The following is an 86,490-nucleotide window of genomic DNA, read 5'->3' as shown; positions in this document are numbered from 1 at the left end:
CCACGATCCGGGACCGGAACCGGCCGAGGTCGTCGCCGAAGTAGTGCGCGGCGCCGGCCTGCAGCCGGGACAGCCCGTGCCCGGGGTCGTCGGCGGGCGACGGCGGTCCGTTCTGGTGCGCGGGCGTGCCGACCCTGCAACTGCCCCGGGTGGACACCCTGGGCCGGGCGGTGCGGGAGCTGAGCGCGACACCCCGCGAAGAAGTCTCGCGCCGAGTGGTTCTTGAAACGCCCCTCCATCGGTAACATCGTCACAAAACCATCCGGTGGGTACTGGGGAACGGGGTTGCCTGGTGGGATCCTCCGACCGCACGGTCGTCATCGTCGGAGCGGGGCTGGGCGGGACCGCCACCGCCCTGCGCCTGCTCCAGTTCGCCCGCGAGCCGCTGCGGGTGGTGCTCGTCGAACGCCGCCCGGAGTACCGCAACGGCGGTGTCGCCTACCACCGGGCGGGCAACCACTGGCACCACGTGTTCAACATCCAGGCCGGTCGCATGGCCGTGTTCCGCGAGGACGTGGACGACTTCGTCGCCTGGGCCAACCACGAGGCCGACCGCGCCGACTGGCCGGACCCGTGGCGCGAGCACGTGTTCACCGAGTCCGGGCCCGCGCCGCGCCGGATCTACCCGGACTACCTGGCCGACCGCCTCGCCGCCGCGGTCCGCGAGGCGCCGCCCGGCGCGTCCCTGGTCCAGGCCGACGGCGAGGTGGTCGACGTCGAGCCCGAGGGCGCGCGATTAGCGGTGACGATCGAGGGCTTCTCCTTGCACCCCAACGAGAAGCGCACCGTCCTGGCCGCCGACCACGTCGTGGTCGCCACGGGTCTGGAGAAGCGGCGCCCGGTGTTCGCCGACGCTGTCCTGGACCACCCCGCGTTCGTGCGGGACCCCTACTCGCACCACGGGATCGAGCAGCTCCTGGCGTTGCCGCCGGACGCCGAGGTCGCCGTGGTGGGCACGTTGCTCAGCGCGTACGACTCCGCCGCGCTGCTGCTGCGCCGAGGCCACACCGGACGCATCCACATGATCTCCCGGTCCGGCCTCACCCTGCGCACCTACCCGACCGACCACCGCCACCGCGTCCTCACCCTGCCGCCGCCCGAGCTGCGCGCCGACCGGTACGAGGGGCGCGAGGCGCTCGTGCGGCGGTTCCGGGCCGAGTGGGCGCGGGCGTGCGCGGCGGTGGCGCGCGACCACCCGGACGTCTCGCCGGTCGTGGTCACCGAGCGGGTGTCCAAGTCGTGGGAGCCGTACCTGCCGGAGATCCTGCGCCGCGTCCCGTCGGCGGACCTGCGGGCGCTGCTGGACAGCTACGGCAGCCTGCTGGCCACCCTGCGGGTCAGCGCCGTCGCCTACACCACCGAGATCGTGGACGAGGCGATGCGCGCCGGCCGGATCGCGGTGACCACCGGCAAGGTCGAGCGCATCGAGGACGCCGGCGGCCGGCTCGCGGTGTCGGTGTCCGGCGCGACGCCGAAGACCATCGAGGCGGACCTGGTGATCTCCAACTTCGGCCGCGAGTCGGACTACGCGCGGGTGGACTCGGCGTTGTGGTCCACGTTGCTGCGCAAGGGCTTCGCCGTGCCGCACGCCCGGACCGGGCGCGGGGTCGAGGTGGACGCGGACGGCACCCTGCTCGGCGCGGACGGCCGCCCCGCCGGTCCCCTGTCGGTCATCGGCAGCCCGCGCGAGGGCGACGAGATCGTGCGCAACGGCCGCACCGGCGCGTTCACCTTCAACCTGGCGGCGATCAAGAACCACTCGGTCGGCGTCGCGGCGGCGGTGCTGCGCCGGTTGGAGTCGTGCTACGACCAGGCCGAGGTGGAGGTCCCCGACCCGGCGGCGTTCCAACGGTCGGTGATGCTGGAGGTCCGCCGCATGGCCGCCCGCACCCGCCACGAGCGCGAGGCGTTCGCCGCGCAGGTGGAGACGTGCATGGGGGCGTTGCGGCGCGCGGGAGTGCCGGAGCGGGCGCTGCGCCGCGCGGTGAACGCCGCCGCCACCGAGAAGCTCAACGACCTGTCCGTGACGCCGCGTGAGCTGCGCGCGCTGCTGGGGTTGGGGGGTGACCCATCGGGCAGCCGTGAAGATGCGGCCTCCGCCGACCGGCTGCCAGCCTGATCTTGGGCAGGCGCCGATCGGATGGGGGACGACAGGTGGGTCCACGCGAGGTTCCCGGGGTGTTGCTGGTCGGCACGCCCGCCACGAGCGTGCGCGGCACGTGCAACCGCTCCGGCCGCCGCGGTGACGGGTCGGTGCTGGTGGTCGAGACGCTCGGCCCGGACCTGTACGACACGATCGTCACCTCGGCCGCGGTGATCTGCGCCCGCGGCGGGCGCACCGGTCACATGCAGTCGCTGTGCCGGTCGCGGGGCATCCCCGTGCTGCGCGTGCCGCCGGAGGAGCTGGCCGGGATCGACGGCGAGGTCACCCTGCGCATCGACCGGCAGTCGGTGGTGCTCGGCGACGCGGAGGGCCTGGCGGCGCTGCCCGAACCGCCCGCCGTGGCCGTCGAGGACCTGGAGTCGGTGTGCGTGGTCGTCGCGGACGCCACCGACATCCAGTCCACCAACGCCGTCGCCCCGCGCGTCGAGCAGGTGGACTCGTACTTCATCCGCGAGGAGTTCGTGTGCCTGTCGGCGGGGTTGAGCCCGCTGGACGCGCTGCGCGGCGGCGTCGAGGAGGCCGAGCGCTACGGGGCGGCCATCGCCGCGGAGCTGTGCTCGATGGTCAAGGAGCTGCTGCCCGGCCAGCGCGTGATCATGCGGCTGCTCGACCTGCGCTCCGACGACGCCGCCCGGATCACCACCGGCGTGGCCGTGGACGACGAGCCCAACCCCGAGATGGGCAACCACGGCGCGCGCTGGCTGGTCGAGGAGCCGCTGTACCCGCACGCGTTCCGCGCGCTGCGCGCCCATGTGGCCGAACGCCTGGGCCAGGACGCGGACCGGTTGAGCTTCGCGGTGCCGTTCATCAACGACCCGGACGAGTTCCTGCGCCTGCGCCGCCACCTCGACCTGGGCGGGGGCACCCCGCTGTCGGTGTTCGTGGAGACGCCCGCCGCCGTGCACCACACGGGCGAGTTCTGCGCGGCCGGGGCGAGCGAGATCTTCGTGGGCACCAAGGACCTCATCCAGTTCTACCTGGCCGCCGACCGGGGCAACCACCTGGTCGCGTCGGTCTACCAGACCCGGCACCCGGCGGTGCTGGCCGGCCTGCGGCACGCCGTCGAGTCCGGCCTGGAGACCGGCACCCCGGTGCACGTGTTCGCCCTCGGCGCGGACCTGGCCCACTACATGCGGCACCTGCCGACCGGCCGGTTCATGATGTGCACCGCCGAACTCCAGGACCTCGCGCGCGCCGGGCGGCGCTGACCGGCACGGTCACCCCAGCAGGCGGGCGCGGAGTTGGCGGGCCTGTTTGGGCATGTTCCAGCCCAGCACGCCCACGGGCACGCCGTCGCGGTGGTGCACGGTGACGAACCGGCGCGCCCCCACGTCGCCGTCCACCACCTCGGCCTCGCCGGTCGGCACGCCGTGCAGGTGGATCCGCGCGTCGAACTGGTCGGTCCAGAAGAACGGCACCGGCGCGTAGACGCGGTCCGCGCCCAGGATGTTGTCGGCCACGGCGGCGGCCTGCTCGGTGGCGTTGGTGCGGTTCTCCAGGCGGATCGGGCCCAGCCGGTCGTGGTGCCAGCGAGCCACGTCGCCGACCGCGTAGACGCCCTCGGCGGCCCGGCAGCGCGCGTCGCACACGACCCCGTTGTCCAGCGCCAAGCCGCTGTCGGCGAGCCACTCGGTGTTGGGCAGCGCGCCCAGCGCGACCACGACCACGTCGGCGGGCAGCTCCTCGCCGGTCGCGAGCAGCACGCCGCGCACCCGGTCGTCACCGGTCAGGCCGCTGACGGCGGCGCGGACCAGCCGCACGCCGTGCGCGGTGTGCAGGCCGGCGAGGACCTCCGCCGCGTGCGGCCCGAGTTGCAGTTCCAGCGGTGCCCGCAGCGGGCCGACCAACGTGACGTCCAGGCCCAGGCCCCGTGCGGTGGCGGCGGTCTCCGCGCCCAGGACGCCGTCGCCCACCACGACCAGCCGCGACGCGCCCAGCAGGTCCGCGCGCAGGGCCAGCGAGTCGTCCAGGGTGCGCAGCACGTGCACGCCGGCCAGCCGGTCCTGGTCGGGCAGCCGCCGGGGCCGCACACCGGTGGCCAGCACGACGGCGTCGCCGGCCAGGCCGAGGCCGCTCGCGGTGCGCACGGCGCGGCCGGGCACGTCCAGCGCCACCGCGGGGTCGCCCAGCACCAGCCGGGCGTCCACGGCACGCAGCCGCGTCCGGTCCGGCTCCCACGTGCCCGCGAGGACCTGCTTGGACAGCGGCGGCCGGTCGTAGGGCGGGTGCGGCTCGGCCCCGAGCAGGGTCAGCTCGCCGGTGAACCCCCTGCGCCGCAACGCTTCGGCGGTGCACAGACCGGCGGCCGACGCGCCCACCACGACAACCGAACCGACAGCGCCCGAAACCACCGCGCCCGAAACCACCGCGCCCGAACCCACAGCGCCCGAATCCGCCGGGTCCTGGGTCACCGCAGGCCGATCGCGCCCGCCGGGCACACCGACACCGCCTCGCGGACCGCCGCGTGCAGGTGCTCGGCCGGCTCGGCGTCCAGCAGCACCACCACGCCGTCCTCGTCGCGCTGGTCGAACACCTCCGGCGCGGCCATGACGCACGCGCCCGCGCCGCAGCACTTGCCCTCGTCCACGAAGATCTCCACCCTGACTCCTCTCCTCACGCGCCGGCCGTGCTGACCGGCGCGAGCCACAGGCCGACGATCGCCGAGATCAACCCGGCGGCCGTGTCGTCCCACGACGCCCGCGCGGTCGGCGCCCGAACGGCCAGCGCGCGTTCGCGTTCCGCGCACATGTGCAGCACGAGGTGGCGGGTCATCGCGCCGCGTTCCAGGTAGACCGGCACCGGCAGCGCGGGCAGGCACCGGTTGAGCCCCTCGACCACGCGCCGCACGGGCTCGGCGTCCAGCGCTTCGTCCAACAACACCTGGCGCAGCGCCGGGTCCGCCACCACCCGCGCGCCGAACCGGGCGATCCAGGTGGGGCTGCCCAGCGCGGCCAGGTGGTCGGTCCACGGCCGCACCAGGCACGCCACCCAGTCCCACACATCGTCGCTGGCGCCGACCTCGGCGAGCATCCGCGCCCGTGCTCGCTCCATCGGCCCGGTGTGCCGCCGCACGACCGCGCGCACCAATTCCGCGCTGGGCCGCACCGCGTCCACCCCGCGCTCGGCCACCAGGCGTTCCGCCTCCGCCAGCTCCCGCGTCCCGGGTGAGCCCACCGCCCTGCCGCTCATCGCTCCCCAGCCCCAAGCGCACACCGGTCAATCAACTGACTTAACACTACACGTGATCGGGGCGTGACAGTCCGTTCAAATGGGGGTCAGCGACGGGACACCGGGGCCAACCACAGCCCGGTGATCGCGTCGACCAGGCCGGTCGCGGTCTCGTCCCAGCCCGCGCCCGGGATGGCGGTCCCGTCGGCCACCGCCCGCTCCCGCTCCGCGCACACGTGGACCATCAGGGTGCGCACCATGTCCGCCCGCTCGGTGCGGACGTCCGCGGGCAGGTCGGGCAGGCACCGCGCCAGGCCCGCGACGACCTCCCGCAGCGACGGCGTGGCCAGCGCCTCCTCGACGATGATCGCCCGCGACGCCGGGTCGGTCGTGACCTGCGCGGCGAAGCGGGCGAACCAGGTGCGCTCGCCCAGCCCCGCCAGGTGCGCGGTGACCGGCCGGACCAGGCACGAGATCCACTCGCGCACGTCGTCCGCGCCCTCGGCGGCGGCGACCATCTCCAGCCGCAGCGCCTCCATCGGCTCGACGTGCCGGCGCACGATCGCGCGCACCAGGTCCGCTTTCGTGCCGAAGTGGTAACCGACGGCGGTGTTGTTCCCCTGCCCCGCGGCGGCGCTGATCTGCCGGTTGGACACCGCGTGGAGCCCGTGCTCGGCGAACAGCCGCTCCGCGGTGTCCAGGATCTGCCGCCGGGTGGCGCCGACCTGCTCCGCCCTGGGGGTCCTGCCGACGTCGGTCACCACGGTCACCACCGTACCGGCACTTCGCGCAGCCCTCCGACCACCAGCCCCTCGACCCGGTTAAGCTCCGCCGGCTCCACCGCGAGCCGCAGGTCCGGCAGCCGGCGCAGCAGGACTTCCAGCGTCACCTGGAGTTCCGTGCGGGCCAACGCCTGCCCGAGGCACGAGTGCGCGCCCGAGCCGAACGCCAGGTGCGGGTTGGGGCTGCGGGTCAGGTCCATCTCCGCCGCCCGGTCGAACGCCGACTCGTCCCGGTTGGCCGCGCCCATGCTGCACATCACCGTCGTGCCGCGCGGCACGACCTCGCCGCCGATCTCGGTGTCCTCGGTGATGTAGCGGGGCAGGCCGACACCGGGGTTGGCGTCGAACCGCAGCGACTCCTCCACCGCCGAGCGCACCAGCGACGGGTCGGCGAGCAGCCGCTCCCACCGGGACCGGTCCGACAGCAGCATGCCGACCATCTTGCCGATCATGTTCGCCGTGGTCTCGTGCCCCGCGACCAGCAGGCCCAGGCCGGTGGCCAGCAGGGCTTGCGGCGACAACGTGCCGTCGGTGATCAGGGCGCTGAGCAGGTCGTCGCGCGGCTCGGCGCGCTTGGCCTCGACGTGGGCGACCATGTAGCCGATGAACTCGGCCTGCGCGGTGCGGATCTCGTCGTCGGTGTAGCGGGTGAGGTTGAGCATCGCGTCCGACCAGTGGGAGAACCGGTCGCGGTCGGAGTCCGGCACGCCGAGCAGCTCGCAGATCACCCACACCGGCAACGGGAACCCGACCGAGGCCTTGAGGTCGGCGGGCGCGCCTTCGGCGACCATGGCGTCCACGAGCTGGTTCGCCATCGCCTCGATCGCGGGCCGCAGCGAGTTCAACCGCTTGACCGTGAACCACTTGCCCACCAGCTGCCGCCACCGCTGGTGCTCCGGCCCGCCGTCGGGGATCGCGGCGGCGAGGTCGTTGTTGAACACGCCGCCGGACTCGCTGTCGGCGACGCGGGCGGCGTCGGGCGCGTTGAGCCGGCGGGTGAAGCGCGGGTCGGCGAGCACCTGCTTGACGTCGGCGTACCGGGTCAGCACCACGGCCCGGTCGCCGCTGGGCAGCCGGATCGGGGCCACCGGACACCCCTGCCGCAGCCGCTCCCACTCGACCGGCGGCTCCAGCGCCGTCGGGTTGGGCAGGGGGTAGTCGAGCACCTCGTCGTGTCCCACGGGACAGCCCTCCTCCGGGTCGGTGTGCTGCTCCCCGTAGTCAGCCACCTCCACAGAGTTAAGTCAAGCGACTGATTTAAACGCGCTGCGGCTCGCAGACGACCCACGACAAGCGACGTGCTCGGCGAACTGCGCGGCGAGCCGGTCGGCGTCCACTTCGGTGATCACGCGACTCAACTGTAATCGGCGGAGTACCACCGTTCGGGCCGCATCCGCAGGGTCGCGATCCGCTGCCCCTCCAGGGTCTTGAGGTACTCGTCGGCGCCGTCCCCGAAGTACCGGCGGGCCAACGCGTCCACCTCGGCCCACGGCGTGTCCTCCACGACCCCGGTCAACGGCCCGGACACGCTGACGTACCGGTAGGGCGGGGTGTCGATCTGGGCGGCGAGGCTGAACCCGCCGGCGGCGGTGGCGAGCCGGTACTTCACGGCGTCCGGGTGGGTCTGCACGAGCACCTCCCCACCGGGCTCGTAGTGGTACCAGACGGGCACGGCCAGCGGCGGCCCTTCGGTCCGGGCGATGGCCATGACCCCGACGTGCACCCCGGCCAGGAACTCCTCGCGCTGGGCTGCGTCCATCACCGACATCTGCGGTCCTCCCCTGTGGTTGGTCTCGCCGTCCAGCCAACCGGTTCGGGCCCCGGTGATCCATGCGCAACCGTCGCCGCTGCATGCGTCTGCGTCTACGCGTACCGCCCGGACAGGAGCGTGCCCGCGCCCGGCGCCACCGCCCGCAGGCCGAGCGCCCGCATCATCTGGTGGGCCGTCGCGACGGCGGCGGACAGCACCGGCTTGCCCAACTCCCGCTCCACCACCTCGATCGCCGCCAGCGACGGCATCTGCACGCACGCCGACAACACGATCGCGTCCGCCGACGCGTGGTCCAACGACCGCGCGATGGCCACCAGGGCCGCCGGGTCGTGGGCCGCCACCGCCAGGTTGTCCGGGATCTCCAACGCCCGGTAGTCCACGACCTCCACCCCCTCCGACCGCAGGTACGCCACCACCGTCTCGGTCAACGGCCGCAGGTAGGGCGCGATCAACGCCACCCGCCGCGCCCCCATCACGCCCAGCCCCGCCACCAGCGCCCCGGCACTGGTCACCACCGGAGCAGGCGCGGTCAACGCCGACAAAGCCGCCTCGGACTCGCGGTGGTAGCCCGGCCCCATGCACATGATCGCCACCAGGCACGCGTACCCGAGCACGTCCACCCGCGCGTCGGAAAGCTCGATCGCGCAACGAGAGGAGTCCGCGTCCATCGCCGCCAACTCCGACTCGACCACCCGGGTCATGCGCATCCGGCTCGAATGGAACGTGAAGCGCTCCGGCTCCACCGCCTCCCGCGCCCGGAACAGCGCCGGGACCTCCACCTCCATCGTCACGTTCGAGCTCGGCACGATCTGCCCCACCCGGAACGTCCTCATCGCGCGTCCACCACCGGGTTGCGCAGCGTCCCGATCCCCGCCACCGACGCCTCCACGACGTCCCCCGGCCACAGGAACCGCTGCGGCGTGAAGCTCGCGCCCACCCCCGCGGGCGACCCGGTCGCGATCACGTCACCCGGTTCCAACGTCATGCCCGCCGTGATGTCGGCGATCAGCTCCGGGATCGTGAACAGCATGTACCGCGTGTTCGACTTCTGCTTGACCTCGCCGTTGACCCGCAACGACAGGTCCAGGTCGTGCGGGTCGGGCACCGCGTCGGCGGTCAGCACGGCCGGGCCGAAGGGCGCGTAGGAGTCCTGCCCCTTGGAGTAGAACCACTGCCCGGACCGGCGCTGGTCACGGGCGCTGATGTCGTTGACGATGCTGTACCCGAACACGTGGTCCAGCGCGTCCTCCACCGACACCCGGCGCGCGACGCGCCCGATCACCACCGCCAGCTCGCACTCCCAGTCCAACTGCGACGTCAGCGACGCGTTGTGCAGGATCGGTTCCCCGGGACCGATGACCGCCGTGGCGGGCTTGCTGAACAGCACCGGCCGCTGCGGCAGCTCGCGGTCGGTGTCCAGGGCGCGGGCGGACTCGGCCACGTGCTCGGTGTAGTTCAGGCCGACGCCGATGATCTTGCCCGGTCGGAACGGGGCGTGCAGCGTCACCGCGCTCAACGGCAGCGCCGGGCCGTCCACCGGGGCCGTGACGTCGAGCGGGGACGAGAACCCCGTGCCGACCACGGTGTCACCGCGCAGCTCCCCGACCCGGCGCGGCCCGCCGGCGGTCGAGTACGTGACCAGGAGCATGGCTCTCCTCTAGACCGGCTGGTGGCCGTCGTTGTCCGGGTAGGCCTCCTCGCGCCAGAACGCGAGCGCCCGCATCACCGGGAAGTCGTTGAACGAGAACAGGCACGCGTCGTCGGAGTCGCTGCCGTTGGCGTGCTCGTGCCAGGCCCACGACGGCACGCAGAAGATGTCACCCTGCGTCCAGTCGAACCGTCGCCCGGCGATGACCGAGTACCCGCTGCCCTTGGCGACGTTGTAGACGACGGACCCGGTGTGCCGGTGCGCCAGCGTCGCCTCGCCGGGGCGCAGCAACTGCATGTGGGCGCTCATCGTCGGCATGACCGACCCGCCGGTCAACGGGTTGCTGTACTCCATGATCACGCCGTCGTAGGGCGACCCGTCGATCGCCTTCGCCGCGTTGCGCAGCGCCTCGTAGGTCGGCTCCCACGGGTAGGCCAGCAGTGGCGAGTACGGCTTGGTCCACGTGTCGCCGAACCCGTAGGGCCGCAACTGGCCCGCGCCGTAGGTCAGCAGCGACCAGTTCTCCACCTTGCCCGGCTCCTGGTACACGTTCGGGTGGACTTCGTAGAAGTTCGCGTCGAACGCGTTGACCAGCGGGATGTCCAGCCCGTCCTGCCAGATGCACGGGCCCTCGGCGGACTCGTTGCCGTGCTCGTGCCACGTCCAGTTGGGCGTGATGGCGAAGTCACCCGGGCCGACCTTGAGCTTCTGGCCGTCCACGATCGTCCACGCGCCCTGCCCCTCGACCACGAACCGCAGCGCGGAGGCCTGGTGGCGGTGCGCGGTCATGGACTCCCCCGGTCCCATGACCTGCAGGCCGGTGTAGAGCAGGCCGACGGCGGCGGCGACGTCCTTGCGCTCGGGGTTGGTCAGCATCACCACGCGGCGGCCGGCGTCGTCGCCGGTGACCAGGTCGAGGGAGCGCAGCACCAGCGGGCGCAGGTCGGCGTAGCGCCACAGGGTCGGCACGGACTTCGGCTGCGGGTACCAGGGCTCGATGTCGTTGGCCACGGTCCACAGCGCGCCGGCCTCGTGGGTGGCCAGCTCGCGGTAGAAGGCCTTCAGTTCCTCGTTGTCGGTGACCCGCGCCCGCCCGAGGACGTCGTCGCTGAGCGTCATGGCAGCTCCTGTGTTCGATTGCGCCGCCTTCGGCGTCGCGGGCGAGGCCGCCCCGATGTCGGCTTGTCGCGCCGTCTTTCCCGCCGATCGAAAAGCGTGATCGTCGGGAAAGGCGACCCGACAAGCCGACGCGGCCTCGCCACCGTAGTGCTGTTTCTTGACGGTCGTCATCGAACCGCTATAGCGTCGGAGCTGTCAAGGGAGGGGTCTATGGCCGACGCGCCCGAGGTCACGATCGAGCGGGTGGTCGAGTGGCATGACACCGACGCCGCCGGCCACCAGCACCACTCGGCGATCCTGAGATGGGTAGAGGCCGCCGAAGCCGAACTCCTGCGCGCGCACGGCCTGGACTGGTTGTTCGGCCGCACCCCCCGAGTCCGTCACGAAGTCGACTACCGCGCCCGACTGCGGTTCGGCGAGACCATCCGCACCCGGCTGTGGGTCGCCTCGATCGGCCGGACCTCCCTGCGCTACGCCTTCGAGGTCCACGGTCCGCAAGGCCTGGCGGCACAAGGCCACGTGGTCATCGCCCACGCCGAACCCGAGGACGACAAAGCCAGCCCGTGGCCGCCGCACGTGCGCGCCGCCCTGGGGCCGTCATGAAGGTCGCGGTGATCGGCGGCGGGCCCGGTGGCCTGTACTTCGCCGCCCTGGCCAAGGAACGCGACCCCGCCCGCCGCATCACGGTCTGGGAGCGCAACGCCGCCGACGACACGTTCGGCTTCGGCGTGGTCTTCTCCGACGACACCCTCGACGGCATCGCCCGCGCCGACCCGGCCGTGTTCGCCGCCATGGAAGCCGAGTTCGTCCGGTGGAGCGACATCGACATCCACTACCGGGGCACCGTCCAGACCTCCGGCGGCCACGGCTTCGCGGCCATCTCCCGGAAACGCCTGCTGGAGATCCTCCAGAAACGCTGCGCCGACCTCGGCGTGGAGGTCCGCCACAGCACCACCGCGCCCCCGGCCGCCGAACTCGCCACCCACCACGACCTGGTCGTGGCCGCCGACGGCGTCAACTCCGCCACCCGCGCCGCGCACGCCGACGTCTTCCGCCCCACCCTGGACGTCCGCCGCTGCCGCTACATGTGGCTGGCCACCGACCACGTCTTCGACGCCTTCACCTTCCTCATCGCCGAAACCGACGTCGGCCCGGTGCAGGTCCACGCCTACCCCTACAGCGCCGACCGCAGCACCTTCATCGTGGAAGTCCCCGAGGACACCTGGCGCCGCGCCGGGTTCACCGACCCCGACCTCCCGCCCGGCGCGAGCGACGAGGACAGCGTGGCCCGCTGCGCCGACCTGCTGGGCTACCGGCTGCTCACCAACAACTCCCGCTGGCTGCGGTTCACCACCGTGCGCAACCGGACCTGGCGGCACGGCAACGTCGTCCTGCTCGGCGACGCCGCCCACACCGCCCACTTCTCCATCGGCTCGGGCACCAAGCTCGCCATGGAGGACGCGGTCGCGCTCGCCGACGCCCTGCCCGACCTCGACCGCTACGAACGCGAGCGCCGCCCGGTCGTGGAGTCCACCCAGCGCGCCGCGCAGGCCAGCCTGGAGTGGTTCGAACGCATCGGCCAGTCGGTCGGCCAGGACCCCGAGCAGTTCGCGTTCAACCTGCTCACCCGCAGCCGCCGGGTCACCTACGACAACCTGCGCCGCCGCGACCCGGCCTACACCGCCGCCGCCGACGCCTGGTTCGCCCGGCACTGCGGCGGCCCGGACACCCGCCCGCCGCTGTTCCAGCCCTTCCGGCTGCGCGGCGTCGAGCTGGTGAACCGGGTCGTGGCCGCGCCCATCGCCACCGACAGCGCGACCGACGGCGTCCCCGGCGACGCGGAACTGCTGCACCTGACCGGCAAAGCGCTCGGCGGGGCGGGACTGGTGCTGACCGGCATGACCGCGGTCGGCCCGCACGGCCGTGCGACACCGTCCTGCCCCGGCCTCTACACCGACGCGCAGGTCCAGGCGTGGCGGCGCGTCACCGACGCCGTCCACACCCACACCGACGCGCGGATCGGCGTGCAGCTCAACCACTCCGGCCGCCGAGGCTCGGCCCCGGTCGGCCCCTCCCTCGTCCCCTACGGCTCGCTGCCCCTCCCCCGCGCGCTGACACCGGACGACCTCGACGTGATCGCCGACCAGTTCGCCGAAGCCGCCCGCCGAGCCGCCGAAGCCGGGTTCGACGTGCTGGAAGTCCAAGCCGGGCACGGGTTCCTGCTCTCCACGTTCCTGTCGCCGCTCACCAACCACCGCGCCGACGCGTTCGGCGGGCCGCTGACCCACCGCCTCCGCTTCCCGCTGGCCGTGCTGGACGCCGTGCGGGCGCGGTGGCGAGGACCGTTGCTGGCCCGGATCTCCGCGGTCGACTGGGCACCCGGCGGGACCACGCTGGAGGACGCGGTCGAGATCGCCCGCGCGTTCGCCGAGCACGGGGTGGACGTGGTGGACGTGTCCAGCGGCGAGGTCGTGCCCGAGCAGCAACCCGCGTACGGGCGCAGCTTCCAGACGCCGTTCGCCGAACGCATCCGCGCCGAGGCCGGTGTCCCGACCCTGGCCGTGGGGGCGATCTCGACGTGGGACGACGCGGCCTCGATCATCCTGGCCGGGCGGGCGGACCTGGTCGGCGTCGGCCGCGCGCACGTGCACGACCCGGCCTGGACGCTGCACGCCGCCGCCGCGCTCGGCTACACCGGACCCGGCGCGCGGTGGCCCCGCGTCTACGCCGCCGGCGAGGCCGCTCCCCGGCCCGAACCCGAACGGCCCGCCAGGAGGGCGTGATGGACGAGTTCCCGAGGTTCACCGCGGCGGCCGTGCAGACCGCGCCGGAGTACCTGGACGCGGCGAAGACCGTGCAGAAGGCGGTGTCGCTGATCCGGGAGGCCGCCGCCAACGGGGCGTCGCTGGTCGCGTTCCCCGAGGTGTTCGTGCCCGGCTACCCGTACTGGAACTGGACGATGAACCCGGTGGCCGGGTCGCCCTGGTACGAGCGGCTCTACCGGGCGGCGATCGACGTGCCGGGCCCGCACGTGGACACCCTGCGCGCCGCCGCCGCGGCCACCGGCACGACCGTCGTCATCGGGGTGAACGAGCGCGGCAAGCACAGCCTGGGCGTCCTCTACAACACGGCGCTGGTCATCGGCCCGGACGGCACGGTGCTGGGCGCGCACCGCAAGCTCGTGCCGACCTGGGCGGAGAAGCTGACCTGGACCGGGGGTGACGGCAGCTCGTTGCGCGTCCACCGGACGCCCGTGGGTCCGCTGGGCGTGCTGGCGTGCGGCGAGAACACCAACACGCTCGCCCGGTTCGCGCTGCTGGCGCAGGGCGAGCTGGTGCACGTGGCGAACTACATCGCCCTGCCGGTCGCGCCGGCCGACTACGACATGGCGGAGGCCATCGCGATCCGCACCGCAGCGCACGCGTTCGAGGGCAAGCTGTTCTCGGTCGTGTCGTGCTCGACCATCTCCCCGGCGATCGTGGACGCCGTCGCCGGTGACGATCCCGTGGCGCGGGAGTTGCTGGCCCGGCCGCGCAGCGCGTTGTCGGGGATCTTCGGGCCCGACGGGCGGCCGGTGGTGCAGCCGCTGATCGACGACGAAGGGGTGGTGTACGGGGAGATCGACCTGGCCCGGTGCATCCAGCCCAAGCAGATGCACGACATCATCGGCCACTACAACCGGTTTGACGTGTTCTCGTTGCACCTCAACGGTCAGCCGTTGCGGGACTGAGCACGTCCGACGGGGTCCCGGCCGCCGCCCACTCGCGCAGCCGGAACCGTTGCAGCTTCCCGGTGTCGGTGCGCGGCAGCTCGGTGACGAACTCGACCGCGCGCGGGTACTTGTACGGGGCGATGGTGGCCTTGACGAAGTCCTGGAGGTCGGCGGCGGTCACGCCCTCGGCGATCACGTAGGCCTTCACGATCCAGCCCCGCTCGTCGTCCGGGGCCGCGACCACACCGCAGTCCTCGACGTTCGGGTGCCGGTTGAGCGCGGCCTCGACCTCGGGGCCGGCGATATTGTAGCCCGCGGAGATGATCATGTCGTCGTTGCGGGCCTGGTACCAGAAGTAGCCGTCGGCGTCGCGGACGTAGGTGTCGCCGGTGATGTTCCAGCCGTTGTGGACGTAGGCGGCCTGGCGTTCGTCGGCCAGGTAGCGGCAGCCCGTGGGGCCGCGCACGGCCAGGCGGCCGGCGACGCCGTCGGGCACCGGGTGGCCGTCTGCGTCCAGCACGGCGGCTTCGTAGCCGGGCACGACCTTGCCGGTCGCGCCGGGCCGGACCTCGTCGTCGGCGGCGGAGATGAACACGTGCAGCATCTCGGTCGCGCCGATGCCGTCGATGACGCGGGTGCCGGTGGCGGCGTGGAAGTCCTCGGAGACCTGGGCGGGCAGCGCCTCCCCGGCCGAGACGCACCGGCGGACGCCGCGCAGCAGGTCGGCCTTGCCGGCGGCGAGGATCGCGCGGTAGACGGTCGGCGCGGTGAACAGGACCGTGACGCCGTTGGCGTGGGCGGTCTCGGCGAGTTCGACCGGGGTCTGGCGTTCCAGCAGGAGGGTGGCCGCGCCGGCGCGCAGCGGGAACACCAGCAGGCCACCGAGCCCGAAGGTGAACGCCAGCGGCGGGGTGCCGGTGAACAGGTCGTCCGGGCGGGGTCGGACGGTGTGGGCGGAGAAGGTGTCGGCGATGGCCAGGACGTCGCGGTGGAAGTGCATGGTGGCCTTGGGGCGGCCGGTGGTGCCGGAGGTGAAGCCGAGCAGGACCACGTCGTCGGCGGCGGTGTCCACGGCGGTGTAATCGGCCGGGGCTGCGGCGCTGAGCTTGTCCAGTTCTTCCTGGCCAACGACGGTCATGTTGTCGCGCAACGGTTCCAGGGCGTCGGTGAACCGGTCGTCGCACAACGCCAGGAACGGTTTCGCGGTGTCGCAGACGGTTCGCAGTTCGCCCGTGCGTAACAGGGGCATGGTGGCCACGACGACGCCGCCCGCTTTGACGACGGCGAGCCAGCAGACCGCGAGCCACGGCGTGTTGGGGCCGCGCAGCAGGACCCGGTTGCCCGGCACCAGGCCGAAGTGGTCGGTGAGGACGTGGGCGAGCCGGTTGACGCTGTCCCGCACGTCGCCGTAGGTCCAGCGGTGGCCGCCGCCGAGCAGGCACGGCCGGTCGGGGCCGAGGCGTTGCGCGGTCCGGTCGAGCAGGACCTCGGCGCAGTTGAGGCGTTCCGGGTGGTCCAGCGGGCGCAGGTCGGGCCAGAGGTGCGCGGGCGGGAGGTTGTCCCGGCAGAAGGTGTCCCGGTGGGCGGAGGGTGAGAGCTGCATCGCGCTGCACCTCGCTTGGCCGCGTGGCGGAAGGTCGGAACATCGTATTGCGGGCTTGTGACGGCAGTCAATGACACGACATGCCACGCGAGCGGGTTAAGGTGTGCGCGTGACGATGCTCGACCTGGACGAACCGGCCCTCGACGCGGCCCCGGGCCGGGGCACGCAGCCGCGGCAGCTGATCGTGACGCTGTACGGTCTCTACGCGCGGCCCAGCGGCGGGTGGCTCGCGGTGGGGTCGCTGGTGCGGTTGCTGGCCGAGCTGGGCGTGGACGAGCCCGCGGTCCGGTCGTCGGTGTCGCGGCTCAAGCGGCGCGGCATCCTGGACCCGCGGGCGGTGGACGGCATCGCCGGGTACGCGCTGACCGCGCAGGCGCAGGAGATCCTGCGCGAGGGCGACTACCGGATCTTCGAGCGGGTGCGGGCGTCGATGGCCGACGGGTGGCTGCTCGCGGTGTTCTCCATCCCGGAGTCCGAGCGGCAGAAGCGGCACGTCCTGCGCACCCAGTTGACCAAGCTGGGCTTCGGCACGGCCGCGCCGGGCGTGTGGATCGCGCCCGCGCACGTGTACGAGGAGGTCGCCGAGCGGCTGACCCGGCTGGGGCTGCGCGACTACGTGAACCTGTTCCGGGCCGACTACCTCTCGGCGATGCCGGACCTGGCGGACAAGGTGCGCCAGTGGTGGGACCTGGACGCGCTGGACCGCCTCTACGCCGACTTCTGCGCCGCGTACTCGTCGGACTCCGGCGGCGAGGTGTCGGAGCGGGAGGCGTTCGTGGCCTACGTCCGCGTCCTGACCGACTGGCGACGCCTGCCCTACCTCGACCCGGGCCTGCCGCCGGAGGTGCTGCCGCGCAAGTGGAGCGGCACGCGGGCGGTGGAACTGTTCGAGTCCGCCCGAGCGCGCCTGGAAGGCCCGGCGCGCCGCCACGCGATGCGCGTCATCTCCCACCGCTGAGGGCGTGGCGGCCGACGCGCATGGCACCTCGGCTTGCCATACGCGCACCAAGCAGTGATGAAGGGAGCTACCGCCTCAGTTGGCCGACATCATGGTCGCGAGAAGTCCCGGCCCCCGGGGGGTCGGAGTCACCATCGGTGATAGCCCTTTCAATAGCCTGCAAGAAGGCACTCACACCACGTCCGATCGGGAAGACCTGTGCGTCTCGATTTCGCACAGCATCGATCGCATCCGTCGCCGCGTGCGCGGCATGCCACGTGTCGACGACAAGGACGTCGGCTCGCGTGGCCAAGGAGCGCAGGGCCGCCGTTCCCACGGTGTCGGAGTTCGACTCGAACGAACCGGGTGAGCACAACAACGCCAACCGCCGAGCCAGTGATGCCGCCGCTGCGGGCAAGAGTGTGTACAACCCCACAACCTTGCCATCCAGCTTCGTCCACGGGTTTCCGGTCTCCGTGAACTGCTGCTCCGGCAGCACCACAGGAACGCCGCTTTCCTCGCCCAGGGCAACGAGCTCGGACCGCTGACGCGCACTCAACCGGTGATGGTAGCTCTGAGCCTTGCTCAGAATTTCCGCGATGACCGAGAGTCGGAGACCGGGATCGAAGGAAGGCGCTACGAGCAGTGCGTCAACCAGACCGATCCCCCAGTCCACGGAAGACGCCGCAGCCGCACGGCTCCAGAGCCTTGCAGTCAACTCCACCGCGTCTCGGTACCTCGACCCGCTAGGGCCTCCGTCGAGGATGCGTTCGAGGAGGAGCAAGTAAGCTTCGCGAACCGGTGCACTGAGATTCTCCTGTTCGGCCAACAACACCAGCACGGTGTCGCAGAATTCTCCTGCAACACCGGTGCCGGCCGCCGCGGCCGCCGCACGGCACAACACATCGAGGCTGGCTGCCACCTGTGCGCCGTTGATCCCACCCCATGCGCTTGACAAGGCATCAGCCACCACTCTGACATCGTCTGCTGCCAGTTGCGACAATCCTTCCCAGCTGTCGCACTGATTACGGGCGACATTCGCCGCGTCGGGCCACGCCACGTCGCGAGCCAGCCGCTCACACCATTCCCGCCAACCCGAGCACGAACCTCCGACGAGTCGGGTCAGGTCCTCGATGTCACGCAGCAATCGACGATCGGGGCGCAAACCGGCAGTCGCCTCGAGACCGTTGACCGCGGTCAGCACGTCGAAAGCGTGCTCGACGTCTTCACTGTCCAGCGTCGCTTGAACCGCCAAGTCGGCCAAATCTGCATCCGGAGCCTCCAGGAAAGCCCGGATGAAGGCACCGTACTGCCCTTCCTCGAACAGATCACGCAAGGTTGCCGACGCGGCAGGGACTTCGAGTTCCCCTTCCGCCAAAGACGTGAGCCGACGCCGTTCGACGTCGTCCTCCGCCGCAAGGAGCAGACGCTTCACCCGCTCCGGGTCGCCGAGCGCCACGGCGGTGACGACTCCCACCGCTCGACCCCCGGCCGAGGCCGGGACATCAACCGCGCTGATCAGCGAGCCGTAGCGAGCACCGAGGTCTGCTTCGTAAAACATCTCACGAGTCGACCGCCCTGTGTTGACCAAGCCGGCGACTTCCGTGTGCCAGACCATTTCGAGCAGGATCTCGTTCACCACGCGCGGTCGTCGAACCCTGAGCAATTGGGTGAGGTTGCGCTGGTCACGTAGTTCACGCCACCGCTCCAGGCGGCCGAGCACCTCGACTCTGAGGAAGCGGATGTTTTCGGCGCTCAACCGACCGGTGAGCTTGATGTCCTCGAAGATCCGTTCGGCCAGACGTCCATCGCGGTGCAACAGCGCAAGCCTGAGATCACGCAGCAAATCCACGTACGACGGGCTGATCAGCCTGAGCCGTGCGTCTTTGCCCTTCACCGTCGCAACGGCATCCTCGATCCGAGTCAAGAGGTCGCCGGGTTGTCCGTTTTCCCTGCGGATGTGCGAGATGTGCCGCAACGCGGCTTCCTCCAGCAAGCGGTCCACTTGGTGCGCGGCTGGGTCCGGCGACACCGAGGTGATCGAGGCGACCGGTCCGAGGAACGCCTGCAACACCTCCCTGCCACGACGCTGTCCCTCGCGGTCCTCCGACAACAGGTAGAAAGCCTGAGGGTCGCGGTCCAGAGGCAGAACCAGCCAGCCTCCGGCTCCCCTTGCCCACGACCCGACTTGTTCCTCGAACAGGATATCGACCCGGTCACGAAGGTCTCTGAAACGCGCAGGGTCGCCCAGGCATAGACGCAAGACGTCCGCCGCCGTCACAACACACCGCCGAAACGTTCGAAGGCATCCATCCGGGCCTGCTCAACGTATGCCTCGTCGGTGCGCAGCTCGACATGCTCCTCCCGCAAGTTGATCCCCGTGTAAGTGATGTTCATGCTTCCAACAACCGCGTAATCGTCGCCTGTCAACGCCTTGGTGTGCAGCTTGCCCGTGGTGTCGACCACCACCTCGATGCCTCGCTCCAATCGCAGGTCCTGTTCCAGCGTTTGCAACCTGCGCAGGAACATGTCGTTGAGCTTGTCCGGAGTGGTCCCCACCACGACGGCCGTCCCCTGCTCAGCCAGCGTCACCAGGATTTCAACCAGCCGCACCGGCCGCCTACCGAAACGAGCGAGGCTTGAGTATGTGTTCGCGCTGTTGTCGACCACCTCGACGTCCGAGATCCACGGTGAAACCAGCCAAATGCTCTTGCTCGGCGCGACGAGCTCGGCAGAGAACAGGGCGCCCAGCATGTCCAGGACCTCGCTGGAACTCTGCGCGCGCGACTTGCGGATCACGCGATTCACAGCGCCTCCCGCAAAAGGAGGCGACACTCGGTGGACCGAGCCGAACTGCGCTGACCGACTACGACCGGATGGCACAGGAGCGGCCCGACCTCCACGGGACGGGACTGCAGGTCCACCAACGCGGCTCTCAACAACCGCCGATCCGAATGACCGGCACGAAGCACGACCTCGCGATGCTCACGCAACGCATCGTGAACCGCCAGTCGCTGATCGTCATCCCACTTGTCCAGGTTGAAACTCGGGGGTCCCAGGCGCACATGAGCGCGAACGGTATTGCTCGAGGGCTCCAGGAAGGGCCCGTAGAGGTTCGTGGACGCCGTCTGCTCACCCCAGGGCCACAGCACGTTCGCCACAGACCTGGCGCGCCGCGGTGCGGATGTCCCCTCGTCGAGGTGCAGCACCTCGTCAAGATGCTCTTCATGAGCCACAAGGGCACCGAGCGTGCGTCCATCGATCTCGAATCCGGAAGCTTCTGCCGCCTCGTCGCGAAGATCGAGCCAAGCAGCGACCTCGGCCAGGAGGTCCGGGTGCGCGCCCGGGCCTGCCAACCTCGTGCTCAACGCCGACCGGGCGGGCCCGCCCAGCGTCAGATCGTCGGCGCGGGCCGCCTCGTCGACCGCGTGAACGGCTTCACCGACAGCCGCGTGGCCTGCTTCCCATGCTTCGCGCAGTCGCCGTAGAGCGGACTTGACGCCCGTCGAATCACTGCGCAGAAGCGACGCCAACTCTTCGTCCATGCTGTCGGCTGACGTCGGTGCCAGTGCGTCCTCCAAAGCGCGCGAGAATGCTTCGGGTTCCTTGGTCAAAACTCTGAGGAACGCCTCGATCTGCCCCGTACCACCTGGTGATGGCTCCGACACCAAGAACCGGCTGTCGTCCTCGGGGGCCAAGTCGATCGCCAACTCCTCGCCATCCACTCCGCGGCAAAGCGCCGACAAGGCGCTGACGACCAGTCGCGCGACTGAGAGTGTGTAGCGGCGCCTCCACCAGGCTTCCCATGCAGCTGATCGCTCCTCGGCCGTGACCTCGCGGACGGCAGCGACGACTGCCGAGATCACGTTGGAGTCCTGGCACCACCCGATCCAGTGCAGACCGTGTGACGACGGTCGGTGGTCATCGGCGCTCGGCGTCAGTCCTAGAACCCCGGCTGCCGCCGTCAGCGCCGCACCCCAACTGTCGTGCCCTGCCAACTCGTCGCCGTCACGCTTCGCGGCTACGACGGCCAGCAACACGACCTCGGCGAGCGACTGCCGGTCGAACCAGGAGAGGTCGGCAGGCAAGTCGGCTTCCACGAGGATGTGATGGCGGAGCCTGCTGGAGCGTTCAGCAGCACTCGGCCGCATCACCTCACCGGGCAAACGGACGACAGCCTCCAAAGCATCACAGTGAACATCCACTCCAACCGCAGCCGGCGACCAACTGTCTCCCTCACCTACCCCGTAGTGCAGACGCACTGTGCGCGCATCAGGCGCCCAAACGGTCCCGGAGGCGGTGGTCGCATACCGGATGGTCCGGACCCCGCCACCTTGGGCATGAACGTGTGCGGACAGCGATCGCAGTACCGTGCCGGCACCCCGATCAAGTGACACTCCGGTACCGCTGCCCAGCGCGGAGACATGGAACTTCCAATCAGGCGCAACCGCTGAGAAGTCACGCACGGCATCTTCCACTGGTCGCAATTCGGCCGAGACGGGCGAATAGACGTCGACGTGGCCGTTCGGCAGGAGAAGTGTGTCGACGGGCGCGGTCACCCGGTACGTTCCTCGAAGGTCGACCCGCAGGGCGGAGTCGTCGGCCCCGCCGGGCAGCGGAATCCAATGCCGCTTGTGTTTCGCCCATATGCCGAAGTGGCGTGTCACGTTGCCCGGGGTGAACTCACGCAACGCGCGCAGAGCCGGCATGTGCTCGACAGTGGTCTCACCGCCTTTGCCGGGAACGGCCAACTCGACATCGGGGACCAGGAGGTCATCGAAGAGGTTGCCCGGCACGAACGGTCGCAGCGGAGTGCGGGTGCGCAGCCCGGCATCGTCCGGCAACGGTTCCTCACCACTCCACTGGTCCTGCAACAAACGCCGCATCGTGGGTACGACCGCCAACAAGAGTGGGCGAGGCGCGTCCCACAGGACGCTGTCCACCACTGACTGCGACACTTCGCCCTCACCCAAACCCAACGCGCGGAGAAGGTGTCGACGTAGCCGTTGACGCTCAGGCCCGGAGCGGAGCAGTCGATCTAGCAGGCCCGCGAGCGCGCGTTGCCTGCGCTCGGCACGCTCACGCTGTTTCGGGTTCTTGGGGTACAAAGCCGCGGCGGGACCTGATAGATCCACCCATGTCGAGTCACGGTCGTTGTAGTGCAGTTCAACGGCAAGCCAGTCCAGGAGTGCGTAGACGGCCTGGATCCTCAGCACGTAGAGGTTCTCGACCGGCAGGTTCCGCGGTGGCAGATCGGGGTCGAACAGGGCGTCATAGCCATCCCACGCTTCGCGGTCGCGCCCCCAATCGCTGAGTACGACGACCGTCCAAGGCCTGGTCCTCTGGCTGCGACCAGCCCGTCCTTTCCGCTGAAGGAACTGAGCCGCGTCGTGTGGGGCCTTGTGTTGGACGACCGCGCCCACCCGCTCGTCGTCGAAACCGACCTCCAGGGTCGCGGTCGCAACCACGACCTGCGCTTCGCCGGCCACTCCCCGGTCCTGCGAGCTGGTACGACCGATTCGGAGGGGGCGGTCTGCCTCGACACCGTGGCCAAGCAGTTCAGGCAACCACCACCACTGCCCGTCGCGATCTCGAACCTCGGCGGCCTCCTTGCGGTCCGGGTCTACTCGTTCCTGGTTGGTCGACCTCAGATGCGCCAGTGTCAACGGGCGCTTGCCCACAGCAGGCCTGCCGGGCCACCGCCAACCTTCGGCGTCCAAGAGGTTCCAGTAGAGGCGGTTCGTGCTGTCGAGCTTGTCGGTGAAGACGAAGGTGCGACTCCCGAATACTCCACCCGATGTCGGTGAGCGTTCGGTGAAATCACCTACCGTCGTGTCCAAGCTACGGGCCAACGCCATGGTCGTCTGGATGCTCGTCGAGAGCGTTCCTGCTTTGGAATGGGGATCACTTCGGATTGCGAGCAGGTACTCCGCTCCCGCCTCTTCGAGTTCATCGGCGTGCGGGTGCACGACGGTGATCGAGGTGGGTGGCAAGTCCACCAGTCGCGCGAAGAACTCACCGGCATTGGTCAACGTGGCAGAGAGGCCCACCCAGGTCGGTACACGCCCGAGCGCGTGCTTCAGGCGGCGAAGCAGGATCGCGTTCTGGGCGCCCGTCGTCCCCTCGTAGGTGTGCACCTCGTCCAACAGCACAGCCGAGAGACTGGCGGGGCGAAGCCCGAACGCCCGGAGGCTGCCGGGGGCGGACAGTTGCCTGTTCAGCGACTCGGTGGTGCTCAACATCAGATCGGCCGGGCGGTCTCGAGCGGAATCCCGGGTGAGCCGCAAGAACCTCCCATCGATCACCGCTTCGCAGGTCGTGCAGACAAGCTTCTCCTCATTCCGCAGCACATCGGCCTTGTTCCACACCATGTCGGAGTCGCATTCAAGGCAGCGCAGAAAAGGACAGACGTACCCTCTTCCCCGTTCGACCCATCCTTCGGCCCACCCTTGGGTCACCGCGTAGGCACTCGAAGGCGTCAGGCCGAACCAAGTCGCGAGACTGAGCGGCGACGACCCGGGGTTCGCCGTGTGAAGGGCAGTGGTGTAGCCGAGCAAAGCTCGGAGTTGATCTTTGAGCAGCTCATTGCGCGGGTAGAGCGCCAGACCCAGAACCCCGGGTTCACGTCGCGTCTTCGCTTGATCGGCCAGCCACGACAGCAGTGGCAGGTAGAAGGCTAGGGTCTTACCGCTACCCGTGCCGGCGGTGACCATCACACCGGTGCGTCCACCACTGCGCAGCGCCTGCAACACTGTCGACGCACTCCGTCGCTGAAACCCTGAAAAGGCATCTGGCGCCAAGGCCTGCGCCGCGCTCAACCCCAGGGGACCGATCAGGCCCCGGATGTCGTTGAGCACTTCGTCGACAGGGACATCGCGCTTGGGCCTCCGGCGTGGCCGGTGCAGGAACCGGTGGTCCAGCACCAAGGGCTTCCCCTCGGTGACAGCCTGGCCTCGGAACGACTGCCGGAGTGTCGCGATCAGCCGCACCGTCTCAGCGCTACGGGACCGATAGCGGCGGCTCGGCGTTCGCACGATCAGGGCGGCATCCACCAGTTGCTTGAGCAGTTCGCGCGGCGGGCCGAAATCCGAGAGAACAGCATGGATCTCCTCTTCGTCCCACTCAGCACCGACGGCGCCCCATGCCAGGAGCCGGGCCTCCCGCAATTCGACAGCGGTCAGCGCGTCAAGTGCTGCGTCATCCACGGGGAACCTCCACCGGACTACCCGCTACTACCTTGAAGTTCCCAGCAACGCCGTGGTCGTGAAGCCAGGACAGGACTTCGGCGTTCAGGAGGCCGACCGAAGCACCGCCTTGTGCTGCGGCCGACACAAAGACCTTCACCGCCGTCGGCAACGACTCTTCGAACTCCTCCGCGAGGGTCACCACCTCATCCAGCCGAGCCAGCGCGGCGGCGTCCGGTGTCTGACGCCTCAGCGCAGGCAGTTCAACCAGCGCGTCCCTCAACTTGCCGGCGACGGCGAAGGATCCACTTGCAGCAAGGACGTCGACTAGGTCACGGAGGGCGGCGGCGTCTCCCGCACGAGCTTCGACGTACTCCGACCACGCCGAGTCGACGGAGCTCCGAGCACGCGTGTTGAACTGCTTCAGTTCCCTAACGACCACGGCGATCTGTCGCCGGTCCGGTTCCGACTCCACCGTTTCGAGAGCGGTCTCGAGACCACTCGGCACCGCGATACCCTTCCACCAGGAACCCAGCCCCACCTCAGCGGCAGCAGCGAGACCTTCGAGTTGATTGAGCAGTCGACTGAGATCTCTAGCTGCCTCCGAGATCACCCTGAGATCTTCGTGCGCCTGCTTCGCGTCGCTCGCGCGGCGTACAGCGCTTCTGGTGTCGACAACCCAATCAGGTGCATGGTCACCCACGGCGGCCCCCCACTGGCCTCAACACATCGATGTATTTCCGGATACCGGACAGTGCTGAGCGAACCGCCGATGTGCGCGCCTGCAGGTCTTCCGCGGTGCCATCGTTGCGCGCGCACTCGGCACGGGTAGCTTCCAAGATGTTCTTGATCCGAGCCAACGCACTTGCACCGCGGATCGCCGCCGCCGCCCATGCCTGCGCCGCCAACACCTGATCTCCCGCAGGAACCTGGTCGTCACCCCGCCAGCCGAGAGGCAGTCCGGAAGGCATGCGCTCGACCAAGTCAGTCGCCTCGCGGAAAGAGCCGACTGCGTCAGCCGGGCGGAACAGTCCATGTTCCACCGCGAGTTCACCGGTCTCGCGCGCTACCTTCGCCACCTCCTTGGGAAGATGGCCGTCAAGCACGGTCTCAAGGTATTCCATCGCCTCGACCAGTTGTGAGAGTTCGCCTGCGGCGGCCTTGTCCACCGCCGCCGCCAATTTCTTCGCACCAGCCGCGACATCGGACCCAGCAGGAGCCATCTCTTTCTCAACGCGCCGTAGATACTCGACCGGCCTGTCGAGGATCGCTTTGAGGTCGAGTTCAAGCCCGACTGCATCGATCAATTGCGGGCTGCCGGTCTCACCTTGGCGAACCGATGCGAACTGCGCTATCAGGTCGATCGGTGAAACGGTGCCCAACACATCGCGCGCCACACTGTCGACCCCGCTCCAGGAGTCGAGAGGCTCGGCTTTCATCGGCTTGGCGCTCAAGACATCGTTCACCGCGCCCAGCCGGTTCGGAGGCGTGCCGAGGGCGAGTAAACACACTGCCCGTACGCCGAGGGCGGCACGCGCCACATCGCGATTGGCCACTGCTTCGATGAACCGCCGGCGGACTTCCGTCGCCCACTGGTCGAGCCGGTGTTCCAAGGCGAGCATGAGGTCAAACGGCTCGTAGCCATCAGGCCATGGCCACTTCCCGGCTTCTGGCTCCCAGGTTCCGTGGTCCCAGAACCACTTCGCTGCGATGAGCACTCGGACATCGGCCGGGTCGCGGGTCAAGTCGAACCGGATGTTGGCGGCTGCAGGCGCGCGGCCGCGGGCATCTTCGATTACGAAGGCGTGCCTTGGAAGAAGGCCCTCGAGCAATGTGGCACCTGCACCGTCGCCCGCTGTGTGAAAAAGGTCTAGATCGAGGTTGAGTCGCGACAGGACCATCTTCCGCAGGTTCCTGCGATACTCGTCCGCCTCGGCGGCGGGCATCTCTTCAGTGCTGTTCTGCCACTGGAACAACGAGTTCAAGGGGCTCGGTTGGAGGTCTTCGATCGGTTTCGCCGGACTCGACCCGCGATCCGCAGGGCGATCGGGCGACTTCGTCACCGGCGTCGAGGCGACCGTGCTCTTCTGCCCGGATGGCCGCAGTGAGAACGCCTCCGCCACAGTGGGTGCCAATTCACCTTCGTCCGCCCAGAGAACGAGAGCGCGGTACAGACGTTCCGCTTGTTCCCCGGCGGTGCGGCCGACTACCACCTCCTTCGACCGCCGAACCGTGAAGTCGAAACGCTCACGAAGACGTTCGTGCGGGTAGTCACCCTGGGCGATGTGGGCGTCGGCTTCGATCAACTGTTCGCGGACGCACACGTCGAGGATGTTACGCGGAGTGGCGTTGGCACCGCGCTTCGCCAGGCCACGGCGCAGGGCGACCTCGTTGTACGGGTATAGGCCGACTGCGCCGACCCCGGGGACATCGATCGTGCCGAACGCAGCGTGGCACTCGTCCCGGAAGCGGCAGGGACTCCCTTCTTCCCTCGTGTCACAGGCGTTCCTGGGCCAGTCTCCTCGTTCGTCACGGGCACCTACCCACGATGCTTCGACATCGGCGCGACCGACGCGAACGAGGTTGAGGTAGCGAGCGACGAACTCCCGTCGATCCACCGTCGCCGTCGAGTTCACCGCGAACCAGTGCGTGATTCGAGTGCGGACAGTCTCGCGGAGTTGACTGAAGGGCGCGTCGGTGACCGCGAACACCACGCGGAGCGGGGCCAGGTCCTCGCCGGGCTGGGTGGTGAACTGGTCGTACAATTCGCCGTCGATCAGACCGAACTGGACAAGGTCCTCGAACAAGAGGACGAGTTCCTTGCCTTGCTGGTGGAGGAGTTGACGTGACCTCCGAAACAATGAGTCGAGCGTTTCGCCGTTGTTGGCGCGGAAGCCCAGGGTGCGTGGAGCGGCCGCTCGCAACGCTTCGTCGAGCAACCGCAGCACCGCCTGTCGTTGGGCTTTGACGACCCTCCACAGGTCCAAGAGGTCGGCGTCGGCGGACAGCGCCCTCACCACACCGGGCACTTGGAACGGTAGATCCTCTTCGGCGAAGCCGTCCTGCTGTTCGTCGCGGCGCGAGGTCTCCTCGTACACCGAAGCAACGAACCGGTCGAGCAACCCACCGCTGCGCAGCAGTGAGGCGTTCACCAACGTCACGTTCAGAAGGTCCGCCAAACCGTTCCTGCGCTTGCCCTCGCCGTCAGCAGTTCCGAGGAGCATGGTCCGGGCTTCACGGCGGTCCGCGTCCTCCTGCGACTCTCCCGGCGCAGGTATCGAGGGTTCGAGTACCCACGTCAACACGTGCCGCATTTCTTCGAGCAGCCGATCGCGCAACTGGTTTGGGCTGGTACCGCCAACTGCGGCGTCCACGCGCTCCATGATCTCGGCGCCGCCTTCACCGGGCAGCCCTTCGACGATTCGCTTGAGCAGTTGACGGATCGTCTGAACGGCTCGCGGCACGTACAGTACGTGGAACCTGTTGTCGTCTTTGGGAAGGTTGGCGTGCACCCATCTGACGACGTGGCTTTTACCGGCACCCGAGTCACCGGTGACCGCGATCAGCGAGTTGCGCCGCGGGTCTCCGAAGGATGCCATGAGGGCACTGAGCACATGCTGTTCCCCTGCATCCGCATTGCCGACCTCGGGTCCTTCCCGGTGCTGGATCGCCATCGGTGTGTGCGCTGCCAGGAACAGCGCGTCACTCCCGAGGGGGAGCTGGCCGATGTCCGAGAAGACGGTTTCTCGAACGGACCGCGCACTCCAGCAGCGGAAACCCCTCATCGTGCTGGTCATGGGCGCTCCTCTACGATCTCGATCCGGGCGATGCGACGATCCCTGCCGCCGACCCGGAGAACAACGGCGTCCGCGAAGTCGTCCGCGTGCATCAACCGCACCCGATTCGCCCGCTCCAGCTTCAGCAACGCCAGGGACACCGCTTCTGTCGGCCCAGGCGGGAGGCTGATCCCATCAGGAAGTGCTCGCAGCAGACGAGGGTCGCCGAGCAGGGGAGCAAGTTCGTAGAGGCGATCGAGCCACTCCTGAGCGGATGCACTCGACGGCATCTGGCCCACCAGTCCTTCTACCGCACATGTGGGATCGACGGACACCCTCGACTTGTTACGCGAGACCGTCATGCTGACCAAGCCGAGCGCCCTCGCCCAGCGCAGGAACGGGCGCCATTGCTCCGGGTTGTACACCGCTTGACGCATACCAGCCTGTTCGAACTTCTCGCGAGGCCCCTGATCCCACTGGTCCGATGTGGACCGCAGCGGGTCCCACATGAGCAACCAAGTGATCGCGTACGGCATGTCGGGTGGCGGCTCGTCCTTCTCCACCGCATCCAGCAATCGGACACCGAACCGCCGAAGCAGCAACGTGCGAAACGCCCGCGAGTCAGCGGGCGGCATATCGCGGATCTGCTCCACGTAAGTATGGCGCAAGGTGTAGACGCGACGGTCGCGAACACCTTCCGTATTCAACAGACCGATGTCGACACCGATCTGCAGAGAGTCCGACAGGACCGGCGGCACCTTAGCAGTCCGACCCGCACGACCCACTTCCGCGGACAGCGACGCCGGCGCCAAGGCCGCGTTCATCCGGTCGACAGTGGCACCAGGCGGGTGGTGCGCGAGGTACCGGCAGATCACGAACAAGGCGGGAGCGCTCGCGAGGACTTGGTTCTTCAGGTAACTCAAGATCGGCTCCCGAGGATCTCCAGTGCTGTACGCGCGTCAAGGCTGAGGAAATCACGTCCTACTTCACGCCCATCCAGGAGCGCGCCCGATCCCAGCAGGAGTACGTCGAAGGATCGCTTGAAGTGTCGCCGCTGCGGTACCCACAGACTCGGTGTGAGCCATCCTCTGGGCACCACGCTGCCGGGCGGATAGACGACGAACGACGGCGCGGGGGTCAACTCAGCCGGCCTGATCGGTTGAGGATCCCAGAAGATCCATGGAACCTCGGGCAACTCCTCGTCGGGGAGTCCTGCGACATGCCGCACCCCACGACGGACCAGTGCTCTGGCGAGCGGGACCGCGACCTCATCATGGTTGTCGCTGGTCAACAGGATCACCCCGTTTCGGGCACCGGCCGCCGCGGCGAGGTGGTCGAGATCGAGACCTTGTGACCCGTCGAGCGGCCACGCTTCGATCGGGTTCGGCAACATGGTTGGCCGTGGTTGCACGCCAACCTGCCTACACCCCGGGCACCTCCCGCACCGAGGTTCCGGGGCCACGGATTCTACTGCGGCTTCGCCGAACAATTCGTAGATGCGACTGGAGGGCTGGTAGTATCGAGCGATTCCCTCGCATGCCGCGACACGCTGCTGGGAAAGGGCGAACATCGCGTCCAGTGACTGCCTGGACCGTTCGATCTCCGCTCGCTGCCAAGGGCCCCATTGCTCTTCCCAGAACGTGACATCGGCCAGGTCACCATGGTTGACCTCGATCGCGACCCAGTCGGACCTACCGTCGTCACCGGCGGGTAGTTCCCGACGCTCTTCGAAGTCGGATTCAACGTGGGAACACGCGCCTAGTTCGACCAGGGCCTGCAACAACTGCACATTCCACCTGCGATTGTAGGTCCCTCGACCAACACCGCGACTGCCTTCCAGGTCTACGAACGTCTTCTGCAAACGCTTCTGACGGTGGCCCCAGATATCGACCCAGCGGTCTTTTCCGGTTTTTGGGCTCAACACCGTTGTGATCAGGTTACGAGCCTCGTCGTAGTCCTTCTCCTCTGTAATCAGCAAGCCAACGGAGACGTCACCGTCACGCCCGCCGCGACCCACTTCCTGGTACCACCGGTCAACCGTTTCAGGCAGGCAGGCGTGGACGACTGTCCGGATGTGCGGGTAATCGATGCCCAAGCCGAATGCTGAAGTGGCGATCACGAGGTCCACGGTCGACGGTTTGCCCGCCGTACTCCGCAAGCCTTCCAGCACGCGTACCCGCTCTTCAGTGCTCGTCTCGCCAGTCACCACGGCCAACCGCTGATAGCCCTGGTTTCGAAGGATTTCCCCCCACGCACGGGCCGTGTCGGGCGACGTGACGTACAGGATGCCCGGCCGCGGCAGCATGGCCAACGCCTCCTGCACGTGCTGCAGTCTCACTGCGCCGTCATTGTCGGCCCTGATCCACAAGTCTGGTTCGCCACGGAGAGCGTTCGCCGCCACCAGCGCGCACGGGCCAGGTTCACCGAACAGGGAATGCAGGTCCTCCAACTCGTACGAGCCGAGCGTTGCGCTCAGGAGGAGGGTCTTGGGTGGCGAATAATGGTTCTCGCACGCCCGAGCTATCAAGCTCCTCCTGAGTTCGGCCAGGGTGCGGAACTCGGGCCGGAAGTCACGGCCCCATTGGGTGACCAGATGCGCCTCGTCCACGACGATGCCACCCAGCCGCCCCGTGCCCGCGGCCTCGAGAAGGAATTGCCGGAGCGTTCGCGTCATGGATTCGGGAGAGGTGACGAGGAGTCGCTGCCGAGCGTCCTGGATTCTCGTCTTCATGACCTCCCGGATCTCGGAAGGGGTATCTGCGGTCCACGCGAAGTGGAGTTCCGACTTGTCGACGTCGGAGTACCGGCGTGCGAAGTGGTCACGGAAACGCCGTTCGAAGTCGTACGCGAGCGCGACCGTTGGAACAACGATGAGTGTGACCGCGTACTTGTGCTGCTCGGCGAGGCACAGGGCGACCTCGGTCTTCCCAGAACCCGTCGGCAGCATCGCGATTAACGTACTGCCCGCGGGCATCGACACGGCTGCCCGGCACGCCGCACGCTGTCCCGGTGTCCGATATGTCCGGTATCCGGTGCACCGCTCGAAGAACGGGTCGGCTGCGGGCCCATCGCCGTGGAAGCGCTTGCCCACGGCGGTGCCACCAGCAGCAGCGGCATCGGGCGCTCCGGGCCCGAGCCATGCCGGCTGCCACGGGATCGCCGACCACCTGTCCCGTCCGGTTTCGACCAGTCCGGTCATCCCTGCGCAGCGTTCGAGTCTGGCCGACAGCGACGGGTGTACCGCAATGCGGTAGTCGTGACCATCTCGAAGGGACCACCGACGGAGCAACTGCCTCATCAACACCGCGAAGTCGAGGTCGCTGCCATCCGCCGAGCGACTGACGTGCGCGAGCCTGGCATGCAGGTCGTCAGCGAACGCGGCATCGGGCGCGCCGCCCGCCAGTACTTCCAGCAGTGCGCTGTCCTCGTCACCGAAGTCTTCATCGATCATTTCGATGGCCAGAGTACGACTGCCCCACACGCGACTACCGACACCGCCGGCCGCTCTACACCAAGCGTCAAGGCTCGTCCCAGGTCACGCTCGCGCTCCAGGTCGCCACGAGCCCCGGCACGTTCTGCCTGGGAAGGCAACCGCAGGGAGCGCGCGTTAAGGACGTCCAACCGTCGCTGCACCTCCACCGCGGCTCGCGTCGCAGCGACTCTCGGGGTCGTCGTCAACGACGGAGTCTCGCGCAGGTGCTCCCACGCCGCCTCGGCTGCCGCCTTGCACACCTCCCGCCAGTCCGGAATTTCGGCCAGCACCTCCTTCCACACCCCGCCTTTGAGCAACCGGTCGACCGCCTGGTCGAAGGGCCTCTCCAGCATCGACACGGTGGAGGCATCCGCAGGCCCGTCGCCGTTGGTCCACGTGCGTTCGAGGACGGGCGCAAGCAGCGCATCGCCGCGGCGGCGCAGCCTGCGCCTCGCCGCTTCACTCTCGGCACGCAGGTGCGAATCGTCGAACTCGACGAGAAAGTCGCATTGCAACCACAACGTGGCGATCCGCACGGAGGGATCGCGCCGGATCACGGCGCGGGCTCGGCCGCGTTCGTCGACGCGAAGATAGCGCTCGAGCCAGTCGATCAGCGGATCCCCCAGCCGGAGCGGCGCGACGCCGACCCGGTCCGTCGCGACCCGCCGCGAATAGGCGCGTGAGGTCTTGAGCAACGGCAACACCTCGTCGGCAACGTCCTCCGGCGCACCGAACACCATCCGCTGCGGATCGCTGTCGAACCCGACCACCCCCGTTGTCGGGTTCTCGAACGGTCTCAGATCCAATCCGCCCTGCATCGACGTGAGCCGGGTGAAGGCGTCCGTGAGCTTGAGGAAGTCGTCCTCAGCCCTGTTCAGCTCGGCAATGCCGTCCTCGTCGAAGTCGGACGCGACGGCGACGGACTCCATCTCTTCGAGGAGGTCTACTTCCGTACGCTCGGTCTCCAAGGCCGACCGGAGCGCGGCGAGGTCCATTTCGAAGGCGAGGTTGCCCTTCTCCAACAACCGGCTTTTGAGTTGCTCCACGACTTCGACCAGCTTGCGCTGAAGCGTTGCGACAGACGCTTCGAAGATGCCGATGCCCTCGTTCAAGAGACGCACATGCGGCGCCACCCAACTGCTTTCGGGTTCGTCGACGACCACGACCACCGCGGGTTCAACCCTGCGCGCGAACCTGTCCAGGCGGCCGATCCGCTGCTCGAGCCGGTTCGGGTCCAACGGGAGGTCGAGATTCACCAACACGTGGGCGTCCTGGAGGTTGCGCCCCTCCTCGATGGTGTGGTCGCCGACCAACACGGCACCGCCGTCGGACGACAGGAAGCGCGCAACCTCCGTTTCACGGTGGTCGACAGGCATAGCGCCGAAGTGGCTACTGACCTTGTTGTGCCACCGAGCGACGGCGGCGGTGTAGAACTCTTGAGCGGAGTCGGCCGGGGTGCCTACGACGGCCACACGTCGCCCCTCGCGCAGCAAGCCGTCGACTACTCCCAGCATGAAGTCCAGCCTGGCACCGGTGTCCGCCAACTCGAGCCTCGCCACCGCGCTGCGGAAGAGGGCTCGCTCTCGCTCGGGCACGTGCAACGGATTGCCGGGCAGGGCGGCGAGCCGCTGTTGCAGATGCCGCAACAGCGCCTTCGGACCGCACAGGCCGTTCAGGACAGTACGCCCGAACACCTCGGCGTCGGCAGCATCATCCTGGAGTTCGTGGTACTGGTCGAGGAACTCGTCAACGGTCGAGCGCGTCGGGTCGCGGAAGGTGATGAAGGTAGCTTGGCGCCCTGCCACCGGATAACGTTCGGTCGCCTCAGTGTTGCGTCGGTGCCGGATCATCCGACGGCTGATCCGGTACGTTTCGCGAACGTAGTTGATCAACTCTTTCCAAACGGGTGCGTCCGGGGCGTCCGCCGTTCTGCAGTCACGGGCCAAGCCGGCAAGAACTGGGTCGGAGCGATGTGCCTCCTCCAGTTCAGCGAGAACCGAGACGCGCATCGATCGAGTCATACGCAACGAGGCAAGCGCTTCGAGGTTGGTCGCCTCGGTCTCACGCGCCGCTACCCGAGCGCGGAAGTCTGCCAACGCATTCCTGGGGAACGCTGTCGAGTCGACCAGGTTCAGCAACTGGAGGAACTCATCGAAATTGCCGCGCATCGGTGTGGCCGACAGCAACAGCAACCCACGAGTAGCCAGCATGTCCTCGTAGAGTCTCGGCGCGCGGCGAAGGTGCGGGAGCAGTCGGTGCGCTTCGTCCACCACGACGAGCGCATGCTTCCGGACGTCCGCCTGGTCCGCCATGCGTTCGTGCCTGACCAACCGGATGCGACCAACGGACAGGGCGTTCCCCAACAACAGCCGACCGCGCAGTTCATCCTGCCACTGCCGGATCAACGGCGTGGGAACAGCGATCAACGCGGTTGCGTGCGGATCGTCGAGCAACAACTGGCGCAGGACCAGGCCGGCCTCAATGGTCTTGCCAAGGCCGACCTCATCCGCCAACAGGTAGCGGAGCACTGGGTCGGCAAGGACACGCGCAACCGTGTCCAATTGGTGTGGATAGAGTTCGACTGCTGCTGAGAGTACACCTGTGAAGCCGCGTGAGACCCTGCGCTGCCGCAGGAGTTCGTCACGGAACGCACGGCGAGCCTCGTAATACTCGGGAGAATCGCACAATCCGCTTGCCAGGGCCTTGGCCGGGTCCGCCAGCGGGAGGCTCCACCGCACGACGAACCGGTCACCGGCGAGTTTGACATCGCGCGAGATTCCGGGTACACGGACGTGGTACTCACCGAAACCGCTCGCGTCGACGATTTCCGCTGCATGCCAACCGTAGGGCTCGCCCTTAAGCCAGACCCTAGTCCCTTTGGCGACCCGGACCACTTCCAACTGCTCCACCGGAACAACGACCTGCGTCTGCGCGACGCCGGGTATGTCCGTGTACACGACCACGGCTCCGTCCGGGCGCTTCTCTGTGCAGAACCCGTAGCCGTAGTCGTTGGACTTCACCTTCACCCAGCGGCGGACATAGCGACTGGGCGACGAGAACTTGTTGAGCAATTCAGCCACTCACAATGCGACAGGGCACCACGTCGACACCGGACGCTGTTGACGGGGACACATCGACGCAGGCCGCCTCCGACCTGCCTTGTTCCGATCGAACCGGTCCAACGTTGATCCACAACGACGTTCGACACACCGCAGAGTTGCGGAGTACATCGAACTTGCAGGACGAACTGGCCGACCAAGCCGCGACGTCGGCCACGGATCGCCACCCATCCCAGTCTCGGACAGTCACGCAAGGCGTCGGTCGGGATGCGAAGGTCGACCAGGTGGACATCGCGCCTGTCAACCAGACTCCAAGAGATCTACGTCGGCCCACTGCTCACCTGACACCGAGCACCTTGCAACAACATGTACCACGGTCGGGGTTCGAACAGGCCCGGATTCAACGAGGACCCGCAGATTGCGACGGGCGGCCTTGGCAGCGCCGTCACGCACGGGTTCGAGGCCAACCTGGGTATCAAACCCGGACTGCCACTGAACCGGCTACGGCACCACGCCTTGCTCGGGGCACGTGACGGCGCACCGCACGGCTTGCGTTCAGGCGCTTTGATGGCGATACGGGTGTGCAAGCGACGGTGTCACGGATCGTCCGAGCATTTTGGCGTCAACCCCCCAGCCTGTGAGCGTGTTGCCTGGAACATCGCCGCTGAACACACTGACGTTATTGCGCCAAACGGGTGACTTTCGCGTCTAGCTCACAGATCGAGATCGCGCTCCAGACCCGGACCGAAGATGAGCATTCCTCCAAGTGCCTCATCACGCCGCCGGATCCGGTGTGCCACATGGGGGTCAGGTCACTGAGGAGGCATGCCGGCCGACGCGCAGCAGGTGGTCGCGGACCACGGACACGTGCGGGTTGGCCGACGCGCCGGGGCGTTGCACCAGGAAACCGGTGTTGATCGGCGGGTCCTCCGGCTCGTGCAGCACGACCAGGTCGCCGGCGGCCAGCTCGCGCTCGCACAGGTAGCGCGGCAGGACGCTGAACCCGCTGCCGCCGACCACCGCCGCGAGCACCGCGCGCAGGTCGGGCACGGTGACCGCCGGGTGGCCGGTGAGGCGGCGGCCGAACACGTGCCGCCAGTAGCGGCGCACGATCGGCAGGTCCTCGGCGTAGGCGACCAGCGGCACCCCGTTGAGCGCGGCCGGGTCCTCGACCGGACCGGTCCGCTGCGCCCACCGCGGCCCGGCGACCAGCACGAACTCCTCGTCCGCGAGCGGGGCGGAGGCGAGGTTGCGGCCGCGCGGGCGGTGCGTGGCCACGACCAGGTCGAACCGGCCCGCGCTCACCCCGTCCAGCAGCTGCTCGGTCTGGCCGGCCGTGATGCGCAGCCGGACGCCCTGGTCCACCAGCGGGGCGAGGTGGGGCACGACGCAGTGGGTGAGGAACTCCGCCGGTCCGGCCAGGTGCACGGGCTCGACCGGGCCGCCGTCGTCGCCCGCCACGGCGGCCAGCGCGTCGAGCGGTTGGCCGACGCGCGCGGCGAGGTCGTCGGCGGGCGGCGCCGGGACGACCCCGCGGGCCTGCCGTTCGAACAGCTCCCGGCCCAGTTGCCGCTCCAGCGCGCGGATCTGGGTGGTGACGGTCGGCTGTGACAGGCCCAACAGGCGCGCGGCGGCGGTGAACGAGCCGGACCGGTAGACGGCCAGGAACGTGCGCAGGAGGTTCAGGTCCAGAGCACCCGAGCCATTGGTTCCGCTATCCCTCACATGCAGAAGACTATTGGATGTCTATGGGTCTGCGCGCCTAACGTCAGGGACGTCACCTGTTGTCTTGTGAGGAAGTCCGCGATGCCGTTCTCCAGCCGTGAGTGGCGCCTGGCCGCCCGTCCCGTGGGCGAGCCGAAGCCCACCGACTTCACCTTCGCCACCACGACCGTGCCCGACCCCGGTCCCGGCCAGCTCGTCGTCCGCAACGATCACCTGTCCGTGGACCCGTACATGCGCGGACGGATGAACGAGGGCGAGTCGTACGTCCCGCCGTTCGCGTTGGGCGAGCCCATGACCGGGTCGGCCGTGGGCACCGTCGTGGCGTCGGAGGTGCCGTCGCTGCCGGTGGGGACGACCGTCACCCACTTCCTGGGCTGGCGCGAACACGCCCTGCTCGGCGAGGGGGAAGTGCAGGTCGTGGACACGACCCTGGCTCCCGCGACGGCGTACCTGGGCGTGCTCGGCACCACCGGCCTGACCGCGTGGGCGACGCTGAAGGAGGTCGCGCCCGTCCGGGAGGGCGACGTGGTCTTCGTCTCGGGCGCGGCCGGCGCGGTCGGCTCGGTGGCCGCCCGCCTGGCCCGTGAACTGGGTGCGGCCAAGGTCATCGGCTCGGCCGGCGGCCCGGTGAAGGCCGCGCGCCTGACCGCGGACTTCGGCTACGACGTGGCCCTGGACTACCGAGCCGGCGACATCCACAAGCAGCTGGCCGCAGCCGCGCCCGAGGGCGTGGACGTCTACCTGGACAACGTGGGCGGCGACCACCTGGACGCAGCCCTACGCGTCATGAACCGCCACGGCCGCGTCGGCTTGGTGGGCGCAATCTCGGCGTACAACGCCACCTCCCTGCCGACCGGTCCAGCACACCTGCCGCTGGCCATCGGCAAGCGCATCACCCTGCGCGGCATGATCGTGGGCGACCACCTGCACCTGGCGGCTGACTACGTCCGGCGCGCGGCGGGATGGCTGGCCGAAGGACGCCTGGTGACCGACGAGACCGTGGTGGACGGGATCGAGAACGCGGTAGAGGCGTTCCTGGGCCTGATGAAGGGCGCAAACACGGGCAAAATGCTGGTCCGCACGTCCTGATCCCGACGTGCCTCAGCTCTAGTGGAGCAACCGGCCAGGGGCCGCACCGGTGCTATGCCAGACCCGCGTGCAAGAGCTTCTCCGGCGAATTTCCGCGTTCCGGCAGTTGGCCAGTCGTCAAGGTAGTGGCCTTGGCTCGGAGGACTCAGACCGACAGGTGCGTTGCATCGTCCCGAACATCGCTTTGAGGCAGCTTCAGACCAGCCGATGCCGGAGCCAACGGCGAGCCGCGTTCGTGGGAGCGGTGTTCGGGAACTTCCGCCCCCACATCTGTACCAGTGATGCGCAGTAGGCCGTCACCGCGTCGGGACGAGCCTCTGCGAAGCCCTCGAACTGATGCGCCCACTTCTCGGCCGCTTGGGGATCGTGCCCCTCCGCGATCAGGCGGATAGCCAGGTAGGCGGGGTCGATCCAGGCGGCTCCAGTCCGCCACCACGCCCAGTCGATCACTCGCGCCCGGTCCGAGACGAGGAAGTTCAAGGGGTTCAAGTCCGAGTGGATCAGACGGTTCCCGAGCATGTGCTCGGGAGCACGGGAGGCCCACGACGCGAGCAGTTCGGCGTTCGCAGCGCACCCAGGATCGATGCCCACGTGGGGTGCGAGCCGGTTCTGCTCCCCCACCATCCGCTTCCACTGCGCGGCGATCGGACGTTGAGCCACGGACTTCGGAGGCGCGGGAGTCCGGCTGATCTCCACCACCGCCTCCGCGATGAGCGGCAGGTCCGAGGAATCAGGGGACAGGTTGGCGTGCCGCCCGATGACGTGCTCGAACCCGAGCAGCAGCCAACCGTCCACCTCGATCTCCCACAACAGGCGAGGGGCGAGCCGTTCGGGCAGGAACGGACTCACCACCGCCTCGTTGCGGTGCATCCAAGCCGATGGCGAATCCGCCGTGATGCCCTTGCAGAACACCCGATCGCAAGCCGTGGTCAAGATCGCCGACAACTCGGAGCTGCGCCCCGCGGAAGGTGACTCGGACGTCAGCACCGTTCCGATCCTGCGCTCTACGGCCAGCCGTGCGCCTTCGGGCAGGTCATGCCAACCACGACGGTTCGTCATCTCTCCTCGTTCTCGGGGTCACTGCCCGGTCGTCACCAGTCGGAGGGCCGCGAGCTGCCCGTCGTCGCCCTGACCACAGTTGGTGCACCCGGCGTGGCACTGCGTGCACTTGCCGGACCCGGTCGCCCACAGGGCCGGGTCCACCTCGAATCCGGCGGCCCGCATGGCTTCCACCGTAGGGGCCAGCGTCTTCGCCGTGTCGGCGGGCGTGGCGCGCGGAGGAGCGAACGCCTCGGGCACGTGGTGGAGGAACCGGCCCGCAACCCGCTCGCAGAACTCGGCGTAGTCGACGGTGTTCAAGATGAACTGGTGCCAGCCGAGGTCGACGCGCCGGCTCGGGCGGTAGTGACCCTCGGGGCTGTCAGCACACACCTTCAGGAAGGCGACGGTGGCGTTCACGATCCGCACCGCTTCGTCACCGGTCATTCCGGCGTGCTCACTGATCAACTGCCGTACCAACCGGTTGTGCAACTCCGGCGAGATCAGTCCGTGGCCGGGAGCGTTCGAGAGCGTGGACAGCATCATTCAATCCTCCTACTTTATTCGCTGAATACGCCGAGAAACCGCAGATGGTTTACAACTCATGAGCACACCATGGCCGTTCCGAATCGTTCGTTGAGCATCAGCCGACCTTGCTGAGGTCGTTCACAAGATGTGATGACGACGGAGTCAAGTTGTTCAGGGTCAAGCGGCAGACGGTGCCACAATTACAGTCACACGTGCATTGGTCCCGCACCACGGAGCCAGCGGTCGTTACCTCGTTCGTGACGCGTCGGCGGTGCAACCCGTACCAGCAAGCCGGGCACCCTTTCATCGTCGCAACCTTTGCCCGCGCGCCGCACGCCGAAGCCTTTCGATCAGGTGCGCCAGACCTCTGCGCGCGGCGCTGAACCTGATGCCGGCGTCGCAGGAGCGGCATCCGCAGAGCAGTGCGTGGTAGGCGCGGTAGACGTAGATGGCAGCGGCTGCGGTGAGCACGCCCAGGGCGGCGCCGGCGATCCAGCCAAACGAGCCCAAACCCTCACAAGCGCGCCAAATGATTCCGGCCGAGTAGTCGAGCTGAACGGCGGTCATCCACACACCTCCAGTTGGGTGCGGAGTGGGGCCGGGGACGGGGCCTTGTCGGGGCGTCGGAAGCACCCGACCCCACTCCGCTGTCTGGGCTGGCGGGAAGCGGCGCTACCCCGGGTCACGCTGTCCGTTTGCGTGACGCGCTCGGCCTCCCGCCAGCGACTCTGTTCCTACCGGCTTCATCGGACACCGGCCTTGATCAACACGTCTGATGAGGTCTGGTCGGCTGTCTGGTGAGGTCTGGTCGCGCGTTTGCGGGAGTCGGTCTGGTTTGAGCTGCGCTACCGTCTGGTATGAAGCCGGACAAGCAGAGGGGTGGACCGTGGCGCAAGTCGTCGAGGTGCCTGGTGCGCAGCTCAGAGCCGCAAGGAGGTACTCAGGGTTCTCGCTCGCCCGTATGGCGCGCGCTACCAGCTACTCGAAGTCGTACCTCGGGCTGGTCGAGACCAACGTCAACCCGGTTACCCTTGAGGTGGTAGCGGCATACGAACGAGTCTTAGGGGCCGGCGTGTATCGACCAGACATCAACCATCCGAGGCTACGGAAGATCGAAAGCCCCGAACATCTCGAACGAATCCTCAGGGCCGTTGAGAACGGAGAACCGGACATCTTCGCCCAGGGACCGACTTCGAGCAGCATCGACGCTGCGGTGGCTCCGAACCTCGGCCCCCACGCGATCGAGAACTTCCGCCGTTGGGCTGTCGAAGGTAAAACCTCGACGCTTCGGGCCAACGCGGTGAGTATCCTGGGTTTCCTGCCCGGTCGGGCGAACGCCGACGTTGTTGTTAGCGTCCTCGACACCGACGATGTCGTCCGACGGCTATGCCTGGCGTCCGAAGTTTCCCGACTCACGCAGTGCGCGTGGGACGTCGCGCTCGCTGTCGCGGACGACCCGACCACCGCACCGGACCCGAAGCGGCTGGCGTCGAAATTGGCAAAGGAAGCCATCGACCCGAAGGACACCGAAGCCCGCTGGTGCGCAGGTCATCTCCTACAGCGGATGGCCGTGGTTCTCGGTCCGGAGAGCTGACGAAGAGGCCCCGTCCACAAGATCGGACGGGGCCTCTTCGTGTCGTAGCCAGACCATCGAGCACCCTTTCCGGCTCACGAGTCTCGTCCGTCGGACACATGGCCAGTGAGTACGAGTTCGCCCGCGAGGCGATCACCACGCGCGGTGTCGGGCGGCAGCTCGGCGAGTTGACCAAGCGGGGCGGCCGGTACCGCCGACGTCAGTTTCCCCTCCGGCAGGCCGCAAGGGGTTGAGGGCCGCAGGCCGCCACGTGCTGCGAATCCCGCCTGTGGCGGCCATGCGGCTTGGGAACCCGTGTGCCCTGCAAGAGGGTCTTCAACCCGACCTGCACGCGATGGCCTGATCACGTCGAGAGCGGTCGCGCGCTGCGAGCTGGTCCCCGGTTGTCCCGACTACCCGTCGGTCTACTTCGGCAGTTGCTGCTGCAGCTGCTGGGCCGTGTCCTTCATCTCCTGCGTGATGGGGTCGCCCACCTGCGCATTGCCGATCTTGTCGAGCAGACCGCCGAGCACCGGGATATTGGAAGCGAGACCGCCGGTGAGGTTCTTCAGGTCATCCAACGTACCCATGATGATGATCAACTCCTGTCCACAGATCTTGTCACCGTCCGTATTTGGACGGACACGCGCAGTACAGCAACGCCGCCTTGGTGCTGCAACCGGCGTTACACCATCCGGTGAGAGCCGCGACCGACACGACCACCCCACCCGCCCCACTGCTCCAGAAGGTCTGGCGGAACGGCAGCATCCAGGTCTCCGAGACGGCCACGCTGATGGGCAACGCCTGGCAGGAGCGCCGCCTCATCGACGAGTCCATCACCAAGTCGGTCATGCCCAACCGGTACATGCCCACCGGCACGGCCCAGGTGTTCAGCCTCGACCAGTGCGCCCCGGTGATGGTGGAAAGCCCGGCCAGGGGTCCCTGTTCAGCGAACCGCCGGCCAAGACCAGCAGCTCCGACCGACGCGCAGATCTACGGCGAGATCTCGCTGGAGTACGGCCCGGAGATCACGCGCCGCCGAAGTCCCCGGGATCCTCGAACGGTGCGTCGGGCGGGTGCTTCAGGTGGCCGCCGCGCACGGGACCGGCGGTTGGTGCTCGGAGCCTGGGGCTGCCGCGTGTGCGCGTCGCAGCCTCGCCGCGTAGGAGGGCAGCCTCGGAGTGGTCCGCGTGGGGCATCGCCCAGGACATTGGGGCGGACCGGGGAAACCGACCGCTGCGAGGTGTTGTCCATGGCGCACGCCCGACCCGTTGTCCGCACCCGCCGGCCCACGCGGCTGATCGTCGGCAGCGCCGTCGCCGGGGTGTTGCTCGCGGTGGTGTGGTCTTACGAGTTCGTCGACCACGTCATCGGCGGCAGCGTCGCCAACGCGCTGCTCGGCGAGGAAGCCGCGACCGCGTCCCTGGCGAGCACGGCGGCGGGGTTGGTGTTCGCGTTCGTCTCCGGGCTCGCGGGCACGTTCACCGCCTGCAACATCGCCATGGCCGCCTCCGTCGGCCCGATGAGCCAGGCCGGCGGACGCTCCCTCGTCCGCCCCTTCGCGTTCTTCACCCTCGGCATGGTCGGGGTGTCCGCCCTCTACGGCGCGATCGGCGTGCTCATCGGCCCCACCCTGCCCCAACTGTCCACCGCGACCATCGGGACGATGCCGGCGCGGCTGGTGCAGTCGGCGGTCGTGTTCGGGGTGGTCGGGTTGGCGCTGGCCTACCTCGGGCTGGCGACGCTCGGCGTGGTCCCGGACGTGTTCCGCCGCCGGCCCGTGGCCCGGGTGGTGGTGCTCGGGGCGTTGGTGGGCGCGTTCCTGATCGGTCGGCCGTACCCGTTGTTCATCAAGCTGTTCCGCTCCGCGGTGGAGTCGGGCAACCCGCTCTACGGGGCCGGGACGTTCGTGTTGCAGTCGCTGGGCAACATCGTGCTGGTCGCGGTCGTGTTCGCGGTCCTGTCGCTGGTCACCAGGGGGCGGTTCCTCGCGGCCGTCGCCCGCGACCCGCGCCGCACCGCCTCGGTCAGCGGCGCGCTGCTCATCGCCCTCGGCGTGTTCCTGCTCGTGTACTGGGACGTCCGGGTGCCGTCGATCTTCGGCATCGGCTGGTTCCCGACCATGCCTTACAACTGAGAACCGAAGGAGCTGATCGTGTCCGCGACGACTCTCGCTGCCCCCACGACCGCCAGGTCGGACTCCCCCGTGCGGAACGGGGCGCTCGCCGGGCTCGCCGGCGGCGCCGTGTTCGGCCTGCTGATGGCCGGCGCGGACATGCTGCCGATGGTCGGGCTGCTGATCGGCGTCGACAACGCCATCGTCGGCTTCCTCGTCCACATGGCCATCTCGGCGGTCGTGGGCGGCCTGTTCGGGCTGCTCAGCCGCGGCTTCGCCGACAACATCTTCCGCATCTACCTGCTCGGCATGCTCTACGGCGTGGCGTGGTGGGTGGTCGGCGCGTTGATCATCATGCCGCTGTGGCTGAGCGTCACCGCCGACTCCGCGATGAGCGACATGGTGTTCGTCATCGGCAACATGCAGTGGCTGAGCCTGTTCGGCCACGTGTTCTTCGGCCTGGTCACCGGTATGTCCCTGCACGCCCTGCGCGGCCACGCCCGCTGAACCGGCGGCACCGCGGCCCCACGGGGTCGCGGTGCCGCCGTCAGTCCACTTCGGACACACGCACGCAGCACAGGCCCGGCGACGGGTCCAGCCGCGCCCGCAACCCCGTGTCGCTCAACAACCCCTCCACCAGACACAGGTTCGCGCCGCACACCATCTCGGTGTGCCGTTGCGCCAGGCTGTGGAACGGGCAGTTGCCGAACACGATCGAGTCGCCCTCGGCCCGCGGCTCGAACCCCAGCCGCTCCAACGCCGCCACCGGATCGTCCGACCGGAGTTCGCGACCCAGCTCACGCGCCCGGCGCTCCAGCACCGCGCGCGGCGACTCGCCCGAGGCGTGCGACTCGTCCACGGCGTCGGCCAGCAGGAGACCGATCAGCTCGTACCGGTTCTCCGGCAGCGACACCGTGACCGGGTGCGGCGCGCGGCGGTAGAGCTTCGCGGGCCGACCCGCGCCCGGACCGGTCCGGCCGGTGCGCCGCTCGTGGACGGCCTCCAGCAGCCCCTCGCCGACCAGCCGGTCCAGGTGGAACGCCACGGTGGTGCGCGGCGCGCCCACCGCCGCCGCGGCCTCGTCCCGGCCGACCGGCCCGGGTTGCCGGACCACGTAGTCGTACAGCCGCCGCCGGGTCGGCTCGTCCAACGCGGCCACGGCGGCCACCGGGTCGTGCGGGTCCTCGACCATTCTAAAACCAACTTCTGTTGACGAAATCGCCTGCGGACTTCTAACGTTAGCTCACCTTGTCGTTAGAAGGAGTGGTGATCGGCATGTCGCGGTTGCGAGTGCTGCACGGCCGCGGCGGCGTCGACCTGGAGGGCGCGCGCCGGGCCGTCGCCGACCTGCTGCTCGCGCTGGGCAAGGACCCGTCGTCCGAGCACCTGGCCGACACGCCGCGCCGGGTCGCGCACGCCTACGCCGAGCTGCTGACCCCGCGCGAGTTCACCCTGACCACCTTCCCCAACGAGGAGGGCTACGACGAGCTGGTCCTGGCCCGCGCGATCCCCGTGCAGTCGCTGTGCGAGCACCACCTGCTGCCGTTCCAGGGCGTCGCGCACGTCGGCTACCTGCCCGGCGAGCGCATCCTGGGGCTGTCCAAGCTGGCCCGGGTGGTGGAGTTGTTCGCCCGCGACCTCCAGGTGCAGGAACGCCTGACCAAGCAGGTCGCCGACTGGCTGCGGGACAACCTCGCGCCCCGGGGCGTCGGGGTCGTCGTCGAGGCCGAGCACCTGTGCATGTCGCTGCGGGGCGTGCGGGCTGCGGGCTCCCGAACCGTGACCTCCGCCCTGCACGGCGCGTTGCGCGACGACGCCCGGTCCCGCCAGGAGTTCTTCGCCCTGGCCGGAATCCGGGCGTAGTGCCTTCCGCACGTTTAGCGCCGCGACAGGTCAAGGTCCACTGCGGCGTGGGAACCTGCCAGGCGTGGGCGGTGTCGGAGTCGGTGTGGTGGAACAGCGGGTGCTCGCTACCGGGCGGCGGTTCGGCACCGTCCTGAGGGCGGTGGTGCTGATGGCCCTGGGGCTGGTGGCCGCCCTCGACGCGCCCTCGCTGCTGCCCGTGATCGCCCTGGTCATCGGGTGGAGCGTGGTGGCGTTCACCTGCGCGGACCGGTGGTGGGCGGTGCCGGCCGACGTGGCCGTGGTGTGCGCGTTGTGCCTGGGGCAGACGTCGCTGGTGCGGCCGGACGTGCTCGCCGAGAGCGCCAACTGGGTCGTCGCGGTCGCCTCGATCACGGCCGTGACCCTGCAGTGGCGGGTGGAACTGCTCGGCGGGGTGCTGCTGGTCGGGGCGATCGTGGTGTGCGAGATCGCCAGCGGCGGAGTCGCGATGGCACCCTTCGCGCTGTGGACGTTCGCCGAGGCCGGCATGTCCCGCGGGTTGATGTTCCTGCTGCTCAAAGGCGCCCGGTCGGCCGACCGGGTCGCCGCCGCCGCCGAGCGCGCGCACCGCGTGGCCCGGGTGGCGGCGGCGCGGCGGGCCGACGAGCGGGAGCACTGGGCCGTGCTGCACGACACCGCCGCCGCGACCCTGTTCGTCGCGGGCAGCGGCGCGGTGCGCGGGCGGGAACCGTGGCTGGCCGACCGGGCGGCGCGGGACATCGCGACCCTCACCGCGGGCGTGCCGGACGGTTCGCGCGACCTGGTCCCGCTGCTGTCCGACATCGCCGAGGCGAGTCCGCTGGACGTGGAGTTCCACGCGCCGTCGTCGGTGCCGCTCGACGCCTCCGCCGCCGAGGCGCTGTCCCGGGCCGCGGGCGAGGCGTTGGCCAACACCGCCCGCCACGCCGGCGTGGACCGGGCCGTGCTGCGGGTGGCGGTGGAGGGGCCGACCGTCGCGGTCGAGGTGGTCGACCACGGGCGCGGGTTCGACGCGGACTCGGTGTCGTTGCTGCGGCGCGGGGTTCGGCAGTCCATTGTGGACCGGATGCGGTCGGCGGGTGGCCGGGCCGTGGTGCGGTCGGGCGCGGGCGGGACCGTGGTGCGGTTGGAGTGGCCCGGTGCGTGAGCAGGTCCTCGAAGTCACGGTGGAGCGGCTGCTGCGGGGTGTGCGGTGGGCGATCGTGGTGATCACGGCCGTGTCGCTGGTCGGGTTCGCGCTGCCGGTGCTGGTGGTGGGCGGCGAGGCGTACCGGTCGCTCCCCCACCAGGTCGCGGCGTTCGCCCTGCTGGCGGTGGTGTTGGTGGTGGCGACGTGCACGCGGCCGACGGGTGTCGTGCGGTGGGTGCTGGTGGCGCTGGTCGTGCTGGCGTCGGGGTTGGCGGTGACCGGGGTGCACGACCGGTTCGTGGTGTCGGAGGAGGAGTGGTCCTTCGGCGTGGTCGGCTGGTTCGGCGTGCTCCTGCTGCTCGACCTGGGCACGCGCGTGACCTGTGGGTTCCTGGCGGCGCATGTCGTCGGGAGCTTCGCCTACACGGTGTGGGTGGGCCAGGACGCCGGTGACCTCGCGGTGGTGACCGTGCTGGTGCTGGGCTACCAGTTGCCGGTCGTGGCGGCGGCGGCCGTGGTGCACCGGGTGGCCGCCGACGCGGCCCGAGCCGCCCGGCGCGAGGCGGAGACCCGGACGGCCGAAGCGGTGGCCGAACGGCTGCACGCCGACCGCAGGGCCCGCTACAGCGCGCTGCTGCCGGCGGTCGTGCCGCTGCTGACCGACCTGACCGAGGGCCGCGCGGACCTCGCCGACGACCGGGTCCGCGCCCGGTACGCGGTGGAGGCGGCGCGGATGCGGCGGCTGTTCGCCGAGCAGGACGACGTGCCCGACCCGCTGGTGCACGAGCTGCGGGCGTGCGTGGACGTGGCGGAGCGGCGGGGTGTGGCGGTGCACCTGGACAGCCTGGGCGAGCACCCGACCCCGCCGGTCGCGGTGCGGCGGGAACTGGTGGACGCGGTGACCGGGCTGCTGGCGACCGCGCGGACCAGGGCCAGGGTGACGGTGTTGGGAACGGGGTCGGCGGTGACGGTCAGCGTGGTCGCCGACGGCACGCCGCCCGCGGACCGGGAGGGCGCGGTGGCGGTGTCGAGCGTGGTGGAGGGGGAACGGGTGTGGGTGGAGGCGACGTGGCCGGCGTAGTGGTGGTGGACGACCACCCCGCGATCGTGGCGGGCGTCCAGGCGTGGTGCGCGGCGGCGTCCCCGCCGGTGCGGGTGCTGGACGTGGGTCCGACGCCCGCGGTGGCGTGGACCGGTCCGGGCGCGGACGCCGACGTGGTCGTGCTGGACCTGCACCTGGGCGGCCAGGCCCCGGCGTACGCAGACCTGCGGCGGCTGGTGGACGCGGGGCGGCGGGTGGTCGTCTACACCATGCGCGACGACCGGGAGGCCGTCCTGACGTGCCTGGACCTGGGCGCGTTCGCGTACCTGACCAAGGCGGAGGGCCCGGACCACCTGATCGCGGCCATCCACGCCGCCGCCCGCGACCACCCGTGCACCACGCCCACCATGGCCAAGGCGATCAGCGCCGACGACCGCGCCGACCGGCCGCGGCTGACCCAGCGCGAGATCGACGTGCTGGTGTGCTGGTTCGCCTGCGAGTCCAAGGAGATGGTGGGGCGCAAGCTCGGGCTCTCGGTGCGGACGGTGACCAGCTACATCGACCGGGCCCGCATCCGCTACGCCAACGCCGGTCGGCCCGCGCCGACCAAGGCGGCCCTGGTGGCGCGGGCGGTGCAGGACGGGATCGTGGCGCTGGACGACCTGTGAGCGTTTGTGGGTCGTTCGACCGTCACGCTCGTCCGCGGGCGGGTCCTAGGTTGCTTCCCCGGTAGGCACAACCGAAGGGGGAAGCATGGGAACGGTGCTCGGACGACTGGCGTTGGCGCTGGCCACGGCCGCGACGGCGCTCACGCTGGGCGCGACCGGGTCGGCCTCGGCGTCGGCTCAGGACGTCTCGGCCGCGGCGCTGCCGACGTGCACGCACAAGTGGGACTACCAGCCGGCGACCTCGAACCGGTCCAAGCGGTGCGTCCTGGGGCAGGGCAACTACGGCAACGGCGTGCTGGCGCTGCAGCAGTCGCTGAAGTACTGCTACGGCAAGAACATCGCCGTGGACAAGGACTTCGGCCCCGCCACGCGGACGGCGCTGATCCAGGTCCAGCGGGCGGTGGGCGCCAACCCCGACGGCGTGTACGGCCCGGAGACCAACCGCAAGATGAAGTGGCTCGCGGCCACCGGCTGCCGCTACAACCCCTCCGGCGACTGACGTCCGGGGGGCCGCTGACCGGGCCCCGGTCCGCCCGAGGGGTGGCGGACCGGGCCCCTTGCCGGAAAACGAACGTTCGTGCTTAACTCACGTCGTGAGCAAGGGTGAGGCGACCAAGCAGGCCGTGCTGGAACGCGCCGCCGCCATCGCCAGCCGGATCGGGCTGGCCGGGTTGACCATCGGGTCCCTGGCCGACGACACCGGCATGTCCAAGAGCGGCCTGTTCGCCCACTTCCGCTCCAAGGAACTCCTCCAAGCCCAGGTCCTGGCCTTCGCCCGCCGGCTGTTCGTCGACCAGGTCGTGCGCCCCGCGCTGGCCGCGCCGCGCGGCGAGACCCGCGTGCGCACGCTGTTCGAGCACTGGCTGGCCAGCACCAAGGACCGCAGCTCGTCGTGCCTGTTCGTGTCGGCGTCCGCCGAGTACGACGACCAGCCCGGCCCGATCCGCGACCAACTGGTGCGCGACCACCTCGACTTCGCCGACTCGGTGGCGCAGATGTTCCGCACCGGGATCAGCGAGGGCGACTTCCGGCGGGACGCCGATCCCGACCAGTTCGCCCACGACGTCCACGGCGTGATGCTGGCGTTCTTCCACGCCAGCCGCCTGCTGGACGACCCGGCCGCCGAAGCGCGGACCCGGCACGCCTTCGAGAAACTGCTCGCCGACGCGCGAGCCTGAACCCAGGGGGACCCCGTCATGCCTTCGTCACGCCGCCAAAAAAGCACGACCGTTCGTGCTAGTTCCATCCGTGCCGCCTTCACCGTCCTGGAACACCTGGCCCCACCCCTGGGCGGCCGTCTGGCCCTGCGCATCTGGTGCACCCCAAGGCACGCCCGCCCGTCCTCACCCGCTCCCTCCGGCACCCGGCACGAGCTTTCCGTCGCCGGCAGCACGGTCATCGCCGAAACGTGGGGCACGGGCCCGCTCGTGTACCTGGTCCACGGCTGGGGCGGCCACCGCAACCAGTTGGCCCGCTTCGTGGAACCGTTGGTGGAGGCCGGCTACCAGGTCGTCTCCTACGACGCCCTGAGCCACGGCGAATCCGGCCCGGGCGCCCTGGGCCCGAAGCGAGCCACGCTCCCCGAGTTCTCCCAGGCCCTGACCGCCGTAGCGGCCCACTTCGGCCCGGCCCACGCCATCGTCGCCCACTCGATGGGCGCCAGCGCCACGGCCCTGGCGGTCCTGGACGGCCTGCCCACCACCCGACTCGCGTTCATCGCCCCGGTCGCCGACCCGCTCTCCCAAACCCGCCTCTTCGCCGACTACCTGGGCTTCGGCCCCCGCACCCACGCCGCCTTCCTGGCCCGCCTGGAACGGGTGGCCGGCCACCCCATCGAGTTCTTCAACATCCCACCCCGAGCCACCGACCAGGACCTGCCACCCCTGCTGGTCCTGCACGACACGCGGGACACCCAGGTCCCCCACCCCAACGGCGAAGCCATCGCCAAGGCGTGGCCCAACGCCGCCCTCACCACCACCACCGGCCTGGGCCACCACCGCATCCTGTCCACACCCGAAGTCCTGACCGAGGTCATCTCCTTCGTCACCGAGCCGGCCCCGGTCCAATGCTGAGATCGACCTGGCACCCGGGCCCGGCCACGGCCACCACGGCTCTCATAGCCATCACCGACTTCCACGCCCACCGCCGCCGCGACCTCCTGGCGATAGCCCAAGCCGGCCGAGGCCTAGCCGCGGCCTGGCCCACCCTGCCCGGCGCGATAGGCATGTGGCTCTGGGCGATGCCCCTGTCCGGCCGCAGCGGCTCGGTCTCGGTGTGGGAGTCCGAGGAAGCCCTGACCGCCTTCGTCCGCTGGCCCCCACACGTCCAGGTAGTCCGCCGCTTCCACCAGTCCGGCACCCTCCACACCCACCGCTGGTGGACACAGGCATTCACCCACCCCAAAGCATGGAAAGAAGCCGCCACCCACCTGAAGACCTAAAAGCCATTGCCCCCACTCCTTTCATCAGGCATGCTTCACCCACACCACGAACCAAGGAGCGGAAATGACGGTCACGACGACGCAGGAGACGCGCCGACGCGCCCTCCGCCGGCGTGCCGTCCAGCGCCACCAGCAGCGCAGTTCCGCGGTTCCCCCACCTCACTAGAGGTGCCACACACGGGAGCCGCCCTCCGGGAAACCGACCAGGGCGGCTTTTCTTTTCACGCTCTTTTTTTCGCGATCCACCACACCCCCATAGCTCAACGGACAGAGTGCGGCGCTACGAACGCCGAGATCCAGGTTCGATTCCTGGTGGGGGTACGCAATGCCCGTTGGTCCAGCCGGCACGGACACCGCGCTCTGAACGCGGAGACCGAGGTTCGAACCCTCGACGGGCAGCCAGGCCCCCGTGGTCCAACGGACACGACACCGCCCTCCGACGGCGGAGATGCAGGTTCGACTCCTGCCGAGGGCACGCGGCGAAGCCTCGTCGCTCACTCCCGGCCGAAGCCGGCCACCGGGCCTTCAACGCCGACGAAAAGAGAGTGCTGGACGAACTGGTCACGACGCTCGGCATCGCCGTCGCCCCACCAAATCGATGACCATCGTCGGCGACCCCGCCCAAACCGGCAACCCAGCCGGCACCTCCTCATGGGCCACACGCTGCGACCGCACACACCAACGGCCAACTGGCGATCATCGCCCGAAGCACCCACATCGCCCCCGGCCACCGCACTGTCCCTCGCCACCCCACCCGACCTGACCGGCAAGGTCGTCCTGCGCGCCCCCGTTCACGGGTGTGGTGCGAATCCGCCTGGATCGCCCTGGCAGATGAAGGCGCCCCAGTAGTGCGGGTGCGGTCGCTTCGCCCTCAGTTCCAGTTGTGCGTGCCGCAGGGCGGCGGCACGTCCTTCACCGGCCAGGACCCGCCGGTAGAAGCCGGTCATCAACGTCCGGGTCTCGGCGTCGGGAACCCGCCACAGGCTCATCACCACCGTGCGTGCGCCGGCCGAGGTGAATGCGCGGCGCAGGCCGAGCACGCCCTCGCCGAAGTGGTGGGTGCCCAGGCCGGTCTCGCAGGCGGAGAGGGTGACCAGTTCGGTGCCGGCCAGGTCCATCCCCGTCACGTCCTCCGCGGTGAGGATCCCGTCCTCCGCCTCGGTCGGCGCCACGCCGCCCGCCAGCCAGGTGTTGGCACCGGCCAGGGCGAGCCCGGAGCGCAGGAACGGGCTGTCGTCGGCGTTCGACAACCGGCCGAGCAGCGGTTCGGCGAGACCGGTCGGCACCGGACGGTTCGGCTCGGGGTCGGGCAGGAAGTAGCCGTGGGTGGCGATGTGCAGGACCGTCGGGCGCAGGCAGGACTTGACGGCCGATTCGGTGGCGGCGGAACCCATCAGCGGCTGGACACCCAGCAGCGCGGCGACCTCCCGGCCCTCCAGGTGGGTGCCCGGCAGCCGGCCGAAGCGCACCCCGGCCCGGCGCAGCTCGGAAGAAGTCCGGTCACCCGGATGGCCGGCCGTGCCGGGTGCCGACAGGTCGAAGTCCGGATCCGCGACGACCACCGGCGCCGTGCGCCGCACCGCGGGCGGGGTCGAGACACGCAGCAGGTCGCGGCCCGATCCGAGGTAGCTGATCTCGTAGTCGTCGATGAGGCGGCGGTCGGGCGAGACGGGCAGCACCTCCCAGGGCAGGCGGGACAAGTCGGCGTCCGGGCACAGGAACAGGCGGCGGGCATCGCCCAGCGCCGCGGCGAGCGGGTCGAACACCGCGGCCCGCAGGGCTGTGCCCGCGTCGAGTTCCCCGGTGTCCACGGCCGGTTCGAGCGGCGCGATCTCACGGGCGACACCCGGCCCGGTGACCTCGTCCCGGTAGCTTGCCACCAGCCGGTCGATCTCCTCGGCCGCGCCGAGGTCGACCAGCCGGAGACCCGCGTCCGGCCGCAGGACGAAGGCCCAGTACCACCGCTCCGCCGTGGGCGGGACCGGACCTGCCGCCGGTTTCGTGAACGAGGACAGCCCGAAGCACACGATCTCGACCAGCGCCGAGCCCGGCGGCAGCAGGGACCGCAGCGACGGCCCGTTCAGCTGCCGCAGGCGTTGTTCCAGGTTCGTCCCGGGAACGGTCCGCGACAGCTCGGCCTCCAGGCGTTCCTTCTCCTCGATCCACGCGGCGAGCATGGCCTGGTGCGCTTCCCGCCCTTCCGGCCCCGGGCCGCTCAGCGTCTTGCGGGCGATCTTCTCCCGCAAGGAGCGCACGTGCGCGGTCTTCGGCTCCAGGTGGGGATCGCGTACCCGGCGGATCCCGTCACGCAGCACCGCTTGCGCCTCACCCACGAGCCCTTTGCGGCGCAACACCAGGTCGAACGCCTGGGCGACCTCGTCATCGGGGGCGCCGAGGGCGGCCACCAGGCTCAGCAGGTTGGACAACGGCAGCGACAGGCGACCGAGCTGGTTGACCTGGAGCCGCTCCGAGGCGGTCGCGAACGAGTCGAAGAGCAGCCGCGAATGAGCTTCCTCGGCCTCGACGGTCAAGTCGAACGCTCCGCGCAGGTCACCCTCCACCGCGTGGACCTGGCCGAGGTTGATCAGCGTCGTGGCGCTGAACGGGTGCAGGGGCCCGACCAGTCGGTCGAGGATCGCGCGGGTCTCCACCAACATGCTCCGCGCCTCGTCGAGCCGCCCGCCACTCAGGTGCACGCCGGCGAGCGAGCCGATGGCGGCCGCGTAGGCGATGCTCTCGGTCAGTCCGGCGTCGCGGCGGATCTCCAGCGCGGACCGCAACGCGGCTTCCGCGTCGGCGAACCGCCGCTGGTCCAGGTACAGCGCGGCCAACGCCTCGCTCGCGGCGGCCAGGTCCGGGTGGCCGGCGGGCCGCACCTCCCGGAGGATCCGCCGAGCCGCCTCCAGGAAGCCCTCGGCTCGCTCCAACTCGCCGATCTCCCGGAACATGTTGCCGGCGTTGGTGAGGATCCGCGCGTAGACGGGATGCGCCGACCCGACCGACTCATCCATGGACCGCAACGCCTCGGTGCTGAGCGCGATCGCTCGGTGGACGTCGCCCATCTCGCGGTACACCGCGGCGAGGTTGCCCTGTACCTGGATGTAGTCCGCATCACCGGCACGGCCCGCGAGCCGGAGCTGTTCGAGCGCGTCGAGCAGCGCGGGCTCGGCCAGCTCGAACCGCGCGAGATCGGCGTGGATGTTGCCGAGGACGTTCAGCGCCGCGGCGACCACGGCCCGGTTGCGGTGTTCGTGTCCTTTCGCGACGGTCACCAGCTCACGCAGGAGGTGTTCCGCCCGGGCCAGGTCGCCTGTTCGATAGGCCGCCTGGCCGAGGTTGTAGCGGCTGTGCGTGCGCTCGGGGGAGTTCTCCTCCAGACCGGCCGCCAGCCGCCAACTCCGCTCCGCCACGCTGACGGCGCCGGTGAAGTCCCCGTGGTCGAGCAGGCCGTTCACCTTCGCGTTCAGCCCGGCCACTTCGGCCGCCAGGTCCCGGTCGGACGCGCGCGGGGCGGCCCGCAGGATCCGTGCGGCCATCCACGCCTCGAAACAGACCACGCCGGAGGACGCACAGACGCTCAAGTCGGCCAGCGCCTCGTCCCGGCGTCCTTCGGCGAAGCTCCGCTCCGCCGCGTAGTAGAGCAGTTGGCAGGTTTTCTCGTCATCGTCGGCGAGCTGCTCGACTTCGGCCCGCTGTGCGCGGCCGAGCGTCAGCGCGACGAGCGCCGTCTGCCACGGGTCGGCGATCAGCCCCAGGAGCACCTCCTGGAACTCCAGTGCACCGCCTGTGGTGCCCGCACTGCACATTAGGAAGATCTGAAGCGCCTCGTGCGTGGGTTCCTGCGCGTTGAGCAGGATGGCCAACCGGAGCGACTCGCCGTACGAGCCCTCGGCGAAGCGGTCGGCGAGGCGGGCCAGCTGCCGCTGGTAGGAAGGCGACCGCCAGTCGACGCCCCCGCCTACGGCCGTCGGGTCGTCGGCCTCCGCCGGCAGCTCCGAAGCGAAGATCTGGAACACCGGCGCCAAAGCGGGAATCGGGTGCAGCCGGTGCGGGCCGTGCTCCTGCGCCGGGTGGTTCTCCGGTCGTGCCCGGGCGACCAGGCGGTCCGCGGCCTCCTGCTGGCCGGTCGCCCGGTAGACCTCCAGAAGTGCGCTCAACGTGATCAACGTGTGGGGGTGGCGAGTGCCCAGCTTGCGCTCATTGATGTCGGCGGCGCGGCGCAGCAGCGGCTCGGCATCGGCGAAGCGGCCCTGTTCCTTGTAAAGCTGCCCGAGGTTGTTCAGGGCGGTCGCGTAGTTCGGGTGATCGTCGCCGTACAGCGCCCGCCGGTGATCGAGAGCTTCGCGGTGAAGCCGCTCGGCGCCGTCGAGATCACCTCTCCGCTCGTGCACGACCGCCAAGTTGCCCAGCGCCGTGGCGTAGAGCCCGTGGCTGTCGTCGGCGGGGTCGACCAGGTCCAGGACGCGGCGCAACAGCGGCTCGGCCTGGTCGAGATCGCCGCGCTCGGCCTCCATCTGGGCGAGGTTGTTCAGCGTGACGGCGGCTTCGCCCCGGCTCTCCGCCGACCCGCTCGACAACTCGGCCGCGGACAGGTAGAGCACCTTCGCCTCGTCGAGATCGCCAGTGGCCTTGTGCAGGTAGGCGACGGTGTTCAACACGTTCGCGAGATCAGCCTGGTCGGCGAAGTGCTCGCGGGCGAGGCGGACGGCGAGTGGCGCGAGCCGCAGCGCCTCCTGGACGCGACCGGCGCCGGCGAGCGCGATCACCAGGGTGTGCAGCCCGTGGGCGAAGTGCGCGTCGTCCTGCCCCCAGGTGCGGCGGGCGAAATCGCAGGCTTCCTCGGCGATCCGGATGGCTTCGTCGGGCTCGCCGCGCCGCCCCATGTCCTGCGCGCGCCGGTGGTAGACGTCGAACACCTGCTCGGCCGTGTTGTCATCGGCCGGCCGGTCCGCCAGGTCGGCCTCGGCGAGGCTCTTCTCCACGCAGTCGACGTCCCGCTCGACCGCTCCGCGCAGGAAGCGTCGCGCCTCGGCCCGCCGCCCGGTCGTGAGCAGCCTGGCCCCGGCGTAGAACAGCGCCTGGCAACGCCGCACCTCGTCGGTCGCGGACGGCCAGACCGAGTCCAGGGTGTCCTGTCCGAAAGTCAGCCGGACGAGTGCCTCCTCCCAGTCATCGGCGGCGGCCTCCAGCATCAGGCGCGGCAGCGCCGGCAAGTCGCCCGATTGCCCGAGGCGTTGCACGCAGATTGCGACGAGCTGGGAGAAGACGAAGCCCCGGGTCGGTCCGTGCACCGGCAGGTTGCGGAGCGCGGCGTGGTAGCAGGTGAGGTAGTCGCGGGCGGCGAAGGCCGCAACGCATTCGGACAGGCCAGAGTCGTCCGGTTCGTCCAAGTGTTGGCTCCGGCATGGTCGTGTTTCCCGGTTCCAGGAGCTAAGCAGTGCCCGATAGCCCGCGCAATGCATCCGGAGGGTGACGAAGGCCTATCGAGCGCCGCGCCTCTACCTCGCGACGCTCGGCGTGGTCCGGCGGGGTTCTGGTCATGGGCGGGGGCGGGTGCGGCGTGGGCGGTGTTGGAGCCGTTGTTGCCGGGCCGGTCGCCGGTGCCGGAGCGGTTGGGCTGGGTGGTGTCGGTGGGCTCCTGCCCGGTTCCGGGTCCATCGGCACGGCGCGGCCCCGCCCCAGACCATGCCGTCAAGTGATCACAGAGGGACCGGTGAAAGGCGGTCGAGACGGGTTCGCAGCTTTTGCGCGTCGAGGGTGCGCTGGTGCGCTTGGCACAGCTCGACCGCTTCGCGCCACGCGTCCCGCGCGCGGTCGTGCTCGCCCAGTGCCGCGTGGGCCTCGCCCAGCTTGTCCAGTGTGCGGGCGACCTGGAAGGGGTGGTCGAGCGCGCGGTACAGCTCCAACGCCGCCCGATAGTGCGTCACGGCCTGCTCGTGGTCGCCGTCGTGGTGGTGGCTGAAGCCCAGGCTGTCCAGCGCCGCGGCCTGGCCGACCTGGTTGCCGTGGCGGCGGTGCAGCTCCAGCGCCTTGGCGCAATGCCTTCGGGCTTCGGCGTGGTCGCCGACGCGGGCGGCGTACCAGCCGGCGTCGTTGAGCGCGAAGGCCTCCCACACCGGGTCGCCCAGCGCGCGGAACAGCGCCAGCGCCCGGGTGGCGTGGGTCAGCGCCCGCCGGTCGTCACCGCGTTCTTCCCACGCGCCCGCGAGGTCGTGGTGGGTCATGGCCACGGCGACGTCGTCGCCCAGGCGCTCGGCGAGGCGCAGGGCGTGGTCCAGGTGCCGCACGCCGTCGTCCACGCGGTGTGCGGCGACGCGGGCGTTGCCCAGGTAGCGGTGGACGCAGGCGCGCGCGTCGTCGGGCAGGTGGTCGGCCGCGGCCAGCGCCGCCTCCCACGCGGCGACCCGCAGCGGGACGTGGCCGCGCCGGTAGGCGTAGGTGTTCAGCGACCACGCCATGCGCCACACCGCGTCGTGCCACCCGTGCTCCAGGGCCGCGCGCTGGGTGGCCGGCAGGGTCGGGTGCTCCGCGTCGAACCACGCCAGCGCGGCCGGTGCGTCGACCAGCGGTTCCGGGTGCGGCGGGGTGGGGGCCGACGCCGCCGGTGACGGGCGGTGCGGGGCCAGCAGCCGGTCGGCGGCCAGGGCCGTGGCGAGCCGGAAGTCCACCAGACGCCGCAGGGCCACCTCGGGCGGGCTGTCGGGCCGGAGCGTCGCGGCGTACTGGCGCACGAGGTCGTGCAGGCCGTACCGGTCGCGGGCGTCGCGCGTCACCAGGGACGCCTCCACCAAGCCGCGCAACGCGGTCCGGGCGCGGGCCGGCGGCAAGGCGGCCAGGTTGGCGACGGCGGTCACGCTGATGTCCGCGCCCGGCGCGACGCCCAGCAGCGCGAACACCTCCCGCTCCTCGGCCGTCAGCGCCCGGCACGACCAGGACAGCACGGCGGGCAGGCTCACGGCCGCGTCGTGGTCCTCCAGCGCGTCCAGGCCGAGGTCGCGCAACTCCGCCGCGAACGCGGCCAGCGGCACGCGCGGGTTGGCCAGGGCTCGGGCGGCGAAAACGGCCAGCGCCAGCGGGAACCCGCCGCACAGCGTGATCAGCTCGGCCGCCGCGGCCGGTTCGGCCCCCACCCGGTCCGCGCCCAGGTAGCGGACCAGCAGCGCGCGGCCCTGCTCGTCGTCCAGGGGGCCGAGGGCGAGGTGGTGCCCTCCCCACCCGGTGACCAGCCCGGTCAGCACGCGGCGGCTGGTCACCAGGGCGGCGCACGGGCCGTCGCCGGGCAGCAGCGGCGCGACCTGGGCGGTGCTCGCGGCGTTGTCGAGCACGACCAGCACCCGCCGCTCGCCGAGCAGGCTGCGGTACAGACCCTCCTGCGCGGCGAGGTCGCCGGGCACGTCGTCCGCCGGGACGCCCAGTGCCCGCAGGAACCCGCGCAGCACGGTCGAGGGGTCGGCCGGCGGGCCGGCGGGGCCGAACCCGCGCAGGTCCGCGAACAGCCGGCCGTCGGGGAAGCGATCAGCGTCGCGGTGCGCCCAGTGCAGCGCGAGGGAGGTCTTGCCGATGCCGCCCGCGCCGGTCAGCACCGGGACGCCCCGGCCGTCCACGACCGCGGTGAGCGCCGCGAGTTCGGCGGTCCGGCCGGTGAACCGGCCCGGCGCGGGCGGGAGCTGCCGCAACGCCGGCGGGGTCGGCGGGGTCGGCGGGGTCGGGGCCGGCGTCGGCGGGGTCGGGGCCGGCGGGCGGACCGGGGCGGCGGAGCGGCGGGGGTTGGCGAAGCCCAGCTCGGCGTCCGTCTCGACACCCAGGACCGCGCGGAACGCCTCGCGGTAGCGGGCGTTGGGCCAACGGATCACACCGCGTTCGAGCTTGGCGACGTAGTGGGCGTCCAGCTCCACCCGCCGGCCGTGGTGCGCCCAGAGGCGGGCGTTGACCAACTCCGCGAGTTCCTGCCGGGACAGGCACTCCCCCGCGTGCTGCCCCGACCTCGTCGCCTCCCGAGCGGCGCGCAGCAGCGCGTTCTCCCCGGACACCGCGGACCTCCCCCTGTCGCGACGCCCCAGCCTCGGCACACCGCGATGCCTTGTCAACCGTCCAGACCGGCCGTCGGGGAGCTTTCGCGCGCCTGGCCTCCCCCGAACCCTCCCTGCCCGGCGGCGCGCCGCGGCGACAGGGTGTGGGCACGGCGCCGGACCGCCCGGTGGCCGGGAGGAGGACGCGAAGATGGGCAAGCACACGAAGGCCGCCCTGGTTCGGCTGGGGGTGTTGCTGGCGGCGGTGTTCACGGTGCTGGGGGTGGGCACGGCCGCCGCGCAGGCCGCGCCCCGAGTGGACACCGCCGCCGGCGACGTCACCGTAACGGCCGCGTGCAACTACGTGGTCATCGCGACGAAGACCTACATCCGCAGCGGCCCCGGCACGCAGTACTCGATCGTGCGCACCAAGTACAAGGGCGACCGCATGACCGGGCCCGCGCCGTGCGTGCCGACCAGCAACGGCTGGTGGCTGGTGTACCTGAGCACGGGCGGCATCGCCTACGCCTCCACGGCCGACGTCCGCTACACCGGCTGACCACAGGCCACACACCAAGGGGGGGACGGGGGCCACTCCGCCGGGGTGGCCCCTTCCGGGCAGCCGGCGTCGCTATCGGCGACCACCACACCGAGACCCGCCGCTTCCTGACGCACCTGGACCGCGAACACCGCGAAGGCCGAGCCGTGCCCACGGACTGGACCTGGACGGTCCCGCCGATGTCCGGCTCGGCCACCCCGGTGTTCCACCGCTACTACGCCCCCGTGCCAGCGACCTGCGCCCGGCCTTCGTCGCCCGCACACCCTCGTGATTACACGCCGGCGGGCGGGGACGGCCTGGAGCGACGAGAAGTGGCTCGATCGAACAGCGGGCCGCCGGGAGTTCCGCCCCGCCGCCGGACTCGTTCACGCCTCGATGGCTTCTTGCCAGGTGACGACAGCCGGACGCGAACCGCCGTTGGCGAGCAGGTCGATGACGGCGGCCCGGACTTCGGTCACCGGCACCTCGGCGTTGGGCGGGAAGTCGTGGGCGTTGCCGAAGTAGGCGAAGCGCACGCCCTGCGGGTTGCTGGTCGGTCCCTGGCTGTACCAGGTGCCTTCTTCTCCGCTGTAGCGGATGGCGCCGACGTTGTTCGCGGCGTTCAGGCCCACCGTCAGCTCGTGGTCGGGGAAGTCGCTGACGCTGTCCGGATCGATGGCGTAGACGGTGGCGGCCGTGTGGTCGGGGCCGGCGTGCGCCAACTCGTGGAGGAAGCGGTCAACGTCTTCTTCGGACCGTAGTTCGGTCACGGTCTGGTCGTTGTGGTAGGCGACTTCCAGGTGAAAGCCCACGGCTAGGTCGTTCCTCCTCGGTAGGTCTTCACGCCACCCGGCCAGTACACGGTAACGGTCTTGCCGGGGCGGAGGATGCGCGGCAACAGCCGGTCACAGCTGAACGGGCCGCGGGCGCACGGGTCGTTGTTGACCACCAACGTCACCGCCTGGTCGGGCAGGGCACGGACCTGGACCGCCACCTTGACCTCCACGTGGTCGGCCGTCATCAGGCTGCCGCGAGGTGGGGCGATGCCCAGCCGCCGCAGTTCCGCGGTGGCCTCTTTGCTGAGGTGGTCCTGGCCGCTGGTCAACGGGCCGCGCTCGTGGCCTCGCTCGTCCACCCAGAAACCTTGGGTCTTCTGGTTGCGCTCGTCGCGCTGGGGCAAGGCGCCCAGCAGCCGCTTCACCCGAACCGGTGGTTCGCCGCCCGATGGCCGCGCGCCCGTTGGGTCGTTGCCGGGCCGATTCGCCTGTGGCGTCCCGGTTCGGGTGCCGCTGTGCCCCTCCAACCGGTTGATGGCCGTCGTGGTGGACTGCGCGAACTCGTCCTGGCCGCTGCCGGCGGCAGCCTGCCCGATCAGAGCCTTGGCGTCCTCCGCCAGGTCGAGGGCCTCCGCCAGCGCCGCGAACGGCAACTGCTCGATGGCGGCCTTCAGGGCCGCGACGACGTTCCCGATGCTCGCCACCGTGCCCCCTCACCTCGTGGCCGCCCGGATCGTGGCACCTCGTGCCCCAGTGCGCAGTAGCCTTCGGCGGATGACCGACTTGGGCCAGTTCGGCGTAGCTCGCGACCGGGCGATGCTCAACAGGCAGGCCGCGACCTCTACCTGGGCAGCGACAGGGCAGCCCGCGGCCCCGGCCTCGCTGGCAGTCCCCGAGGACGTCACCCAATACGGTCCGCGGGCGCGACGAGCTGCTGGGCGAACTCGCCACCGTAGTGAGGCAAGGTGGGCAGGTCGTGGTGCTGCACGGCAACGGCGGCCGGCTACGGCAAGACCACCGTCGCGGCCGAGCTGCGGCAGCCGACGTTGTGCGCACCTCGTGGTCCGGCGAGGCCTCGGCCACCTCGCGTTGCCGTCGGAGGCGATGGCGCGGTCGCACCGCTTCGAACGATCCGCACGGTCAACGACTCGACGGAAATGACCCGTAAAGGGTGGGGGTCAAGTCGCGATACACTGGTGGCATGCGACGAGCGGACTTCGACGCCGTTCTCCTCGAATTCGAGTCGATCATCCACGACAACGGGTTTACCGGAAGCAAAGGCGTGTACCGCCTGCCCAACGGCGTGCAGTGCACGTTCATGCTCGACAAGTTCGGCTGGGACCCGGAACTCGGCTGGGGCTTCCTCCTCGACGTCCAGGACGTGACACGCAAGGACAAGTCCCGTCACGTGCCGGACGAGTTCCACATCCAGGTCGGCCCCCACGACCTCGTGCGGACTCTCGGCAGAGACGCCATTGTCGGTCTTTACGCCGACAACGACGTCATGGGGAACCGGGCAGCCGGAAGTTGGTTCCTGTTCGATCACGCCGAGCGACTCCGCAGCGTCCTGCGGCTCATGCTCCGGCCCGCGCTCACGCACGTGCGAACCTGGGCCGAATCAGTGCACGCCCCGACGTGGTCAGGTGGCGTTGTCCGGTGAGCGGTCGTGGTCGGTGTGCTGGGCGACCAGGGCCACGACGTCGGTCACGGCGTGGTCGCGGCGGAAGACTCGTCGCTGCCGGCTCGCACCGTTGCCGTTGGTGATCACCTCGTCCACGAGGGTCTTCACGGCCTGCAGGTCGCCCGTCGTGGTCAGCGCGGGTTCGACGTGGCGCAGCAGGCGGTGCAGCAGATCGACGGCCGGAACGGGCCGGATGGTGTCCAGGTCGACGCCCACGCCGTCCAGTCCGTCACGTGCGGCACGCCAGTACGCCATGCGCAGCGCGTCATCGCTCACACGAGGCGCTTCGACACCGTCCTGAATGGACTGCAACGACGTCATGACCAGCGCCCGCACCAAGGTGGCGAACAGCACTGCTTCATCCACAGTAGACTGCACGTCGCTCACCCGGACCTCCACGGTGGGCAGGTGCGAAGAAGGTCGGACGTCCCAGTAGACCATCTTCTCGTCGAGCACGCTGCCGGAGCCGACGGCCATGTCCACGGCGGACTCGTAGTGCGCGAGCGACTCGAAGTACGGCGGGGCGCCGGCGCACGGCCAGCGGCCGACGATCACCGACCGCCAACTGGCGTAGTCGGTGTCCACGCCGTGGTTGATCGGCGAGTTCGCGCTGAGCGCCAGCAGCACGGGAAGCCACGGCCGGACGTGGTTGCAGACCTGGACCGCGGTCTCCCGGTCCGGCACCTCGACGTGGACGTGGCACCCGCACACGACGTTCTCCGGCGCGAGCTGCCCGTACGCGTTGTTGATCCGGTGGTACCGCGGGTCGTCGGTGATCGGCGGTCCCGGCGCGTCGTCGGCCAGGGCGGTGCCGACGGCGAGCAGGTTGCCGCCACACCGGGACGCCGCCTCGGCGGCGGTGGAGCGCAGGAACGTCAGCTGCTCGCGCACCTCCGCCATGCTCCGACACACCGGCGTGTTGATCTCCACCTGCGCTCTGGTCAGCTCCAACTCCAGCGCACCGCCGAGCTCGCCGGCGACCTCCACGACGTGGGCGCTGATCGGGAGCAGGTGCCCGGTGGACAGGTCCGCCAGCAGGAACTCCTCTTCCACGCCGACGGTCGGCACACCGGGATCCGCAGACCACAGCACGGGGGAAAACGACGCCATCGCCTGCCTCACTCACACCTTTGATCATGGCCGGTCGGGAACGGGGATTACCCGCAGTCACCCTTTGCAAACCGACGGGTCGTTGAGACCACGAACGGATGGTCGATCCACACGATCGGCCACATCCCGAACGGCGTCAGGCGATCGGCCGGCCGCTGCACGGAGGTCCGGCTCGCCGAGAGCGTAGTGCCCCAGGTGCCCGAACGGCCGACCATAGGTAGTGTGGGAGCGCTCCCGGAGATTTGCTCCCCGCCGTCGTGGACTTTCCGAGAGGAGTTCCATGCGAAGCACCGTCCGCGGTCTCGTGCTGGCCGGGCTCATGGCCGCCGGCGCGATCGTCGCAGCCGGGCCTTCGGCCCAGGCCGACACGACCATCTGCGAGCAGTACGGGTCGACCACCATCCAGGGCCGTTACGTGGTCCAGAACAACCGGTGGGGCACCTCGGCGACCCAGTGCATCAACGTCACGTCGACCGGTTTCCGCATCACCCAGCAGCAGGGCTCCGCGCCGACCAACGGCGCACCGCTGTCGTACCCGTCGGTGTACCTCGGCTGCCACTACTCCAACTGCTCGCCCGGCTCCACCCTGCCGATGCAGGTCAGCCGGATCCGCAGCGCGTCGTCCTCGATCAACTACACCTACGTGGGCGGCACCTACAACGCCTCCTACGACATCTGGCTCGACCCGACGCCGAAGACCAACGGCGTCAACCAGATGGAGATCATGATCTGGTTCAACCGCCAGGGTTCGATCCAGCCGATCGGCAGCGCCGTCGGCAACACCACCATCGGTGGCCGCAACTGGCAGGTCTGGCGCGGCAGCAACGGCGCCAACAACGTGATCTCCTACGTCGCGCCGTCACCGATCACGTCGTGGTCGTTCAACGTGCTCGACTTCGTCAACGACGTCCGCAACCGCGGCGCCATCACCACCTCGTGGTACCTGACCAGCATCCAGGCCGGGTTCGAGCCGTGGAACGGCGGCGTGGGTCTGGCGGTCAACAACTTCTCGGCCTCGGTCAGCGGATAACCCGCACGCCCTCATCGCGCGAGCCGGTCCGGGCCGACACCCGGACCGGCTCCGCGTCGGTCATGCCGGCGCGTCGCCGTCGGCCGACGGCCGGGAAGCGACCCGCACCCCGGGCTCGCGCTCAACGGGTCCACCGCGGTCGTGGATCTGGGGAAATGACGCACGCGAACGGTCGGACCCGCCTGCGACCGGAGATCGACCACTGGGTGGTGTCCCGAGGGCTGAATCAGGCGAAGGTCAGGGGGAACCCTGATGGCAGGGTGCGCGGCTGCGGGCAGTCTGGAGTCGTCAAGGGGATCCGCAGTTCGAGGAGAGTCATGAGCGAGTCCAAGTCCGAGTCCGCCCGCGCCGCCGTCGACTCGGTGGTCGACGCCGTTCGCGGGCTGGTGAGCGAGAGCATCAACCGTCGCGTCGTCGTGCGTGACCGCAAGCAGGACGTGGTGCTGGAGGTGCCGGTGGCTCTCGGGTTGGTCGCGGCGCTGGCCGCTCCGGTGGCCACGACCGTCGGTGCCGGTGTCGCGCTGGTCGGCAAGTGCGGGATCAAGATCGAGGACCGCCGCCGGCTCGGTGGTCAGCCCGCGACGACGGTCGAGACCGACCAGGGGTGACGATCAGCCGCGGGTCGCCGCGGCGAGGTGGGGCCGGCCCTGGCCGGTGATCGGGCCGGTGATGTCGCCGGCCCGATCACCGGACCAGGCCGTGTGCCTACCCACGATGGTGTGACCCGGGTGGACCACCGGCGTCGGGGCCCTGAAGATCCTCACAGGGCCAGGTCGGTGTTGTGGAGGTGTGGGTGGTCGCCGGGCAGCGGGATCCAGGTGTGCTGAACACCCGGGTCCGGTGTCCCGCCGGGCCCGAACTCTGGCCGGTCGGGTCGTTGGCGCCGGGGGCGGAGCCGGTGCAGGCGGTGGCCGACGGGGTGGCCGACCCGGGTGCGGCGGAGGCGTTCGTGCGGCAGTACTTCCGCGAGTGCCTGCCCGGTGAAGCACCGCGGCGGCGCGTCCGGCAGGTGCTGGACGAGATCGCCGCGACCGGGACCTACACGCACACGCCCGAGGAGTTGGTGTTCGGCACGAAGGCCGCGTGGCGCAACGCACCGCGCTGCCTGGGCCGGCTGTACTGGCAGAGCCTGATCGTGCGCGACCTGCGGCACGTGGACGAGCCCGGTCAGGTCGCCGCCGAGTGCTTCGCCCACCTGCGCCAAGGGCACAACGGGGGCCGGATCCGGCCGATCGTGTCCGTGTTCGCCCCGGACCGGCCCGGACGCCCCGGCCCGCGCATCGTGTCCGACCAGCTCCTCCGCTACGCCGGTGCCCGCGCCGGCGACGGCTCCTGGGTGGGCGACCCGCGCAACGCCGAGTTGACCGAGCACGCCCGCCGCGCGGGGTGGCGCGCCCCGATCGGCCGGTTCACGCTGCTTCCCCTGATGGTGCAACGACATCCCGGCGAACCCGCGCGCTGGTTCCCGCACCCGCGCGACGCGGTGGTCGAGGTGCCGATCACCCACCCGGTGCACGACTGGTTCACCGCGCTCGACCTGCGCTGGTACACCGTGGCCGCGGTGTCGGACCTGGCATTGGAGATCGGCGGGATCTGCTACCCCAGCGCACCGCAGAACGGCTGGTACGTGGTCACCGAGGTCGGAGCGCGCAACCTCGGCGACACCCACCGCTACGACCTGCTGCCCACCATCGCCGAACGGCTCGGCCTGGACACCGGCCGTGAGGACACGCTGTGGCGCGACCGGGCGCTGGTCGAGCTGAACCAGGCCGTCCTGCACTCCTTCAGGGCCGCCGGCGTCACCATGGGCGACCACCACACCGAGACCCGCCGCTTCCTGGCGCACCTGGACCGCGAACACCGCGAAGGCCGGGCCGTGCCCACGGACTGGACCTGGACGGTCCCGCCGATGTCCGGCTCGGCCACCCCGGTGTTCCACCGCTACTACGACCCCGTCCCGGCCGACCTGCGCCCGGCCTTCGTCGCCCGCACACCCTGGTGACCACACGCCGGCGGGCGGGGACGGCCTACAGCGGCGAGTAGTGCGAGGCGTCGCCCACGCGCACGACGCTGGGCGAGCCGTCCACGCCCACCGGCACGTCGCCGGCCAGCGTGATGCGGTGCAGGCGGCGGGCCTGGTCGTCGTAGTCGGCGACCGCGTAGTGCTGGGTGGCCCGGTTGTCCCAGATCGCCACGTCGCCGTCCCGCCAGTGCCAGCGCACGGTGTTCTCCAGCCGGGTGACCCGCGCCTGGAGCAGCTGGAACAACGCCTGCGACTCGGTCGAGGTCAACCCCACCAGGCGCTTGACGAAGTGGCCCAGCAGCAGGGCGCGCTCGCCGGTCTCCGGGTGCACGCGCACCACCGGGTGCTCGGTCTCGTACAGGTCGGACTGGAATTCCCGCCGGTACTCCTCGGTCTTGACGTCCACGCCGCCGATGCGCAGCTCGTCGATGTTCGCCGCGTAGTCGTAGGCGTTGGTGTGCACGGCCCACAGGTTGTCCACCAACGCCTTCAGCGACGGCGGCAGCGTCTCGTACGCCGTCACGGTGTTGGCCCACGTCGTGTCGCCGCCGTAGGGCGGCAGGTGGACCGCGCGCAGGACGCTGATCGAGGGGACGCGGTCGACGAACGTGACGTCGGTGTGCCAGCTGTTCGCCTTGCCGTAGTCGGAGTCGATCGGCAGCACGTTGACGTTGTCCCGGCCGCGGACCGTGGGGTGCGCGAGGGTTGGGGTGCCGAGCAGTTCGCCGAACGCGAGCTGGCCCGCGTCGTCGAGGTGGTGCTGGTCGCGGAAGAAGATCACCTTGTGCCGGAGCAGGGCGGCGCGGACGGCGGCCACGGTGTCGGCGTCGAGGTCGCCGCCCAGCGCGACGCCGTCGACACGGGCGCCGATCGCCGATCCCAGCCGCACCACCGACACGTCGGTGGCCACGCGTTCTGCGGACGCAGTCATGTGAAGGATTCCCTTCGGGTTGGACGAGTGCCGGCGCGGGGCGTCGCGGCCGGGGCGGGTCCGACGCTACGAACGGCCCGCGCGGCGCAACAAGGTTCCGTGAAGCACTGAAAGTAAGTCGGGGCGCGCATTCCACATCCCGGACGTCGTTGACTTCCGAAGTGGACACACGGAGTCTTCGGCTGTGTCCCAGCGCTGTTGACCCGTGCCGCCACCCCTCCCCGGACTTCCTTGCCCGCTCGCACAAAAGCGGGTCCTCCCGCCATGCCCGCGAAAGGCCCTCCCGTGACCCAGTCCACCCGCACCGGTGTGCGCGCCGCCAACGCCGCCGCGGTCCTCGCCGTGATCCGGCGCGAGGGGCCGCTGTCGCGCGCCGCCATCGGCGAGCACACCGGCCTGAGCCTGCCCACGGTGAGCCGGCAGGTGGCGGCGCTGATCGACCTCGGCCTGCTGCGCGAGGCCCCGGGCCTGGTGCCCAGCGGCGCGATCGGCCGGCCGCGGACGCCGATCTCGTTGGACGACACGGTCTTCGCCGCGTGCGGCGTGCACATCGGCGTCAGCACCACCACCTACGGCCTGGCCGACCTGACCGGCGCGCTGCTGGGCGCGGACACCATCCCGACGCCGAGCGGCGGCGCCGAGGACGCCCTGGCCCACGTCGCGGGCAAGGTGCGCGCGTTCCTGCGCAAGTGGCCGCGCCGCACCGTGCTCGGCGTCGGGCTGGCCAGCGGCGGCCTGGTGGACGCCCACCGCGGCCTGCTCGACCACGATCGCCTGGGCTGGCACCGCGTCCCGGCCGCGGACCTGCTGCACCGCGCCACCGGCCTGCCGGTGCACCTGGACGGCCACGTGGCCGCGATGGCCAACGCCGAGCTGCTGTTCGGCTGGGGTCCGCGCGCCCCCAGCATGCTGTACTTCTACGCCCGCGAGGTCGTCGGCGTCGCGCTGGCCGTGGACGGCCGGCTGCACCGCGGACCGGGCGGCGGCGGCAGCATCGCCCACCTGCCGATCGGCGGCACCACCCGCTGCCCGTGCGGCGCGACGGGCTGCCTGGAGGCCACCGTCGCCGACCGGACCGTCGCCGAGGCCGCCGTGCGCGCGGGCGTGGCGCCCGAGGCGGACATCCGGCTGGTGCGGGCCGCCGCCACCGCGGGCGACGCGACCGCCGTGCGGCTGCTCACCGACCGGGCGACCGCGCTGGGCCGGGCCGTCGGGCTGCTGCGCGACGCGGTCAACCCCGACCGCGTGGTGCTCGGCGGCCAGGCCATCACCGACCCCGCCGAACGCCTGCCCGACCTGCTGCGGGCCTTCGCCGCCACCACCACCCTGCCGGGCACCGACATCGTGTCGGTGACCCGCCTGGGCTCCTCCCTGCAGGCCACGGCCGCGTGCACGGGCCTGCTCAACCGGCTCTTCGACCGCCCCCTCGACTTCCTCGACCAGGCCAGAAAGGCACCCACCCGATGAGAACAACCCTGACCGGACTCGCGCTGGCGACGCTGCTGCTCGCCACCACGGCGTGCGAGTCGGCCGTCGACGCCCAGTCCGCCGGCGGCGCCTCCGCCCAGCCGAAGGAGGGCGGTGTCGCGGAGGTCGGCGTCAACCTGGACCTGGTGCCCGCCAACGTGTTCACCAACAGCAACGCGGCCATCACCACCCTGGTCGGCCTGGTCTACGACCCGCTGGTGCGCTACGAACGCGGCTCGCTGGACCCCCGGCCCGCGCTGGCCACCGAGTGGCAGGCGGGCGACGGCGGCCGGTCGTTGACGCTGAAGCTGCGCCAGGACGTGAAGTTCCACTCCGGTCACCCGTTCACCGCCGAGGACGTCAAGTTCTCCCTGCAGTCCTACGCCGACCCGAAGTGGAACGGGCAGCTCGCCGGCACCGCCAAGGTGGTCACGGCGGTCGAGACGCCCGCGCCCGACCGGGTGGTGCTGCGCCTGGAGCACCCGGTGAGCAACCTGTTCGACCTGTTGCAGACCGTGCCGATCATCGACTCGCGGACCGCGGGCGAGATCGCCACCGGCAAGCGGTTCGTCGGCACGGGCGCGTTCGCGTTCCAGGAGTGGAAGCCCAACACCGAGCTGACCTTCCGCCGCAACGACGAGTACTGGGCGGGCAAGCCCCACCTGGACGGCGTGCACGTGCGGGTCATCCCCGACCCGCAGTCGCTGCTCGCGGCCGTCAAGTCCGGCCAGGTGCACCTCGCCCGCGGCGTCGGCTACCGGGACGCCGAGACCGCCGGGTCCACGCCGGGGCTGCGCACGATCGCGTTGGAGGGCGCGGAGCTCCAGGCCTACGTCGGCCTGAACGTGACCGCGCCGGGCCTGGACGACCCGAAGGTGCGCCAGGCCGTGGCGTACGCGTTGGACAAGGAACGGGTGATCAAGGAGGTGTTCCGGGACAAGGGCTACCCGACCTCGCTGCCGTGGCCGCGCACCAGCCCCGCCTACGACCAGCGCCTGGACGGCCGCTACCGCCGCGACGTCGCCAAGGCCAAGGCCCTGCTCGCCGAGCACGGCGCGCCGCTGCCGGAGATCCCGCTCGCCTACGTCGGCAACGACCAGGTCTTCACCGCCATCGCCCAGATCGTGCAGAACAACCTGGCCGAGGTGGGCATCACCGTGAAGCTGGAGCCGGTGGACTCGACGCAGTTCGTCAAGCAGCTGATCGGCGCGCAGTTCCCCGGCCTGTGGACCACCAACCACTCCTGGGCGCAGCTCTCCCCCGCGACGCTGACGGTCAGCGCGTACCCGTTCAACGCCCGCCGCAACGCCTCCCGGTACTCCTCGCCCGCCTACACCGCCGCCGCGGAGAACGCCTGGAAGACCGAGAACCCCGACGCCGGCGCCTACGCCGCGCTGTCCGAGCAGTTGCTGGAAGGCGCGTTCCTGGCCGAGATCGGTGTGGTGCACGAGCAGTGGGTGGTGCGCGACGGCCTCCAGGCGGTGGACTGGACCCGCCGGCGCGAGCTCGACCTGGCCAAGGCGTTCCTGACGTGACCCGCTACCTGCTGCGCCGGGCGCCGTCGGCGGTGGTCGTGCTGTTCCTGGCGTCGGTGCTGATCTTCCTGGTGATCCGGGCCATCCCCGGGGACGCCGCGGCCGTGCTCGCCGGCGCGGACGCCCCGCCCGAGACGGTGGCGGCGATCCGCGCGGACCTCGGGCTGGACCAGCCCGTGGTGGCGCAGTACCTCCGGTGGGTGGGCGGGCTGCTCGGCGGCGACCTCGGCCGGTCGTACCTGATCGGCGGGGACATCGCCGAGCTCGTCGCCGACGGGTTGGGCAACACGCTCACGTTGACGCTGGCCGCGCTGGTGTTCGCGGTGCTGGTCGCGCTGCTGCTGGGGCCGGTGTGGGCGGCGACCCGCCGGCCGTGGGTGGACCGGGCGCTGACCGCGTTCCACACCGCGTCCGTGGCGCTGCCGACGTTCGTGACCGGTGTGCTGCTGATCCTGGTGTTCGGCGTGGCGTTCCGGGTGCTGCCGACCGGGGGTGTGCCGCCGGGCGGGTTGTTCGCCCGGCTGGACTTCACCGCGCAGTACCTGGTGATGCCCGCGGTGTGCCTGGGCCTGCCGGTGGCCGGCGTGCTGACCGGGTTCCTGGCCGAGACGTTGCGCGGGGAGCTGCGGCAGGACTACGTGACCACGGTCCGCGCCGCGGGCGTGCGGGAGCGGGAGCTGGTGGTGCGCCACGCCCTGCGCGGCGCGCTGCCGGTGGCCGTGACGACGCTGGGCCTGCAGACCGGTGCGCTGCTGGGCGGCGCGGTGCTGGTGGAGTCGATCTTCTCGTGGCCGGGGCTGGGCATGCTGGTGGAGCAGGGCATCACGCGCCGGGACTACCCCGTGGTGCAGGTGCTGCTCATGTTGTCGGTGACGGTGTTCGTGCTCGTGCAGCTGTCCACCGACGTCGTGCACGCCTACCTGGACCCGCGCGTCCGGTTGGGGGCTGCGCGGTGACGGGCGTGTTGCGCCGGGGCAAGGGCCGGGCCGGCGCGGTGCTGATCGGCGTGGTCGTCCTCGCCGGGCTGGTCGGACCGCTGCTGACGCCCTGGGACCCGTACGAGCAGGTCCCCGGCGCGAACCTGCTCGGCCCGTCGCTCGCCCACCCGCTGGGCACCGACGACCTCAACCGGGACATCCTGTCGCGGCTGCTGCACGGCATCCGCGTCGACCTGCTGATCAGCCTCACCGCCGTGCCCGCCGGGGCGCTGATCGGGTGCCTCGTGGGGGCGCTGGCGGCGTTCAACAGCGTGCTGGACGTGGCCGTGCAGCGCCTGTTCGACGTCCTGCTGGCCTTCCCGCAGCTCATCCTCGCGATCGGGCTGGCCGCGGTGATCGGGCCGGGCACCGCGTCGGTCGTCATCGTCGTGGTGGCCGTGGAGGTGCCGATCTTCGGGCGGCTGCTGCGCGCGGCGGTCCTGCGGGTGCGGGAGTCGGCGTTCGTGACCGCCGCCGAGGTGGTGGGCGCGTCGCGCCGGCACGTGCTGCGGGTGCACGTGCTGCCCAACTCGCTGGCCCCGGTGGTGGTGCAGCTGGCCCTGTCCATGTCGGTGGCGGTGTTCATCGAAGGGGCCATGAGCGTGCTCGGGATCGGGGTGAGCCCGCCGCAGCCGTCGCTGGGCGGGGTGCTCACCACCTCCCTGCGCCACCTCGACGTCAACCCCGCGTTCGCCCTCGGCCCGCTGGCCGTGACCGCCGCGCTCGTGCTCGGCTTCCAACTCGTGGCCCAGGCCGCCAACGCCGCCCGCGCCTGAAAGGACCCACTCCTCGTGACACTGCCACCCCACTCGCGCGGCTACCGCGACTTCGCGGGCCGGGTCGGACGCACGTTCGGCCAGTCGCGCCCCGCGTGGCCCGCCGAACCCCGCGCCACCGGGCCGAACGTCGTCGTGATCCTCGTCGACGACCTGGGCTACGCCGACATCGGGCCCTACGGCGGCGAGGTCGGGACACCGCACCTGGACGCCCTGGCCGCCGGCGGCCTGCGCCTGACCAACTACCACACCACCCCGCTGTGCTCGCCGTCCCGCGCGGCCCTGCTGACCGGGCTCAACCCGCACCGCGCCGGCTTCGCGTTCCCCGCCAACGCCGACCCCGGCTACCCGGCCCACTCCTTCCAGCTGCCCGACGACGCCCCGTCGCTGGCCGAGTCGCTGCGGGCGGCCGGCTACGCCACCTTCGCCGTCGGCAAGTGGCACCTCACCCGGGACGCGGCGAGCCACGACGCCGCCGACCGCTCCTCGTGGCCGTTGCAACGCGGCTTCGACCGCTACTTCGGCAGCCTCGAAGGCCTGACCAACCTGCACCACCCGCACCGGCTCGTGTGGGACAACAGCCCGTACGACATCGGCGACCAGCCCGAGGGCTACTTCCTCACCGACGACCTGACCGACCGCGCGGTCGGCATGATCGACACCCTGCGCGCCAACGACCCGGACAAGCCGTTCTTCCTCTACTTCGCCCACCACGCGATGCACGGACCGTTGGGAGCCAAGGACGAGGACCTCGCCCGCTACCGGGGCCGTTACGCCGAGGGCTGGGACGTGGTCCGCGAACGCCGGTTCGCCAAGCAGTTGGCCCAGGGCCTGTTCCCGGAGGGCACGGTCCTGCCGCCACGCAACCACGACGTGCGCCCGTGGGACGACGTGCCGCCCGAACAGCAGGCGCTGTTCGCCCGGTACATGGAGGTCTACGCCGCCTCGCTGTCCAATGTGGACGCCAGTGTCGGACGTGTCGTCGAAGCGCTGCGGCGGCACGGCGAACTGGACAACACCATCATCGTGTTCACCTCCGACAACGGGGCCACCGCCGAGGGCGGCGCCGAGGGCACCCGTAGCTACTTCAGCCAGTTCGTGCACGTGCCGGGCGTCCCGGAGGACTGGAACCGGGACGTGGCGAGGGAGTTGGACCTGCTCGGCGGACCGCGCACGACGATCCACTACCCGCGGGGCTGGGCACAGGCGTCCAACACCCCGTTCCGGCTCTACAAGTTCGACACCTACGCGGGAGGCGTGCGCACGCCGTTCCTGGTGCACTGGCCCGCAGGCCTGGGCTCGGGGCTGCGCCACCAGTACGTCTACGTCACCGACGTCGCCCCGACCCTGCTGGAGCTGGCCGGCGTGACCCGGCCCGACCACCGCCAGGGCGTGCCCGCGGCGGAGCAGGACGGTGTCAGCGCGGTGCCCGTGCTGCGCGACGCCACCGCGCCGAGCCCGCACACCAGCCAGTACACCGAGACCGGCGGCAACCGGGGCTACTACGCCGACGGCTGGAAGGTCGTCACCAAGCACATCCCCGGAACCCCCTACGACGACAGCGAATGGGAGCTCTACCACGTCGCCGAGGACCCGACCGAGACCACGAACGTCGCCGCCGAGCACCCGGACAAGCTCGCCGAACTGGCGGCGGCGTGGGAGGACGCGGCCTGGCGCAACGCGGTCTACCCGCTGACCGATCACGGCCCGGCGGCGGCGCTGCGCAGGCCGTCCGACGAACGCCTCGAACGCCCGGTGACGCTCTACCCCGGCACACCGCTGCTGGAGCGCTACCGGTCGGCGCAACTGGTGCAGTTCCGGGACTTCACCGCCACCGCGACGCTCGACGCCCGACCCGGCGACCGGGGCGTGCTGTTCGCGCACGGCGACCAGGGCGGCGGGTACGTCGTGCACGTCGAGGACGGCGCGGCGCACCTGGCCTACAACGCCTACGGGGACGTGCACCGCAGCGGCCCGGTGCCGTTGGGCGCCGGTGAGGTGCGGGTGTCGCTGACCGCGCGGGCGCTGCCCGGGTTCCGCTGGGAACTGGTGCTGGACACCGGGTCCGGCAGCGCGAAGCTCGGCCCCGTGCCGCAGCTGATCGGCCTGGCCCCGTTCACCGGGATCAGCGTCGGCGCGGACCGCGGCGGGCCGGTCGACTGGGACCTGCACGCGCGCGAGCGGACGTTCCCGTTCACCGGAGCGCTGCGGCACGTGCGCTACGAACCCGGCCCGCAGGCCGACTACGACCCGAAGCTGATCGCACGACTGTGGGCGGAGGCCGAACGTGTCTACGACTGACCTGCTCGCCATCCGGGACCTGGAGGTCTCCTTCGGCGCGACGCACGCCGTGCGCGGGCTGGACCTGACCGTCGCGCCGGGCGAGGTCGTGGCGCTGGTGGGCGAGTCCGGCTCGGGCAAGTCCGTGACCGCGCGGGCGGTGCTCGGGCTGTTGCCCGCGTCCGCGTCGGTGCGCGGCAGCATCCGGCTCGGCGACCGCGAGCTGGTCGGCGCGGGCGAGGACGTGCTGCGGTCGGTGCGGGGCCGCGAGGTGGCGATGGTCTTCCAGGAGCCGTCGACCGCTCTCAACCCCGTGCGGACCGTGGGGTGGCAGATCGCCGCCGTGCTGCGCGCGCACCGCCCGCTGTCGCGCAAGCAGGCGCGCGCGGAAGCCGTGCGGCTGCTCGACCTGGTCGGCATACCCGATCCGGCCACCCGCGTGCGGCACTACCCGCACCAGTTGTCCGGTGGGCAGAAGCAGCGGGTGGTCATCGCGCTGGCACTGGCCAACAACCCCCGGCTGATCATCGCCGACGAGCCGACGACCGCGCTGGACGTCACCGTGCAGGCGGAGGTGCTGGCGCTGCTGCGCGACCTGCGCGACCGGCTCGGCACCGCCATCCTGCTCATCACCCACAACATGGGCGTCGTGGCCGACATCGCCGACCGCGTCGCCGTGTTGCACCGCGGCGAGCTCGTCGAGCAGGCACCAGTGCACGACCTGTTCACCACCCCGACCCGCGCCTACACCCGCGACCTGCTGGCGGCCGTGCCACGCCTGGGCCACCGCGAACCCGCTCCCCCGCACCGAGCCGACACCGACGCGGTGCGCTTCACCGGCGTCACCGTGAAGTACGGCACCTTCACCGCGGTCGAAGACGTGGACCTGCACGTCGGCGCGGGCGAGGTGGTCGGCCTGGTCGGGGAATCGGGCTCGGGCAAGTCCACCCTGGGCCGGGTAGCGGCCGGCCTTCTGCACCCCGACGCGGGCACGGTGACGGTGCTCGGCGGCGACCCGCGCACCTCACGCCGACGACTGGGTTTCGTTTTTCAAGACCCAGGCGGTTCACTCAACCCGAGGCTGACGATCGCCGACTGCATAGCCGAACCGCTGCGGGTCCACAAGGTCCCGGTAGGCGACCGGGTAGCCGAACTCCTCGACGCCGTCCACCTACCCAAGGGCTTCGCCACCCGCCGCCCCGCGGAACTGTCCGGCGGGCAACGCCAACGCGTCGGCATAGCCCGAGCACTGGCACTGCACCCGGCCCTGCTGATAGCCGACGAGCCCACCAGCGCCCTGGACGTGTCGGTACAGGCGTCCATCCTGGAGCTGCTGACCGAGCTGCAAAAGGAACACGCGTTCGCCTGCCTGTTCATCAGCCACGACCTGGCCGTGGTCGACTCCCTGGCCCACCGCGTGGCCGTCCTGCACAAAGGCCGAGTAGTCGAACAAGGCCCACACCACAAAGTCCTACGCGCCCCCACCACCGACTACACCCGCCAACTGGTCGCGGCAGTACCGATCCCGGACCCCGTCGCCCAACGCGGCCTCCTTACACCAGCGGCGGTGAAGTGAGGCGGTCGCCCGGGCAGACGTGCGGCACGCGGCACGTGCCGAACCGCCTTGCACGCAGTGGGTGCCCTACCGTGCCGCGATTCCGCGGGTCCGTCGGCTCGGGTTCGGTAGAGCACCGGGCAATATTTCGCGTAACAGCAACGAGCAATCCTGGGCCCCACTCGACGTCTACACACTCAGCACGCCCGCTCGATAGCATCTCAAGCCAACTCCTGTGAAATATCGAATTTCACAGGAGCCTTATCGTGAACAACCCTCCACACTGGATCCGCAGCTACCGATTCAAGCCAGTCCGCAAACGGGGTGCCACCCTCGCGAAACCACCAGGAGTTGTGATCACCAAGGGACCGCAGGTGAGCATCGACTCGATATCTGTATTCCAGCTGGACCTGCGAGTAGCCTTCAGGCTCACCTTCAGGGCCTGCGAGTTCCAACTGGCGCACGAAACCAATGGTGAATGTGGGCTCGGGATACCAACTCACTTCGCCGTACTGGAAGAGGAAACCATCCGAGTCGGTGCACGACGGAACGTCGAACTCGATCCGTTCGAAGCTGCGTACGGCTTCCACAAGTTCTCCGACCGTCGGGATCTCATGACCCGATTTTTGACGGTCGACAATCCTCTGCGCGGTACCGAGCGCCGAGTCGATCGGTAGCTTCATCAACTTTCCCTCGCCTGTCTCCAGCTCGCCCGCACCGTTACCGTGGTGCGACCACAGATGTGGGCCCCATCGCAGCAACGCTACCCGCCCGGTTACGGTCAGTAGCCGCAGGAATACACCGTTGCGAGCGTCGCCGGTCCGACTGTTCGGCGGCGGCCCGGTGTTCACCCCCGGGGCTATTGCCTATCCCTATGTGACATCGGCCTCCTCGATGCCTGCGCGACTGCATCCACATCGCGGCCAAGCCCGCATTCCACACGCCTACGCTCCGCCAGTTCGTGCACGACGGCCCCCGTGACCGCCACGGTCGCGGCGGGCCGGCTGAAGCCGAAGGAAGCGGCCGGTGTCGTCGAAGCGACTGTGCTCAGTACCGTCCACGCGGCGGGCCGAGTCCATAGGATCTACCGCATGGGGCTTGACCGGGCCGAGCACCCGGACCTGTCGGCGTTCCTCAACTCGTTGCGTCCCGGCGAGGTTCTGTCCGGCACGGTCGCAGCGATCGAGCGGTTCGGCGTGTTCGTGGCGCTCGACGGCGGCCCCGCGCACCCGATCTTCCCCGGAGTCGGGTTCATCACGCTCCCCGAGCTGTCCTGGCGGCGCTTCGACGCCGCGTCCGACGTCGTGCGGGTCGGTCAACGCGTGTCGTGCGTGTTCCTCCAGTTCGACACGTGGAACCTGGAGGCCCGCCTGTCCCTGCGCGCCACCCGGCCGGACCCGTTCCAGTCCTTCGCCGACGGTGTCGGGGTCGGGCGGGAACTGCGCGGTCCGGTCGTGGGCCTGGCGCCGATCGGCGTTTTCGTGGAGGTCGCCGACGGCGTCGAAGGACTGGTCCGCGGGCGGGAACCAGACCTCGCACGGGACTTCCGGGTGGGTGACGAGATCACCGTTGTGGTCAGCGAGATCGACCGAGCGGGGCGCAGGCTCGGGCTCGCGCTTCCCCGACTGGAGCCTTGACCCGCGTGGCGGGCGGCCGGACGGGTGTCGGTCGTGGTGAAAGGGTGTGCGGCGGCGGGAGGGGCGTGTGTAGGCTGCGCGCCGGGTCGGGGGGCCTTCAGGAATTCATTGGGGGGACCCGTGTTTCGTCCTGTGCGTGGCTTGAGCGTCGCCGTGGCAGTGCTCATCGGCCTTTACACGCTGCTCGTCCTCATCACCGCCGGCTGGATGTGGAGCCTCAAAGGGGTCTACAACGACTACCTGGACGGCGTGGCGACCGTCGACGAACTCGACGCCGCCGCCACGTCCGGGACCGGGTTGGCCGTGGGCATTGCCCTGGTGTTCATCCCTACCGTCGTCGTGGCGGTCATGTGGCTGTGGCGCGCGCGGTCCAACGCAGAACTCGCCAACCCGCTCGCCGTACACCACTGGGACAAGGGCGCCGCGATCTGGGGCTGGCTGCCGGTGGTGAACTTCTGGGTGCCGCGCCGCGTCGTGCTGGACATCGTGCGGGCCGGCGTGCCGGGGGTGACGGCGTCTGCGGTCAACCTGTGGTGGGGGTCCTGGCTGGCGTTCCTGGTCCTGGAGCGCCTTGGCGGGCAGGCCGTCGACCCGGACAGCTCGTTCTTCGACATGGACTCCGCCGTCTGGATCGCGACCTTCGCGGCACTGCTGTGCGTGGGTGCGGCGGTCGGCTTCCTGCACATCGTGCGTCGTGTCACGGCATGGGAAACCAACCCCGCCACCTACCGGCAGCCCGACCCGGCCTGAACCGCCAGCTACGGGACGTCCCATGGTTCGCGCTTACTACTGAGCGCGAAGGGTCTCGCGGTCCGGGCTGGTCGCCGTGGTCGCCGTGGTCGCCGACGGTGTGGTGCGGGGCCAGGTCCAGGCGCACCGCAGGATGAAGGCGAGAAGGATCACCTCCAGGACGACGCCAAGGCCGTAGAAGTACGTCCAAGACCCACCCACCACGTTGAACGCCGCGTAGGGGACCTGTACCGAGGCCACGATGAGGTTCGTGACGCGGTTCGCCCTGGCGGGCAGCGTCATCGACAGCACGATCATGAAGATCGGGATCGCCATGAGCGTGAGGAAGAGGACGTACAACGGCTGGCTGATGTCGAACTCGAAGACGACGCCTGCCAGGATGTCCGTGACGACGCCCGGCTTGAAGAAGCCGAGGATGTCCACGTAGGCGTACAGGAACATGACGCCTGTCCACGCCGCAGCGAGCTTGGCCTTCACAGAAACCGGCGGGTCTTCCAGTGTGGTGGGTTGACGTGTTCTCAACATGGGCTCCGTCGTCGTGGTGAAAATCGGTAGGCCAACGATCGCTGGACCCGGCGGCGGGCACATCCGCATCGAGGCCGGGCCCGCGCCACCCGTCGGGAGGACCGGCGTCTCGTTCTTTCGGTCGGCCCCGGACGCCTCGGCGGTCCCTAGGCTGGGTCGGTGACCACCAACGCCCTGAGCTCGCTGTGGGCCGAGCCCCGCGCCACGGACGCGCCCGAACGGGTGTCGCGCGACTGGGTGCTGGTCGGGGTGTTGATGGTGACGGCGCTGCTGGAGGGCGTCCTCCGGGACGACGTCGCCTGGCAGCCGTTCGCGACGATCGTGGCGGTCGGACTCGCGCCGGTGCTGCTGTGGCGGCGTACCCACCCGTTGGCCTGTGTCGTGGTGGCCTTCGGCACCGCGACGGCGTTGGGACTGGCGAACCTGCTGGGCGGGGTCCCGAGCATGGGCCTCGACACGATGATCTACGTCCTGGTGTTCGTCTACGCGCTGCTCCGCTGGGGCTCGGGGCGCGAGATCGTGATCGGGCTGGCGGTGGTGGCGGTCGCCGCGGGAATCGGCATGGTCCCCGACCACATCGGGCCGGCCGAGGTCATCGGCGGGTTCGGCATCCTGGCCGCGGCGGCGGCGGGCGGAGCGGCGTTCCGCTACCGCGCCGAAAGCTGGCGCCGGGCGGTGGACCAGATCCGCAGCCAGGAGCGGGTCGGCCTCGCGCGCGAGCTGCACGACATCGTCGCCCACCACGTCTCGGCGATCGCTGTGCAGGCGCAGGCGGGCCGGGCCATCGCCGGGCAGCGACCTGAAGCGGCGATCGAGACGCTGGCGGTCATCGAAGGCGAAGCGTCGCGGACGCTCGCGGAGATGCGGGCGATGGTCCGGGTGCTGCGCGACGGAGCGCCGGCGGAGTACGCCCGCCGGCCCGGCGTCGCCGACCTGGCGTCCCTCGCCCGCCGCGACCCGGTCCCGGTCGTCGACGTGGCGTTGCCGGACGGCCTGGGCGAACTCCCGCTCCAGGTCGACGCGGCGGTCTACCGGCTGGCGCAAGAGGCGCTGACCAACGCCCTGCGGCACGCCCGCGACGCCTCGCGTGTGGAGATCCGGGTCGTCGAGGGCGAGGGAAGGCTGCGACTACGCGTGACCGACGACGGGCAGATCGACCCGGCACGGTCGGTGAACCACGGCTTCGGGCTGCTGGGGATGACCGAGCGCGTGCAGCTTCTCGGCGGCACGCTGCGTGCCGGGCCGGCGCCTGGGGGCGGATGGACGGTCGACGCCGAACTGCCGACTAAGGTGGGCCGATGACGGTGCGCGTGCTGGTGGCCGACGACCAGGACCTGGTGCGCACCGGCCTGTCGATGATCCTTGACGCGCAGCCCGACATCGAGGTCGTCGGCAAGGCCGCCGACGGCCACGCCGCCGTCGAGCTGGCGCACCGGCTCCGCCCCGACGTGTGCCTGGTCGACATCCAGATGCCCGGACTCGACGGCATCGAGGTGACCCAGCGCCTCGCGGGGCGAGGCGTCCCGGATCCGATCGCGGTGGTGGTGATCACGACGTTCGACCTCGACGAGTACGTCCACGGCGCGCTCCGGGCCGGCGCCCGGGGCTTTCTGCTCAAGGACGCCGGGCCGGAGCTGCTCGTCCAAGCCGTCCACGCCGCCGCCGTCGGCGATGCGCTGATCGCGCCGAACATCACCCGGCGGCTGCTGGCCACCCTCGCCGCGAGGGAACCGTCGAGCCGACGAACCCAACCGATCGAGCCGCTCACCGAACGCGAAGAAGAGGTGCTGACGCTGGTCGCCAGTGGCCGCACGAACGCCGAGATCGCCGACGAACTGTTCATCGGCTTGACGACCGCCAAGACCCACGTCGCCAGCCTGCTGACCAAGATCGGCGCCCGAAACAGGGTCGAGATCGCGATGTGGGCCTACGACACCGGCCGTGTGGGGCACTGAACCCAACCTGACGTGCACGCACGACGACTCGCTCCGGCCGGGTGACCGCAGCGCGACGGCCCGCGGTCGTCCCTGGTGCCGGCAGTGAGCTCAGGCGACGAACCTGGAGTCGAAGAGTCCATTACCAGGCTGCCTGATACAAAGCCGCTGGTCAGCCGCGTTCCCATCCCTTTGGTGCACCCGCTGAGGATCCGAACCTGCGCGCCTGCAGATCACGGCACATCCGGCCCCGGCGACAGCGTGGAGTCGCGGCGGAACACCTTGCAACGGTTGAGAGTCATGGCCCTACGGGGCCCGTCCGCGGTGGTCAGCGCATGCGCACGCGAGCTGTCAGTGGAAGCGCGGGCCGGTACGTCAGTGACTGGTCCCGATCCTGTGGCGGCGACGCAACCTCGCCTGATGCTGATGGGCTCGGTTCGAGCATTCCTCTGTAAATCTCGTGCCGAGCGAGAGGGCCCCGCAGGGGGAAGATCCTGCGGGGCCGACCCATGTTGCGGCGTCCTCTGTGCAGCGACCGCTGTCCTGGTCGGCGTGACCACAGGTCAGCTGCGCCGGTTCACCACACCGACGCTAAACACGATCGCGGTCGCCGGTGAGGTTATTGTCACGGGGCAGTTTGAAAGGCGAACTCCTGCCTGGGTTCGAACGAGCAGTTCTCCTGGACGACCAGCGGGCGCGACGTGGCGTTCAGGCTCCAGTGGTCGAGACACTTGCCGGTGGCGTGTGACGGTTTCACCGTCGACCAGCCCTGCCACCAGCTGATCCGGAACTCCTGGTTCCAGCTCGTGTCGAGGCACTGCCATGTTTGCAGCGGCGTCCCAGCGGCCTCACTGGCATACGTCACGTCCAGGCAGGTGGCGGTCTCGACGCGGAGGTCGGAGACCACGAACCTGTAGTAGCCGCCCTCGTCTTCCAGGAGCCGCCAATGGAGGCTGAGTGGATCACCGCAGGGCCGTTGGACGACGTCGGTGCCATTCCCGATCGGCAGGGAGGCCACTCCGAGGCAGAGTCCTGTGTGGCGGTTCTTGACGTAGAACGTGAGAGGGTCGGCCGTGGCGGGAGTGGGCACGACAAGGCCCACAGCGACGCACGTCAGCGCGGTCGCGAGCACGCGGAATCGTTTGGTGAGCAAGGGTTTCTCCTGTCTGGTCAGCGGCCTTCGAAGGCGGCGCCGCTGAACTCGGTCACGTTGTCGCGGATGTACTCGTCGTTTGACCTGGATGCTGACGAAGAATGGGATGGTGTCGGGTCCCCTGGCGCACACGGAGCCGCTGCCCAGGAAGAACACGCTGATGACGTTCTGTCACCAGGTCGACGACTTCGGCGCGGCGGTGGACATCCTTCAGGGCCTTTCAACGCCGCCACTGCGCGATGCTCTGGACAGCTATCGGCAAATGCGGCGAGAACTCGTGGGGCTCTCACCCCCGGGCGTCAGACGTTGTTGCCGATGAGGTGCCAGGTCGACCACGTGCGTTGGTAGATCCCGGTCTCGTGGCTGACGAAGATCTGCCCGTTCAGACCTCTGCCGAACACGAAGTGCTTGCCTGCCGCGGCGAAGAAGTACGCGCTGGGAGGGGCACTGAACTCGCCGTCTCCCACGCGCTCCCAACCATCGGTCAAGCCGTTGGTCAAGCGCTGGCGGTAGTAACGGCTGTCGGTGAAACGGCCGTACATCACAGCCGCACCGTCGCGCGGGTCGTCGGCACCGGAGAGGCCCTCGACATGCAGGTTGCCCCACGTCTCGAACCACGGGTCGAAGCCGCCTATGGCATGCAGCTTGGTCGCCAGCCCGCCGGCCGGGGTCGAGGTCATCACGACCGGAAAAGGCCGACCATCCCGTTCGCGGTAGGCGGCCACGCCGAGGCGTCCTTCGTGAACGCCGTCGATGCGGCTCACCGTTGTCGCAGTCGCGTACACGCCGGGCGCCGTGCGGACGGTCCGCATCACCTGGCGGTCCTGTCCGTAGTAGTAGACCTCGGGATTGTTGTTGATGGTCTTGGCGATCGGGCTGCCGTGCATCCGCTGCGGAGCCGGGACGCGTGCCCACGCACGCCAAGAGCGGAACCCAGGGCCGGTGCTGCCGGTGTGAAGCAGTATTCCGTCCTTGCCGTGCACGAACACCTCAGGACTGCCGGCGCCGTCGTAGGCGACCGTGGGAGAGCCCAAGGTTTCGCCTTGGACGAGCTGTTCCCAGGGTTCCCAGTGCCCACCGGGCTGGACCCTGGCGTGCATCACGCGGTCGTCGACGGCCCGACCGAACACCTCCACACCCGCGCCTTGGTGATGGGCCGCGGCGAGGGTACCGGTGAAACGGGTGTTACCGAGCCGGTGCCAACCGTCCCAGGTCCTGGGGTTCTCGGGTACAGGATTGAAGGCGAAGTAGACGAACTGGTCCGCGCCAATGGTGAAGACGACGAAACCGGGCCAACCGTCGTCGCGGAGGTAGGTGGTCACCGCGGGCTGGGTGACAGCCGAAGAACCAGGTATCAGGGTGGCGGCCTGGACGGGCTGGCCGAGCGTCAGCATGGCGGCTACGGCCAGGACGGCCGCGATGAGGCGTTGTCTCACTCGGGACACAGGTGAAACCAGTTTCCGTGGTTCGGAGGCGGCTGTTCCGCCTCTTGTGTCCACTGGTGCGATGCGAGGCCGCCGGCCTAACAGAAATCTAAAAAGATCTTCGATCGACCTCAGTTGGGGGTGCAGCTGATCAACTGCACCTGACCGACCTGCGCGTTCGCAGTGTTCCCGGCCTTGTCGGTCGCGGCGGCGGCGAACACCACCGGACCTGACTTCCCGGTGTGGTCGTTGATCTCGTATGAGACGGATGCCGTCCAGGTGCCCGTCTTCGCGTCCTGCATCGTCCATGTCCGGGTGCGCCCGGCGATCGTGCCTGACAGCGCCACGCCGGCGACGCCCGACGGGTCGTCGACCCGCACCGAAACCGTGACGGCGGTGGCCTGGCCACCGCACGCCTGACCGTTCCACACCTGGGACAGCGTGGTTGGCTCCACCGTGGGTGCCGCGATCACCGGCCCGGACTTGTCGACGGCCGACGAAGCGGACGAACTGTTCACCGACACGGATGTCAGGATGCTGAAAGACGTGGTCGAGGTAGTTTGCGCGGTCTGGCTGGCCGACGACGGCGACACTGTCGTCATGGTTGTTTCCGCAGGGCCGCTCGAGGAGGTCGTGGTGACCACCGCCGACTCCGCCTGCTGTGAGACGGCCGCGTCGAGGTCGGACGACTCATGCGAGCGCCAAGCCAGAACACCGAGCAACGCCAGGACGAGCAGCATCGCCGCCGCGGCGACGAGGCGACGCGTGAGAATCCGCTGGAACGACACGGGTGTGATGTCCGGCGTGCGGTTTCCGTTGGGGGCGGGCAGGAATGGGATCGCGGCGAGGATGCCGGCGGTGATCAGCGCGCGCTTGCGGTGGCTCTCGCACGCCTTGCAGCCACGGATGTGCCGGGCGACGGCCTTGCGCAGCCGGGGCGTGATCTCCTCACCGATCTTGCGGATCTCCTGCTGCAAGCCGTCGCACCGTTGCCGCTGCGAGGGCTGAAGAAGCACCAGCACGACGGCCTCGTCGAGACGTTGCCTGAGCCGCGACAACGTCACGTTGAGGTGGTCGGTCGACATCCCGCGGCTGTCCGCGACGTCCCGCCGGGTGATCCGGTCGGTGACGATGAGCTGCAAGTCGGGAAGCAGGCTGCGATCGGCCTTGTCCAGCGCGGCCGACGCGGCGAGCAGCACCTGCTCCGCCCACTGCGGGTCGATGTCGTCCACGTCGTCGTTCACGGGCTGTTCCGGCACGTCGGCCACCAGCACGGTGCGGTCGCCGCGGTACTGCCGGATGGCCGTCCGCTTGGACACGGTCCACAACCAGGCAGTGAGCTTGTCGGGATCACGCAGGCCCTTGAGCCGCCCGGCGAGGGCGATGCGGAAGGTCTCCGACGTGGCGTCCTCGGCCGCCTCATGGTCGCCGGCGAGGAGCAGCCTGCACCGGTTGAAGATCAACCGCTCGTAACGCTCGTAGAGTTCGGCGAACGCGGCGCCGTCGCCAGCTCGGACGGCAGCCACCAGTTGTGCGTTGTTCAACGACGTCCCTCCTGGGAGTCTCTATCGGCACGACGGACGACCAACTTGAGTGCCGGCTCAAGGCTCGAGGCCGATCTGCCGGGTGTAGCAGGTGGAGAACAGTTCAGCGGCGCCGAAGGCGATGAACTGGCGCAGCCGGCTCCGCCCGATGAGCAGATCGGGGTAGGCGGCCGCGACCTCGGCCGCGGTCAGGTTGTTGCGCTGTCCCCGGTGGACCATGTCCCCCATGGCCTTGGCGCCGGCTTCCAGGACGTCCAGCAGCGGACGCAGGCCGGCGAACCGCTTGAGTCCGGCGATCTCGCCGGCACACGTGCGGTCCCACCGCTGGACACTCAACAACGCGTTGGTCCGCCCGGTCCAGCGCATCAAGACGTACACACCGAAGGCCAGGTTCTGCCGCAGTACGTCGGCGGCGCGCGGGAAGACCACGTCCTCGATGAACCGGACCGGGGCGTCGGTGTCCGCGCCGGCCCTCACCGATCAACTGCTCGATGATCAACGGCAGTAGCCACGCGTTGCTTGCGGCGACGACCTCGTTGGTGAGTTCGCCGAGCGGGTCGCCGAGACCACCGAGGACAGTGGTGCTGAGCGAGTCGAGCCTGTCCGCGAAGGCGCCGAGCGCGGCCGCCGACCCGAGATACACCTCAACTGGAACGAAGGGAAACAAGGGAATAGCAGAGGACCACCGGCTCCCACTGCCGCGGCCGTGGCTCGAACTACCTCCGCCATCCGCCGCATCGCCTCCGCGGGGCTGCCCGAGCAGATCGTGTTGTAGAGGTCGCCGGAAAGCGCGTTGACGCACGCGCAGTCCCAAGCGCGCATCAACGAGTCCGATCGAGTCCGAGCCACAACGTCCTGCGCAGACGCCTCCCAGCCGACGCTCCGAGTCGTGAGGTCGGACCTCGCGCAGCACGTGACAACTCGCGGTACGCGCCCGATGGCGTGCTTGCGAGGCACTCTCGCCCCGGCCGGGATGTCGGAGCTACCTCAAGGCGGGCCGCGATCGCCTGAGCCGAACCGTACAACGCCCATGCGCCGACGAACACAACACTTCACCCGATCGAGCAAATGGCCTTGTCGGAGGGAAATCGACAACCGCGGCGCCGGAGAGACAACGGTGTCGGAGTCGATGGGCGATGTCCGTTGTGGACGGCGAGCCGAGTCAGTGTCACTCGCGCACACGGCGACCGTCGACGGTGTGGTTCAAGCCGATGGTCACCGTTCCGATCACCGCTTTGAGGCAGTTTCGAACCAGCCGATGCCGGAGCCAACGGCGAGCCGCGTTCGTGGGAGCGGTGTTCGGGGAACTTCCGCCCCCACATCTGTACCAGTGATGCGCAGTAGGCCGTCACCGCGTCGGGATGAGCCTCTGCGAGGCCCTCGAACTGATGCGCCCACTTCTCGGCCGCTTGGGGATCGTGCCCCTCCGCGATCAGGCGGATAGCCAGATACGCAGGGTCGATCCAGGCGGCTCCAGTCCGCCACCACGCCCAGTCGATCACTCGCGCCCGGTCGGTACTGGTGGTCGAGGGTTCGAGCTCGTTCATCAGCAGGCCGGCGGCGGTTCGACCCCGCCCTTCGCCGTGGCTGTCGCACTGATGACAGGGGCACGGCGGCCGCGGCGGCGAAGTCGATTCGTCGTTGCCGACGATGGCCAGGTCGTCGGGGACGCGGACTCCGCTGGTGAAGCAGTGCTGCAGAACGCCGAGCGCGAGCAGGAACCGCCTGCCGTGGGTGCCTCGACGGTTACGGCGTGGAGGTGATGGCGAGGGTGACGACCGCGTCGATGCTGGGCACCGTCCCCAGTCCCAGCGTGCACAGCGTGACGGCGGTGGACGGTCCGGTGACGGTCTGGACGACCGAGTCGCCGGCGAACAGTCCGGTGGTGACGTTGCCGGTGATGGTGACGACCAGTGCGGCACCGGCGGTGGTGACGGTGGTGCTGCCGGAGATGGTGGAGGTGTGACCGGTGTTCCAGGTGATGGTGAAGGTCAGCGGGGCCGAGGTGAGCAGGTCCAGGCACGACAATGCCGGGTAGGGGATGGTGGCGCTGCGGGAGCCGGAGGTCAGCTCCGGCACGCTGGTGGAGGTGCAGGGTCCGTACTGGGTGGAGGCGGTCACCGTGGTCGGCTTGGGGGTGAGGGTCAGCGGCGGGCTGAAGGACGCGGTCTGGCTGCTGGTCGGCAGGCACGTCACGTCCAGCGCGCCCGCCGTCGCGGAGGTGGCGGAGGCCATCAAGCCCAGGACGGTGGCCGCCGTGGTGAGGAGACCGGTGAGGACTGTGCGTGAACGCATTTGTCGCTCCGAGGGTGAGGTGCGCGAGAATCCGAAGGCGACATGAGGCCGCCCGTCCTGTGAATCGGGCACTCCTATCGGTCCGTTACTTGTTCATGGCTTTTGGATGCATTTGGTCAAGATGGCGCAATCGACGTGGCGCCTATCGGTTAAATAGTACTTTACGTGCCACCGGCACGCATCAAGGTGTCAACCGTACGGAGCCTTGACTGTGCACAGGCGGCTCAAGGCGTCTAGGGCGTGTCTGGTTATTTGGTGGCGAGCCAGATCATGAGGCTGGCGATGGTGAGGGCGGCCATGTAGGAGTGGGCGGTCTTGTCGTAGCGGGTGGCCAGGCCGCGCCATTGTTTGAGTCGGTTGATGCAGCGTTCGACGGTGTTGCGCTGCTTGTAGGCGTTGGGGTCGAAGGCCGGTGGCCGGCCGCCGCGGCTGCCTTTGGCCAACCGGTTGCGCACCCGGTCGGCGGCCTGCGGGATCGTCGCGGTGATACCCCGGCGGCGCAGATGCCCGCGGATCGCCCGGGAGTCGTAGGCCCTGTCCGCGAGCACCCGATCCGGGCGGGTACGGACGCGTCCGGACCGGGTGCGGCAGCGGACGCCGGCCATCACCTCGTCGAAACGCGGCGCGTCACCGGACTGGCCGGGAGTGAGCACGACCGACAGTGGCCGGCCGCGTTCGTCGCAGGCCAGGTGGACCTTGGTGCTCAGTCCTCCGCGGGAGCGGCCGAGGGCTTCCCGGGCCGCAGCAGCGGCCGGCGCAGCCCCCTTTTCGCCGCGCCGGCGGCGTGCTGGTGGGCTCGCACCACGGTGGAGTCCACGCTCACGGTCCACTCCACCGCGCCGACCGCGTCGTCGCGGACCTGCACGTGCTCCAGCAACCGCGCCCACGTGCCGTCGGCCTGCCACCGCCGGAACCGGTCGTAGACCGACTGCCA

Annotated in this window: 72 protein-coding genes, 3 tRNA genes and 2 pseudogenes; 37 read left to right on the top strand and 40 right to left on the bottom strand. The window is 70.0% G+C overall.

Translation table 11 applies throughout. The annotated features are described in order from the left end of the window. The first annotated feature begins 292 nt into the window (after positions 1-292). Both AB0A74_RS18565 and AB0A74_RS18560 read left to right on the top strand, forming a co-directional pair. On the top strand, positions 293-2,119 hold the full coding sequence (locus AB0A74_RS18565; RefSeq protein WP_358250909.1) for an FAD/NAD(P)-binding protein: 1,827 nt from the start codon (positions 293-295) through the stop codon (positions 2,117-2,119). A gap of 59 nt (positions 2,120-2,178) precedes the next feature. Further along, a complete protein-coding gene (locus AB0A74_RS18560) occupies positions 2,179-3,372 on the top strand; it encodes a putative PEP-binding protein (protein WP_358250907.1) in 1,194 nt (397 codons plus the stop codon). A 9-nt stretch (positions 3,373-3,381) separates the two neighbouring features. On the opposite strand, the gene AB0A74_RS18555 is transcribed toward AB0A74_RS18560, so the two are convergent. The 9 genes from AB0A74_RS18555 to AB0A74_RS18515 form a co-directional block, all read right to left on the bottom strand. Then, complete coding sequence (locus AB0A74_RS18555) at positions 3,382-4,485, bottom strand: FAD-dependent oxidoreductase (protein ID WP_358250905.1); 1,104 nt, start codon at positions 4,483-4,485, stop codon at positions 3,382-3,384. A gap of 86 nt (positions 4,486-4,571) precedes the next feature. Beyond that, on the bottom strand, positions 4,572-4,763 hold the full coding sequence (locus tag AB0A74_RS18550) for a ferredoxin (RefSeq protein WP_358250903.1): 192 nt from the start codon (positions 4,761-4,763) through the stop codon (positions 4,572-4,574). A gap of 14 nt (positions 4,764-4,777) precedes the next feature. Then, complete coding sequence (locus AB0A74_RS18545; RefSeq protein WP_358250901.1) at positions 4,778-5,353, bottom strand: TetR family transcriptional regulator; 576 nt, start codon at positions 5,351-5,353, stop codon at positions 4,778-4,780. An 86-nt stretch (positions 5,354-5,439) separates the two neighbouring features. After that, a complete protein-coding gene (locus AB0A74_RS18540; protein WP_358250899.1) occupies positions 5,440-6,096 on the bottom strand; it encodes a TetR family transcriptional regulator in 657 nt (218 codons plus the stop codon). 2 nt (positions 6,097-6,098) lie between these two features. After that, positions 6,099-7,295, bottom strand: a complete 1,197-nt coding sequence (locus AB0A74_RS18535; protein ID WP_358250911.1) for a cytochrome P450 — start codon at positions 7,293-7,295, stop codon at positions 6,099-6,101. Positions 7,296-7,468: 173 nt separating this feature from the next. Then, complete coding sequence (locus AB0A74_RS18530) at positions 7,469-7,882, bottom strand: pyridoxamine 5'-phosphate oxidase family protein (RefSeq protein ID WP_358250897.1); 414 nt, start codon at positions 7,880-7,882, stop codon at positions 7,469-7,471. A gap of 95 nt (positions 7,883-7,977) precedes the next feature. Further along, positions 7,978-8,718 (bottom strand): Asp/Glu racemase, encoded by a 741-nt coding sequence (locus tag AB0A74_RS18525; RefSeq protein WP_358250895.1) that lies wholly within the window; start codon positions 8,716-8,718, stop codon positions 7,978-7,980. Further along, complete coding sequence (locus AB0A74_RS18520; RefSeq protein ID WP_358250893.1) at positions 8,715-9,533, bottom strand: fumarylacetoacetate hydrolase family protein; 819 nt, start codon at positions 9,531-9,533, stop codon at positions 8,715-8,717. Before AB0A74_RS18520 ends, AB0A74_RS18525 begins: the two co-directional genes overlap by 4 nt. Before the next feature lie 9 nt (positions 9,534-9,542). After that, positions 9,543-10,652: a cupin domain-containing protein gene (locus tag AB0A74_RS18515; RefSeq protein WP_358250891.1), complete on the bottom strand. Its 1,110-nt coding sequence runs from the start codon at positions 10,650-10,652 to the stop codon at positions 9,543-9,545. Between the two features lie 210 nt (positions 10,653-10,862). On the opposite strand from AB0A74_RS18515, the gene AB0A74_RS18510 reads away from it, so the two are divergent. The 3 genes from AB0A74_RS18510 to AB0A74_RS18500 are packed head-to-tail and all read left to right on the top strand — an operon-like array spanning position 10,863 to position 14,382. Further along, the gene (locus AB0A74_RS18510) at positions 10,863-11,255 is read left to right on the top strand and encodes a thioesterase family protein (RefSeq protein WP_358250889.1); all 393 of its coding nucleotides are present in this window, start codon (positions 10,863-10,865) and stop codon (positions 11,253-11,255) included. Further along, positions 11,252-13,435 carry an FAD-dependent monooxygenase gene (locus AB0A74_RS18505; protein ID WP_358250887.1) on the top strand — a complete coding sequence of 728 codons (2,184 nt, stop codon included), beginning with the start codon at positions 11,252-11,254 and terminating at the stop codon, positions 13,433-13,435. Before AB0A74_RS18510 ends, AB0A74_RS18505 begins: the two co-directional genes overlap by 4 nt. Beyond that, complete coding sequence (locus tag AB0A74_RS18500; RefSeq protein WP_358250885.1) at positions 13,435-14,382, top strand: carbon-nitrogen hydrolase family protein; 948 nt, start codon at positions 13,435-13,437, stop codon at positions 14,380-14,382. Before AB0A74_RS18505 ends, AB0A74_RS18500 begins: the two co-directional genes overlap by 1 nt. On the opposite strand, the gene AB0A74_RS18495 is transcribed toward AB0A74_RS18500, so the two are convergent. After that, entirely contained in the window at positions 14,357-15,967 is a 1,611-nt protein-coding gene (locus AB0A74_RS18495) for an AMP-binding protein (RefSeq protein WP_358250883.1), read from the bottom strand. The genes AB0A74_RS18500 and AB0A74_RS18495 overlap by 26 nt on opposite strands. A gap of 115 nt (positions 15,968-16,082) precedes the next feature. Here AB0A74_RS18495 and AB0A74_RS18490 point away from each other — a divergent pair, with 115 nt between their 5' ends. Then, on the top strand, positions 16,083-16,925 hold the full coding sequence (locus tag AB0A74_RS18490) for a PaaX family transcriptional regulator C-terminal domain-containing protein (RefSeq protein WP_343933637.1): 843 nt from the start codon (positions 16,083-16,085) through the stop codon (positions 16,923-16,925). A gap of 67 nt (positions 16,926-16,992) precedes the next feature. On the opposite strand, the gene dpdD is transcribed toward AB0A74_RS18490, so the two are convergent. The 9 genes from dpdD to AB0A74_RS18445 all read right to left on the bottom strand — a co-directional run bounded on the left by dpdD (position 16,993) and on the right by AB0A74_RS18445 (position 36,120). Further along, positions 16,993-19,185: a protein DpdD gene (gene dpdD, locus AB0A74_RS18485; protein ID WP_358250881.1), complete on the bottom strand. Its 2,193-nt coding sequence runs from the start codon at positions 19,183-19,185 to the stop codon at positions 16,993-16,995. Further along, the gene (gene dpdK, locus AB0A74_RS18480) at positions 19,182-19,712 is read right to left on the bottom strand and encodes a phospholipase D-like domain-containing protein DpdK (RefSeq protein ID WP_358250879.1); all 531 of its coding nucleotides are present in this window, start codon (positions 19,710-19,712) and stop codon (positions 19,182-19,184) included. The genes dpdD and dpdK overlap by 4 nt, the downstream gene beginning before the upstream one ends. Then, positions 19,709-24,109 carry a protein DpdJ gene (gene dpdJ / locus AB0A74_RS18475; RefSeq protein ID WP_358250877.1) on the bottom strand — a complete coding sequence of 1,467 codons (4,401 nt, stop codon included), beginning with the start codon at positions 24,107-24,109 and terminating at the stop codon, positions 19,709-19,711. The genes dpdK and dpdJ overlap by 4 nt, the downstream gene beginning before the upstream one ends. Then, positions 24,102-24,701, bottom strand: a complete 600-nt coding sequence (locus tag AB0A74_RS18470) for a hypothetical protein (protein WP_358250875.1) — start codon at positions 24,699-24,701, stop codon at positions 24,102-24,104. Before AB0A74_RS18470 ends, dpdJ begins: the two co-directional genes overlap by 8 nt. Positions 24,702-24,783: 82 nt before the next feature. Further along, positions 24,784-27,885: an ATP-binding protein gene (locus AB0A74_RS18465; RefSeq protein ID WP_358250873.1), complete on the bottom strand. Its 3,102-nt coding sequence runs from the start codon at positions 27,883-27,885 to the stop codon at positions 24,784-24,786. After that, positions 27,882-28,787, bottom strand: coding sequence for a hypothetical protein (locus AB0A74_RS18460; RefSeq protein ID WP_358250871.1), 906 nt, complete (start codon positions 28,785-28,787; stop codon positions 27,882-27,884). Before AB0A74_RS18460 ends, AB0A74_RS18465 begins: the two co-directional genes overlap by 4 nt. Continuing rightward, positions 28,784-31,315: a protein DpdF gene (gene dpdF / locus AB0A74_RS18455; protein WP_358250869.1), complete on the bottom strand. Its 2,532-nt coding sequence runs from the start codon at positions 31,313-31,315 to the stop codon at positions 28,784-28,786. Before dpdF ends, AB0A74_RS18460 begins: the two co-directional genes overlap by 4 nt. Then, on the bottom strand, positions 31,312-34,416 hold the full coding sequence (dpdE, locus tag AB0A74_RS18450; protein WP_358250867.1) for a protein DpdE: 3,105 nt from the start codon (positions 34,414-34,416) through the stop codon (positions 31,312-31,314). The genes dpdF and dpdE overlap by 4 nt, the downstream gene beginning before the upstream one ends. A 786-nt stretch (positions 34,417-35,202) precedes the next feature. Beyond that, positions 35,203-36,120 (bottom strand): LysR family transcriptional regulator, encoded by a 918-nt coding sequence (locus AB0A74_RS18445; RefSeq protein WP_358250865.1) that lies wholly within the window; start codon positions 36,118-36,120, stop codon positions 35,203-35,205. A gap of 81 nt (positions 36,121-36,201) precedes the next feature. On the opposite strand from AB0A74_RS18445, the gene AB0A74_RS18440 reads away from it, so the two are divergent. Next, positions 36,202-37,209, top strand: coding sequence for an NADP-dependent oxidoreductase (locus AB0A74_RS18440; RefSeq protein ID WP_358250863.1), 1,008 nt, complete (start codon positions 36,202-36,204; stop codon positions 37,207-37,209). A gap of 195 nt (positions 37,210-37,404) precedes the next feature. Here the strand turns inward: AB0A74_RS18440 and AB0A74_RS18435 are convergent, their stop codons facing one another. From AB0A74_RS18435 to AB0A74_RS18425, 3 genes are all read right to left on the bottom strand, one after another. Continuing rightward, positions 37,405-38,268 (bottom strand): phosphotransferase, encoded by an 864-nt coding sequence (locus AB0A74_RS18435; protein WP_358250861.1) that lies wholly within the window; start codon positions 38,266-38,268, stop codon positions 37,405-37,407. 18 nt (positions 38,269-38,286) lie between these two features. Continuing rightward, a complete protein-coding gene (locus AB0A74_RS18430; protein WP_358250859.1) occupies positions 38,287-38,793 on the bottom strand; it encodes a hypothetical protein in 507 nt (168 codons plus the stop codon). 285 nt (positions 38,794-39,078) lie between these two features. Then, the gene (locus AB0A74_RS18425) at positions 39,079-39,342 is read right to left on the bottom strand and encodes a hypothetical protein (RefSeq protein WP_358250857.1); all 264 of its coding nucleotides are present in this window, start codon (positions 39,340-39,342) and stop codon (positions 39,079-39,081) included. 319 nt (positions 39,343-39,661) lie between these two features. Between AB0A74_RS18425 and AB0A74_RS18420 the strand changes: the two genes are divergently transcribed. Beyond that, positions 39,662-40,369 carry a helix-turn-helix transcriptional regulator gene (locus tag AB0A74_RS18420; protein WP_358250855.1) on the top strand — a complete coding sequence of 236 codons (708 nt, stop codon included), beginning with the start codon at positions 39,662-39,664 and terminating at the stop codon, positions 40,367-40,369. 404 nt (positions 40,370-40,773) lie between these two features. Here the strand turns inward: AB0A74_RS18420 and AB0A74_RS18415 are convergent, their stop codons facing one another. Beyond that, entirely contained in the window at positions 40,774-40,950 is a 177-nt protein-coding gene (locus tag AB0A74_RS18415; RefSeq protein WP_358250853.1) for a hypothetical protein, read from the bottom strand. A 19-nt stretch (positions 40,951-40,969) separates the two neighbouring features. Continuing rightward, positions 40,970-41,200 (bottom strand): hypothetical protein, encoded by a 231-nt coding sequence (locus AB0A74_RS18410; RefSeq protein WP_358250851.1) that lies wholly within the window; start codon positions 41,198-41,200, stop codon positions 40,970-40,972. Positions 41,201-41,600: 400 nt separating this feature from the next. Between AB0A74_RS18410 and AB0A74_RS18405 the strand changes: the two genes are divergently transcribed. Further along, on the top strand, positions 41,601-42,485 hold the full coding sequence (locus AB0A74_RS18405) for a hypothetical protein (RefSeq protein WP_358250849.1): 885 nt from the start codon (positions 41,601-41,603) through the stop codon (positions 42,483-42,485). An 18-nt stretch (positions 42,486-42,503) separates the two neighbouring features. Further along, the gene (locus AB0A74_RS18400) at positions 42,504-42,971 is read left to right on the top strand and encodes a hypothetical protein (RefSeq protein WP_358250847.1); all 468 of its coding nucleotides are present in this window, start codon (positions 42,504-42,506) and stop codon (positions 42,969-42,971) included. A gap of 40 nt (positions 42,972-43,011) precedes the next feature. On the opposite strand, the gene AB0A74_RS18395 is transcribed toward AB0A74_RS18400, so the two are convergent. Further along, complete coding sequence (locus tag AB0A74_RS18395; protein WP_358250845.1) at positions 43,012-43,656, bottom strand: helix-turn-helix domain-containing protein; 645 nt, start codon at positions 43,654-43,656, stop codon at positions 43,012-43,014. 83 nt (positions 43,657-43,739) lie between these two features. On the opposite strand from AB0A74_RS18395, the gene folE reads away from it, so the two are divergent. The 11 genes from folE (at position 43,740) to AB0A74_RS18340 (ending at position 50,081) form a co-directional block, all read left to right on the top strand. Then, on the top strand, positions 43,740-44,327 hold the full coding sequence (gene folE, locus AB0A74_RS18390; RefSeq protein ID WP_358250843.1) for a GTP cyclohydrolase I FolE: 588 nt from the start codon (positions 43,740-43,742) through the stop codon (positions 44,325-44,327). A gap of 64 nt (positions 44,328-44,391) precedes the next feature. Beyond that, positions 44,392-45,474, top strand: a complete 1,083-nt coding sequence (locus AB0A74_RS18385; protein ID WP_358250841.1) for a hypothetical protein — start codon at positions 44,392-44,394, stop codon at positions 45,472-45,474. Further along, the gene (locus AB0A74_RS18380) at positions 45,467-46,537 is read left to right on the top strand and encodes a hypothetical protein (RefSeq protein WP_358250839.1); all 1,071 of its coding nucleotides are present in this window, start codon (positions 45,467-45,469) and stop codon (positions 46,535-46,537) included. Before AB0A74_RS18385 ends, AB0A74_RS18380 begins: the two co-directional genes overlap by 8 nt. After that, complete coding sequence (locus tag AB0A74_RS18375) at positions 46,525-47,166, top strand: response regulator (RefSeq protein ID WP_358250837.1); 642 nt, start codon at positions 46,525-46,527, stop codon at positions 47,164-47,166. Before AB0A74_RS18380 ends, AB0A74_RS18375 begins: the two co-directional genes overlap by 13 nt. 85 nt (positions 47,167-47,251) lie before the next feature. Then, positions 47,252-47,665, top strand: coding sequence for a peptidoglycan-binding domain-containing protein (locus AB0A74_RS18370; RefSeq protein WP_358250835.1), 414 nt, complete (start codon positions 47,252-47,254; stop codon positions 47,663-47,665). A gap of 94 nt (positions 47,666-47,759) precedes the next feature. After that, positions 47,760-48,344, top strand: a complete 585-nt coding sequence (locus AB0A74_RS18365; RefSeq protein WP_358250833.1) for a TetR/AcrR family transcriptional regulator — start codon at positions 47,760-47,762, stop codon at positions 48,342-48,344. Positions 48,345-48,362: 18 nt separating this feature from the next. After that, positions 48,363-49,238, top strand: coding sequence for an alpha/beta fold hydrolase (locus AB0A74_RS18360; RefSeq protein WP_358250831.1), 876 nt, complete (start codon positions 48,363-48,365; stop codon positions 49,236-49,238). Continuing rightward, complete coding sequence (locus AB0A74_RS18355) at positions 49,232-49,606, top strand: hypothetical protein (protein ID WP_358250829.1); 375 nt, start codon at positions 49,232-49,234, stop codon at positions 49,604-49,606. The genes AB0A74_RS18360 and AB0A74_RS18355 overlap by 7 nt, the downstream gene beginning before the upstream one ends. A gap of 249 nt (positions 49,607-49,855) precedes the next feature. Continuing rightward, positions 49,856-49,927 (top strand) — tRNA-Arg (locus AB0A74_RS18350). Positions 49,928-49,932: 5 nt separating this feature from the next. Beyond that, positions 49,933-50,008, top strand: a tRNA-Gln gene (locus tag AB0A74_RS18345). Position 50,009: 1 nt separating this feature from the next. Then, positions 50,010-50,081, top strand: a tRNA-Arg gene (locus AB0A74_RS18340). Between the two features lie 316 nt (positions 50,082-50,397). Here AB0A74_RS18340 and AB0A74_RS18335 read toward each other — a convergent pair. Both AB0A74_RS18335 and AB0A74_RS18330 read right to left on the bottom strand, forming a co-directional pair. Next, on the bottom strand, positions 50,398-54,996 hold the full coding sequence (locus AB0A74_RS18335; RefSeq protein ID WP_358250827.1) for a CHAT domain-containing tetratricopeptide repeat protein: 4,599 nt from the start codon (positions 54,994-54,996) through the stop codon (positions 50,398-50,400). Between the two features lie 309 nt (positions 54,997-55,305). Further along, positions 55,306-57,636 carry a tetratricopeptide repeat protein gene (locus AB0A74_RS18330; protein ID WP_358250825.1) on the bottom strand — a complete coding sequence of 777 codons (2,331 nt, stop codon included), beginning with the start codon at positions 57,634-57,636 and terminating at the stop codon, positions 55,306-55,308. Between the two features lie 190 nt (positions 57,637-57,826). Between AB0A74_RS18330 and AB0A74_RS18325 the strand changes: the two genes are divergently transcribed. Both AB0A74_RS18325 and AB0A74_RS18320 read left to right on the top strand, forming a co-directional pair. Then, the gene (locus AB0A74_RS18325) at positions 57,827-58,174 is read left to right on the top strand and encodes a hypothetical protein (protein WP_358250823.1); all 348 of its coding nucleotides are present in this window, start codon (positions 57,827-57,829) and stop codon (positions 58,172-58,174) included. Between the two features lie 53 nt (positions 58,175-58,227). Next, positions 58,228-58,392, top strand: a pseudogene (locus AB0A74_RS18320) (nitric oxide synthase oxygenase); the annotation flags it as partial. Positions 58,393-58,539: 147 nt separating this feature from the next. Here the strand turns inward: AB0A74_RS18320 and AB0A74_RS18315 are convergent. Then, the gene (locus AB0A74_RS18315; protein WP_358250821.1) at positions 58,540-58,965 is read right to left on the bottom strand and encodes an Imm1 family immunity protein; all 426 of its coding nucleotides are present in this window, start codon (positions 58,963-58,965) and stop codon (positions 58,540-58,542) included. Between the two features lie 2 nt (positions 58,966-58,967). Then, positions 58,968-59,633: a DddA-like double-stranded DNA deaminase toxin gene (locus tag AB0A74_RS18310; protein ID WP_358250819.1), complete on the bottom strand. Its 666-nt coding sequence runs from the start codon at positions 59,631-59,633 to the stop codon at positions 58,968-58,970. 497 nt (positions 59,634-60,130) lie between these two features. Between AB0A74_RS18310 and AB0A74_RS18305 the strand changes: the two genes are divergently transcribed. Continuing rightward, on the top strand, positions 60,131-60,589 hold the full coding sequence (locus AB0A74_RS18305) for a hypothetical protein (protein WP_358250817.1): 459 nt from the start codon (positions 60,131-60,133) through the stop codon (positions 60,587-60,589). Here AB0A74_RS18305 and AB0A74_RS18300 read toward each other — a convergent pair. Next, positions 60,569-61,720 (bottom strand): glutamate--cysteine ligase, encoded by a 1,152-nt coding sequence (locus tag AB0A74_RS18300; RefSeq protein ID WP_358250815.1) that lies wholly within the window; start codon positions 61,718-61,720, stop codon positions 60,569-60,571. The genes AB0A74_RS18305 and AB0A74_RS18300 overlap by 21 nt on opposite strands. A gap of 280 nt (positions 61,721-62,000) precedes the next feature. Here AB0A74_RS18300 and AB0A74_RS18295 point away from each other — a divergent pair, with 280 nt between their 5' ends. The 3 genes from AB0A74_RS18295 to AB0A74_RS18285 all read left to right on the top strand — a co-directional run bounded on the left by AB0A74_RS18295 (position 62,001) and on the right by AB0A74_RS18285 (position 64,752). Continuing rightward, positions 62,001-62,750 carry a glycoside hydrolase gene (locus tag AB0A74_RS18295; RefSeq protein WP_358250813.1) on the top strand — a complete coding sequence of 250 codons (750 nt, stop codon included), beginning with the start codon at positions 62,001-62,003 and terminating at the stop codon, positions 62,748-62,750. A gap of 317 nt (positions 62,751-63,067) precedes the next feature. Further along, a complete protein-coding gene (locus tag AB0A74_RS18290) occupies positions 63,068-63,358 on the top strand; it encodes a DUF4342 domain-containing protein (protein ID WP_358250811.1) in 291 nt (96 codons plus the stop codon). A gap of 212 nt (positions 63,359-63,570) precedes the next feature. Further along, a complete protein-coding gene (locus AB0A74_RS18285) occupies positions 63,571-64,752 on the top strand; it encodes a nitric oxide synthase oxygenase (RefSeq protein WP_358250809.1) in 1,182 nt (393 codons plus the stop codon). A gap of 25 nt (positions 64,753-64,777) precedes the next feature. Here AB0A74_RS18285 and AB0A74_RS18280 read toward each other — a convergent pair whose 3' ends face one another. Beyond that, the gene (locus AB0A74_RS18280; protein WP_358250807.1) at positions 64,778-65,704 is read right to left on the bottom strand and encodes a TauD/TfdA family dioxygenase; all 927 of its coding nucleotides are present in this window, start codon (positions 65,702-65,704) and stop codon (positions 64,778-64,780) included. A gap of 285 nt (positions 65,705-65,989) precedes the next feature. Here AB0A74_RS18280 and AB0A74_RS18275 point away from each other — a divergent pair, with 285 nt between their 5' ends. Genes AB0A74_RS18275 through AB0A74_RS18250 form a run of 6 tightly spaced genes read left to right on the top strand, consistent with a single transcriptional unit; the run spans position 65,990 to position 74,315 of the window. After that, positions 65,990-67,171 carry an ROK family transcriptional regulator gene (locus AB0A74_RS18275; RefSeq protein WP_358250805.1) on the top strand — a complete coding sequence of 394 codons (1,182 nt, stop codon included), beginning with the start codon at positions 65,990-65,992 and terminating at the stop codon, positions 67,169-67,171. Then, positions 67,168-68,706, top strand: a complete 1,539-nt coding sequence (locus tag AB0A74_RS18270; protein ID WP_358250803.1) for an ABC transporter substrate-binding protein — start codon at positions 67,168-67,170, stop codon at positions 68,704-68,706. The genes AB0A74_RS18275 and AB0A74_RS18270 overlap by 4 nt, the downstream gene beginning before the upstream one ends. After that, positions 68,703-69,662: an ABC transporter permease gene (locus AB0A74_RS18265; RefSeq protein WP_358250801.1), complete on the top strand. Its 960-nt coding sequence runs from the start codon at positions 68,703-68,705 to the stop codon at positions 69,660-69,662. The genes AB0A74_RS18270 and AB0A74_RS18265 overlap by 4 nt, the downstream gene beginning before the upstream one ends. Next, on the top strand, positions 69,659-70,459 hold the full coding sequence (locus tag AB0A74_RS18260; RefSeq protein WP_358250799.1) for an ABC transporter permease: 801 nt from the start codon (positions 69,659-69,661) through the stop codon (positions 70,457-70,459). The genes AB0A74_RS18265 and AB0A74_RS18260 overlap by 4 nt, the downstream gene beginning before the upstream one ends. Before the next feature lie 15 nt (positions 70,460-70,474). Then, the gene (locus AB0A74_RS18255; RefSeq protein WP_358250797.1) at positions 70,475-72,760 is read left to right on the top strand and encodes an arylsulfatase; all 2,286 of its coding nucleotides are present in this window, start codon (positions 70,475-70,477) and stop codon (positions 72,758-72,760) included. Continuing rightward, positions 72,747-74,315 carry an ABC transporter ATP-binding protein gene (locus AB0A74_RS18250; RefSeq protein WP_358250795.1) on the top strand — a complete coding sequence of 523 codons (1,569 nt, stop codon included), beginning with the start codon at positions 72,747-72,749 and terminating at the stop codon, positions 74,313-74,315. Before AB0A74_RS18255 ends, AB0A74_RS18250 begins: the two co-directional genes overlap by 14 nt. Before the next feature lie 200 nt (positions 74,316-74,515). Here the strand turns inward: AB0A74_RS18250 and AB0A74_RS18245 are convergent, their stop codons facing one another. Beyond that, positions 74,516-74,977 carry a hypothetical protein gene (locus tag AB0A74_RS18245; protein WP_358250793.1) on the bottom strand — a complete coding sequence of 154 codons (462 nt, stop codon included), beginning with the start codon at positions 74,975-74,977 and terminating at the stop codon, positions 74,516-74,518. Between the two features lie 408 nt (positions 74,978-75,385). Between AB0A74_RS18245 and AB0A74_RS18240 the strand changes: the two genes are divergently transcribed. Further along, positions 75,386-75,931: a S1 RNA-binding domain-containing protein gene (locus AB0A74_RS18240; RefSeq protein ID WP_358250791.1), complete on the top strand. Its 546-nt coding sequence runs from the start codon at positions 75,386-75,388 to the stop codon at positions 75,929-75,931. Positions 75,932-76,072: 141 nt separating this feature from the next. Next, entirely contained in the window at positions 76,073-76,681 is a 609-nt protein-coding gene (locus AB0A74_RS18235) for a DUF4328 domain-containing protein (RefSeq protein ID WP_358250789.1), read from the top strand. A 36-nt stretch (positions 76,682-76,717) separates the two neighbouring features. On the opposite strand, the gene AB0A74_RS18230 is transcribed toward AB0A74_RS18235, so the two are convergent. Beyond that, complete coding sequence (locus AB0A74_RS18230; protein ID WP_358250787.1) at positions 76,718-77,206, bottom strand: DUF6326 family protein; 489 nt, start codon at positions 77,204-77,206, stop codon at positions 76,718-76,720. A gap of 159 nt (positions 77,207-77,365) precedes the next feature. Between AB0A74_RS18230 and AB0A74_RS18225 the strand changes: the two genes are divergently transcribed. Both AB0A74_RS18225 and AB0A74_RS18220 read left to right on the top strand, forming a co-directional pair. Then, entirely contained in the window at positions 77,366-78,508 is a 1,143-nt protein-coding gene (locus AB0A74_RS18225) for a sensor histidine kinase (protein WP_358250785.1), read from the top strand. Continuing rightward, positions 78,505-79,161 (top strand): response regulator transcription factor, encoded by a 657-nt coding sequence (locus tag AB0A74_RS18220; protein WP_358250783.1) that lies wholly within the window; start codon positions 78,505-78,507, stop codon positions 79,159-79,161. Before AB0A74_RS18225 ends, AB0A74_RS18220 begins: the two co-directional genes overlap by 4 nt. A 604-nt stretch (positions 79,162-79,765) precedes the next feature. Here AB0A74_RS18220 and AB0A74_RS18215 read toward each other — a convergent pair. The 7 genes and pseudogenes from AB0A74_RS18215 to AB0A74_RS18185 all read right to left on the bottom strand — a co-directional run bounded on the left by AB0A74_RS18215 (position 79,766) and on the right by AB0A74_RS18185 (position 86,386). After that, positions 79,766-80,293, bottom strand: coding sequence for an RICIN domain-containing protein (locus AB0A74_RS18215; protein ID WP_358250781.1), 528 nt, complete (start codon positions 80,291-80,293; stop codon positions 79,766-79,768). A 299-nt stretch (positions 80,294-80,592) separates the two neighbouring features. After that, complete coding sequence (locus tag AB0A74_RS18210; RefSeq protein WP_358250779.1) at positions 80,593-81,687, bottom strand: hypothetical protein; 1,095 nt, start codon at positions 81,685-81,687, stop codon at positions 80,593-80,595. A gap of 161 nt (positions 81,688-81,848) precedes the next feature. Further along, positions 81,849-83,261, bottom strand: coding sequence for a sigma-70 family RNA polymerase sigma factor (locus AB0A74_RS18205; protein WP_358250777.1), 1,413 nt, complete (start codon positions 83,259-83,261; stop codon positions 81,849-81,851). A gap of 57 nt (positions 83,262-83,318) precedes the next feature. Beyond that, on the bottom strand, positions 83,319-83,738 hold the full coding sequence (locus AB0A74_RS18200) for a hypothetical protein (protein ID WP_358250775.1): 420 nt from the start codon (positions 83,736-83,738) through the stop codon (positions 83,319-83,321). A gap of 1,092 nt (positions 83,739-84,830) precedes the next feature. Further along, positions 84,831-84,979 (bottom strand): annotated as a pseudogene (locus AB0A74_RS18195) (substrate-binding domain-containing protein); the annotation flags it as partial. A gap of 28 nt (positions 84,980-85,007) precedes the next feature. Beyond that, a complete protein-coding gene (locus AB0A74_RS18190; RefSeq protein WP_358250773.1) occupies positions 85,008-85,556 on the bottom strand; it encodes a hypothetical protein in 549 nt (182 codons plus the stop codon). Positions 85,557-85,804: 248 nt separating this feature from the next. After that, the gene (locus AB0A74_RS18185) at positions 85,805-86,386 is read right to left on the bottom strand and encodes an IS5 family transposase (RefSeq protein ID WP_358250771.1); all 582 of its coding nucleotides are present in this window, start codon (positions 86,384-86,386) and stop codon (positions 85,805-85,807) included. Positions 86,387-86,490: the final 104 nt, after the last annotated feature.

Origin of the sequence: Saccharothrix sp. NPDC042600 (assembly GCF_040647305.1) — a bacterium.
Classification (GTDB): domain Bacteria; phylum Actinomycetota; class Actinomycetes; order Mycobacteriales; family Pseudonocardiaceae; genus Actinosynnema; species Actinosynnema mutabilis.
The sequence above is the reverse complement of the archived record's forward strand: the minus strand, read 5'-3'. Positions and strand labels throughout refer to the sequence as shown.

Bases quoted from the DNA above. Each gene is read 5' to 3' on its own strand.
- AB0A74_RS18530 (WP_358250897.1), bottom strand. From the start codon at position 7,882: ATGTCGGTGATGGACGCAGCCCAGCGCGAGGAGTTCCTGGCCGGGGTG.
- AB0A74_RS18305 (WP_358250817.1), top strand. From the start codon at position 60,131: ATGCGACGAGCGGACTTCGACGCCGTTCTCCTCGAATTCGAGTCGATC.
- AB0A74_RS18505 (WP_358250887.1), top strand. From the start codon at position 11,252: ATGAAGGTCGCGGTGATCGGCGGCGGGCCCGGTGGCCTGTACTTCGCC.
- AB0A74_RS18230 (WP_358250787.1), bottom strand. From the start codon at position 77,206: ATGTTGAGAACACGTCAACCCACCACACTGGAAGACCCGCCGGTTTCT.
- AB0A74_RS18370 (WP_358250835.1), top strand. From the start codon at position 47,252: ATGGGAACGGTGCTCGGACGACTGGCGTTGGCGCTGGCCACGGCCGCG.
- dpdF (WP_358250869.1), bottom strand. From the start codon at position 31,315: ATGATCGATGAAGACTTCGGTGACGAGGACAGCGCACTGCTGGAAGTA.
- AB0A74_RS18280 (WP_358250807.1), bottom strand. From the start codon at position 65,704: ATGACTGCGTCCGCAGAACGCGTGGCCACCGACGTGTCGGTGGTGCGG.
- AB0A74_RS18425 (WP_358250857.1), bottom strand. From the start codon at position 39,342: ATGACCGCCGTTCAGCTCGACTACTCGGCCGGAATCATTTGGCGCGCT.
- AB0A74_RS18395 (WP_358250845.1), bottom strand. From the start codon at position 43,656: ATGGTCGAGGACCCGCACGACCCGGTGGCCGCCGTGGCCGCGTTGGAC.
- AB0A74_RS18360 (WP_358250831.1), top strand. From the start codon at position 48,363: ATGCCTTCGTCACGCCGCCAAAAAAGCACGACCGTTCGTGCTAGTTCC.
- AB0A74_RS18270 (WP_358250803.1), top strand. From the start codon at position 67,168: ATGAGAACAACCCTGACCGGACTCGCGCTGGCGACGCTGCTGCTCGCC.
- AB0A74_RS18465 (WP_358250873.1), bottom strand. From the start codon at position 27,885: ATGACCAGCACGATGAGGGGTTTCCGCTGCTGGAGTGCGCGGTCCGTT.
- AB0A74_RS18300 (WP_358250815.1), bottom strand. From the start codon at position 61,720: ATGGCGTCGTTTTCCCCCGTGCTGTGGTCTGCGGATCCCGGTGTGCCG.
- folE (WP_358250843.1), top strand. From the start codon at position 43,740: ATGTCGCGGTTGCGAGTGCTGCACGGCCGCGGCGGCGTCGACCTGGAG.
- AB0A74_RS18525 (WP_358250895.1), bottom strand. From the start codon at position 8,718: ATGAGGACGTTCCGGGTGGGGCAGATCGTGCCGAGCTCGAACGTGACG.
- AB0A74_RS18515 (WP_358250891.1), bottom strand. From the start codon at position 10,652: ATGACGCTCAGCGACGACGTCCTCGGGCGGGCGCGGGTCACCGACAAC.
- AB0A74_RS18520 (WP_358250893.1), bottom strand. From the start codon at position 9,533: ATGCTCCTGGTCACGTACTCGACCGCCGGCGGGCCGCGCCGGGTCGGG.
- AB0A74_RS18435 (WP_358250861.1), bottom strand. From the start codon at position 38,268: ATGACGAACCGTCGTGGTTGGCATGACCTGCCCGAAGGCGCACGGCTG.
- AB0A74_RS18210 (WP_358250779.1), bottom strand. From the start codon at position 81,687: ATGCTGACGCTCGGCCAGCCCGTCCAGGCCGCCACCCTGATACCTGGT.
- AB0A74_RS18545 (WP_358250901.1), bottom strand. From the start codon at position 5,353: ATGAGCGGCAGGGCGGTGGGCTCACCCGGGACGCGGGAGCTGGCGGAG.
- AB0A74_RS18495 (WP_358250883.1), bottom strand. From the start codon at position 15,967: ATGCAGCTCTCACCCTCCGCCCACCGGGACACCTTCTGCCGGGACAAC.
- AB0A74_RS18190 (WP_358250773.1), bottom strand. From the start codon at position 85,556: ATGCGTTCACGCACAGTCCTCACCGGTCTCCTCACCACGGCGGCCACC.
- AB0A74_RS18245 (WP_358250793.1), bottom strand. From the start codon at position 74,977: ATGAAGCTACCGATCGACTCGGCGCTCGGTACCGCGCAGAGGATTGTC.
- AB0A74_RS18240 (WP_358250791.1), top strand. From the start codon at position 75,386: ATGGGGCTTGACCGGGCCGAGCACCCGGACCTGTCGGCGTTCCTCAAC.
- AB0A74_RS18295 (WP_358250813.1), top strand. From the start codon at position 62,001: ATGCGAAGCACCGTCCGCGGTCTCGTGCTGGCCGGGCTCATGGCCGCC.
- AB0A74_RS18220 (WP_358250783.1), top strand. From the start codon at position 78,505: ATGACGGTGCGCGTGCTGGTGGCCGACGACCAGGACCTGGTGCGCACC.
- AB0A74_RS18325 (WP_358250823.1), top strand. From the start codon at position 57,827: ATGGGCAAGCACACGAAGGCCGCCCTGGTTCGGCTGGGGGTGTTGCTG.
- AB0A74_RS18440 (WP_358250863.1), top strand. From the start codon at position 36,202: ATGCCGTTCTCCAGCCGTGAGTGGCGCCTGGCCGCCCGTCCCGTGGGC.
- AB0A74_RS18490 (WP_343933637.1), top strand. From the start codon at position 16,083: ATGCTCGACCTGGACGAACCGGCCCTCGACGCGGCCCCGGGCCGGGGC.
- AB0A74_RS18355 (WP_358250829.1), top strand. From the start codon at position 49,232: ATGCTGAGATCGACCTGGCACCCGGGCCCGGCCACGGCCACCACGGCT.
- AB0A74_RS18430 (WP_358250859.1), bottom strand. From the start codon at position 38,793: ATGATGCTGTCCACGCTCTCGAACGCTCCCGGCCACGGACTGATCTCG.
- AB0A74_RS18510 (WP_358250889.1), top strand. From the start codon at position 10,863: ATGGCCGACGCGCCCGAGGTCACGATCGAGCGGGTGGTCGAGTGGCAT.
- AB0A74_RS18405 (WP_358250849.1), top strand. From the start codon at position 41,601: ATGGCGCACGCCCGACCCGTTGTCCGCACCCGCCGGCCCACGCGGCTG.
- AB0A74_RS18500 (WP_358250885.1), top strand. From the start codon at position 13,435: ATGGACGAGTTCCCGAGGTTCACCGCGGCGGCCGTGCAGACCGCGCCG.
- AB0A74_RS18290 (WP_358250811.1), top strand. From the start codon at position 63,068: ATGAGCGAGTCCAAGTCCGAGTCCGCCCGCGCCGCCGTCGACTCGGTG.
- AB0A74_RS18410 (WP_358250851.1), bottom strand. From the start codon at position 41,200: ATGACCGACTTGGTGATGGACTCGTCGATGAGGCGGCGCTCCTGCCAG.